Genomic DNA, 114,077 nt, shown 5'->3' on the forward strand with positions numbered 1-114,077 from the left:
GGTGACCGAATTGCGAACGCGCGGTGTGACGCTCGACCTGCCGTGGATGTTCGAGGACGCGACACCGCAGGCGCTGGCCCGCCGAGCCGACGACGCCGACGGCGCATCCGGTCTGACCGTGCTGCTGCCGTTGCGCGCGAACGGATCCGAGCCGGCCGTGTTCGCCGTCCATCCGGCGGGCGGCCTGGCGTGGTTCTACGGCGGACTCGTCGAACATCTGCATCCGGATCGCCCGGTATACGGCCTGCAGGATCCGCACGTCGTCGCCGGCGAACCAGCCGCCGCCTCGGTGGATGAATTGGCCGCCCGCTATGTGTCAGAGATCCGCCGCGTCCAGCCCGCGGGGCCCTATCACTTGCTGGGGTGGTCGCTGGGCGGCCAGATCGCGCACGCGATGGCGGTTCGGTTGCGCCGCGACGGCGCCCGGGTCGGCATCGTGGCCCTGCTCGACAGTGCGGCGGTTGCGCCACCGCAGCCGCCGGCCGCGGCCGGTGAACCCGCGCCGGGGCAGCTGATGGCCGATCTGCTCGGCGGCTGGCGGGAGTTGTTCGACCTGGGTGACGAGCTCGTGGTGAGCACCCACGAACAAGCGTGGGATGTCATCCGGGGGCAGGTGATCGCGACCGGACTGTTCACCGCCGAACAGACGGATCGAGTCATGGAGAGTTTCCGCACCGCGGGCGATATCTCCGCCGCTCATCGTCCGGACGTCTTCGACGGTGACCTGATCCTGTTCACCGCCGGACAGGACCATCCGGACCACGATGCTCTCGCCGATACCTGGCGGCCCTACGTGGGCGGCGACATCCACAACGTCGTGGTCGACGCCCGCCATCTCGAAATGAGCCATCCCCGTGCGCTGGCCGTCGTCGGCCCTGTCCTCGAAAGGTTCATGGAACAATGCTGACCACTCTGCAACACGTGCGACTCGATGACGGCAGAACGGTGACGTGCACCAGTCCTGCCGAAGCCAGAATGCTGTGGGGGGAGACGACCGCCGCGGACGGGTTCTACCGGCGCGCGGCCGAATTCCTCAGTCCCGGCCAGATGGTCCTCGACATCGGCGCCAACATCGGCCTGAGCGCGATGATGTTCGCCGACACCTGCCCGGGAACCCGGGTCATCGCGGTCGAACCGGTGCCGATGACCTTCCGTTGCCTGGATCGCAATATCGCCGCGCATGTTCCCGGCGGGATATCGCTGCGAACCGCGGTCGGCGCCACGCCGGGGACCCGGGCGTTCACCTGGTACCCGCGCGCGACGGCGAATTCCGGATTCTTCGCCGATCGCGCGGCCGACGACGAGGCGACCGCCATCTATCTGCGTAACAACGGCTTGGACGACAAGGCCATCGCGGTCATCACCCAGGGGTTGCACGACGGCGTACAACTCGAGGTCGGGGTCACCACGGTGTCGGCGATCCTGGACCAGCACTGCCGCGGGTGCGAGATCGGCCTGCTGAAGGTCGATGTCGAACGCGCGGAATTGGATGTGCTGCACGGGATTACCGACGCGGACTGGCGGCGCATCCACGTCGTCGTCGCCGAGGTGCACGATCGCGACGGCCGGCTGCGCGAGATCTGCGATCTGTTCACACGTCGGGGTATGTCGGCGCAGACCCGCCAGGACCCGCATCTGGTCGGCACGGAGATGCACGAGGTCTTCGCCGTCCGCCCGCGAATCGACCGGTGAGCACCCGGCGCGCACCCGCTGAGCTCAACGCCCGGTCGCGCCGTCGATCAGTTCGCGCAGGATATCGGCGTGACCGGCGTGGCGGCCGGTCTCCTCGATCATGTGGGTGAGGGCCCAGCGGACGCTGGGCCCGGGGCGTCCCGGTCGCGGCAGTGTCGCGGCGGGATCGGTGCATCCGTCGAGCACCCGGTTCGCGTGCGCGACCGCGTCGCGATAGCGGGCGACGACATCGGCCACGCTGTCGTCCGGGGCGGCCCGGAACGTCGCCTGCCAGTCGGTCACCCGGGCGCCGAGGAACATCGAGCGCTCGACGGCGGTGAGATGGACGAGCAGACCGAGCAGATTGGTGCCCGAAGCCACCGCGGCGGCTCGGGCCTGCGGTTCGGGCGCTCCCTCGACCTTCGCGGCGACGGCGGTGCGTAGATAGTCGAGGAAGCCGCGCAGTACCGCGAGCTCATCGGTCCCGGTCCGCGGCGGCGGGGTGTCCCTTCGGCGGGCTGCGGTGGGCATGGCGGCTCCTTCGCGGTTGAGGTGCGGTCGGGTCTTCAGCCTGGCGCCGGACGTGGCGAACTGGCACGGAATCTTGCTGTTCCGGCAAGATGGCCCGAATGGCTGAGGACCCGAATGGCTGAGAACACCGACGAGGTGCTCGGTGCGGTGGGCCCGCGGTTGCGCGCATTGCGCCGCGAGCGCGGGATCACCCTCGCCGACCTCGCGGCGAGCACCGGGGTGTCGGAAAGTACGTTGTCGCGCCTGGAGAGCGGGCAGCGGCGGGCGACCCTGGAATTGCTGCTGCCGCTGGCCCGCACCTACGACGTCCCGCTCGACGACCTGGTCGGGGCTCCGCGCACCGGCGACCCGCGCATCCACCTGAAGCCGATCCGGCGGTTCGGCATGACCTTCGTGCCGCTGTCCCGGCGGCCCGGTGGCGTGCAGGCGTTCAAGATGATCATTCCCGCGTGCCCGCGACCGCTGGAGCCGACGCCGCAGACGCACGAGGGCTTCGAATGGCTCTACGTGCTCAACGGCCGGCTGCGCCTGGTGCTCGGCGACCGCGATCTGACCCTGCCGCCCGGCGAGGCGGCGGAATTCGACACGTCGGTTCCGCACTGGCTGGGCAGTGCCGACGGCGGGGTGGTGGAACTGCTCATCCTGTTCGGCCCGCAGGGGATGCGCGCGCATGTGCGTCCCGGCGCGTCCGCCGAGGGGGAGAGCCGGTGGTGAGCGGAAACCGACGACACCGCCGAGGTCGTGCGCACAGTCACGGATCGAACCGCAGTACCGTATCGGCAACACCGCCGTACGTCATCGGACAGGATGGACATCGTATGCTCCGAATCGCGTCGATCGTTGTGGCTCTTGGCTTTTCGTCTCTGATCGCGTCCGCGCCGCAGGCGGGAGCCGTGGCCGAGGCGCAGTGCGGCACCCCGCTGTCCGCCGCGGAGATCCAGACCGTCGCCGCGCTGTCGGATACCACGACCATAGGCGCCGGGCCCACCCTCGACCGGCTCGACGAGGCCGTGGCGCGAAACCATCGGATCGCCGACATACTTGCCTCCCACCATGATTGGCGCGGGTTGTTCGATGTGGGACTCGACGCCGTGGAACAGTCGCCGGTGCTGCCGCTGCAGCACGATGCCGGCGCCTTCGCCGATCCGGAATACGCCCACGCGATCAGCTACGAACTGCTGCGCCGTTTCCTGGTGAACCTGCACGCGGAATTCACCGGCGGCACGCCCGAGCCGCACTGGGCGTGGTATTTCCAGCTGGCCGGTCGATGCGACCAGTCGCCCGCCAGGGTCGCGATGGCCGGCTACAACGCACACCTGACGGTCGACCTCGCATACGCGGTCGCCGCGGTCGGCAGCAAACCCGAGAACGCGCCGGACTTCTTCCACATCGTCGACGCGATCGCCCGCAGCGGCGATCTGATCGTCGATCGGACCAGGCGGGTCTACAACGCCGACCTCGGGCCGCTGTGGCGGTTCTACTTCGTCGGCGAAGGGCTCGACCGGCTGTTCGGTCAGGGCGTGGCCACCGGGCCGCTGCTCGAGGTCGCCGACCTGGGTTACAACGTGGTGGTCTGGACCAACGGGCTGGCATTGCAGAATCCCGCCACCGCCGAGGCCACGCGCGCGGAGATCAACGCCCTCTGGTCGGCCGACGACGCGGCCTTCGCCGTACTCGCACGCCTCGGCGGTCTGTGAGCCGGGCCGGCCCCGTCAGTCGGCGGGCAGCGGGCGGCGGCCGGTGACGGTGAGCAGAATGTCCTTGGCGCACATCGTGATCGGCATCCCCGAACCCAGCGTGACCGGCGCGTCGGACGCCCGCAGTTGCCGACCGGCCAGGTCGACCCCGAAGTAGCGCAGCGATTTCGGGCTCGCATTGTCGAGCACGAGGGCGATCCGTTCCGGCGGGGCGGGCGGCAGGCCCAGGGGCTCGGTGATGTCCAGGCCGTGGATCACGTCGTGGCTCAACGCGCCGACCACGCCGCCGCCCGGCGGACGCCACGGGTGGTCGACGTTGTCGCGCAGCGACGCGAGCAGTGCGGCATCGCTCATTCGTGCGGTGTCGGCGCGCGCGGCCCGGTCGGCGTAGCGGTGGAACGAGAAGCGCGCGCCGGCCAGGCCGCGCACGAACGCCCAGGTGGATGTCCGGTAGGGCATCGTCATGTGGGCGAGCACCTCGCGGACTCGCCAGCCCTCACACAGCGAGGGCGCGGCCCACTGCTCCGGCGTGAGGGTGGCGAGCAGATCCGCGAGGCGCCGGCGCTCGGCCACGGTGTGCTCGCGCAGGAGGTCGGTGTCGGTGTCGGTGGAGGTCATGAACCCGTCGTTTCGGTCGTAGGGCAGTGGTCACCTCTGTTACGAACCCGACGCCGGGAATTCATCGGTGGGTGCGCGGAAAATCGGCGGGAGGCCGAATTCGGCGAACCGGTCGCCGCTGCCCAGGTATGTCACCTGCCGCGCTATCGATCCCGACCGCGCCTCGATCGCGAGCAGTGCGAACGGCCGCAGCACACCGTCGGTGTCGGGGCGGTACTGACCGAATCCGATCGAACCGTTCATCCGGACCGGTATCAGCCGATCGTCGATGCACGCCTCGCCCGCCGCGAAAACCGAGACGACGAGGTCGCGCCCGCTCAGTCGCCACGCGAACGGCGGCATACCGGATTCGGCGTCCTCGCACAGCAGCGCGGCGAGAGCGCCGACATCGTGGTTTTCGAAGGCCGCCACGTAGCGCCGGACCAGTTCCCGGTCGTCCGGATCGTCGGGATCGAGCGGATCCGTGGCGGACTGCCGGACCGCGGCCAGGGTGGCGCGGGCGCGTTGCAGGGCGCTGTTGACCGCAGCCGGGGTCACCTCGAGCATGGTCGCGGTTTCGGCGGCGCTGAACGCCAGCACCTCGCGCAGGACCAGCACCGCCCGCTGGCGCGGCGGCAGATGTTGCAACGCCGCGACGAAGGCCAGCCGCACCGACTCGCGGCGAATCACGCGGTCGGCCGGGTCGAGCACCCGCGCGTCGGGGACCGGATCGAGCCATCGGTCGGCGGGCACCACCGCATCCGGATCGAATCCGGTCGAGACCGGGCCCTCCCACACCAGCATCCGGCGCCGCGCCGAGCGCAGCATGTCCAGGCAGATGTTGGTGGCGATGGCGTGGACCCAGGTCGACAGCCGGCCGCGCCCGGGATCGAAGCTGTCGAATCGGGTGTAGGCGCGGATCATCGTCTCCTGCACCGCGTCGTCGGCATCGGCCGACGAACCGAGCAGACGGTAGCAGTAGCCGGTCAGCGGAATCCGCAGCGCCTCGAGTGCATCGGACTCCGACAGCGGTTCACTCGCGGATACACTCACCGTCCCATGCTCGCACCCGCGTCCGGCCGGCGACAGCGGGACCGGCCGGGTAGCTTGCCGGTCATGAAGCTACGCGCGGGCGGGGTCGATTTTCACTACGTGGAGCACGGCACGGGCCGGCCGGTGCTGGTGCTGCACGGCGCCGGCGTCGATCATCGCGAGGCCGAGGCCTGCTTCGACCCGATACTCGGGGACACCGCCGGATTGCGGCGCATCTACCCCGACCTGCCCGGAACGGGATCCACCACCGCACCCGACACGCTGCGCAGCGCCGACGATGCCCTCGACGCGCTGCTGGGTTTCGCGGACGAGGTGACCGGCGGTGGTTTCCTGCTGATCGGCCACTCGGCCGGCGGGTACTACGCGCAGGCGATGGCCGCGCGACGTGCCGATCGGGTGGCGGGCCTGGCGCTGGTCTGCCCGCTGTTGCCCGGATTGCGGGACATTCCCGCACACCGCATCGTGGCCGGGCAGGGCGATCTCGGCGACGACGATTTCCGCGGCTACTTCGTCGTCCGAACACCCGAAATGCTCGACCGCTACGAGCGTTTCGTCGCCCCGGCCGCCGCACCGGCCGATCCGGCCGCGGCCCGGCGCATCGGTGAGCGGTGGCAGCTGAGCCCGGACGGCGCACCGCCCTATCCGGGGCCGACCACGATCGTGGCCGGACGGCTGGATTCGACGGTCGGTTGTGCGGCGGCGACCGACCTGTTCGCGCGCAGTCCGCACGCGACGCTCGCCGTCGTCGACGAGGCCGGACATGCCCTTCCGCACGAACAGCCGGAACTGCTGCGCGCCCTGCTGGCCGAATGGCTCACGCGCGTGGCGCGCGCCGGCGATCGACCGTGACGTTCACCCGGCCGGTGCCGGCGGAGGCGGGACCAATCCGACATACACCTCGACATCGAATACATCGTGGTTTGCCAACGGAACGCTCGGAGAAAGGAACGCTGTGATAAGCGGAATCATTGCGGTTGTCGGAGCTTTGGCCTCGGGTCTCGGATCGATCCTCACCGGCCTGATCGGCGCTTTGCTCTGATCGAGGCTTCGCAGACCCGGTGAACCGATTCCGGCTTCGCCGGGTCTCCGCGGGCAGTTCGGCGCGCCGAGCGCCGAACTCTTGCCCGCGAGCGCATCGATGGGAAGAGTGGCCGCCGGATCTGTTCTCTCGACGAGGAGGCGCGGCGTGCGTTTCGGCATCTTCATTCCGCAGGGCTGGCGACTGGATCTGGTCGGCATCGAACCGGGGGCGCAGTGGGGTGTGATGCGGGGCCTGGCGCAGCGAGCCGACGCCGCGGACGTCTGGGAATCGCTGTGGGTCTACGACCACTTCCACACCGTGCCGGTTCCCACCGAGGAAGCGACACACGAGGCGTGGACGCTCATGTCGGCGTTCGCCGCCACCACGACGCGCATCCGGCTGGGCCAGATGTGCACGGCGATCAGCTATCGGAACCCGGCCTACCTCGCCAAGGTGGCCGCGACCGTGGATCTCGTCTCGGGCGGACGGGTCGAGATGGGTATCGGCGCCGGCTGGTACGAGCACGAGTGGCGCGCCTACGGCTACGGATTCCCTTCCGCGGGTGAGCGTTTGGGCCGGCTGGACGACGGTGTGCAGATCTTCCGTCAGGCGTGGACCACCGGCACCGCCACCCTCGACGGCAAGTACTACCGGGTCGACGGCGCCCGGGTGTATCCGTTGCCGCTCCAGCACGGCGGTATTCCGATCTGGATCGCGGGTGGCGGCGAGAAGGTCACGCTGCGCATCGCCGCGAAATACGCGCATTACACCAACTTCGCGGGCGATCCCGCGACCTTCACCCGCAAATCCGAGCTGCTGCGCGAGCATTGCGTCTCCGTCGGAACCGATTTCGACGCGATCACCCGCAGTGCCAACTTCAACACCGTGGTCGGCGCCACCGAGGCAGAGGTGCGCGAACGGCTGGACGCACTCGCCTCGCGGCTCGCTCCTGTGCTCGGGGCCGAGGCGGCGCGGAACTGGGTCGCCAACCTCTCCGCCGATTCCCTCGCGGTCGGCACACCGGAACAGATCGTCGAGAACCTGTGCCGGGTCCGCGATCTGGGCTTGTCGTACGCGATCCACAACTTCCCCGAATCGGCATACGACCTCTCCGGGGTGGAGTTGTTCGAGCGTGCGGTGATTCCCGCGCTGCGATGAACCGCCGCCCTCAGTCGATGCGCACGTCCTCCGGTGACCAGAACGCTCGCATACCGGTGATCCGCGCGTCCTCGTCGAAGGTCATCACATCGATCGGTTCGATCGTCGTTGTGCGGGAACCGGTTTCGGTGACCACCCGGAACCGGAACGCCGCCGCGCCGCCCGCGATCCGCAGGTCGAGCAGTTCGGTGCGCATATGCGCGGAATCCAATGCGCCGTAGAACTTTTCGATCGCGGCCCGGCCGATGTGCGGTGGTGAACCGAACGGATCCTCCACGGTGGCGTCCTCGCTGTAACATGCCGCCACATCGGCGGCCGACCCCGAGCCCACCGCCTCGAGATACCGGTGCACCGCTGCTCGAATCCGTTCCGCTGAAGCCATGGGACAACGAAAACACGGATCCGGCGCGGTGCCGCGGGCCGATCCCGCCTGCCGGGACGGTCGGTGAGCCGCCGGCGGGACATCCGAAGCCGCCACCAGGAAAGGGATACGCATGAACCATCGCATGGGCGCGGGTGCGGTATGAGCGCCACCGACGACCACACGGACGACGAACGCTATCGGGAGCTCGCGGCGTCGGCCCGATCCCTGCTGGCGGGGGAACACGACCGGATCGCCAACGCCGCCAATCTGTCGGCGCTCGTCTATCACGGTCTTCCCGGCCTGAACTGGGTGGGATTCTATTTCTACGACGGGAGGGAGCTGGTGGTCGGCCCCTTCCAGGGCCGCCCGGCGTGTGTGCGGATCGGGCTGGATCGCGGTGTGTGCGGTGCGGCGGCGCGGACCCGCCGGACTCAACGCGTCGCCGACGTGCACGCGGTGCCCGACCATATCGCCTGCGATCCGGTGAGCAGATCCGAACTGGTGGTGCCGCTGGTGTCGGAGGGCGCGCTGCTCGGCGTCTTCGATCTGGACAGTCCCGAACTCGACCGATTCGGTCCGGTCGATCAGCGGGGCCTGGAGGAGATCGCGGCCATCTATCTCGCCTCGGTCGAAAGGAGGGACTGAGCGGACGTCCGGCTCGACGTCGCAGTGCCGCAACCGAATCGGAGGCGTGTTCCGGGTGTCGCCGGTCGGCTACGAGGCCGCCTGCATCGCCGGCCGGAAGGCCTGGGGGCTCGGTCGGCCCAACGTCCACCTGGCCGCGGCCAGTGCCTCCGCACACGACGCCTTCAGGCGTAGATGCTGGGGGCGGGGATAGCCTGCGGCGTCGACTTCTGCCCGCAGCCCCACGATTCGACGTTCCAGCAGGCGTGCGTCCGCGGTCTTCAGCCCGCGCCGCGCAGATGTCAACGCGGTCAACACTCTGCGCTGGAGATCGTCCATACAGCACACCTCCTGTGGTGATGGGCCTCGACGGTGACGAGGTTCGTTCCGGTGCGGATTGTCGATGGGTACCCCGGCGACGCGCCGTGAAAACGGCGCTCCCCGTTCGAGGCGCAAAAAGGCAAACGGCTTGTACCGGACGAACATTCGTCCTCCGCGCCGGCGGGCTCGCCGGGACGAGGTTTGCCGCGGCGGGCAGCGGGGCACTCGAAGACTGGTCGTCATACCTCGGCCCCGCTTTGCCGGGCCGGTATGCCGCCGGTGTTGTTGACTCATCGCGTCGGATCGAGGTCCGTTATGCACAGTGACCCACCCGGTCGCACCGGTGCGTCGCCTGTTTCGGCGGCCGGGGTCGCCGCACTGCTGCGTGCCCTGCCCGGCTCACCGATGGCCGGGGTGACCGCGCACGGCGGAACGGTGCTCGAGATCGTCGCCGCGACGACGCATCGCGCGCGAATGGTCGAGGAGGCTCAGTTGCTCCACCCCGACAGCCCCGCTCGCGAGGTGGCGGCGACCGGCGTGCCGATCGTGATCACCGATCTGGCGGGCAGTTCGCGCTGGCCGGGGTGCGGCGCGGAACTGCGGTTGTGGGGAGTGCAGGCGGTGCAGTGCCAGCCGCTGTCCGACGACGACGGTTCGGTGGTCGGGGTCCTGAGCATCTACACCCCGGCCGCGAATGGGCTGAGCGAAGAACTCGCCGACGCACTGCATCCGGTGTGCCGTTGTGCCACCGACCTGTTGCAGATCCGCCGCCGCAATCCACCGCGGCTGCGGCGGGACTGACGGCGGTACACCGCCGCGGCGGCGGTGTGGTCGCCGCCACTCGAAAGCTCACCGCCGGGGATCCGCCGTCGGTGATATCCGGGCCCTCATTAGCATCGACGTGGCGTACCCGTCGAGGAAACCGAGGACCTGCGTTGACTACCGAACAACTTGACCGCTGGAACGCCCAGGAAGCTGCCGCGGAGGCGATGATCCCCATCATCGGCACGTTGTATCGGGCGAAGGGTGTGACGGTCCTGCTGCACAGCCGGTCGCTGGTGAACCGGTCGGTGATCAGCATTCTGCGGACACACCGGTTCGCCCGCCAGATCGAGGGCGAAGAGCTGTCGGTGGACGAGACGCTGCCGTTCCTGCGCGTCCTCGACGAACTGGATCTCGGCCCGTGCAAGATCGATCTCGGCCAGCTGGTCGTGGCCTATCGCGCCGACGACCGCGGGCTCTCGGTTCGGGAGTTCACCGAGGTGGTTCTGGCCGAGGTGATCGGCGGCAACAAGGCGCAGTCGCCGGGTCCGCGCGATGTCGTGCTGTACGGCTTCGGCCGGATCGGCCGGCTGGTCACCCGCCTGCTCATCGAGAAGGTCGGCTCCGGCAACGGGCTGAACCTGCGCGCGGTGGTGGTTCGCCGCGGCGGCGACGGTGACCTGGCCAAGCGCGCGTCGCTGCTGCGCCGCGATTCGGTGCACGGGCACTTCAACGGCACCATCAAGGTCGACGCCGGCAACGACACGATCATCGCCAACGGCAACGTCATCAAGTTCATCTACAGCGACGATCCGACGACCATCGACTACACCGAATACGGAATCGACGACGCGATCCTGATCGACAACACCGGCAAGTGGCGCGATCGCGACGGGCTGTCGCAGCATCTGCGCCCCGGCATCGCGAAGGTGGTCCTCACCGCACCCGGTAAGGGCGACGTCCCGAATATCGTGCACGGCGTCAACCACCGCGACCTCGATCTGACGCAGCGGATCTTCTCGTGCGCCTCCTGCACCACCAACGCGATCGTGCCGCCGCTCAAGGCCATGGACGACGAATTCGGCATCACCCGCGGCCACGTGGAAACCGTGCACTCGTTCACCAACGATCAGAATCTGCTGGACAACTACCACAAGGCGGACCGCCGCGGCCGCTCCGCGCCGTTCAACCTGGTTCTGACCGAAACCGGCGCCGCCTCCGCCGTCGCCAAGGCGATGCCGGACTTCAAGGCCAAGATCACCGGTAACTCGATTCGCGTCCCCACCCCGGATGTGTCCGTCGCCATCCTGAACCTGCAACTCGAACGGGAGACGACGAAGTCCGAGGTGCTCGAGTACCTGCGGCAGGTGTCGCTCGCCGGCCCGCTGAGCCGCAATCTCGACTACATCGCCGCGTCCGACGTGGTGTCCAGCGATTTCATCGGCTCGCGCGCGGCCTCGATCATCGACGCCAACGCCACCATCGTCGAGGGCGACACCGCGATCCTGTACTGCTGGTACGACAACGAATTCGGTTATTCGTCCCAGGTGGTCCGGACGGTGCAGTACATCTCGGGTATCGAGTACCCGACCTATCCGCGGTTCGCGGATGGGTCGCAGGATGCCGCCGATGTGCGCGCGCTCGCGGCGGTCGAGGCGGGGTAGCCGCGCCCGGTCAGTGGGTGAGGACGACCTTGACGACGACCACCGTCGTCGCGACGGCGGTCAGCAGGAGTGCCGTGAAAATGGTCGAGCGGCCGGGTCTGGCGCCTTTGAGCCGTTCGATGACGAAGACGATGCCGCCGATGCGGACGAGCATCGCCACCTCGGCGACGATCTGTGCGGTGCGGGGTTCGAGCCAGTCGACGGCGGCGGCCGCCAGGATGATCGACGGCAGCACCGCGGAGCTGAGAATCGGCACCGAATCGCGCAGTTCCTCCCACCGCTGCCGCGGCGTGAGCGCGCGGTTCTCCCGCACGGCCTGGCCGACGCCCTCGGCGAAGGCGTGCGCGACGAAGGTGGACAGGGCGGTGCCGACGACCACGAGGATTCCGACGTGCTCCTCGGTGGTGGTCACCGGGATCAGCGCGGCGAGGATGAGGATGTTGCCGTAGACGTAGGCGCTGATCCGGCTGGCGGCATTGCTGCGGTCCAGCGGAGTGCGCCGGGAGAACAGGGGACCGTGGAGCAGTGCGTTGCGGCTGCCGTCCATGAGTCTCCCGTTTCTGATCGTCCGGTGCGGGGCGCGGCCACGGGTCGGGCACGGGTGGGGCAGGCGGGCCGCCGCGAACAACCCTAGGACATCGGTGACCTGCCCACCTGGCGGTGCGGCGCGTTCGTCTGGTTTGCTCTGGCAGAGCCGGGCATTCGCGCCCGGCGCGTGCGTGAGTGCCCGGCGACAGGTGGAACGCGAGGTCAGGTTATGGGGTTCGGGGACGGCGGTCCGGCGGGGGAGCCGCGCGGCGTGACCGGAGTGGCCCTGTGGGTCGGTGTGCTGTGGGGTGCGCTGGTGGCCGTGCTCACCGCACCGCTTGCCGCGGCGGTGGTGGCGAGCGTGTATCGGTTCCCGATTCCGTTCGGTGAGTACGCCGAAGGACTTCACGAGGCGGTGAACGCCGCGCTGGCCGCGGTGTTCTATCTCGTGATGGGCGGCGGCATGTTGCTGGCCGTGCTCGGTGGTGTGGCGGGGTTGATGATCGTGCGCGCGCACGGCCGGCGGCTCGGGCGTTCGCTGGCGCTCACCTTCGCGGCGGGATTCGGGCTGGCGGTGCTGGGCGCGTTCGCGCTCGCCCTGCTCGAGCACGTCATCGGCCCGTGGTGACGAGCCCCGTAATGAGCGCCGGTCCGGTCAATCCGCCGCCGTAAGTGGTTCGCGCAGTTCGCGTTTGAGTAGTTTCCCGCTCTGGTTGCGGGGCAGCGACTCGGCGAAGCGAATGTTCTTGGGCACCTTGAAGGGGGCGATCAGCTCCTTGACGTGCGCGATCAGCGCCTCGGCCGTCGTCTCGCGGCCCTCGTGCAGCACCACGACAGCGGTGACGGCCTCGATCCCCTTCTCGTCCGGGGTGCCGATGACCGCGACCTCGGCGACGGCGGGATGGGTGTAGAGGGCGTCTTCGACCTCGCGGGAGGCGACGAGGATACCGCCGGTGTTGATGACGTCCCTGATCCGGTCGACGACGGTGATGTACCCGTCGGCATCCCGCGTCACCAGGTCGCCGGAGTGGAACCACCCGCCGCGGAAGGCCTCCGCGGTCGCCTCGGGATTGTCCCAGTACCCCCGGCACAGCTGTGGCGAGCGATAGAGGACCTCCCCCGGCTCGCCGGGGCCGACATCGTTGCCGTCGGCGTCGACTACACGGGTTTCCACGAAGAACACCGCCCGCCCGCACGACGACGGCCGCTCGGCATGTTCCTCCGGGCGCAGCACCGTGGCCAGCGGCCCGATCTCCGACTGTCCGAAGCAGTTGTAGAAGCCGAGGTCGGGATAGCGTTCCCGCAGCCTGTTCAGCACGGTCACCGGCATGATCGAGGCGCCGTACTGGGCCTTGCGCAGCGACGACAGGTCGCGGCGGTCGAGGTCGGGGTGGTTGGACAGCGGCACCCAGACGGTCGGGGCGAGGAACAGCGAACCGATCCGGTCCTGTTCGACCCGGCGCAGAATCTCCGGGATATCCGGGGTGGCCATGAGGTGCACGGTCGCGCCGACCGCCAGGTAGGGCAGCATGAACACGTGCATGCCCGCCGAGTGGTACAGCGGCATGGCGACGAGCGGATTGTCGTTCGCACGCAGGTCCAGCGCGATCACCGACGAGACGTACTCGAAGACGAGCGCCTCATGAGTCATCATGGCGCCCTTGGGTTTCGACGTCGTGCCCGAGGTGTAGAGCAGTTGGGCCAGATCGGTGGCGGACGCCCGGGACGAGAAGTCCGAGACCCCGTCCGCGGCGTCGGCGACCTCCCGCAGCGATCCGTCGGCATCGCGCAGGGGTACCACGTAGTCGACCGCGGTGAGTTCGCCCCGCACCTGATCGAGCGTGCCGATCAGCGCGGGATCGGCCAGGACGGCCCGCGCGCCCGACTGGGAGACCAGGTAGCTCAGCTCCCCGCCCTTCAGGGCGTAGTTCACCGGTACGTGCACCAGGCCTGCCCGCGCGCAGGCCAGGAAGCCGATCACGTACGCGTCGGAATTGGTGCCGTAGGCGGCGACCCGATCGCCCGCGGCCAGGCCGAGGCCGAGCAGATGGGCCGCCGCCCGGGTGACCGCGGCGTCGAGTTCCCGGTAGGTGTAGGCCCGGCCTTCGAATGTCAGCGCGGTGCGGCCCGGGACCTTCGCCGCCGAACGGTGCAGCACGCCGTCGATGGTGTGCGTGCGGGGATCGAGACTCATAGGCCGGAGATTATAGGACGTCCAACTAGTTTGGTGGGGAATTCGCGAGCCGTTCTGCCGGTCTAGCCGGCGAACCGGCTCCCTGGGCGTACATTCGTGTCCGTGGCGCCTGCCCGTCACGGCTCGCGTCCATGACACGGAACCGGCTGTGAGGAGGCGAGATGGCGCAGGACAAGCGCGAGGTGTTCCGGGCTCTGGTGGAGCGGATTCGCGATGGCGACGGCAGCACCCCACGGGAGCAACGGGCGCAAGCCTTCGGAAACGCCGGACCGCCACCGCTGCGTGAACTCGTCGACAAGGTCGCGACCCGCCCGACCGAGGTGACCGATGCCGACTTCGCGGCGGCGCGGGCATCGGGATTCGGCGATGACGAACTCGTCGAACTGGTCATCGCCGCCGCCGTCGGGCAGTCCGCACGGCAGTACGACGCCGGACGCGCGGCGCTGGCCGAAGCGGCCGGGGAGCGTGGCTGATGCGGCCGGACATCCTGAACCACGGCTATCGCCCCGGAACCAAACTCCTGTTCAAGGCGATCCGAGTGTTCTCCGGTCAGCCGCTGCCCGATGCCGCGAAGCTGGTGTTCTATCGTCCGGATTTCTACGGCACGCGAGCGAAGGCGTTCACCCACGCGGCGATGCGCGGACCCTCCGAATGGTCGGTCGCCGACCGGGAGCTGATGGCCGCGTACGTGTCGAAGGTCAACGACTCCGCGTTCTGCATCGGTGCCCACAGCGCGACCGCGAGGCGCGCGTATGCCGACGAGGCGAAAGTTCGTGCGGTGCTCGACGATCCGGACTCCGCGTCGATCGACGCGGGCCTGCGCGCGACGCTGCTGCTCCTGGGCAAGCTGACCCGCGACGGGGAGGTCGATGCCGACGACGTCCGAAAGGTCCTGTCCGCCGGAGTGTCGCCACAACAGGTCGAGGACGCCTTGGCCGTCTGCGCTGCCTTCAACACGACCAACCGGCTCGCGGACGCCTTCGGATTCGACGTCCTGGGTCCGGACGGTTTCGACGCGGGCGCGAAATACCTGCTGAAGCGAGGCTATCGGTAGCGAGCGGGAGTGGTCCGCGGATGTCTGTCCGGTGGAAATCTAGAACAAGTTCTCGCAATGGGTAGACAGTTTTGGTAAGTTGTCTACTAGTTCACGAGGGTTTCGCCGTGCCGTCGATTCGGTTGCGGCAAACCTTGTGTCACAACCGAAATCGCACTGGAACGCCAGCTCCGACCGAGGGGAAGACCATGGCCATCGTCCACCCACTGCCGACGACCGAGGGTGACCGGCGCACGCTGGCGCTGGACAGTCCGGTGGATCGCCGGCGCATCGGCGAACTCGAGGTGGACACCACCGCCGAGGTGCAGAGCGCGGTCGCGCGCGCCCGCGCCGCCCAGCCCGCCTGGGCCGCCCGCAGCATCACCGAGCGCGCCGAGATCGTGCGCGCCGCCATCGGTGTGATCGTCGCCCGGCGCGCGGAGATCGCCGAGACCATTCGCACCGAGACCGGTAAGCCGGAGGCCGAGGCGCTCGGCGTCGAGATCGTGCCCGCCTGCGACTTCCTCAACTACTGGACCGCGCGCGCCCGGCGTGATCTGCGCTCGCACCGGCAGCGGCTGCACGGTTATCTGAAACCGATGAAGAAGCTGTACATGCAGTATCAGCCGCTCGGCGTGATCGGCGTCGTGACGCCGTGGAACGCGCCGTTCGTGCTGTCGCTCAATCCGGTGGTGCAGGCGCTGGTCGCCGGCAACACCGTGGTGTTCAAACCGTCCGAGGTGACGCCGCGTTCGGGGGAATGGGTGGCGCGGGTGCTGCACGAGGCGGGGGTGCCGGAGGATGTCGTGCAGGTGCTGCACGGCGACGGCGAAACCGGTGCGGCACTGGTCGATTCGGATATCGACAAGGTGTGCTTCACCGGCAGCGTCGGCACCGGCCGCAAGATCGCGGCTGCCTGCGCGACCCGCTTGCTGCCGTGCACCCTGGAGTTGGGCGGCAAGGACGCCATGATCGTCTGCGCGGACGCCGATCTCGAGCGCGCTGCTGCCGGCGCGGTGTATCTGTCGATGTTCAACACCGGCCAGGTCTGCATGAGCGTGGAACGCATCTACGTGGTCGACAGCGTCGCGGACGAGTTCATCCGGCTGGTCACCGAGAAGGCGGCGGGGGTCACCTACGGTCCCGGCGACACCGATATGGGCCCGCTGTTCTGGGATCGCCAGCGCGACATCGTGATCCGGCACATCGACGACGCGAAGGCCAAGGGCGCCGACATCGTGGTGGGCGGCGCGGCCGACACCGGCGAGGGCCTGTACTTCCAGCCCACCGTCGTCGTCGGCGCGCACCACGACATGGACTTGATGACCGAGGAGACGTTCGGTCCGATCACCACCATCATGCGGGTCCGTGACGAGGACGAGGCCATCCGGCTGGCCAACGACTGCAAATACGGGCTCAGCGGCTCGGTGTTCACCAAGGACGCCGCCAAGGCCCGGCGCATCGCGGCCCAGCTCACCACGGGTTCGGTCGTGCACAACGACGCGGCCGTCATCTACGGTGTGCCCGAGGCGCCCTTCGGCGGGCGCAAGGACAGCGGCGTCGGCCAGGTCAACGGCCCGGGCGCACTGCGCAGCTTCACCCATGCCCAGCCGGTCCTGATCGACCGCTGGCAGTCCAAGCAGGAAAGCATCTGGTACCCCTACTCGGAGAAGACCATTCGCAACCTCGACGGTCTCATCCGCTACGGGTTCGGCAACAAGATCCTGCGCAAACTGCTGTCCTGACGGTCGCGCTCACGCCGCGGCCGGGCCGGGCAACAGGGCGAGCAGATTGTGGACCAGCGCTCGCTCGTCGCCGGTGCGGTGCGCGGTGTAAATGGTTGTGTCCGCGTCGGTTTCGGTCAGCGGGATGATCCGCGCCGAAGCCGGCGCCGTGAAGGTGGCGCTGCGCGGCGCGACCGTGATGCCGAGGCCCGCGGCCACCAGATAGAGAATGATGGTCCAGTTGGTGGCCTCCTGCACGATGCGCGGGCGGCGGCCCGATCGCAGCAGGGGAGCCAGGTTCCGGTCGTGGGCCAGGGAGCCTGCGGCGCGCGGGAAGAAGACCACCGGGTGATCGACCAGTTCGGCCCCGGTGACGGAATCGCGTCCGGCCAGCGGATGGTCGTCGGGCACCACCGCGACGAACGGCTCGGTCATGAGCGGTGTGATGGTGGTGCCCGGCCGCGGATCGGGATCGCGCACGATCGCGAGGTCCAAGGCGCCGTTGGCGAGCCGCTCCATCAGATGGCTGGTGAACCCCTCGACCAGGTCGACCTCGACGAGCGGATAGCGGTCGCGAAACGCGCGCACCCCGCGCAGGGGTTCGAGCGGCAGTACCGACGGCACGAAGCCCAGGTAGAGCGTTCCCTGCCCGCCCTGCCCGATCCGCGCGACCTCGGCCAGATCGCGTTGTGCGTGCCCGAGCAGGGCCTCGGCGCGATCACGCAGGACGGAGCCGGCGGGAGTCAGGGCCACCGTGCGCGAGGTGCGATCGAGCAGCCGGGCGCCGAGCAGCGTCTCGAGCCGCCGGATCTGCTGGGTCAGGGCGGGCTGGGCGATGTGCAGCCGGGCCGCGGCACGGCCGAAATGCAATTCCTCCGCGACCGCCAGGAAGTAGCGAAGGTGCCGCAGCTCTACCCCGTCCACAGGCCGCCATGCATAAGTTCACGATATCAATCGGAGCTATCGAATATTGGACGCTATGGGTTCCGGCGCGCATCCTGGTGACGTGATTCTCGTCGAACCGATGTCCGGGCCGGCCGACGCCGCCGCCTTCGAAGAACTCAATCTGGAATGGATCACCGCTCTGTTCGGCGTCGAACCGGCCGACCTCGCCACCCTCGGCAATCCGCAGCGGATCGTGACCGACGGCGGGCAGGTGCTGATCGCGCGCGACGGTGACGACCGCGTCGGGTGCGTCGCGCTGGTCGCGGAGGATCCGGGCGTCTTCGAAATCTCGAAGATGGCGGTCGCGCCGCGGGTGCGGGGCCGGGGCGTCGGCCGTCTGCTGCTGAACGCCGCCATCGACCACGCTCGCGCATGCGGCGCGACCTCGCTGTTCCTGGCGAGCAACGGGCGCCTGGCCGACGCCGTGCACCTGTACGAATCGGTGGGATTCGTCCATGTGCCGCCGGAGCAGCTGCGGCCCATTCCCTACGATCGTGCCGATGTGTTCATGAAATTCGATCTGGCGGAACAGGTTTCGTCCGTCTGAGCCGCCGGTGGCCGTTCCGGAATCCGGTGATCAGTTGATCGGCGGACGCCCCTGCACGTCCACGCCCGAGCCGTTCCAGTGGAACGACACCGTCGTCGAGGTCCCGTCGGGACAGGCGTTGCAGCTACCGGGCGTCTTGTAGGTCAATACGACGGTGTCGTCGGTACCGGCTCCGGTGTCGATCGTGGTGAACGCCTGGGCTTTCGGCGTGGCGGTGCCGACGTAGTCGCCCTTGTGGAACAGCAGCGCGTGCTCCGGTGAGCTCGCGGTGGCGCGCTGAATCGTGACCACCACGACCGACAGTGTCGAACACCGGTTGTAGGTGCCGCGCAGTGCGGGCGGGTTGTCGTTCCATGCCCAGGTGTCACCGCCACCGGCGTCGTAGGGCGGCAAGGTGGCGACGGCCCGGCGAATCTCCGGCGCCGAGAGGTCGGTCGCGCAGTCCGCCGAACCGGACGTCGTGACGGGGGAAACGGTTCCCTGCGTGGTGGGCGCCACCCGCGTCGGCGACACTGCCGCCGAGGTAGCGGAACTCGCAGTGGCGGAGGCGTTTTCGGGCCCATTGCCACATCCCGTCGATAAGGCGAGAGCCACGCAGACAATTACCGGCAGACAGGCCCGCTGGAGTTGCCGGCGCGGGAGGCGAGAGGTGGCGGAGCGTTGCGCGGGGACGGTCATCTGTCGAGTGTGGCGGATCGACGCGGTGAGTCCCTTCGTTTTCCGAGCGAACGGTGACCCCAGTTCTCGGGTCAAGCAACTGGAACCTGCCGGGCGGCCCGGCAACTGCGTAGCGTGTCCACACACACGTCGCCGGGGACGGCGATGCCGTCGGCTTCTGCAGAACAGGAAGACATCGTGTCCGAATTGTCGCCGGTTCCGGCCTGTCTCGCCCACGCGATCGCCGATCGCGCAGCGCCCGCCGCTGCCCCGGAACCACGGCCGCAGCTCAGTGCCAGAGAAGTGGAAGTACTGCTCGCGTGGATCCTCGGGGAGACCAAAGGCGAGGTCTGCCGCACACTGTTCATCGCGCCCGGAACGGTCAACACGCACCTCGCCCGGATCCGGGAGAAGTACCGCGCCGCCGGTCGGCCGGCGCCGACGAAGGCCGCGCTGCTGGCACGCGCGCTGCAGGACGGGTATCTGAACCTCGACGACATCTGAGGTCGCGGTTACGGATCGGGCCGCAGCGCCGGGCATGCCGGGGTATCGATCTCGATCCGGCGGATGCCGGAGCGGGGATCGTTGACGACGATGGTGGCCAGAATCGCTCTGTGCGGCGGCAGGATTCGAACGTGAGCCGTCCCGGCGGACGCGGTGGCCAGCTCCGCGGCGACGGTACCGAGTACCCGTCGGCGGGTGGCGGCGGGAAGGTCGTCGAGGCCGTGGTCGTCGATCAGGATGACGTCGACGCCGCGCAACCGCGCGTGGCGCGCTGCTGTCGTGACCGGTTCGGTGGCGAGTGCGGGGGCTCGCAGCGTATCGCGCAGATGTGCCTCGATCAGCCGGCAGTCCTCGCGGGTGCGCTCGTCGAGGGGCTGGGGGCCCGCGATTCGTTCGAGGATGGGGCGGACCATATCGTCCAGGCGCTGGATCTGGGCTCGTCGTTCGTCGAGTGCGGCGGCCGCGGCGGCTTCGGAGCCCACCTGCCGCGTCGACTCCTCCCGCAACCGGAAGATGGCCCGGGCCGCCGGGCGCAGGGTGTAGGCGAAGAAGGTCGCCATCATCAGCGGGCCCAGGTTGATAACCGAAATCGCCACGCCGTGACCCAATCCCTGTCCGCTCTGCCACGACCACACGGCGGAGGTGGCGATCAGTGACAGCAGACCGGCCCACGCGGCTCCCGTGCGTCCGCGCACGCACATGAAGGTCGCGGTCACGGTGCCGGCCCCGAACGACCACAGTTGCGCGACCGAGGTCGGGGGGATCGGCAGGTTGAACAGGGTCAGAGCGGCTGTCGCCGGAATCGAGGCGGCCAGCGCGGCGGTGGCGGGCAGGGGCAGCGGATCGGGGCGGATGCGCAACAGTGCCGCGGTCGCCGCGGCGGTGATGGCCAATCCGGTCGGTACCGGCCACAGGTGGCGGGTCTGTTGTGCGGACGAAAGGCTCAGTGCCGCTTCCGACATCAGGTAGAAGGCCGCGATCAGCCAGGCCGGCCGGGTGTCCATGCCGAGCAGGGTGCGAGCATCGCGCACCGGGCCGGTGGCGGCGCTCATCGCTCGTCCGCCTGCCAGGACAGGTGAATCCGGGTGCCCGCGCCCGGACGGCTCCGCACCTCGACGTCGCCACCGGGCAGGCGGCGCACCCGCTCCACGATGCTGACGGCCAGCCCGAGGCGGTGGGCCGGAACCTTCGCCGGATCGAATCCGCGGCCGTCGTCGGCCGCGGTGACCTCGATCCGGCCGTCGGCGAATCCCAGGCTCACCGTGCGGGCGGCGTGTGCTCCGGCGTGAATGACGCTGTTGCGCACCGCTTCCGCGACGGCGGCACCGAGGATTTGTATCGGTTCGGCGGGGAAGTAGCGGTCGCCGGTGGCCGCGTCCTCGCTCACCGTGACCGGCAGTCGGTCGTCGACATCGGCGACCGCGGTGCGAATGTGCGCGGCGGCCGTCGCCGCCGTAAAGCCCTGCGCGCCTTCGGAACCCACGTCGCCGAGCTTGGCCAGCGCCATTTCGGCCTGGTGGCGCACCTCCGACCGCCGCGTTCCCCGCGCGGCCGCCAGCAATGTCGACATCACCCAATCGTGCAGCAGGGCGTTGAAGCGGGCGCGTTGCACGGTGCGCGCGGTGGCTGCCGCGGCGGCGGCCGCGGCCTCGTGGGCTTCGGTCCTGGTCGCGTCCAGAATCCGTCCGGTGCGCATCGCCATCAGCCCGGCGGCGACGAAGAGCAGGCAGAAGCTGATCGCGAACATCAGGTCCGGGACGAAGCGGCCGTTGTGGCCGGGCGCCCGGCAGACATGGTTGATGATCTGGACCGGAACCACCGCCGCGAGCAGGACGGCCACCGTCCGGCCCGCCGGCCAGACCAGCGCCGCGGACAGTCCGGCCAGGCCGGGAATGGTGGAGATCCACGCATCGGCCTGCAGCAGTTCGCCGTTCCACGCCACGGGCCACAGGACTGCCGCGACCACGAAACCGAGCGCGGTGACGGCGGCGGTCGCGCGGACCCACCGGAGGTCGGAATGAAACGAGAACAGGCCCATCACGATCGCCGGGCCGTAGACGATGCCCACCGCGAGCACGGTCCACCAGAGGGCCAGATCGCCGGCTTGGCTGGAGATGGTCGCGGCCATCAGGAACAGATAGGCCACATAACCGGAGGAGAGGAAGCGGGCGAACAACCGGGTGATGCGGTCCTCGGCCGGGCCTACCGTCGTCCGCGGGTGACCGGCGTGCGGAGCTACCGGCGTCGACGTGGTATCGGCAGCCACCCGTCCTCCAGAGCACGTTTGAACAGTTCGGTTTTGGTGCGCGACGGCCGCCCCGCCTCGGCGTACTTCTGCCGGATCCGGGCCAGATAGGCATTGACGGTGTCTTCGGTGAGGCTGGTGAGCCGCGCGACGCGGGCCGCCGATTCGCCCGAGGCGTACAGGGCGAGCACGTCGCGCTGGCGAGGGCTGAGGGTGACCGTGGTGAAGTTCTCGTCGGAGTCGATGGCGACCGCCCACTCCGTCGTCGGCACCTGGCGCCCGGCCGCGGCGTCGCGCACCGCGGCGGCGACCACCTCGTCGCGTTCGGATTTCCGCACGACTCCGAGAACACCGGCCCGGGCGGCGGCGCGTACCAGGAACGGTTCGTCGCCGGAGGTGAATACGAGGGTTTCGATGCCGGCGGCCCGCAGTTGCTCGATATTGGTGGCGGGGGAGGAACCGTCGGGTAGTCGCAGATCGAGGACGACGAGCGCCAGATCCGTTGTGACGGAGAGCAATTCCGCTACCGACGCGCCCGTGGCCGCGATGGTGACCGTGGGCTCACCGGCGAGTATCTGGCGCAGACCGGCGATGGTGACCTGGTGGTCCTCGACGACACCGATGCGATAGGGGTCCCCGGCCGCGACATTCTCCCGCATCATGCCCCCTCCTGTTGCCGACCCGCGCCCGGCTGTGCCGGTCTCGGCGCGCGAATCCGCCGACGAATGATGATTGTTATTCACTCCGCCGGGGTAATTCATTACGTCCGGCCGCTCGGACGTTCACGGACAATTGACCAGTTGTCGTGCGAAATGCCGACTGACGCACTCGCCGCGGCGGGGCAGACTGAGCGGTATGGGATGGCAGCGCCCCAGGTTCGAGGAAGGAGGCGTGGTGGTCGTGACGGCAGAACCGCGCCATGTACCCACGGTCACGGTGGATTTCGACGATCTCGCCGAGCTGATTCTCGCCGTGCACACGGTCGTCACCGATGTGCCGCGCCGCCTGCGCCGCCGGCACGACAACGTCGTCGACATCGTCGCGGCGACGCTCAGCGATATCCGCCCCTCGGACGCGGGACGCCGTCATCACCTCCTCCGCACCCCCGCGGCGGCCTTCGCGGTCACCCAGCGCGGGGAAACGATCGACGTCGTCATCGAGCGCGACGACACCCTCGTCAGCGCCGGCTTCTTCGACCAAACATCCTCGGCCCACACGGATTTCGCCGCCTGGCTCGCCGCCCACACCCACGACGCCCTCCAGGACCGCCACGTCCACTCGATCCTGTCCTGAGCGCTCCGGCGAGGCCCCGTGGTGTGATCCTGCTATTCCCTTACCGACCGACGGGTTTGCCGAACAGGTTCAGCATGAAGGGGGCGATCTGCGGGAGGACGGTGGTCCGCCCGGGCCATTGCTGCGGATCACGCCCGGTGAGCAGGGCGTCGGTCACCGCGCGCCGGTGTTCCATGAGCTCATAGTGGGGATCGTGCGCGCGGTCGGCCGCGGCCGCCACGATGCGCTGGGTGAGCAGGCCGAGATAGCGCATCAGCGGCGCGGCCGCCCCGAGCAGCAGTTCGCGGTCGCTCGCCGTCGCCGAGTCGAGCAGGCGATCCCAGACGAACGCCGCCCCGAGCCGGTAGCGGTCCAGGACATCGGTGACCCCCGCACCGTCGCGGACCCGTTCGACCGCGAGCCGCACCATATCGGCGGTGTCGTCCTCGCCCGGTTCGATCCCGGTGCGCAGATAGCGGAAGAACAGGTCGACGTTGAGTTTCACCCCGTGCGCGAAATCCGCGGCCACCAACGATTCCGGCAGCCGCGGATACGGCGGCACCACTGCGTAGAACCCGTCCACCATCGCCACGACGCTGCGGTGCAGCTCATCGATTCCCGGTCCCGGTGGCGATGTCATGGCAGGCCCCTCCGTCCCGCGCGACGATTACGGCGACAACATTCGCTCGAAGGTATCGGTCCCGGGCCGGGGTGGCCTGCGGTTCGGATTCGAACCCGAAGGTTCCGCTACCAGTAGCGGACCTGTTTCCCGTCGGTGTCGGTGATGAAGACGGTGGCGTCGGCGGTGTCGAGATCCGCGCGGCGCAGCGGGATGTGGCCGAGGACGATCGGTTCGCCCGTGGCGATCGCGGAGGGCAGGTACTCGCGCAATTCGCTTGTGGGAAAAAGGGTTCGGCGCGTCGTCGCCCGTGCCAGCACGCCCTGGAGGGTGGCCGGATCGGCGGCGGGGGCGCCGTCGGTCGTCACGACCGTGTAGCGGGCTCCCAGGGTGAGGGCGACGAGGGCTCCGGCTCCGCCCCAGCCGGGCGCCTCCTCACCGGGGGAGTGCGCGCGCTGGAGGTGGGCATTGTGCGCGAAGACGAGACTCGGCCCGCGATGCCGCTCCCGCTCGACGATCGTCAGCAGATTCGCGGCCATCATCTCGGCGCGCAGGCTCAGCAGGTCGCCGAGGCGATCGGTGGATGGGGTCGCCATGGCCGCGTGATAACGCAGCAGACCCTGTGCGGTGCGGGCATGGTCGGCCGCCCGGTCGTAGCCGGACGGATCGGCCGGCCGCAGCCCTGGACCCGCGCGGCGCAGGGCACTGGCGAGGTCGTCGGCGACGATGCGCAGGGCACGGGCCCGGTCGGAATTGCCGATGGAGGCGGCCGGGTCGAACATGGCCGCCTCGTTCGTCCAGTCGGCGTCCGCACCGGCCAGGGCGTCGAGGTCGGCTGCCGACGCCGGTCGCAGCGCCGCGGGCAGAGAGTCGGCGACCGCGGCCAGCGCATGTCGCGGACTCGGTGCCGCGGAGATCTCCACCGGCGCGTCGAATCCGTAGCAGTGCACGCGATCCCCCGGCGACCGGCCGGTGTTGTAGGCGCGCAGCCATTCCACGAGTTCGCGATTGCCCGGTATCGCGCCGAAGCCGTGGCTGAACCCGGTGGCGAGGACCTCGTCGATATCCGCGGTGGCGCCGCGGACGTAGTCGTCGACGCGGGTGGCGGCGAAGAAGTCGACCTCGAGCGCGATCGACCGGAATCCCCGCTGCACGAGGTGGGCCAGAATATCGTTGCGCAGCAACGGAAATGCCGCGATGCCGTGTGTCGGCTCGCCGAGGCCGAGCAGGGCCGGGGCCTCAGGGCGCGCGGCGAGCAGTTCGTCGAGGGTGCGGCCCAGGTTCACCGGGTCGTCGAGTGGGCGGCCGATGGCACGCAGTGTGGTGGCAGTGGACATGGATACCCCTTTCCGGCAGCGAATAGCTTCGACACTATCGTTGAAGGTTCGGGTGAAACTTCTGCCGAAGCGAGCTGCAAAAACACCCGTAGAAGTCTCAAACGGAGGTACGTCCTGCGACCCGTCGATCTCGCCCGCGAACACGGATTGTCCGCTCAGGCGATCCGCAATTACGACGAGGCGGGCATCCTGCCGCCGGCCGAGCGCACAGACGCCGGGTATCGCCGCTACACCGTGCTGCACGCGGTGGCGCTGCGCGCATTCCTCGCCCTTCGCACCGGGCACGGACATCGGCAGGCCGCGGAGATCATGCGCTCGATCCATCGCGGCGACCTCGAATCGGCCTACCGGCTCATCGACGCCGCACACGTCGCGCTGCTGACCGAACGCGGCACTCGCACCGAAGTCGCCGCGGCCTTGAGCGGCCTGTCCGCCGCGCCCACACCGGTTCCCGGCCCGCCCCTGACCGTCGGCGAGCTCGCGCGCCGGCTCGGGGTACACCCGGCTACCTTGCGTACCTGGGAAACTCACGACATCCTGCGCCCCGGACGCGACCGCGTGACGGGCTATCGCCGGTACGGCCCGGACTGCGTGCGCGACGCCGAAATCGCCAGGCAACTGCGTCGCGGCGGCTATCTGCTCCCGCAGGTCGCGCAGTTCCTGGAGTCGTTGCGCGCGGCGGGCGGCGCGCAGGCGCTGAGTACCTTTCTCGATGCGTGGCAGGACCGCTTGATCACCCGCAGCCGACATCTCGTGACCGGCGCGGCTCGCCTCGACGAGTACCTGACGCAGATGGATCGGGTCCGGTAGCCGGTCGGGACAGGCGCGGCGCGCCGTAATGGGTTGTGGCGGTGGGGCGATGGGTACGTCAGGAACATGATCACACCCAAGGAGGCAGCGTGAAACGATGGATCGTGCGTACGTTGGCGATGGCCGGTGCGGCGGCGCCGCTGGCGTTCGGCGGCGTGGCCGGCGCCGACACTCCCGGGCCCGTGTACTTCTCCGCGGGGAGGTTGAACTGCTCGATCGCCGACGACGGCAGCGTGGGATGCGACCTCGCCGATCCGACGTGGATGTCCATCCAGCTCGGCGGCAATGTGTCGGTGCCGGTGCCCTTCCCGGTCCGCGAGGTCGTCATCGACGTGCCGTGGGCGCCCGCGCATCCGGGGTTCGATGCCGGGACTCCGCATACCCTGCCCGGCGGCAATCCGGACATCTCGACCTACGGCCAGAGCGCCGGGTCCGGGCCGACGGCCGGACCCGCGGTCTCGCACGCCGGGTCGACGTGTGCGGTCGGGTTCCACGGCAGCTTCTCCTGTGATGCGAAGGGCCACCACTTCTTCTACTACGAGCAGATCACCGGCAGCTGATTCCGCCGGCGAACCCCGGTGGCGCAATTCGCCCGCACTCCGATGGACGGAAGCCGGACGGATTGCGCACCAGGGTTTTTCCGGGCCGATCAGATGCCGTGCAATTCGGGTAGTTCGCCGCCGGCCCAGCGCGCATAGGTGTGTTCGGGGGTCACCGTGATGACGTCGGTGATCGCGAGGAGATCGGCGGGGATCACCCGGTCGGCGAAGTGGTCGAGGCTCGGAACGACCACGGCCTCGGCATCGAGGCGCACCACCGCGTCGATCAACTGCTGGATCGGATCGATGGTGCGGTTGCTCAGTGCCACGGTCTTGCACAGATTGTAGCCCAGACGCCCTGCCAGCCATCGGATTTGGGACTCGTCCCAATGCTGGTGCCGTCGCGAGACATCTCTGCGCAGATATCCGAGGGCAAGGAAGGTCATGTCGGTCCATCCTCGAGTCGACTACACGCGGGCGAACTCGGTGGCCAGGGGGCTTCAGTCTCAGCATCTTTCTGGCAAACTCGAGCTTAACGGCGTTTTTCGTGCCGTGACAAGCAGTGGCTGCGGCACCGGCGGCCGGGTGTCCGGTCGAGTTTGCTGAGGCGGAAATCGTTCCGCGCAGGTAGCGGCCATTTTTCGGCGCCCCGCGGAGTGTGCCGAAGATCAACGGGGACAGGCGTTCAGGGCACTTTCATCGCCGCCGCATGCCCTCTGCTCCGCAGGTGGCCTGGATGGGGAATGTCGATCCGAGGCGCCCGTCGACCCAGAAATCCGCAGTGCCGCGCCGATGTCGCGTCCTGCCCGAAAATGTTCGGCTAATCAGGTTGCTACGCAATACATTTCGGAGCGAGAGGGCGATCGGCATCCCTGCCGTGTCGTCTCCTCGCGCCGAAACACGCGTGGCCCCAGCACCGCACTGTGCTGGAGCCACGCCGAGGCCGACGATCTCGGCCGATCTCGGTCAGTCCCGGTCGTATGCCGGTTCCGAGGGGTCCGGTTCGGTGGCGTCGCTGCCGGAGGGCAGGTCGTAGCCGAGTCGCACATCGTGTTCGACCGCACCGCCGGCGACCTCGACCCGGCCCTCGCGCGGCGGGTAGCCGCGAACCACCACGGTGTGGGTGCCTTCGGTCAGGTCGGTCACGGTGTAGCGGCCGTCGCCGTCGGTGCGGGCGGTGCCGAGTACCGCGCCGGTCTCGTCGAGCACCGTGACCAGGGCGTCGGGCACCGCCCGGTCGCCGGCCCGGACCGCGCCGGTGAGCACGGCCAGCGGGGTCAGTTCCACATCGTGGTGCAGGACGCCGCTGTCGGGCACGGTCAGCGTCATGGCGGCCGGGCGCAGATGCGCGGCCACCGCGACCAGTGTGTAGGTACCGCCCACGACACCCGAGCACAGGTATCCGCCGTCGGCATCGGTGACCGCCGCGCCGACGACCTGGCCACGCAGATCGGTGAGAGTGACGGTCGCGTCGGGAACCGCTCGGCCCGCCGCGCGGACGAAGCCGGACAACTCACCCGAACCGTGCAGTGTGACGTCGAGGCGCTGCGGCCGGCCGTCGACCGAGACGGTGACCGCGGTCGGCTGCTGTCCGCGGGCCGACACGATCAGCACGTAGCTGCCGGGGGCCGGCGGATCGATCACGTACCCGCCCTGCGGATCACCGGTGGCCCGCGAGACCTGATGTCCCTGCTGATCGATGAGCGTCAGCGCCACACCGTCGAGCGGATGACCGTCGGTGCGCAGCACGCGTCCGGTGATCGAACGCTGCGACCGGGCGGGCGGAGCCGCCGCGGGCATCACCGCGGTGGCCGCGAGCGCGTGGCGACCGGCGGGTACGGCATGTCCGTTGGTGGCCGGCCGGCCGGTTTCGGCCTCGGCGTCCGCATCGGTGATCAGACCGGCGCCGGCCGCTTCGGCAAGTTCCTGCGCCTCGTGTTCGACGTAGTCGCCGCGGGCGAACCAGGACGCGATCGAACCGAGCAGCATCATCACCGCGGCGGCGAGGAACACCACCACCAAGCCCGAGTGGAACGGGTCGGAGATCAGGTGCGGGAAGAACTCCTGGCCGGTCAGCACATCGGCGTGCACCCCCGGCTTGTCCAATGTGCCGCTCGGGCCGAGCAATTCCTTGAACGGGTTGTAGCCGAGGAAGGTGGCGAACAGGCTGCCGACCGGCGGCATATCCGCGATATGTCCCGCGACGTCGGCGGGGACGCCCTGATCCTTCAGCCCGGAATTCATCGCGCCGGGCAGGGTGCCGGACAGGCCGACGATCATCAGCGAGAAGAAGATGCCGATCGACAGCGCCATACCGCCGTTCATCAGCGTCGCGCGCATACCGGAGGCGACGCCGCGCTGCGAGGCCGGGACCGCGGACATGACCTCGGCGGTGTTCGGTGAGGTGAAAATGCCCATGCCGAGGCCGTTGAGCAGGATGATCAGCGCGAACAGCCAGTAGTTGAAGTTCACCGGGATCACGATCAGCAGGACGAAGGTGATCGCGGCGAGCAACAGGCCGCCGGTGGCGAACAACCGCCCGCCGAAACGGTCGCTCAGATAGCCGGACAGCGGTCCCGAGACCAGGAAGCCGATGGTCAGCGGCAGCATGTAGATACCGGCCCACAGCGGCGTCGACTCGAAGTCGAAGCCGTGCAGCGGCAGCCAGATGCCCTGCAGCCAGATGATGAGCATGAACTGCAGGCCGCCGCGGCTGATCGAGGCCATCAGGCTCGCGAAACTGCCCAGTGCGAAGGTCCGGTTGCGGAACAGGCTCAGGTGGAACATGGGCTGGCGCGACTTCGCCTCGATGACGCAGAACAGCACGAGCAGCACGATGCCGCCGATGACTCCGGTCAGCACCCACGGGTTGCCCCAGCCGGTCTTGGAGTCGCCGTAGGGCTGGATGCCGTAGGTGATACCGGCCAGCAGCGCCGTCAGGCCGAGGGCGAAGGTGACGGTACCCGGGATGTCGAGCGACCCGGGTGTGCGTGCGCCGTTGTCGTGCAGCGACTTGTAGGACCAGATGGTGCCGAGGATGCCGAACGGCACGCTGACCCAGAAGATGGCCTTCCAGTCCCATTCGGCCAGCAGACCACCGATCAGCAGACCCAGGAACGAACCGGCCACCGCCGCGACCTGGTTGATGCCCAGAGCCATGCCGCGCTGCCTGGCCGGGAAGGCGTCGGTGAGGATGGCCGTCGAATTGGCCATCAGCATCGCGCCGCCGACACCCTGCGCCACACGCCAGGCGATCAGCCATATCGCACCGCCGCCGAGATCGAACGGATCGAACGACAGCGCTATCGCGCAGACGGTGAATATGACGAAGCCGAGGTTGTAGATGCGCACTCGGCCGAACATGTCGCCGAGGCGGCCGAACATCACCACGAGCACCGCGGAGGTGAGCATGAAGCCCATCAGCATCCACAGCAGGTAGCTGACGTTGGCGGGTTCGAGCGGATCGAGGTGGATCCCGCGGAAGATCGCCGGCAGGGAGATGATCACGATCGACGAGTTGATCGTGACCATCAACATGCCGAGGGTCGTATTCGACAGTGCCACCCACTTGTAGTGCGGGTGGTCGTGATCTACCCGGAGCCGGCGGCCGACGGTCTGGATGTCGGAGGCGTCCAGGTCCTCGGCGGGTTGGGCGGAAGCCAAGTTCTCTCCCTCATCGACAGGAAAACGGAATGGGTCTCCAGATAATATAGTTGCGATGGCTAACTAATTGAAGAGGAGTATGTCACGTCCGAATTGTCCGGACTTTAGGTTTGATTCGGCGGGCATGTAATCGGTGTGCGACGTGATCGGCGCTCTCGAACCGGGGACACAGCGGCGGAAACTTCCGGCAACCATAGGTCGACGGGTAGCGTATCGCCGCGCAACACTGCTCTCGGATCGCCCTTGTGTGTCGTAAACCCGATGGTTACCTTCTCGAAAGGAATTGCATGCCAAAGGATTTGACGCAGTTGCAGTTGCTCACCGAACTGGAGCCGGTCGTCGCGGACCAATTGGACCGGCATCTGGCCACCGCCAAGGAATGGCATCCGCACGATTATGTGCCGTGGGACGAAGGCCGCAATTTCGCCGCACTCGGCGGTGTCGATTGGGATCCCGAACAGTCTCGTCTGTCGGAGGTGGCGAAGGTCGCCATGATCACCAATTTGCTCACCGAGGACAATCTGCCCTCCTATCACCGGACCATCAGCGAGCATTTCTCCCGCGACGGCGCCTGGGGCACCTGGGTCGGGCGCTGGACCGCCGAGGAGAACCGCCACGCCATCGCCATGCGCGACTATCTGGTGGTCACCCGCGGGGTCGATCCGGTGGCGCTGGAGCAGGACCGGATGGTGCACATGACGCGCGGCGTGCACGCGCCCGAGTACTTCCACGGCATGCTCGACCAGGTCGTCTACGTGACGTTCCAGGAGCTGGCCACTCGCATCAGCCACCGCTCCACCGGCCGGGTGTGCGGCGATCCGATCGCCGACCACATGCTCGCGCGGATCGCGGCCGACGAGAATCTGCACATGATCTTCTACCGGTCGATCGCGGCGGCGGCGTTCGATCTGGCGCCGGATCAGGCGATGGAATCGGTCACCGAGATCGCGAAGAATTTCGCCATGCCCGGCACCGGAATGCCGAACTGGCGGCGCAACGGTGTGCTGATGGTCAAGCACGGCATCTACGATCTGCGCCAGCATCTCGACGAGGTGCTCAATCCGGTACTGCGGCACTGGAATGTCTTCGGCCGCACCGATTTCACCGAGCGGGGCGAGCGCGCCCGCCAGGAGCTCGCCGACTATTTCGACAAGCTCGGCCGCGACGTCGTGCGCTTCGAGGAGCAGCGGGCGCGCATCCTGGCCCGGGAAGCGGCCAAGGCGCAGACCCGGGATCCGGCCCGGGTGTAGCCGGGCCGGTGAAATCGGCTGGGCCGGTGAGATCAGCGGGCCATGGGTTTTCCGTGGCCCGGTATCAGCAGCCGCGGCCGGTGGGCGATCAGGGATTCCGCGGTGGTGTGGGTCTGTGTCTCGTCGTGGTTGAAGACCTCGGGTAGTGCTTGGAGTCCGGTGTCGGGAAGTAGCGGATGGCCGGTGACCAGGGCGTCGCCGCTGAAGAGGATGCCCTCGTCGGGCATGAGGTAGGCGGTGTGGCCGGTGGTGTGCCCCGGCGTCGGGACGGCCACGATACCGCCGGGCAACTGCCGCAGGGTGTTCTCGTCGTAGCTGGTGGCGGTAGGGACGCTCATGCGGACGTGGCCGCCCAGCGCGCGCAGTGTCTGGAACACCCACCGCGGTCCACCGGGAGTGCCGAGCTGGCGGGCCATGTCCACGGGAGTGATCTGCTGCAGATATTCGCGACGCGCGTGCGCGGCCTCGTCCGCGCCCGTGTAGACGGGCACACCCGTGCGTTCGACCAGGGTGGGGATGGCACCGATGTGGTCGAGATGGGCGTGGGTCAGCAGAATCGCCACCAGATCGGCCGGTTCGTGGCCGATCCGGCGAAGCGAATCGAGTACCGCGCCGGTATCGCGCGGATAGCCGGCGTCGACGAGGACCACGCCGGAATCGCCGGTGATCAGCGACCAGTTGACGTTGGTTCCGGCCACCACGTACACCGAATCGGCGACCTGCTCGATGGCGCTCATGCGGCGATCCTCCCGCGCTCGTGCCGTTCACCGGCCGGCCGCGACCGGCCGGCGGCGGTGTGCTCCCGCGTCCGCGCGCTCGGCGAGCGCGGGACGACTGCGGTGTCGGGTGCCGCGTTGCGGCGCAGTGTGGTGACCCATTGCTGCGGGTCGCCGAGGTCGAAGTGGTTCTGCACACCGGCGATGGTGGTTGCGGTTGCCGCATCGCGCAACCGCGCACCGCTCACCTGGGCCGCTCCGTCGCGAGGGGCCCGCCGGTGGCCCCGTCGCACATCCGCTGTACGTCTCAGCACGCGGCGCGGGTGGGGATCGAAAGGGGTTGTCCGGGAACCAGTTCGACGGAGCCACCCGGCGTCTGCAGGGTGATCGGGTCGCCCGAGGTGAGGGTCAGCGTGGTGTTCGCGGGCGTGATATGAACGGTCGTCCGGGCGGCGCCGATCGCCAGGCCGCGAATGGTCAGGCCGTCGGGGAAGCCGCCTGGCAGCATCGGATCGATGGACGGGCCGCCCTCGGTCCAGCGCAATCCGAGCGGTGCGTAGAGCAGTCCTTGCAGGAATCCCGCGGCACCGGTGACGAAGATCCACGCCGACTGCCCCTGCGCGTTGGCACCCGACCGGTCCCCGCGCGCCTCGGCCTGGAATCCGTACGGCTCGCGGGCATACGGCTGCACGGATCGGTCCAGGTAGTACTGGGTGCGACAGGGGTCGTAACGGGCACTGAGGATCGCGCCGACGCTGTTGCTCATATTCGGGCCGTCCGGATCGGTGCGGTCGAAGTAGTACCGCGTGGTCGCGGCCGGCGAATAGCCGGGCGCCGCGTAGGTGAACGGGTAGCTGAGCAACACCGTGTCGGCCTGTTTGATCGGGGCGCCGGTGTAGCCGAGATATTCGGCGGGCACCCCGGGCGCGATATCGGGCGGCATCGCCATATGCGCTGCGATATCGGCCCAGCGCGGGTCGACGGGAAGACCGGAGAGTGCGGCGGCCCGGGCGGCGATGTCCATCGTGTTGCGCACGCCGCCGTTGGTGAGCGCGTTGTCGACCGAGAAGGCGACGTACTCGTCGGATCCGGCGGCCGGGGCGAAATGGTAGGCGCCGTCGGGCAGTTTCGGCCCGATCCGCGCGGTCAGGTAGTCGGCGATCGCGGTGATCACCGGCGCGCCACGGGTGCGCAGCCATTCGCTGTCGCCGGTGGCCAGGTAGTACTGCCATTGGGCGAGGGCGATCTCGTTGTGCAGATGTTCCTCGGTCAGGCCGCAGCCGATCGGGGAGGCGCAGCGCTGCGCGGGCCCGTCGTCCCAGGGATACAGCGCACCGGGCAGTCCGTAGCCGCGGGCGTTGGCCCGGGCGGCGGGAAGTGCGGCGGCGCGGAATTCGACCACGGTGCGAGCCAGGTCCGGATACAGCGCCAGCAGCGTCGGGAAGATCCAGGTCTCGGCATCCCAGAACGTCATGCCCCCGTAGTCGTCGGACGACAGTCCGGCCGGTTGCACCGACCAGCGCTCGCCCGCGCGCACGCTGGCCAGAACGGAATACAGCGCGGCGCGGATCCATCGGGTGTAGTCGGTGCGCCCCGGAGTCTCGATGGCGGGCTGCCACAACCGATCCCACTGCGCGGCGTGGGCGGAATGTGTGGCGTCGAACCCCTGGGCGCGGCCCGATTCGGCCGCGGCGGTGGCGGCGGCCAGGGGATCGGATCCGTAGTCGGTGGAGGAGATGCCGGTGTAGGCGGTGAAGGTGTAGCTGTCGTTCCCGGTGACGGGCAGCAGATAGCGGATCCCGTCGGCGCCGGGCAGCGCGGTGCCCGCGGCCTGCGGCGGCGAATCGACGGACGACACCACGAATGCCGTATCGGAGGTTCCCTCGGCGCGGACTCCCGACACCGTGCGTCCGCTGCTCGGATCGGCCGTCGTCGTCACCGGGACCACCCGCCGCGCTGCCGCGCCGTCGATCCGGTCGACGACCGCGAGCTCGCCCGGGCGCTCGGGTGTGACGGTCAGTCTCTGCACCGCGAGATCCGGCCGGTCGCGAGAGACGAAGGTGTCGTAGCGAAGCCGCAGCCGATGCTCGGGATCCGGTGTCCAGTCGGCCCGGGTGGTCACCGTCGCGGTGCGGTAGTCCAGCGTCTGCCGGTAGTCGTGCACGGTGGCCGGGTCCACGTCCGCGTCGTAGCGGTGACCGTCGACTTCGACGGCCAGATCCGTCCACGCGGGCAACGCCGCGATCACCTGGGTGTACTGCGGCGACCGGAGGTATTCCGGTGACAGTGCGGCCTGCGCGTAGAAGCCCGCCAAATACGTTCCGGTATAACGGGATTGCTGCAGCGGGAAGGAGGTCCGCGCCGCGTCGCCGTAGTCGTGGTAGCCGCCGCCGCTGGGCGGCAGTACCGTCCCGATCCGGCCGTTGCCCAGATACGGCGCGGCGTGGAAATCGCCGGGTGCGAACGATTCCGCTGTCGAGGACCACAGCTCGTCCGCCGGGATCGCGGTGGCCACCGGTGGCGGTGCGGCCACCACACCGAGGACGACGATCACTACCGGCCACAAGCGCCGACGCCGCGCAGCGGGCGTCCTTCGGATCGGGCTCACCCCGACGATCGTCGGAACCGGCCGTCGCGTGGTCAACCCGACACGCGCGGCGCGTCCGATATCGGGCCGGAATTATCGCCCGGCGCCTCAGTCTTCGGAGAAGTCGATCCCGTTCGCGGAGAAGTCGATCTGGGCGGCCGCGTTGCCGACGGCGGTCACCATGCCGGTGCCGATCGGCCCGCGGGAATCGAAAAGCGTTGCGGTGCCGACGGATACACCGTTGGCGGTGAGGTGGGTCTCGGCCCGCAGCCCGATCCGGTCGCCGACGGGCAGGCGGTCGAGTGCCACGGTGAGGTCGGCGTTGATGTATCCGATGCCCTGCGACCCCCAGTTGGTCACCAGGCTGGTGGACTCGGCGGCGACCACGGCCTCCACGAACGCGCTGCGCTCCTCACCCTCGACCGCTCCCAGCGGCACCGCCCACAGGCTTTTGCGGCCGGAGTTCTGGTGGTCGCCCATCGACGTCGACCAGTCGTTGTCGCTGCGGTACCACCAATCCACCCCGGCGTCGGCGGGTGGGGCGAACGGATGCTCGGAATGCCACTCCTCGCCCGGAGGGGTCTCGGTGGCGCGCAGCTGAACCAGGCGCGCTTCCGCGACCTCGACCTCACCCTGGCGCACCGTGGCCGAGGCGATGTGGATCCGCCGCCCGGCGCGGATCACTTCGGTGTGCACCTCGAGGGGCTGTCCCTTCGCCGCCTTGAACAGGTCGATGGTGAATCGAGCCGGCACGAAACCGGCCAGCCCGTGTTCCCGTTCGAGGGTGCGCGCGGCGGCCGCGCAGACGGCGGGGCCGCTGAGCATGTCCGCGCCCCAGCGGCCGTACGCCCACTTCCGGGGCAGGTACCGACCGGCGTCGTCGTCGGTGAACATGGCAGGCATATCGGTCATCAGCTCATAGTGTCCTATCGCCGCCGGCGGCCTTCGCCCGACTCACTTGGTGGGCAGGGCGTTCTGCAACCCGCCGACGTCGGTGATCTTCCAGTCCGCGTTGCGGTCGATGGTGAGCGAGTAGGTCACGGTGGTGCGACCGCCGTCGGGAGTCTGCGCGCTGGTCGATGTCACGTCCAGGTAGGCGTTGACCTTGTAGATGCCGTCCGATTCGGAGGTCACCGCGGCCGACAGCGGCGTCGCCTTCGACGTCCACTGCAGCGGGAGCAGGATCTGCTCGAGTTGCGGTGCGGTCGCGTCGAATTTCGCCGCCAGCTGCGTGGTGGTGCCGGCCTTCAACCGCTCGATCCAGCTCTTCACATCGTGATAGTCGATGGTCGACGCGCCGACGGCGTACTTCGACGCGATGTCCTCGGCGTGTTTGTCGCCGGCGGCCGCGGCGTCACGATCGGACAGGGTGGAACGCGCCGAGAAGTACTGGCACCCGAACACGATGCCGACCGCCAGCAAGGCGACGATCACCGCGGTGGTCACTGCGGTGGAGAGCCGGACGGCGATCGTCAGCGGCGCCCGCCGGTCGGCGGCGATCGCGGAAGGCTGTGCGGCACCGGAATTTTCGTCCTTGTCCGCCTCCGCCGCCCGGATGTCCTTGTCGTCTACTGCTGTGCTCATCGGTTCGTTCCTCCTGCCGGTCGGGCTGGCTGGTACTCGGCTATTTGACGGCGATCCGGAAATGCAGCGTCCCGTCGGGATCGACGCCCTGCAGCGCCTGGCTGATCAGCGCGCTGACGTCGATATGGGGCGAGCTGTGCACGGCTTCGGTGAGGACCGGCTGCAGGGCCGGGCCCAATGGCGCCACCCCCGGCCCGAACTTGTTCAGCAGCTCGGTCAGTTGCCCGAGGAACGGAACGAGGCCGTCGCCGGTGTAGTAGTTGTCCACGGGTTGTTTGTTCGACAGCACGGACCCGCCCTCGACGATCTTGATCAACATGGTGCCGAACAGTCCGAGTTGCGGTCCGGCGGTTTCCAGCGAGGGCCCCAGCCAGTCCATGTTCCCGCCGAGGGCCTGCATGTCGGCGAACAGTTGCCGCATGGCGCCGGTACGGCTCAGCAGTGTGGCCGCCAGCAGGTCGGACGAGTGCTGCAGCGTGCGCATCGCCTGATCGGTACCCTTCAGCGCGGTGTCGAAGGTGTCGACCAGCCGCGCCACCGCCTCCGGGTGGATCTGCTCGAGCAGCTGTACCGCCCGCGTCGACAGCGCCGTGATGCTCATCGGCAGGTGCACCCGCTCGGTCGACATCGTCTGTCCGTCACGCAGATACGGCCCAGCCGGGCTCGTCGAGGCGAATTCGATGTACGGCTCGCCGAGTGCCGACAGCTGTTCGATATGGATCTCGCTCGTAGCCGGGATGTGATACTTGTCGTCGATCTTCAGCCGGACGAGCACGCCGGAGGCCTGTTTGCGTACCGTCTCCGCCTTGCCGACCGCGACCCCGTCGAACAGCACCGGCGAATTCGGGCCCAGCCCACCGGATTCGGCGAGCCGGAGATCGGCGGTGAAGAAAGACTTGCGCGGATCGAGGTGCAGGACGCCCACCGTCATGTAGACGATGCCGAAGACGAGCACGGCGGCGATCGCCGTGAGCGAGACGATCGATCGAATTCTCATCGGACCGCTCCGATCATCCGCAGCGTGTCGACGATGCGGGAGGTCTGTTGCTCGGGTGTCGTGCCGACGGCCGCGGACGGCGGCATCGCGACGCCGACCAGGTTGATCTTCGGTCCGCGCTCGGCGAACGGAATGATCTGCGATTGCAGCAGATTCGTCAGTGTCGCCATATTCGACGGGGAGCCGGTGTCGAGCGGTGCGCTGCCGAACAACATCGGCACCACCGCGCGCGCGGCGGCCGTGGTCGAATCCAGCACCGGCCCCAGCCATTTCGTCGACGGCGCGAACGGGCCGAGGGCCGTGAGGACGAAGACGACACCGATCTCGGCGCGAATCACATCGGTGGTGTGCTGCACACCGTCCGGGGTGAGCAGCGGATCCCACGTCGACGTGTGATTCAGCAGGCCCTCGTCGACCGTGGCCTGAATACCGCTGACCAACTGGTGAATCGAATCGGTATGTGCGGCAAGGTCACCGAGATCCGAACCGAGGACCTCCGATATCCGCGCGGTCACCGCCGGATTCGGGGGCATGATCCCGTTCACGTTCTGCACGATGTTCTGGATGTCGTGCACCGCGCCGCTGCCGACGAAGGTGGCCAGCTGCGCGAGGATGTCCTCGATGGGAAGTTGCGGGCGGGTGTCGGAGATCGGGATCGTCGCATCCGGGCGGATCTCGCCGGTCGTGGGGTGGGCCGGTTCGGTGAGTGCGATGTGGACGTCGCCGAGCGGAGTCGCCTGCCGCAGTTGGGCGGTGGTGCCGACCGGAAGCCGGACCGAGGTGCGGATCGCGACATCGGCGATCACATAGCCGGTGCGCGCCGGAGCCGTGCCGGTGGCGGGCGCCGGGTCGACGACGGTGATGTGGGTGAGCTGCCCGATCCGCACGCCGTCCGCGATGACCTTGGCGCCCTGCGGCAGATTGAGAACATCGGCGAATTCGATGCGCAGATGGTAGGTCGGTCCGCCGACACCGGTGCCCGGCACCGGGACGTCGGCCGGCTGGAAACCGCAGGCCCCGGCCGATGCCGCGAGGGTGGCGGCGACCAGCGTGCGGGCGCAGATCCGGCGGAGTTTCGCAGAGGGTCGTGTCACTTCGCGCTCACCGCCGACAGGAGAACCGGAAGTGCAGGCACCGTCACCACACCATTGCTGGAGGTCCCGCACTGTTGCCCCGCGACCGCCCGCAGCGCCGCGCAGATCTGGTCGGTTTGTGCCTGCGGCAGAGCCAGTTTCGGTGGCGCGTACCCGATGGTGAAGTCGCCGCTGACCGGATCGACCGCGTCGGAGAACCCGGTGGCGAGGGCCGGGGTCATGCGGATGATCTCGGCGAGTGAGCCGACTCCCGACGCGATGAGCTTCGACAGGCCGGGGATGTCGTTCACCGCGCGCAGCGCGGGGGAGCCGAGCTTCATGATCACCTCGTTGAGTTCCGGAAGCAGCCCGGCCAGCGCCGTCACGAGATCGGCCACGGGCGGGAACGCGAGGGTGTTGATATCGGAGAAGGTCTGGGTCAGCCGAGGCACGATGTTCTCCAGGTCCGGCCATCCGTTGCGGGCGCGACGGGCCAGTGCGGCGAGATCGTCCATGAGCTGACCGAGATGTCCGATCGCCGCGTCGGGGGAGGCGAGCGCCCGGCTGAGTTGCCCGATGAGCGCGTTGAGCTGCTCGCCGGTGCCGGATGTCGCCCGGTCGAGTGCGTCGAGACCGTCACCGACGGCGGTGCGCTGGGCGGGATCACCGGACGCGTCGAGCTGATCCGAGAGTTTCGCCAGTGCGTCGAAGGTCTCCGACATGCTCTTGGGCGTCAGGGTTTTGGTGATGCATCGGCTCGGATCCCAACCGGCTCCGGCGGGTTCGGCGCCGATGAGCGCCAGAGTGCGATCGGCCAGGATGGTGTGGCTGACCGTCACCGCGCCGACGTCCGCCGGGAGTTTGCGGTCGGCGCGTACGGTGAAACGCACTGTGGCAGCGCCGTTGTCGGGCTCGACGGCGGTGACCTTGCCGACCTGAACGCCCATGACGGTGACGGCGCTGTCGGTGTAGAGGCCGATGCTGTCGGGCATCCGCGCGCAGTAACTGCGCGTCGCCGGTTCGGATCTGCTCATCGTCACGGCGAATCCCGCGGCCAGTACGAGCACCAGCACCACCGCCGCCGACATCAGGCCGCGCGATCCGAGAATCCTGCTCAGCATCAGCATCCCCCTCCGGGCACCGGAACACAGATGCCGGTGACGGTGGCGGCGGACTGGTCGACGCTCACTCCGCCGCCCGGCTGGACCAGCGGTGTCAGGCGCTGCTCGAAGGTGTGCAGTGAATCGAGCAGGGCGCCCATGCGGTCGCCGAGTTCCCGCAGCTTCGGGATCGCGTCGACGAGCGGCTGCGCCTGTTCGCGTAGCGAGTCGTCCCAGATCCGTCCGAGCGGGACCAGCTTCTGCACCAGCTGGGCCAGGCCGTGCAGCGCCCAGCTGAGCTGTTCCCGATTGTCCGCGACGACGTTCTCGAGTGTGCCGAAGGTCCGCATCAGGGTGACGAGGGTGTCGGAATTCTTGTTCAGCGCCGTCAGATATTCGTCGGTCAGCGCCAGCGTCCGGGATACGTCCGCGTTCTGCCGGTCCATGATGGCGACGATGTCGGAGACCGCCCGGCCGGCGTGCCGGAGCGCGTCCGGGCTCTTGTCGATCGAACCGGCCAGTGCGGCGAGATCCCGGCGGATGGCGTCACCGTCGGTCCGCCGCACGGGCTCGACGGCGTCCTGGAAAGCCTGGGTGAGGTTGTACGGCAGAATTACGCGCGGGACGGGAATGACGGTGTTGCCCAACGGGTTCGATCCCGCTGGTTGTACGGCCAGGTAGTAGCCGCCGACGAGGGTCAGCATTCGCACCGCGAGGGTGGTCTGATCGCCGATGGCGACCCCGTCCTTCACCGTGAACGTCATCCGCACCCGATCGGGAAGCAATCGCAGGGATTTCACCTTGCCGACCGGAATTCCCGCTATCCGGACATCGTCACCCGTGCGGATCGAACCGGCCTCGGCGATATCGGCGGAATATGTTCGCTCGGGCGTGGTTCCGACGACATCGATCACGCCGATCGCCGCCACCAGAACGAGAACCGCGACTATTCCGCTGATGCCCCAGCGCAATTGGGCGCCGCGCTCGTCGCGGCTGGTGAACATCCGGCGCCGGAGCGTGCGCAGGGCGGCGCTGACCGACGCGGGGGTGACTACCGATGGCATAGCGTGATCCTCTGTCCGGCGATCAGGACGGCCAGCGGTCCGGGCGCCGGTGCGATCCCGTGCGAGCAGGTCATCGCCGCGTCGGGCCCGGTCTGGGGAATGGTCGTCGTCATGGTCTGGATCAATCCGGGCAGCCGTCCCAGCACATCGGCGGCCTGACGCGGGTTCGGAAGGACACGATGCAGAAGCGCGTCCAGGTCTCGGTTCTTCTCACCGGTGACGCCCAGGACATCCAGCAGGTCCAGCAGCGGGCGCAACATCGGCGGAATTTCCATTCCGAATTGCACGAGGCCGGGCAATTTGTCGGTGATGGTGACGAACAGTTCCGTCAGATTCGTCATCAATTGCATGGCGTTGCCGGATTTCCCGGCCATATGCGCGGAAACCTGGGCGAAATTGTTCACCAGGACCGACAGCACCTGTGCGCGGTCGGACGCGTACCGGCTCAGCATATCGATGGCGTCGAGCGCCGGCCCGATGCCGTTGCCGTCGCCCTGGACGACGGCGAGCATACTGCTCGCGAACCGATTCAGATCGTCGGGTGACAGCTGCGCCAGCACCGGCTGCAAACCGTTGAACAGGGTGGTGATGTCGAAGGCCGGAACCGTGTGCGCGGTGTCGAAGGCCGCTGCCGCCGGGCGGCGGGGACCCGGCTGATCCGGCTGCTGGATCTCGAGATACCGGAAACCGGTGAGGTTCTGATATCGCACCGCCACCTTGGTCTCGGTGTAGAGCGGATGGCCCTGCGTGACGGTGAAGCGCACGCGGGCCAGCGCTCCGTCCAAGTCGACGCCGCGCACCTTCCCGACCTGCACCCCGTAGAGCCGGACGTCGTCGCCGAGTCGCAAGCCGTTCGCATCGGTGAAAATCGCGGTGTAGGTGTCGGTGTCGCCGCTGACCGGACGCTCGATCAACCGGAACACCCCGACGAGGACGACGGCCATGGCCAGCACGGACACGGCCACTCGAATCCACAACGCGCGGGTCGACATTCAGCGACCTCCCGTACCGGTCTGGTGGGCGAGCAGGGCTGCCAGCGGCGTCGCCAAGCCGGGGACGGTGGTCAGATCCACGCGGGCGTTCAGCACCGGGCCCGAGGGCGAGTCGTGGAAGCCGGCGCCGAGACGGTCGAGCAGTTCACGCAATTCGCTCTCCGAACGCCGCGGGTCGGAGACCGAACCGGCGACCTGGTCGAGCATCGTGACGGCGATCGGCAGCAGCCCGCCGAAATTTCGCTGCGCCGTGTACAGGGTTTCCGTCGCCACCGGCAGCATCTCGTTCTGGACCCGATTGAACATCTCCGAGAAGCGATCGACGTTCTCCTTCGTCGCGAGCTGCTGATTCGTCAGATCCGCGTGCAACAGTTCGGCCGCGCCGGCGAGCAGTGCCGGCACACCGTGCAGCGCCGAGCCGAATTGGCCCAACACCATCGACGGTGGGAGTTGCTGGGTTTCGGTGAACGAGCGCGCGGTCGTGCCGATCGCCTGCAGCAGCGGGGTGAAGGCACTGATGTCGTGCGAGGTGGTGCGCAGCACCTCGGTGAGTTTCGCGGTCAGCACGTCGTCGGTGAGCCGGCCCGTGGATTCCAGCAGCGCGGCGAGGGTGGCATCGCGCACCCGGTCGGCGTCGCGATCGCTCAGATCCACGGTCGAGCCGTCCCGCAGCCGAGTGCCGCCGCTGTTCGGATTCAGTTGCAGCGCAGTGATTCCGAAGAGATTCCCGGGCGCGTAGTCGACGGTCAGCGCGTCGGTGAGGCCGAACAGCTGGGATCGGCGCAGCGTCAATTCGATGCGCTGCCGGCCGGTTCCGGCCATGGCGACCGAGGCGACCGAGCCGACCCGGACACCGTCGAGCCGGACATCGGTTCCGGCGCCGACTCCCTCGCCGACCTGCGCGGTGACCAGGTCGACGCGCATCTCGTCGGCCGGTCGGCTGTCGGGCAGCAGCCGCCAGCCGACGACGAGCACCGCGGCGAGCGCGACCGCACCGATGCCGAGGATCCGCGCGCGGCGGGGCCCGACCTCGGTGCCGGGCAGGGCATAAGGAGGCATGGGGTCATCCGGTGAACGTGATGGGGGACCGGAATCCCCAGAGGACGATGGTGGTGAGCATGTCGAGCGCGATGATCGAGACGAGGCTGGCCCGGATCGCGCGCCCCGAGCCGATGCCGACGCCCTCCGGCCCGCCGGTCGCGAAAAAGCCTTGGTAACAATGGATCAGGACGACGGCGACCGCGAAGACCATCACCTTGATCGTCGCGGCGATGACGTCCCAGCCCAGCACGAACTGATCGAAATAGTGGTTGTAGGTGCCGGCCGGCGTGCCGTGGATGGTGGTGACGATCAGCGCGCACGACAGATAGCCGAGACTCAGTGCCACCACGAAAGCCGGTGCGACGGCGATGATTCCGGCGATGACGCGGGTGGTCACCACGAACGGCACCGACCGCACGCCGAGCGATTCCAGCGCGTCGATCTCCTCGGAGATGCGCATCGACCCGATCTCCGCGGTCATCCGGCAGCCGGCCTGCGCCGCGAAGCCGACCCCCGCCGCGATCGGCGCCAGCTCCCGGGTCACCCCGAACGCGGAGATCAGGCCGCTGAGCTGACCCAGCGACAGCAGGTTGAGCGCACTGAACGCCTCGATGCCGATGGAGGCGCCCATCGCCGCCCCGAGCAGCAACATCAGCGGGACCACGCCGCCGCCGATGATCACCGAACCGCGGCCCCACGTCATGTCGGTGATCACCACGACCGTCTCGCGGCGGTAGTGCATCAGCGTGTACGGCAGCGACGACACCACCTGCCACCCGAATCCGAGCACGAAGCCGATCGATTCGAACGGCCGCAGCGGATGGGCGCGACGCCCCAGGCGATGCACCCACCGCAGGCCCGCGGGCGCATACGGGGTCGCGGTCATCAGGCCATCCTCACCGGGAAGAACATGGTGACCACCTGCGTGATCGCGGTATTGAGCACGGTGACCGCGGCGATCGACATGACCACGGCCGCGTTCACGCCGTCGGCCACGCCGCGCGGGCCGCCCCCGGCTTCGAGCCCGCGTTGGCAGGCGATGATCACCACCAGGAAGCCGAAGATCAGCGCCTTGATCAGCGACACCCAGATATCGAGGGTGGTGGTGAAGGCGCCGAACGACTGCCAGTAACTGCCCGGCGTCACCCCGAGCGCGGCGACCGCGACGGCGAAGCCGGAGGCGATGCCGACAGCGATGATCAGGATGTTGAGCAGCGGAGCGACCAGCATCATCGCCGCGATGCGCGGAACGACGAGACGCTGCACCGGATCGATCCCCATGACCCGCATGGCGTCGACCTCTTCCCGCACGGTTCGCGCGCCGAGATCGGAGGCGATGGCCGCCGAGCCGGCCCCGCCGAGCATCATCGCGGCGGCCATCGGCGCGCCCTGTTTGATCACCCCCAGCCCGCCGGCCGCGCCGATCATCGAATCCGCGCCGAGTTGCGAGACGATATTGCCGACCTGGGTGGAGACGATGACGCCGAACGGAATCGCCATCAGCACGCTCGGTATCGCGGTGACCTTGATCAGAAACCATGCCTGCGTGAGGGTTTCGCGCGTCCGAAACCGCATCCGCACCGCATCGCCGAGGCCTACCCGGATCGCATGGGAACCCATCTGCAGCGCCCGGCCGAGTGTGGCGAGACTCGACAGCACCGTGTCGGAGAAGTTCCGGCGCAGTACCTGCGCCGCCCTGGGTTCCCGTCCCCCGAGGTGTACATCCAGATCAGTGGTCGACATCGAACCTCCGTCCGCCGAACCATGCGGCAGAACGTACCATATGACCTGGACCACATTCCAGACACCAATCCAGATGGGTGCTCTGATCTGTGGGCGAGAGGCGTCGCGTGCTCGCGCAAGGGGGAAACCGCGTGAGGGCCAGACGGTTTCAGTGCAGGGGCGCCCAGCCCGGCCACTGCCGCGGACCTTCGTCGCCGCGGATACAGGCCAGCCGCCAGCGTGCCTGGTGGAGGTGAACCGGGTCGGCGACGGCGGCGCGGACGGCATCCATCGTCATCCGCAACTCGACGATGTCGCGCAGCAGGAAGAATCCCGGCCACCGCAGGACGTCGAGGTGGTAGGCGTTGCAGAACCGGGCGTACTGCGCGCTGGTGATCCAGCCCAGCGAGGCGTAGGCGATCGCGGTCGGTACCAGATCCCATTCCGGCGGGCCGATCGACATGTTCTCCAAGTTCAGCATCAGGACGTCGTGGTCGACGGTGGCGGCGAATTCGCGGCCCCAGGCCTCGCCGTGGATGACACACCACTGCATCCCGCTCGGCAGATCGGCCCACCGCCCGCGCAATTCGGTGAGATGCTCGCGCAGCCAGCGGCGGTCGTCGGCAGTGAACAGCTCGGCGGTGGCGATCAACTCGGCGATTCCGCGAAACGGCTGCAGCTGGCCGAGAGCGAACGTCGTCGGCGGCGCGAGGCTGTGTAATCGCAGCAGCGCCTGCGCCATATCGTCCAGCGCGCCGTGCTGATACAGCGGCGGAACCTGCCAGAAGGTCACCGTCCGGCCCTGGATTTCGAGCGGCTGACGCACGTCGGGCAGGGTGTGCGGCGCGGCGACGCCGGAGGCGGTGAGCCAGCGGGAGACCTCGATCTCCCGGCGCGCCTCGGGCCGATGATCCGGGTGGCTGATGCGCACCACGACCCCGCTGGGCAACCGGTAACCGGTACCCGCGCCGAACCGCACCTCCTGTGCGCCGCCCGCTTCCATGCCGGCACTCAGACATGCGGCGCGCAGAACCGACAGATTTCCGTTTCCAGCCAGCTGTGCGGTCATGCGCATACCCGAGTTCCTGCCGAATCCCTCATCCTTGCCCTCATTGTGAGGGATCGGCGGACCGTGCGACGCGGTTTCGTGCAACATCGTGGTTACCGATTACTGAGGTCGAGATCACGTCCGCGCGGTCGGGGACTGCCTCACATCCCTGTTAGGGTTTCTAACCGGAGATTCACTCCACTTCCGTCTCGTGGGGAGGAAACCACCCGTGGCGCGCGTCAAATCCCGCCCGCACTACAACGTCGTCTTCGCGGTGCTGCTGCTCGGCATCTCCGCCTACGCGCTGCTGCAGTCGATGGTCGTTCCGGTACTGGCCTTGCTGATTCCGGCGCTGCACACCACGCAGAGCACCGCGACCTGGCTGATGACCGGATATCTGCTCTCTGCCTCGGTGGCGACGCCGATTCTCGGGCGGATCGGCGACAAGGTCGGCAAGGAACGCATGCTCGTCGTCACCCTGGTCGCGCTGACGGTCGGCTCGCTGATCGCGGCGCTGACCGAATCGGTCGGGGTGATGATCGTGGCGCGGGTGATCCAGGGCCTGGGCGGTGGCGTGATTCCGTTGGCATTCGGCATCATTCGCGACGAGTTCCCGGCGAAGAAGCTGCACGGCGCGGTGGGGATCGCCTCCTCGCTCATCGCCGTCGGCTCCGGGCTCGGGCTGGTGCTGGCGGGCCCGATCGTCGAACATCTGAACTACCACTGGCTGTTCTGGGTGCCGATGATCATCACCGCGATCGCCGCGGTGGCCGCGATAGTGTTCGTGCCGGAATCACCGGTGCGCAGTCCGGGCAATATCAATTGGGGCGCGGCGATTCTCCTGTCGGCCTGGCTGGTGGCGCTGCTGCTCGCGGTGAGCAAGGGGCCGTCCTGGGGCTGGGGTTCGGCGCTGACGCTCGGCCTGTTCGCGCTGGCCGTCGTGGCGGCGGCCGCCTGGATCGTGGTCGAGCTGAAATCGACCACCCCGCTGATCGATATGCGCACCATGCGGATTCCGGCGGTGTGGACCACGAACCTGGTGGCCGTGCTGACCGGCGCCGGAATGTACGCCATGATGACCTTCCTGCCGCAGCTGCTGCAGACCCCGAAAGCGATTGCGGGATACGGCCTGAGCGCCGGCATCACCCAGTCCGGGCTGTACATGCTGCCACTGTCGGTGGCGATGTTCGTGATCGGCCTGTCGATCGGGCCGCTGGCGGCGCGCATCGGCCCCAAGGCGATCGTGCTGATCGGCAGCGTCATCACCGTCCCGGCGTTCGTGATGCTCGCCGTCGGGCACGACCAGAGCTGGGAGATCTACCTGGCCGGTGCGCTGCTGGGTGTCGGTATCGGGCTGGCCTTCTCGTCGATGCCGGCCATCATCGTCGCCGCGGTGCCGCCCGCCCAGACGGGCGCGGCCACCGGAATGAACGCCAACGTCCGCACCGTCGGCGGTGCGATCGGCAGCGCGGTGTCGGCCGTGCTGCTGACCTCGGGTGCCACCACCGTGCACGGGCTGCCGGCGGATGCCGGGTACTCCCGGGTCTTCTGGTTCCTGGCCGGCGTTTCCGTGCTCGCCGCACTGGCGGCGGTGATCATTCCGTCGGTGCGCGCGCATGCGCCGCAGGCCGTCGCCGCGGAATCGGACGGCATCGCGGAGACGGCGGAGCTGTCGGACCCGGAACCGGCTGCCGCGCCGCACGGTAGCGCGGTCGCCGCCGGAATCGCGGGTGTGTCGGCGCCGCAGGCGGTGGATCTGGCGGGCGACGACCGGGCCATCGGTGGCAGCGTCCGGCGCGAGAACGGCCGGCCGGTGCCGGATGTGGCGCTGACGCTGATCGACCAACGCGGACACCAGGTTTCGCGCGCCACGGGCGAAGCCGACGGCAGCTACCGCCTCCCCGCCCCGGCGCCCGGCAGCTATGTGCTGATCGCCTCCGCCGCCGCGCATCGCCCGGTGGCCGTCACCGTCGTCGTCGGCGCCGTGGCCCAGACCGTGGATCTGACGCTGCCGAGTTCCGGCGAGCTCACCGGCACCGTCCGCCGCGCCGGTGACGGGAAACCCGTTGCGGGAGCGACGGTTACCCTCACCGACCCACTCGGAGAGGTGATCGGGGCAGCGGTGACCGGCGGCGACGGCGGCTACAGCTGCGGCGGCGTCGCGTCGGGTACCCACACCCTGGTCGTGGTCGCCGACCGGATGCACCCCACCGCGGTCACCCTCACCATCCCCGACAGCGGACTGCTGCACCACGACGTCGACCTGGAACCGATGGCAACCCTGGCCGGCGCCGTCCAGGCGCAGGGCAAGGCGGTCGCCAACGCCGAGGTGACCGTTCTGGACGCCGGCGGCGATCGGATCTCCACCGCTCGCACCGACCACAACGGCCGCTACGTGGTTTCCGATCTGCCCGCCGGTCACTACACCGTGGTGGCGCGCGGATATCCCTCGGTGAGCAGCACCGTCACCGTTGGAGCGGGCCGGATCACCCACGATGTGGAACTCGGCTACGACGAGTCGGCATCCGTGCGCTGCGGCTGAGTCAGGCCTCGATCTGCGGGTGTGACGTCGACATCCCCGCCGTTCAGCCCAGCACCACGAACAGCACCACGATGACGACCAGCACGATGATCATGGTGACCACCAGCAGGAGCGGGCTCTTGCGGTTGGTCACGGGCGAGTCGCTGAGCGAGACGTCCTCGCGCTCCGGATTCGCGGGCCGGCTCTGGTCGTCGAATCGTTCGGACATCGAGCACCTCCGGGTGTGCGAAGCGGTCGCTGCGTAATACCCGGGCGGCGCGTCGGCAAACTCGCCGCTAGCCGCCGACCTTCGCGCCCGGGATGCGGGTGTGCACGGTGAGCAGCAGGTGGTCGAAGGCGGTGATGGTCTCCGGTGCCGGCGGCGCGACGAGGGGAAGTTCCTCGATGATCTGGGCGGCGAGATCACGCAATTTCGTGTTGGTTTCCTGCGAGCGCCACGCCAGGACCTTGAACGCCTGCTCGGCGTTGATGCGGTACATGCGCATCAGCACGCCCTTGGCCTGTTCGATCACCGCGCGGTTCTCGATCACGTCGGGCAGCGTCGCGGACAGGGTTTCGCGTTCGTTCTCGGCGAGGGTGTCGGTGAGGTCGATGTAGAAACCGGCGGTAGCGGCGACCTGCCCGGCGTCGTCGAAGATCCGGTCGGCGACGACCATCACGTTGTGCACGGTGCCCGCGGTATCGACGAACCGATGCCGGCTGGAGAACGATTCGCCCAATTCGATCGCGCGGGCGATGGTCTTGGCGACCTCCTCGCGGTCGTCCGGATGTTTGTGCGCGAGCAGCAGTTCCGTGGTCGGGACGACTCCGCCGGGGGTGTACCCGTGCATCCGGTACACCTCCTCCGACCATTCCCAGCGACGGGTGGCGAACCAGAACCGGAACGACCCGACCTGCGGCATCCGGCCGGACGCGCTGGTCACGGGTGTCGTGTGGTCGGCAAGGGGGTCCGTTCTATGCACAAGCATCATTATGTTCACGCGTAGAGCCCGCTGCCCGCGTTCGAACGCACAGTGGACTGAATCGTTCGTTTTCCGTCCTGAGGACGCCCTGTACCGGCATATGCCCCGGTCCAGCGCTCAGCCGGCGAGTGTGGCGGCGGGTGAGCGGCCGTAGTGGCGGCGGTAGAGCGCGGCGAAACGACCGGGGTGGCCGAAACCCCATGTGGCGGCGATGCCGGCCACGCTGTCGCCGTCGTCCGCACTGCCCGCGACCAGGTCTTCATGGGCGCCGCGCAGCCGCATCCGCTTCAGATACGCGGTCGGCGTGGTGTCCAGGTGCCGGCGGAATGCGATCTGCAGCGCCCGCACGGTCACATAGGCCGCCGCCGCGATGTCGGTCACCGCGATGTCCTCGTGGATGTGGGATTCCATGTACGCGATCGCGCGGCGCACAGTGAGCGGATGCGCGTCTCGGCGATCGACCGGGGTCGCCTCGAGCCCGGCCGTATTCGGAAACGCGTGCAGTACGGTCGCCGCCAGATATTGCGACGCCGTGGCCGCCACCAGTGGCGGCACGTCACCGTCGTAGGAGGCGGCGAGCTGCTGCATGTGCGAGATGACCGCGGTGAGCCGATGGCCGGCCTCCGAAGTGACGGTGCGATGGCTCGTGAGGGCCACCTCCGCGGTTCCGGCCCGATTCCCCGAGGCGACTCTGCCGAGCAGGGACGGATCGAACATCGTGATGGTGAAGTCGGCCCGGTGGACGACACCGGAGTACGGCAGGTCCGGCGGGGTCAGAATTCCGATCTCGCCGGGCCCGAACGTATCGTTGCCCGCGTCGACGTATTCTTCCTCGACCCATCCGGCTTCGACCCCGATCAGGCAGATCTTGTTCAGCGGATCGGCGTCGTAGCTCATATCGAATCCGAGTTCGAGCCGGTCGAGACTCACCTGGCCCAGCATGTCGCGCGCGATCCGGCTGCGAACCGGGACCTCGGTGGCATTGCCGATCTCCATGGTCGTGTAGTTCCGGTTCAGAAATTGCTCGGTGGCAGCCAAGCTCTCGCTGTCGAACTCTTCTGTCATCGATCGGTGATCCTCCGCTGTGCCACTGCCACTGCCACTGCTCCGGGCACGGTCGCCTGGTCCAGGCCGCGCCGTGCGGAATTCGAAGCCTACTTGTCCATAGTGTTGCCGCAGCGCGCGTCGTGTCACCCGACGGTGACATGATTCTCGAGGCAGTAACGAATTGGCGCCGGAAACGATCAGAGAAGTGACGCGAGCGGGCTGCGACGCAGGTCACGGCGCAGATGGTCGACATCGTCGCAGACGTAGGCCGCACCGTCGGCCGTCAATTCGCCGCGGGATATTCCGCCGCTCAGGACGCCGATGGCCGCCACGCCCAGCTTCGTGCAGGCGCGCATATCCCAGACCGTATCGCCGACGAACACCGCTCGCTGCGGCGTGACCCCGGCCCGGTCCAGCGCCACCTGGACGATGGTCGGGTCGGGTTTGGCCGTCTCCACGTCTTCGGCGCCGGTCACCGCGTACAACCATGACTCGGCATCGAGCAGGTCGCGCAATCGGGCCAATTCGTCGGGCGGTGCGGAGGTGGCGAGGACGACCCGTAAACCCGCGTCGTGCAGATGCCGCAGGATCTCGCGGGCGCCGGGCAGCAGGGTCAACTCGTCGGCGCGGTCGAGGTAGTAGCGGCTGTGCAGATCGCTCGCGGTATCGGCGGTCTCGCTGTCGAGGTCGGGGGCGAGCGTGCGCAGCAGTTCGTCGCCGTCCATGCCGATACTGCGGTGGATCCGCCAGATCGGCACGTCCGCGTCGACCTCGCGGAAGGCTCGATGCCAGGTCACGGCATGCAGATAGTTGGAGTCGACGAGCGTGCCGTCGATGTCGAAGAGGACGGCTGCGGGTTCGGGCACGGCATCTCCTTCTTCCGGTACAAGCCTGCGCGACGAGCCATTCGAGACCAGACGCCACTGTACCGAGGAGACCCTCGATGCGGCGGCGGACATCCTCGCCGGAGTCGGCAACTGGCCACTACCAGGGCACCGGAAACGAAATGGCCACAACCGGTCACCGGTTGCTCGCCACCGGCGCGGGCAGCGAAGGCGCGTCGTCGGTGTCCGCGAAAGTGTCTGTCCCGACGTCGGCTTCGTGGTCCGCGGCCGTCCGCCCCGGTTCGCGGCGCAACCAGCGCGGCGCCCACCAGCAGGCGTCGCTTAGCAGGCGCATCGTCGCCGGAACCAGCAGCACGCGCAGGATCGTCGCGTCGATGACCAGCGCGGCCACCATGCCGAAGGCGATGTACTGCATCATCACCAGATCCGACAGCGCGAAGGCGCCGGTGACGACCAGCAGGATCAGGGCGGCTGCGGTGATGATGCGCCCGGTGTGGGCGACGCCGGCGCGGATCGCCTCGCGGGTGGACGCGCCCGCGGCTCGCGCCTCGACCATGCGGGAGAGCAGGAATATCTCGTAGTCGGTGGACAACCCGTAGATCACCGACACGATCACCACCAGGACCAGCGCCATGATCGGTTGCGGGGTGAAGCCGAGCGGCCCGGCGCCGTGCCCGTCGATGAAGATCCAGGTGAGGATGCCGACCGTGGCGCCGAGCCCGAGCAGGTTCAGCGCGGCGGCCTTCAACGGCAGCACCAGCGACCGGAAACTCCATGCCATGAGGGCGGTGGTGGCGAGGAATACGAGGACGACCACCAGCGGTATCCGGTGCACGAGGGCGTCGATACTGTCCTTCTCGATGGCGGGTTGCCCACCGACGAACAGGGTGGCGCCCTTCGGCAGCGGCATCGAACGCAGGTAATCGATCGCCGCGTCCTTGTCGGCGGTGGGCGCGAGCACCGTTTGCGTGGTGAGAACGCTGGACTGCGCGGGCCGTTGCAGCCAGGCGGGGAACGGCGCCGCGAGGCCCGGGGCGTGGCCTGCCTCGGCCAGCACGGTGTCCGCGGCAGCGGGGTCGTAGGTGATCAGCACCAGGTCGATCGGGTTGATGCGGCGCAGCGGGAAGATCTCGTCGAAGTGCTGCTGGGCCAGCCGCGTCGGATGGTCCGGTGGCAGGAACCGTTCGTTGATCGCGCCGAAGGCCAGATCCCGGATCGGCGCGATCAGCACCAGCAATCCGATTACCACCGAAACCGCTACGAGCAGCGGCCTTTTCATCACACGGTCGGCGATTCGCCCCCAGAGATTGTCCGGAACCCGGCCCGGTGGCGTGGTCCGGCGAAACCAGGAGACGCCGAAGCGGTCCACCCGGTGGCCGAGCACCGCCAGCATCGCGGGCAGCAGCGTGACCGAGGTGAACGCGGCCAGCGAGATGGTGATGATGGCGCCGTAGGCGAACGAGCGCAGAAAACCCTGCGGGAACACCAGAATTCCGGCGGCGGCCACGGCCACGATGGTCGCGGAGAACATCACGGTGTGGCCCGCGGTCGCCACGGCACGCCGCACCGCGTCGTCGACCTCGCGGCCGTCGGCGAGTTCGTCGCGGAACCGGCTCAGCACGAACAGTCCGTAGTCGATGGCCAGGCCCAGCCCGACCATCGAAACCACCGGCGAGACGAAGGAATTCACCTCGGTGACGGTGGTCAGCAAGCGGATGAGCCCCCAGGCGCCGAGCACGGTGAGCCCGCCGACGATCAACGGCAGCGCCGCCGCCACCACACCGCCGAAGAGGAAGAACAGCAGCACCGCCACCGCGGGAATCGCGAACAGTTCCATGCGCTGCTGATCGTGGGCCATGGTGTCGTTCAGTGCGCCGGCGACCGCTTGCCCGCCGGCGACCTCCATATTCACTCCCGGCACATCGAAGGCGTGCGCGACGGCTCGGAAGTTGCGCATCTGCTCGGTGGGGTTGTCGCCGTGGATGGCGATCGAGGCGAAGGCGTGCTCACGGTCCGCGGAGCCGAACACATCCGGGAGCGCCACACCCGTTCTCGTGGGCCAGTACGCGCCGTTCACGCGGTCGATCTGCCGCGGGTAGCGATCGGGCAGACTGTTCAGGCTCGCCACGATCGGCGAGGCGAAGGCCGGATCGTCGATCGTCGTGCCGGGCGGCGCGTGATACAGCAGCACCACGTCGGCGCTGTGGTCGCGCCCGAAGATCTGCTCGTGGACGTGCGCGGCCCGCACCGATTCCGAGGACGGATCGTCCCAGCCGCTGGAGCTGAGATGCGCGCCGAGGCCGAGCCCGTACCAGCCGAGGGCGAGCAGGCCCGTCACCAGCACACCGATCACCGTGAACCGCCGACGCAGCACGACATCGGCCCAGTGATTCGATTCGGCGGACAAGTGCCGGCTCCCAACTGTTTGCGCGGATCGGTTCGGCTGTCGTTTCGCGACGCTCGCCGAGAGACCGGACCTGGAGTTTCGGCGGAATTTCCGGAAATTAACCGCCGTATCGCCGTGGGGGCGGCCGACAGCTCCCTGAAGAAAATGAGCGTTCGAGGAAAGATAGGACGGGTTACGCGCGAATTCGGCCGATGTACAGCAATTTACCGACGGATCATAATCGCGGCCCGTCGCTCTTGTGAGTGGTGAGCAAAGCCCTCCGTGAGGTCCCGGTCGGCCGTCGGAGATTGTACCGAATACTGTTGCGGCACTGTGGGTTCAGTGGCCGGGTAGCCGGCACCGAACATTTCGGTGCAGCCGCTGGGCGGGATCACAAATTCGCCGCGCGCTGTTGGTTGGAGGGTCCAAAACTGCAATGAATCTCTTCCTTCCTCGATCGCGGTCAATAGCGTGGGCGCCATCGGTCAATGCCCAGGACCGCAGAGAGACGAGTGAGTCGCCGAGATCAGCCGGTGGCCTCTGAACGCGAGACCGGAGGATATTCGTGTCGGATATTGCAATTGTGGGTATCGGCTGTCGATTCGCGGGCGGAATCGACTCGCCCGAGACATTCTGGGACTTCGTGGTCGACAAGCGCGACGGCGTGGTCGAGATGCCGGCGGATCGATGGGACTACCGCAGGTACTACGACGCCGAACCCCGCACCCCGGGCCGCAGCTACACCAAACGCGGCGCCTTCATGACCGTCGACCCGTGGCAGTTCGACCCCGACTTCTTCGGGATCTCCCCGCGGGAGGCGACGGTGCTGGACCCGCAGCAACGCCTGATGCTCGAGGTCACCTGGGAGGCGCTCGACGACGCCGGGATGGCCGGCCGCGCGCCCGGTTCCTCGGTCGGGGTGTACGTCGGCGGATTCGTGGTCGACCAGTCCGTGATCGGCGTGGTCGGGCCGGCCCTGTTCCACACGGATATGCACACTCCGGCAAGCGCGTCCTACACGATGCTGTCGAATCGAATCGCCTACGCGCTCAATCTGGTCGGGCCCGCGCTCACCGTCGACACCGCCTGTTCGTCGTCGCTGGTGGCCTTTCATCTGGCCTGCCAGGCCCTGGACAACGACGACTGCCGGGTGGCCCTGGCCGGCGGCGTGAACGTGATGCTGCAGCCGGAAACCTTCGTGCTGATGTGCAAGGGCGGCTTCCTCGCCGCCGACGGCCGCTGCAAATCCTTCGACGCCTCCGCCGACGGATACGGCCGCGGCGAGGGCGCCGGCATGGTGGTGCTGAAGAAGCTCGACGACGCCGTGCGCGACGGCGACCGCATCTACGCGGTGGTCAAGGCCACCGGCTCGAATCAGGACGGACGCACGACCGCCATCACGGTGCCGAATGTCGATTCCCAGGAGGCGCTGGCCCGCACCGTCTGTGAACGCTCGGGGCTGGCGCCGCAGTCGATCACCTACCTCGAGGCGCACGGCACCGGAACCCTCGTCGGCGACCCGGTCGAATTGCGCGCGCTGGGAAAGGTTTTCGGCGCACCCGCCGGACGCACCGAGTCGGTCGGCGTCGGGTCGGTCAAGGCGACGATCGGTCACACCGAGGCCGCCGCCGGAATCGCCAGTGTGATCAAGGCGGCGCTGGCCATCACACATCGCACGCTGCCCCCGCAGGGCTGGCTGGACAAGCAGAACCCGGATATCCCCTTCGAGGAACTGGGCCTGCACGTGCAGACCGAAGCGCAGCCGCTGCCCGCCGACGCCGGCCCGATGTCGGTGGCGGTCAACGGTTTCGGCTACGGCGGAACCAACGCGCATGCGATCCTGCAGGAATACGTCGGTACCGCCCCGGCGCCCGCCGTGCCGCACCGCCACCTCGGCATTCTGCCCATCTCGGCCCGCAGCACCGCCGCGGCCCGCGCGCTGGCCGGACGATTCGCCGACCTGATCACCGCGGGAGCCGACCCCGATCACCTCGCCGAGGCGGCGTGGACGCGGATGGCGCACCACGCGTTCCGCACCGGCGTCCTGATCGGTGACTCCACCGAGGACCTGGTGCGGGAGCTGCGCAGCTATGCGGCGGGGGAGGGACGCGACGCGTCCCGCACCATCGTGTCGCGCGCGGCCGAACCGGTCTTCGTCTTCTCCGGCATGGGCCCGCAGCACTGGCGGATGGGACGGGAACTGCTCGCGGCCGGTGGTGTGTTCGCCGAGACCGCGGCAGAGATCGATGCCGAGTTCCGGGCCCTCGCGGGCTGGTCGATCATCGACGAACTGCGCAAGCCGGAGAACGAATCCCGCGTCACCCGAACCGACGTCGCGCAGCCGGCCAACTTCCTCGTCCAGGTCGGGCTCGTGCGCGAGCTGGAGCAGTACGGCATCACCCCGGCCGCCATCGTGGGACACAGCGTCGGCGAGGTGTCGGCGGCGTATGTGAGCGGCATGCTGTCGCTGCGCGACGCCGTGCGGGTGGCCTACCACCGCGCCCGGCTGCAGGCGACCACCGCCGGCACCGGCGGCATGCTCGCGGTGGGATTGCCGAAGGACAAGGCCCTCGAACTGATCGGCGACGATCCGGGCATCGATATCGCGGCGGTGAACAGTCCCAGCGCCGTCACCCTCTCCGGCGACGCCGACCGGCTGGATCTGCTGGCCGAAAAGCTCACCGAGGACGGCGTTTTCGCCCGCCGCCTGCGGGTGGAGGTGCCGTATCACAGCCGCCTGATGGAGCCGATCGAGGCCGAATTGCGGTCGGTGCTGGCCGATCTGGAGCCCCGGACGCCGACCGTGCCGCTGTATTCGACGGTGACGGGCATGCGGGTCGCCGAGGCCGACTGGGACGCGTCCTACTGGTGGTCGAACGTGCGGCAACCGGTCCGGTTCTTCGATGCCGTCGGCGCCCTGATCGGCGCGGGTCATCGGATCTTCCTCGAGGTCGGCCCGCATCCGGTGCTGTCGGGCAATATTCGCGAAGCCCTGCTCGGCGCCGATGTGCAGGGGACCACGGTGCCGACGCTGGACCGCGAACAAGCGGATGCCGACAGCCTGCGCCGCACGCTGATCGGCCTGCACGCCGCCGGTGTCCTCGACCGCGATCTGCTGTTCCCGCCCGATCGCCCGGCCACTCCGCATCTGCCGCTGCCTCGTTATCCCTGGCAGCGCACCCGCCTGCACTCGGCGCTGCCGCTGTTCGAACAGGCCCGCCTCGGCACCCCCGGCTCCTACGCGATGCTCGGCGATCCCGATGTCGAAGGCCGTCCGGAATGGCTGCTGCAGGTCGGCACCGAATTGCTGCCGTGGCTGTCGGATCACGTGGTCAACGGCATCAAGATCATGCCCGGGGCCGCGTATCTGGACGCGGCACTGAGCGCCACCACGTCGCGAATCGGCTCGGAACAGGTTGCGCTGGAGGGAGTTCGGTTCGTCGCACCGCTGATCATGGGTGCCCCGGACGTACCGCTGGTGGCACTGAGTATCGAGGAGGCCAGCGGCCGGTTCCTGATCCGCTCGCGCAGTGCCACCGGTACCGCGTGGACCGTGCACGCCTCCGGGCGCACCCTCACCGGCAGCCACGAGCAGACCACGGTCGATGTTCCGGAGATCGAGGTCGGCATCGACGTCGACCCGGCGATGTTCTACACGGGTCTGGCCGCGGCCGGACTGCAATACGGGCCGTCGTTCCGGCGGGTCACCTCGGTGCGGGTCGGCCGCGATGTGGTGGTGGCGACCGTCGACGGCTCGATCGCCGCGGATTCCGGCCATCTGGCGCATCCGGCGGTCGTGGACGCCGCCATGCAGTGCGCGGCCATGCTGTTCGCCGACGAACGCATCGACGAGGGCGTGATGGTTCCGGTCGGCGTGGGTGCGGTGCGCTTGCTGGCGGCGCTGCCCGAGACGGTGACCGTGGTGGCCCGGCGCGATCCGAAGGCGCGGCTGCGTGCCGATGTGGATCTGCTCGACGCCGACCACAAATTGGTGGTCCGGCTGTCCGGCCTGCAGATCGGCGCGCTGCGGCCCGGCGACGATCCACTGCACCGGATGGCCGACTTCTACTACACCGAGACCTTCGAGGAACGCGATCCGATCGACCCGTCCGCACTGGCCGAGGCCGGTTCGGTGACTACCCTGGTGGTCCGCCTCGGCGAGACGGCACGGGCCGACCGATTGGTGGCCGCGCTTCCGGATTCCCGCCTGCACGTAGTGGATTCGACCGGGCCGGAACTGGAGTCCGAGCTCGTCGAGCAACTGCGCGCCGCCCGCGGCGAGCCGACTCGGCGGTTGCACATCTGCGTGGTCGCGGGTGCGGTCGCCGACGACGTGGCGCACTTGTGGACGCTCAAGCGCATCGCGGTGGCTGTCGCCGAATTCGTCGAACCGCCGAGCGAGAACGGCACTCCGCAAACGATTTTCGGCGATGGTCTCGTGCACTGCACCCTGGTCACCGAATCCGCGTTCGCCCTGCCCGGCAGTTCCGCCGTGCCCGACACCGGGCAGGCCGCATTGGCCGGCGCGCGGCGCGTCCTGCTCAACGAGCAGACCGCACTGCGCTGGCGGCTCGTCGACACCGAACCCGCGACACCGATCGCCGATCTCGTGGCGGAACTGGCGGTGCCCGGCGCCTTCTCCCTCGACAACAGCGACGAGGTGCTGTTGCGCGACGGCAAACGCTGGGCGACGGTGATCACCAAACCGCTGCCCGAACGGCTGGAAGTCCTGGACACCTCGGCGCCGCTGACGGATCCGGAGGCCAACTTCGAACTCGACATGCCGCGCACCCGGCTGCTGTCGGCACTCGCCTGGCGGGAATGCCCGCGCGTGGAACCGGGCCCGGGCGAGATCGAGATCCGGATGCAGGTCATCGGATTGAACTACAAGGATCCGCTGAAGGTCATCGGGTTGCTCGGCGAACGTGAGCTGGCTCCAACGTATTTCGGCACCGTGCCCGGTATGGAGGGGGTCGGCACCGTGGTGCGGCTCGGGCCCGGCGTCGAGGACGTCGAGGAGGGGGATCTGGTCGGTGTGGCCGCCAAGGGCATGATGCGCCGCTTCGCGGTCGTGGACCGGCAGCTCGCGGTCGTCCTGCCCGAGGGCACCGATCCGGGGCACTGCACCAGCATCATCGCCTTCGGCACCGCCGAATACGCCCTGCTGGATCTGGCCCGGCTGGAACCGGGAGAGACGGTGCTGGTGCACGGTGCGGCCGGCGGCGTCGGCACCGCCGCGATCCAGGTCGCCAAGGCCCGCGGCGCCACCATCATCGGCACCGCCAGCACCCCGGAGCGGCGTGCCCACGTGCTCGCGATGGGGGCGGACTACGCGGTGAATTCGCGGTCGCTGAACTTCGTCGACGAGGTCGCCGCGATCACGGGAGGAGCGGGCGCCGATGTGATCGTCAGCAGCGCGCCCGGTGAGATTCTGCGCCAGAACTTCAACGCCGCAGCGGAATTCGGCCGCATCGTCGAGGTCGGCAAGGCCGACATCTATACCGGTGGCCTGCTGGAACTGGCCAATTTCGACAAGAACCTGTCGTACTTCTCGATGGACCTCGACCGCCTGGTCAAGGTGAAGCCGCAACGGCTCGCGGCTCTGCTGCAACGGGTGTTCGAGAAGGTCACCGAGGGCACCTACCGCCCCCTGCCGTACCACCTGTTCGACACCGCCGAGGTGAGCAAGGCGTTCGAGGAGACGCTGCGCTCGTCGCGGCCGGCCCGGATCGCGCTGCGCATGGACGCGCCGGAACCGCCGGTGCGCCCGTACCTGCCGGATGTCGAGATCAGCGACAGCGCAACGTATTTGGTTACCGGCGGATTCGGTGGGTTCGGTCTGGCGATCGGCCGCTGGCTGACCTTGCGTGGTGCGCGGCGGCTGGTGCTGGCCGGGCGGCGCGGCGCGACCACCGAGGAGGCGCGCCGGCAGCTCGAGGCGTGGCGCGCGATCGGGATCGAGATCGTCGAGGAACTGCTCGATGTGACCGACGCCGAGGCGGTGGCCGACGCGATCGCACGCATCCACAGCGCCGGCCATCCGCTACGCGGGGTGTTCCACGCCGCGGGTGCGGTCGCGGACAACAATCTGGCCAAGATGGAAATCGGCCAGCTCGAACAGGTCTATCTGCCGAAGGTGCTGGGCGCGCAGATCGTGCACCGGGCGGTCGCCGACGCGGGCATCGACCTCGACATGTTCGTGCTGTGCTCGTCGGGCGGGTCGATGTACGGCATCTACGGCCAATACAGTTACTGCGCGGCCAATGTCGCGGTCGAATCGCTGGCGCTGCGCTGGTCGCAGGCGGGGGAGCGGGCGTTGTGCGTCGGCTGGGGCCACCTGTCCGGCGCCGGGGGCATGGCGGCGAACGAGACCTCCGAGAAATATCTGGACCTGGTCGGATTCGGCCCCATCGATATGGGCGACGCCACCGCCTATCTGGAACAGTGCCTGCGCCTGGGAGCCTCGCGCGTGGCCGTCATCCCGACCGACTGGGCCAAGCTCACCGGTACCTTCCCGCAACTGGCTCGCACCGGTCGCACCGCCGCACTCGCGCGGGCCTCGGCGAAGGACACCTCCGAGCTGGCCCGGTTGCGTGAGGAGCTGGCCGCGATGGAGGAGTCCAAGCGCGGCCCGCACATCGCCCGGCTGATGGCAGGCGAACTGGCCGTCGTCATGGGCGTGGACGTCGACACCATCGATATGACGATTCCGGTGCCGGAGCTGGGTCTGGATTCGCTGATGGCGGTCGAACTCGGCGCACGCGTGACCAAGACGCTCGGCATCGACCTGATGTCGTTGCAGATGGGCCGCTCGTTCAGCCTGGAGCAGGCCGGACCGAAGGTGGCCGAGCTGATCCTGGCGCACGAACCCGGTGGGGCTCAACCGGATCCGGCTGCCCTGGCCGCGGCGGTGGACGGGACCGTCCCGGGCGGATCACAGCCCGCGGCCGAGTCGAGCGGCCCCGACGCGCCGGCCGGTGCGGTCGCGGAGATGGCGGGAGTCGGCTGATGGGCCGCCGTTTCGATGCCCACCGGTGGAAATGAGGTAGTCGTGGTCGACTTCGGACTCATCGACGAATGGTCACCGCCGCCGGGGCGGATGGTCACCTGGGTCGCGTCACCGGAAGCGGTGGCGCGGGCCCGGACCGCCCCGGTGCATCCGGCGCCGCCGTCGCTGCAACAGGAACAGTATCTGCGCCAGGCGAATCGGCACGCCGCCGCCGACTTCCGCTTCTCCGGACTGTGCCTGGCCACCGCGCAGATCCCGACCGGTGGCCTGGACCGGGAGGCGATGACGCGGATCATCAACACCTTCCTGTTGCGGCACGACACCTTCCGGACCTGGTTCGACATCGACGCCGACGGCACCGTGCGGCGGCATCTGGTGCCCGAGGACGTGGTCGACTTCATTCCGATCGACTACGGGTGGATCGACGATCCGGCCGCGATCCGTCAGCACGTCGAGAAGACGACTCCCGATCCGTTCCAATGGGATTGCTTCACCTTCGGAGCCATCGAACACGGCGACGCGACCACGGTCTACCTCGCCGTCGACCACCTGCACACCGACGGTCTCGGCCAGTATCTGTCCGCCTCCGATTTCGCGCAGCTGTATCTGGCCGAACTCGGCGGCGAGGCGGAGCCGCTGCCCCCGGCGGCGAGTTATCTGAACTACTGCGTCACCGAGCGGGCCTACAGCGAGACCCTGACGCTGTCCTCACCCGGTGTGCGGAAGTGGTTACAGTTGTTGCACGGCAACGATAATCGGCTACCGTCCTTTCCGCTGGACCTCGGCAAGCGCTCCGACGGCTACAACCGCAGCGCGCATCGCACGGTGCCCCTGCTGGACGAACAGCAGGCGCTGGCCTTCGAGGAGGTCTGCCGGGCCAATGACGCGGAATTCGTGGGCGGGGTCTTCGCGGCGGCGGCCCTGGCCGAACGCGATCTCACCGATTCCGACTACTACTTCGGGATGACTCCGGTGAGCACGAGAACCTCGGCGGCGGAGGGCAATTCGGTCGGCTGGTATGTGACGCTGGTGCCGGTGGCTTTTCCGGTCGGCCCCGGCACCCGCGTCACCCGCACGCTGAAATTGGCCCAGCGCGCCTACGAGAACGGGCTGCGACTGGCGCCCACCTCGTTCCACCGGGTGCTCGAACTGCTGCCCGCCGACTCGGAGATCAAGGCCGAACCCGGCTGGGTCACACCGATGATCTCGTTCATCGACGCCCGCGACTTCCTGGGCCACGAATTCTTCGACGAGGTCACCGCCGGCGTCTACGCCAACCGTGCCGCGTCGGAAGAGGCGCTGATCTGGGTCAATCGGCTGCCGTCCGGGACCACGCTGAGCGTCATCTATCCCGACACCGCGGTCGCCCACGACTCGGTGGAGCGCTATATCGCGGCGATGCGCTCGGTTTTCGCGTCGATCATCGACCGCGACGCGGAAACGAACTGAACTACAGGAGGTTTCGTGGTTTCAGGAGGTACGGTGCCCACCCTCTTTCGCGACCCCGGCATACCCGACGGCGAGAAATGCCGGTACACCGTCGAAACCGGCGGGCGCAGTGCGGGTTTCGAGATGACCAGCGTCGTCACCCACGAGAACGGCGGTTACCGGACGCTGCTCGAGGCATCGAGCGGCGACGGCGAGCTGGAACTGACCGTCGACCAGCGCTTCGGCCGGCTCGACGGATTTCTGCGCGCCGAGGACTACCGCGCCGAAACCCGCTCTCGTGGCGCGGTCGTCTCTCGCGAGGAGGCGCATTTCGTCGACACCGTCCACCTCCCGATAGGCGGCGCACCCACGCCGTTTCCCGCCGACATCATGCCGATCGTCGGCGGCCTGACCCTGTTGCGCGGGCTCGACCTCACCGAGGGCTCGGTGCAGTCGATCGATACGTGGCTGGCCTTCTCGGTGCACTGGCCTTTGGTCGCGCGCGTGGACAAGCGCACGGACTCGGTGGTCGGCACGGGCGAGATCGAATGCCGCCAGGTGCGCCTGCGGCCCAGCTTCGGGCAGGTGAACATGTTGCTGGACAAGATGATCGGCGGGCTCCTGCCGCCGTTCGTCGCACAGATCGAGATAGCGCCACCACATCGTGTGGTGCGCTTGAGTTTTCCGACCGAACTGGCGTTGTCCGCCCCGCGCAGCGTGATCGAGCTGGCCGGATGAGGGGCAACACCGTCGGCGAACCGGAAAGCGTTGTCCTGCTTCCCGGCTCGTCACCGTCCGAATCGGCGGCGTGGCTGGCCTTCGCCGGCTGTCTGATCGCAGTGTTCATGCAAATGATCGACGTGACGATCGTGAACACCGCCCTGCCTCGGTTGACCTCCGATCTGGGGGCCTCCCGCTCGGCGGAATTGCTGGTCATCTCGGGCTATTCGCTGGCCTTCGCCTGTACGTTGCTCAGTGCCGCCCGACTCGGGGCCGTCGTCGGCCGCCGCGCGATGTTCCTCACCTCGGTGGTGGCCTTCACCGCTGCCTCGGTGTGGTGCGGATTGTCCACCGGCGCCACCGAATTGGTCGCAGCCCGCGTAGTGCAAGGCGCCGCGGGCGCGGGCATGGCGGCGCAGACCATCGCCATCCTCATCGCCAGTTTCCCGCGCGAACGCCACTCCCTGGTCTTCGCCATGTACGGCGGGGTGGCCGGTTTCGCCGGCATGCTCGGCCCCATCCTCGGCGGCGCGCTACTCACCGTCGACATCGGCGGCTGGGGCTGGCGCACGGTCTTCCTGATCAACCTTCCCATCGGCATGGTCGCGTTCGGCCTGGCCTGGCGCTATCTGCGGATCGGCCGGCCGGCGTCACCCGAGCGCCTCGACCTCGGCGGCGCGGCATTGTCGGGCGCCGGACTTCTGCTGCTCGTCTATGCCCTCGCCCTGGTCCAACAGCACGGCTGGCAATCCCGGCCGATCGCCCTCGCCCTGGCCGGAGTCGTGGTGTGCGCCCTGTTCGTGGCCCACCAGATCAGGCGCTCGTCCCGTGGAGCCGACCCGTTGATGCGGCTGGAACTCTTCTCCGACAGAGGCTTTCGCATCGGCTCGATCCTGATCTGCGTCTTCTTCGGCCTGTTCACCGCCTTCGTCTTCGCCGCCTCCATCACCATGCAGGACGTCCTCGGCTACACGCCGTGGCACACGGCGATCGTCATGACGCTGTTCGCTCTGGGAGCGGGCGCGGGAGCGATCGCCTCCCTGTTCCTGGTCCGGCAGTGGGGAATCCTGATCCTGGCCGGCGGCGTCACCCTCTACGGAGGCTGCATGGCCGGCGGCGCGATCTACCTCCACCTGACCAACGGCATCGCCAACCCTCTCATCGCCACCCCCGCCGTGTGCGCAGCCGGTTTCGGAGTAGGGATCTTCGCGGTCCAAATCCAGCCGATCATGCTGTCCGGCCTCAACGCCGACCACATGTCCGAGACATCGGGAGTCGTCCCGACCATCGAACAGATCGGCAACGCACTGGGTTTGGCAGTACTGACCACCCTGTTCTTCCGCTCCCACACCCTCGACGGCGCGATCACCATGATGCTGGCCTTGGCCGTGGTGTCGTTCGGTTTGGGAGCGCTGACGTTGGGTCTGCCGCGAGCACAGCACCTGAACTGAGGTTCCCGGCGTGCGCGCCGGTTGCCATTCGGTATCCGGCGGCACACCGGACGTGGGCTCTCCCGAGTCTTGCGGCAGCTGTCTTTTGTTGGCACGCTTGTTCGCGCATGCCGAACTCCGATACCGCATATGACAGCCTTGTGGGCTTATCCGTTGGTGATGCGCTGGGTGCGCAGTTCTTCGTTCCCGGGCGCTCCGTGTCCGATCTTCACGCCGGGCGACCGCCGGCGCCTCCGTGGCAGTGGACCGACGACACCGAGATGGCCTGTTCGGTGTACACGGAGGTCCTCGACCGCGGCCGTATCGACCGCGACGCGCTCGCGGCCGTGTTCGCCGAACGATGTGAGCCCTACCGTGGTTACGGGCCGGGCACAGTCGTTGTGCTGCACGAGATTCGCGACGGCAGGCCGTGGGCCGACGCGGCAGGTGCGGTTTTCGGCGGGAACGGGTCGTGGGGCAACGGTGCGGCGATGCGGGTCGCCCCGCTCGGGGCCTATTTCGCCGGAGATCCGGAGCGGGCGGCGGCGCAGGCAGCGTTTTCCGCCGAGATCACCCACCGTCATCCGGAAGCGATCGTCGGCGCGATGGCGGTCGCCGTCGCGGCCGGCCACGCCGCAGCGGTTCGTGGAAAAGACTGTGCGCCCGGCGAATTGCTGGATGCGGTGGAGCCGTACCTGGTCGACGGGCGCACCGCGGCCGGTGTCCGTCGCGCGCGGACATTGATCGGCAGATCCGTGGCCGAAGCGGCCTACGAACTCGGCAACGGCGCCCGGGTCAGCGCGCACGATACGGTCCCGTTCACCCTGTGGGTGGCCGCAAGCTTCCTCGGCGACTATCCGGCTGCGGTCACCGCCTGCGTCGAAGCGGGTGGGGACGTGGACACCACGGCCGCGATCGTCGGCGGGATCGTGGCCGCGTACACGGGAGTCGGCTGCCGAGGTTCGATACGCGGGATACCCGAGCAGTGGCTGTCGGCGCGCGAGGCACTGCCCGCATGGGCGACAGAGCGACGCCGCCCGAGAGAACATTCGTTGTCCGGGTGACGCCAGTACCGCGACGGCGCTCGCCGGTCATGGGAGCGCGAACAAATCGTGCAAAGTGCGTCGCGTTATGTGAAAATCGTGCAATTTCGTCGAGGTTTGCACGATCCGTTCGACCTCAATGCAGAGCGACCGGTTGTTGCGTGCAATGGCGTTCGAAGGGACACGTGCCGGGCATTTTCGCGTCAGATCCACCGATTCTCGCTGGTCCGGGGTTATCTTTCGAAGGTCGGTGCGGCCTCGGCCGCCGCCGACGCGCGCCCTTGCATACCGGATAGCCGGGACTGCTCCACTTCTGCACGACCTTCGGTTCGAGTACCACTCCGACAGGACGGGTGTGTTGTCGTGAAATGTCTACGGGGCATTGCGGTCACGCTGGCGATGGGTTGTGCACTGACGTTGGGGCAAGCTGCCGCGGCCGCCGACCCGTCGTCGCCGACCGCCGCCCCGACCACTGCCGTCCCGACAACTCCGCCGGCATCCGACCACGGAGAGTCGTCCGACCCCGAGCAGGCTGTTCCTCCGGCGTCCGGTCCGGATGTGCCGTCGGCTTCCGACGGTGTCGCGCCGTCGGAGTCCGGTCCCGCGGCGCCGTCGACCACCGACCAGCCTGCGCCGCCAGCCTCGGGTCCGGCTGCACCGCCGGCCTCCACTTCTCCAGCGCCGGCGGCCGGTGAGCCGGACGCTGCGTCCTCGGAGCCGAATCCCGCAGTCACACATAAGGATCCGGGGCCGTCGGCGTTCCAGAAATGGCTCGACGACACCATTCCCGCGCCGTCGTCGGTGCTGCCCGGGATCGGGTCCGCTGCTTCAGATTCCGGCGGGGCGTCGGACCCGCAGGCGCTGTGGAATGCGATTCAATCCAGTCCGACCGGGGATCCGTTCTTCGACCAGGCCCCGGCGAATCTCGCCCAGTACGCACCGGGTGACGTCATCGAATCGCGGGACGTCAGCTGGCCGGGGGTGCCGATGGTCTTCCTGACGGTGCTCACGCCGGTTCAGCGGGCGATACAGCTGAAATTCCGGACCACGAACTCCTCGGGCGCGCCGTCCTTCGGGACCGCGACGCTGCTGTTGCCGTTCGGCCGGTGGACCGGGCCGGGAAGCCGGCCGGTGCTGCTGAACGCCCCGCCGATCAACGCGCTCAATCGGCGCTGCACTCCCGGCTACGTGTTCTCCCACGGATTCGACATCACGACCGGCGGCACCGGCAACGATTTTGTCCCCTCACCGACGATGTGGGCCGCGAGCCGGAACTACGCGGTGGTGATCCCGGATCACGAGGGACCGTTGATGGCGTATGCCGAGCCGACCGTGGCCGGCCACATCATGCTCGACACCGTGCGTGCGGTACGGCGCCTGATGCCGGACGAGTTCGGCGAGAGCCGGTTCGCGATGACCGGCTATTCCGGCGGTGCCATCGCCAGCTACGCCGCCGCGATGCTTTCGCGCGAATACGCCCCGGAACTGGCCCCCAACCTGGCCGGTGCCGCGATGGGCGGTCTGCCCGTCGATTACGAATCCTTCGCGAAGACCTTCGACGGCACCTACGCCTCGGGACTGATGATGACCGTGACACTCGCGCTGGCCCGAGAGCATCCCGAAATCCTCAGCCGCATGAATCATCTCGCGCAGTGGGCGGCCATTTCCCCGCTCAAGGACGTGTGCAGTTCGACCATGGCCGACATCGGCGTCTTCGTACCCTTTGCGGCCGTGGCCAATATGGCCGACCCGCTCCACACCGAATTCGCCGACATGATGTTCCGGCGGTTGAGTCTGAAAGGCAAGAAGGCCGGCATGCCGATCTACGTCTACAACGGCGTGCACGATCCCTGGATGCCGGTCGCGAAGGCCGAGGCGTTCTACGCCGAACAGTGTGCTCTGGGAGTCCCGGCCACGAAGAGCATCGTGGGCGGGGAACACATCCTCGGCTACTTCGACGGCTTTCTCGGATCGACGCAGTGGCTGGGTGAGCGGTTGTCGGGTGTCCCGGCGCCGAACGCCTGCGAAGTGGCGCCGCGCGCGGATGGCGCAGCACCGCAGGGCGCCTCGAACAGTGCGCCCGGCGACGTCCCCCGGGCCGAGAAACCCTCCGCAGCGCCCGTGCGGCGAAAGCCGAGTGGAGCCGATCCACGTCGGCACCGCTGACATCCGGCCGTAGCTTGTGATCCACGTCACTCGTTGTCACAGCCGTGAGGGATGCGGCGTCTTATGCCCGAACCCCTCAGCACACGGAGGAAAGACGATGAACAACAACGAAGTCGTGGTGATCGGCGGCGGATACGCCGGCGTGATGGCAGCCAACCGTCTGACGCAGCGAGACGACGTGCGGGTGACCGTGATCAACCCCCGCCGAGTGTTCGTCCCGAGGCTGCGGTTGCACCAGTTGGTGGGCGCGACTCACGAGGCGGTCGTCGATTACCAGGACGTCCTCGCCGAGAAGGTGCGGCTGGTCGTCGACAGCGTGACGCGGATCGACCCAACCGAGCGCACCGTGCACTCGGTCGAGGGCGGCAGCATCCGGTACGACTATCTGATCTACGCCGTGGGGAGTGGAACCCCCGCGCCGCAGGTGCCGGGCGCGGCCGAATTCGCCTATCCCGTAGCGACTCTGGAGGCGGCGCAACGGCTGCGATCGGTGCTGTTCGATACGCCCTCATCGGCCCCGGTGACGGTGATCGGGGGCGGGCCGACCGGGATCGAGACCGCCGCCGAGCTGGCCGAGCAGGGCCGCACGGTCACCTTGGTCTGCGGCAGCGTTCTCGGACCGTATCTGCACCCGAAGGCGCGGCGCACCGCCCACAAGTACCTCGCGAAGCTCGGAGTGAAGGTCGTCGAAGGTCCCGATGCGACCGTCACCGCGATCCGGCGGGACGTGGTGAAACTCGGCGACGGCCGGTCCCTGGTCAGTGCCGTGACCATCTGGGCTGCCGGCTTCGGCGTACCGGATCTGGCCGCTCGCAGCGGATTGAGCGTCGATGCCGCCGGACGGCTGCTCACCGACGAGACACTGACCAGCGTCGACGATGAACGCATCGTCGCGGCGGGTGATTCGTCGGCACCCTCGGATCTGCCGTTCCGCATGAGCGCCTACACGGCGTACTGCCTGGGAGCACACGCCGCCGATACGGTGCTGCACCGCATGGCGGGTGAACAGCCCGCACCCGTCGACCTCGCCTTCCCCGCGATGTGCCTCAGCTTCGGCCGGGACGCCGGGATCTACCAGCTCGGTCACAAGAACGAGACCGCCATGCGGCTGTACTTCGGCGGATTCGCCGGCAAGAAACTCAAGGAATTCGCGTGTGAGGCAGGAATCAAGCACCTGGCGACCGAGGCGCGCACACCCGGCTCGCATCACTGGTTCTCCGACGGCAAGCACCGGCCGGCCCAGCTGGAGGCCCGCCGCGAGGGCAGGGTCGTGCCGGTTGCCTAGGTGACCGGCCGTGCTTCATCCCCCTGCTCGGCATCGGCCGAGACTCGAATTGCGTTCGGGCTGAGCGCAAGTCTGTGCCCGGGCCGCGGCATCCGCTTACATCGAGACATGGCAACTCAGGCACCCTCGCCCGCCGATGCGGACACGTTCACCACCGAGTGGCAGGAATGGCATCGGCGGCAGGAGGCGCACCTGTCCGATCGGCACGGGTTCCTCGCCATCACGAGCCTGCACTGGCTCACCGAGACGCCGCAGCGCTTCGACGATGCGCCCGGCGCCTGGTCGACGGGGGCCGACGGCGTGGTGGTCGTCCTCGACGAGGGGGAAGAGCTGGTCGTCGACGACGCGCGGGTGCGTGGCCGCTACGGGTTCGGCATCGTTCCCGAGCGGGGTGGCGTGAACGCGGTGTGGGGTGACGCGGTGATCGAGGTCGCCAAACGTGGCGGCCACGATATCGTGCGGCCACGACACCCGAACAACCCGCTGCGCATCGCTTTTCGCGGCACCCCCGCCTTCGCGCCGGAGCCGAAATGGGTGGTGCGCGGACGCTATGTGGCCTTCGATGAGCCGCGTCCGACGACGGTCGGTGCCGCCGTGGAAGGACTCGAGCACGTCTACGACGCGCCGGGACGGATCGAATTCGAGATCGACGGTAAGCCGTTGCGCCTGACCGCTTTTCCCGGCAAGAACCCCGGCGACCTGTCGGTGCTGTTCACCGACGCGACCTCCGGAGTGACCACCTACGCGGCGAATCGGGTGGTACAGGTGCCGGCGCGCGATTCCGACGCAACGGTGGTGCTCGACTTCAACCGCGCGGTGAATCTGCCGTGCGCGTACACCGATCTGGCGACCTGCCCGCTGCCGCCGGCGGAGAACCGGCTGCCGATCGCGATCGAGGCGGGGGAGAAGATCCCCTACGAGCGTCAGGGATGAGTTCTCCGCGGATCGGTTCGCTGGCGTTTCTGACCCCGGGCAACTACCTCGACGACGATCCGTACACCGGCCTCGAGGACACGCTGCAGCTGTTCGAATACGGCGAGCGGCTCGGGTTCGACGGCGCGTGGGTCCGGCAGCGGCATCTCGAGCACGGTGTCGGTTCGGCGGCGGTCTTCCTGGCCGCGGCCGCCCAGCGCACGGATCGGGTCGAGTTGGGCGCGGCGGTGATTCCGATCGGTTATGAGAGCCCGTTCCGGCTGGCCGAGGACCTGTCGCTGGCCGATGTGTTGTCCCAGGGCCGCTTGCAGCCGGGGTTCAGCGCGGGGATGCCGCCGCATGCCGAGCTGATCGGCGATCTGGTCTTCGATGGTGACTGGCGCGGCTTCGACCTGTCCTACGGCCGGGTGGCCCGGCTCATCGAGAATCTGCGCGGCCATTATCTCGGTGATGCCGACACCGTCATCCACTCGCCGGGTAACACCCAGCGCCCTCGGCTGCAGCCGCACAGCCCCGGCCTGGCCGACCGAGTCTGGTACGGCGGCGGCAGCACCCGGTCGGTGCGCTGGGCGGCGGAGAGCGGACTGAATCTGCTGAGCGGAAATATCGTATTCGGTGATCGCAGTGACGATTTCACGACCGCGCAGCTGGGACTGATCAGCGATTATCGCGAGCGGATCGATCCGGCGCGACCTGCGCGCGTCGCGATCGGCCGGGTGATCGTCCCGTTCGACAGCGCCGACCGCGCGACCCGGGAGCGGTACCGCGCCTACGCCGCGAGCCGGCACCAGCGCACGCTCGGCCCGCAGGGCGAGCGGCGGGTGTTGTTCGCCCCGGATGTCGTCGGCACCGCCGAGCAGATCCTCGAACAGCTGCATGCCGATCCGGTTCTCGCGCAAACCAGCGAACTACGCCTCGAGCTGCCCTACGAGTTCCATCGCGCGGACTACGAGCAGATCCTGCACGACACGGTGGAGTTGATCGCTCCGCAGCTGGGATGGAAACCCGCGTTCGCCTAGCTGAATGATTCGACGGGGTCGGAAATTCGCTCGCCGACCGAGTCGTTCGGCGTCACGCTCTACAACATGGAAGAACCACAACACGGGATCCGTGCGCTCCATACGGCATCCACCGTCACGGTCTACCAGGCATACTCCCCGGACATCGGCAGGCCCGCCATCCGCGACGGCGCCTTCCCCGCGGCATGGAACCGGGACCGGATGACGTGGATCAAGCCGTCGTTCCTGTGGATGATGTACCGCTGCGGATGGGGCACGAAGCCGGATCAAGAGACCATCCTTGCCGTGGAGATCTCACGCAGCGGTTTCGAATGGGCACTGCGCCATGCGTGCCTGTCGAGCTACAAGCCCGGGCTGCATTCCGACCGCAGCACCTGGCAACGCCGGCTCAAGCGCGCGCCCGCCCGCGTCCAGTGGGATCCCGAGCGGGATCTGCATCTGCGACCCCTTCCGTACCGCTCGCTGCAACTCGGGCTCTGCGGTGAAGCCGTACGGCGCTACGCGGACGAGTGGACAGTCGCCATCAGCGACATGACTCCACTGGCCCACGAGATTCACGAGCTGGTCAGAGACGGCGACCTCGACTCTGCTGCCCGACTACTGCCCCATGAGGACCCGTACCCGGCCGCGGACGAACTGCTGGCACACCTTCGTTCGTGACCGCGGACTCGCATCCGCAGGTGGTCCCACGCCTCGAGCGTCGGTGGACACGACTCTGTGGAGCGAGTTTGAAGCTGTGCTTCCGGGTATCCACACCACGGCTCGATACTGGTGTCGGCGGGTACGTGCGGGCCTGTCATCGCGTCCGCCGGCCCGCGAGAGGTCCGAAACCGGCGTTCCAACGACTCGGTATCACCGTTCGTACGACAAGCCAGGAGGACGAGATCGATGATGACCGGCCGGAACTACCGAAGCTCAGCTCTTTTCGTCAGCGCTCTGGCAGCGATGGGGTGGGCCGCTGTCTCGACGGCCGCTCCGGCGCTCGCCGCCAATACGATCGACATCAAAGGTGTGGGACCTGCGAACGTGGGGGTCGACTACACCTGTGATGCCAACTCCGGCGCATCCGCCGTCAAGGTCATGGTGGGTGATCCCAACGCCGACGCACCGTCCGCGATGGGTACGCAACCGCAGGTCACGTGCGACGGGCAAGCGCAGAGCACCGTCGTCGTGCTGACCGGGCCCGACGGGTCGCCCGCGCAATTGCAGCAGGGCCAGACGGTGCAGGTCCGGGTGGCGTTGGTGGATCCGCAGGACACCGTGGTCTCCGGAAAGGCGAATGTCTTCAAGCTGGGGTAGGGCCCGCTCCTGCGCGCCGGCGCCGGTGTGTGGCCGCGGCCCGAGCGATCCAGCCGGCCACGATCCCGAGGTAGACACCGGTGAGCCCCCAGTGCAGCACGGCGGCCGATATCCACACGGCGGGCAGGGTGACGCAGACGACCGAGAACACGGACGCGGACATCACCGCTTTCGTGTTCCCGGCCGCGCGTAGCTGAGCGGCGTAGACCATGCCGATCGACATGATCGGCGCCAGTACCGGCAACGACCACACCACCCCGCGAGCGGTCGCACTGACCGCGGCGTCGCCTGAGACGAGCCGGAACAACACGGGCGACAGCGCGGTGACCAGCAGCGCGACCGCACTCGAGGCGCCGACCATCAGCGCCGCGCCGGCTCGCACGACGGCGTGGCGCTCCCGATCGTCACCGGCGCCGAGGCACTGTCCCGCCAAAACCGCTGTCGCGACGCCGATTCCGAACACGAGCATCCACACCGTCGAGATCGCCAGGCTCATCACCCGGTGCGCGGCCAGGCTCACCGTCCCCGCTTCGGCCACCACCGCCGCGATGACTGCATCGCTCCCGTAGCCGACTACTCCGAATACGACATCCGGCACGGCGAGCGCGGTCACCGCGTGCCATACCGTGCGATCTGCCCTGGCCCAGACGACCGCGAGCCCGGTGGCCCGGCGAACGCGCGGGAGCAGAGCGACTGTGCCGGCCGCGACGGCGAGAGTGGAACCGATCGCGGAACCCGCCGGTCCCCACCCCGCGGCGAAGATCAGGATCGCCGACACCATCACATTCAGCACGGCCACCGCCACCGCCACCTGGGCGCCGCTTCTCGTATCACCGATTCCGGCGAGCACACCGCGCACATGTGCGGTGACGGCCGTGAACGGCAACCCGCACAACAGAATCCACAACATGACCGTTGCTTCGCGGCGATCCAGGCCCGCCGGCGCGGTCACCGCCACGATCACCGGCGCGGCCGCCGCCGCGACCATCGCGACCGCCACGCCGACCGCGGCTGCGCCGGACAAGCCGGTCGACGTCACGTTCCGGATCGCATCGGAGTCACCGGCGCCGTGCCGGCGGGCGACGAGTATCTGCGTCGCCGATCCCCACGGCACCACCACCGCGGTGCAGAAGATCCATATCGGCAGCACCGATGTGGCGACGCCGAGCGCTTCGATCGAATGGTGGCCCAGGAGCGCGGTATCGGTCACGCCCAGCACCAGCGTCGTCGCGGAAGTCAGCACGACGGGCCCCGCCAGTTCGGCTACCTGGCCGAGTCGCGCAACTCGCGCGTGCCGCCCCATGGAGAGACTCTAATAGGTTCTCGCGCAGAGCTTTCCGGTGGTACAGGTGAATCAGCCCGCGCCGGGCTACCCGAGTGGAATCCGGTGTAAGCATCGTGTCAGCGCGGCGTCAGTCCGGTGACAGCGGCGTGGACGACAGTCTTCTCATGAACAGCGGAGCAGTTGCCACCTGCGGAGCGCGGAATGCCGTGTGGGACACGACCCTCGCCGGGCGTTTCGATGGGCCCCTCGGTGGCCGACTTCCGCAGTGGCTCGATCGCGGCCGGCGATATCTGCGAGGTGATCACGCCGTCGCCCAGTTGATCCGCTTCGCCCTGGTCGGTGGCGCCGCCAATATCGCCTACGCCGTGCTGTTCCTGCTCATGAGCGGGGTCGGCCCGCTGGTCGCGAATATCGCGGGCTCGCTGGTCAGTACGGCGATCGCGAACGAAATGCACCGCCGGCTCACCTTCCGGGCGACCGGACGCGTCGGCTGGTTCACCGCGCAGTGGGAAGGCGGCGGCCTCGCGCTCGTCGGCGTGATTATCAGCACCGCAGCGCTCGCCGGCCTCCGGTTCTGGGCCCCCGGCCTCGCCGGCCTCGCCCAGGCGAGCGCCGTCCTCGCCGTCACCGGTGCGGTCGGCGGTATGCGGTTCCTGGCACTGCGTGGCTTCGTGTTCTGAAAGGCGGTATCATCGGCCGTGATGATGACTCATTTCGAAACAGGATTGGGGGTCTCGTTCGCGCCAGGTGAGTGCTGATGCACCCTGTGACCGTGAACGGGAACGATTCCCGAATTCCCTTGTGGCTGCGGATACGCGAGTTCGCCGTGCCGCCCTCCATGATCGAGACCGCGACCACCCGGCGCCGTGCCGGGGACTGGGCCGGAGCGTGTGCCGCGGCGGGGGTCGATGTCGATGTCGATCCGCGCGCACTGGCACATACCCACGGCAGCGAACTTGCCGCCCGAGTACTGGGCGATCTGCGGCATCTGGCGCCGGATCTACTGCGCTGGCATATGCCGAGGGTCGCTTCCGACGGCGTGTTACGGCCGGGCCTCACGACGACTCTGGCTCGATACGACACCGGACAGCGCAGAAAGCGATGTCGTAGAGCCAGTTTCGTGCATCTCGTCGTCCGCACGCCGCCGGCCTGGGCGGACTCCGGACAACGTATGAGCCTGGCGCTGTGGGACGAATCCTGTCCGGACCGCGGGATCGGCTCGCATCCGCATCCCCGACCCAACCGCTGTTTCCGATTCGACCTGCACCGTCACCTCTGGGACGCGCGCCGCACCGACGAACTCGGAACACGGTGCGGCGCAGGGGAAACAGCCGAGGTAAGCCGCACGGAGAGTGCGGTCGCGAAGCACGCCCCGCCCGGGAGTGCTGTCGACCTGTGGGCGGCCGAGGCGGAGTTACTGCTGTGCGCCGACGGATATCGGCGCGGACCGGTGCTGGTGCAATTGGGCGCACGACATCGGGTGATCCTCGAGTACGAAGGGGATCCTCCCGCGCTGCGGGTCGCGCCGGGATACGCGCAGGGCGCGGTACCCACGCTTCCGATCCTGCCGTACGCGGCGACCTGGGTGCTTCCCGATCTGGCATTGCTGCGCGCCGGTGCGATCACGGCCGATCGCCTGCATCCGCTGGTCGCTTCGGCGATCGTGCCTGAGTTCTGCTCGGCCGCAACGTCGTTCGAGGCAGAACGGCACGATCATCCGCATCTGGTGCGGTGCCGGGGAGAGCAGCACCGCATCGCACTGGTGGACGGCGAGCTGACCGCGCTCGATCACAGCCCCGCCGAGATCCGCCGCGAAGAACTGCTCGTCGCACTGTCCGGGACACCGCTGCCCTGCCTGCAAGCGATCGATCTGGCGCACCGCCGGCCGGATTGCCTTGCCGGTGTCCGGGATCGGTTGCGTCACGGAGATATCGCCGGAGCGTTGGCCGTCGTCGAAAACCTGCTCGGAACCGCGGCGCTGTTGCGTCCGGGAGCGTTGCGAGACGAACTGGAGGCGGCCGCACAGCGGGAAAGCACGTACCGGCAATTCCGCACCGGGCTGTCCGATTCCTCTGAGGCCTTCCCGCCGGCGAAACGACGCACGCCCTCCCACCGCACACATCCCCGCCATGCGACGTCGCGCTGACCGCGCACCGCGCATGTGCCCGATTCTTCTGAAACCGAGGGTGATTCACGATGACCACACCTGTTCCGACCACGGCACGAGCCGCCGCCCGGCTCGACGCCGCCGGAGAACTGCTGACTCTGCTGAACGAGGCGACCACCGAGCCGCGCTCCGATATCCAACTGGAGGCCCTGACCGTGGCCGTGGCCGCCGACCTTCCGGTGCTCCTGTGGGGCGAACCCGGAATCGGGAAGACCGCGGCCCTGACCCAACTCTCCGAAACCTTGGACCTTCCGCTGACCACCGTGATCGCGAGTGTGCACGAACCGTCCGATTTTTCGGGCCTGCCCGTCGTCGGAGAGGATCCCGCGGCACACGGTGTGCCGCTGGCTCCGCCGGATTGGGCGGTACGGCTCGTGCGCGCCGGTCGGGGTTTGCTGTTCCTGGACGAACTGTCGACCGCACCGCCCGCGGTGCAGGCGGCGCTGTTGCGGCTCGTCCTGGAACGCCGAATCGGTGCGTTGCGGCTGCCGGCCGGTGTCCGCGTCGTCGCTGCCGCCAACCCGCGCTCGTCGGCCGCGGACGGCTGGGAATTGAGCCCGCCGCTGGCCAACCGATTCGTCCACCTCACCTGGACTCACGACCCCGATGTCGTGGTGCGCGGCTTGGGCGGAGTCTGGCCCCGTGCGGATCTGCCCACGCTGGACCCCGAAAAGTTCCCGGAGGCAGTGGCTTTCGCTCGACGCGCGGTGTGCGGGCTGCTCGCTGCCCGGCCCGCGTTGGTGCATCGCATGCCCAGCGGTGAAGCACGACGGGGCGGCGCCTGGCCGTCGCCGCGCAGCTGGGATATGACACTGCGACTGATCGCCTTCGCGACCGCGGCCGGCGTCGGTCGGGATGTGGTGTCCATGCTGGTCCGGGGCACCGTCGGTGACGGCCCCGGATTCGAACTGCTGACCAGCATCGACCGGATGGAACTTCCCGACCCGGAGCAGCTACTCGCCTGTCCGGACACCGCTGACCTGCCGGAACGCGGTGATCTGCGCCAAGCCGTGCTCGACGCCGTGGTGGCGGCGGTCCGCCGGCAGCCGGAGAAGTCGCGCTGGGACGCGGCCTGGGCGCTGTTGGCGAAGGCCGTCGAGACCGGAGCGCCGGATCTGGTGGTCGTTCCCGCAACCACCCTTGCCACACTGCGCCGCGAGCAGTGGGAGGTCCCGGCATCGATCGAGCACCTCGCCGGAACGGTGTCGGTGTCCCGACAGGCGGACCGCGCCGCGGAACGCGTTGCCGCGCAGGCGAGACGATGACCGCGGGGGCCACGACGGTGGATTTCGAGAAGCTCGGCGCCGCCCGCCTGCTGGCCGCGCGGGCTCGCCCCTATCTGGCCACCGCCCTGTACGCGTTGCACATCGTCGAGTCGCCCGCGGTGCCGACGATGGGTGTGGACCGGTACTGGCGGTGCTACGTATCGCCGGTGTTCGTCGGCCGCACGGCCGTGGAGGAGCTGGCTTCGATTCTGGTACACGAGGTTTCGCATCTGCTGCGCGACCATCACGGGCGCAGTGACCGATTCGCTCGTGAGCACGATCTGACCGGTCCGGCGGAACGGCTGCGAATGAATATCGCAGCGGACGCCGAGATCAACGACGATGCCTTCGGTGACGGGTTGATCGAGCCGGAAGGCGCTGTCGTACCGGCAAGTCTGGGACTGCGCAGCGGTGAACTCATGGAGGACTATCTGCGTCAATTCCGCTTGGGACCACACACCCAGGACATGGCGTGGCTGGATTGCGGCAGCGGTGCCGACGGACTGGACCGCGCATGGGAGTACGGGCCGGACGGTGCGAACGGCCTCAGCGATCAGGAACGCGAAGCGGTCCGGTTCCGCGTGGCCCAGGGTATCGACGGTCATCCGGGTAACGCGCCCCGGGGGTGGCGGCGCTGGGCGGAGGAGGCGTTGCATCCACCGCAGCCGTGGCGGGACCTGCTGCGCGGCGCCATCCGCTCCGCGGTCTCCGCGTCCGGTGCCGGCGACGACTACACCTATGGCCGGCCGGCTCGGCGATCAACCGCAGTGCCCGGCGTGGTGCTACCGAGCCTGCGGCACACCCCGCCGCGGGTCAGCGTGGTGATCGACACCTCGGGGTCGGTGAGCGACGCGGAACTGGGTAGCGCCCTGGTGGAAACGCTGGCGATCTTCCGTGCCGTGGGCGGTCGCCGCGATCTCGTCCGGGTCCTGTCCTGCGACGCCGCGGCTCGGATCGCGCAACCCCTGTGCCGAGCGGACGGCATCGAGCTGGTCGGTGGCGGCGGCACGGATCTGCGCGCGGGTTTCGCCGAAGCGCTACGCGCGCAGGTCCGTCCGGACGTGATCGTTGTCCTGACCGACGGTCATACACCGTGGCCCGCGGCCCGGCCCGCGTGCCGGACGGTCGTGGGCTTGCTGGGACGACAGCGGTCGTGGAACGAGGCCGATCCGGATTACTTTCCGGCGCGGCCGCCCGACTGGGCACGGGTCGTTCGAATCGGGTGACAGCGGCATCGGCCGGTGTCGCCGTGGTCAACCGCGGTGGCAGCGACATACCGACGTCAGCCGGTTTCCGTCGCCTCCCGCAGTGTGCGGAATTCGGCTGCCAGGGCGTCGAGGGTGTAGTGGGCGTTGAGGCCGCTCGGGTTGGGTAGCACCCAGATCGCGGTGGTGCCGAGGGTTTCGGGTTGGCGTCCGACGGTGGTTCGCGGCCGGCCGAATGCGGTGCGGTAGGCGCCCAGGCCGAGGACGGCCAGGACGCGTGGGCGGTAGTGCCGGACTCGCTCGGCAAGCGCGCGACCGCCCTCGCGCAGCTCCTCCGCTGTGAGTTCGTCGGCCTTCGCGGTCGTTCGTGCGGCGACATTGGTGATGCCCAGCCCCAGTGCGAGCAGTTCTTCCTGCTCGTCGGGGCGGAACAGGCGTGGTGTGAAGCCGGAGCGGAACAGCGCGGGCCAGAAGCGGTTTCCGGGGCGAGCGAAATGGTGGCCGGTCGCGCCCGACCACAGTCCCGGATTGATACCGCAGAACAGGACCCGTAGGCCGGGTGCCACCAGATCGGGAATGGTCCGGTCCTTCGCGGCGGCGAGGTCCGCCGGCGTGGGGCGGTACGCGGCGGAATGTGCCATCCGCCCAGTCTGCCGGAACGGGTGCGGCACCCGGACACGGTGGTCGCGGGCTCGCTCCACCGGCATGGCCGCCGCCGCGCTCCGGGAGATCGACACGTGGGTCGCGGACCGACTGCGGGAGAAAACGATCTGACCAGGCCGGAGCTGGGCGGCTGACCGTCCTCCGATGCGGTGCGGCCGCGAGCCGTCGCGATGCTCGCGGGTCGCTGGTGCGCCGGCGGAACCCATTGTGACGGTGACGTAGTGGTGACCGATCACCAGCGCGGACGGACTGTATTCGTTACCCTGGCTTGATGCGATCCCGGTTTCTGCGCAATGTCTCGGCCGTGTTCGTCGCTGTTGCGTCGGTGTTGCTGAGCGGCACTCCGGCCCTCGCCGGCCCACCGATGCGGGCGGCGGCGCTGTCGTCGCTCGACCCCGGTTTCCTGTGGGGCGTGTCGAGTTCCGGTTTCCAGTCCGAAGGACATGCGCCGGACAGCAACTGGACTCGCTATATCGCTCGCAATCCCGGCTACGAACCACTGCAGGATTCGGTCGACTTCGTCGATCGCTACGACTCCGACATCCGCCTGGCCGCCGATATGGGCATGCGCGTGTTCCGGGTCGGGATCGAATGGGCGCGGTTGCAGCCCACGCCCGGGAAGTGGGACGACAACGCGTTTCGCTTCTACGATTCGGTCGTCGACAGCATCGTGCGCGCCGGGATGCGGCCGATGATCACCCTCGACCACTGGGTGTATCCGGGCTGGGAGGCGGACCGGGGCGGCTGGCGCAATCCGGGCATGGTGGGGGACTGGCTGGCCAACATGCGCGCCGTCGTCGATCGCTACTCCTCGCGGAACCCGTTGTGGGTCACCGTGAACGAACCGGTCGCCTACATTCAGAACGAGGTGCGCGAGGGCGGCGCCGATGCCAACACGATGCTGACCGGGGTCGTCGACGTGCACAACGCCAGCTACGACTACATCCATCAGAAGCAGCCCGGAGCTCAGGTCACCGCCAACGTCGGATATGTCGCGGGTGCGGAGGATCAGGTCAACGGCGAGTTGGTCGACCGGATCGGCGCCCGGCTCGACTACGTGGGCGTCGACTACTACTTCGGATTCGACCCGGCGCAGTCGCTGTACAGCGCGATCGGACGGGCCACCGGTTCCGCGATGCCGCCCCTGCCCGGCCCGCGCATCTGGGAGATGCCGCTGCGCACCGAGGGTATCTACTATGCGCTGCAACACTATTCGCGCCGCTTCCCGGGCAAGCCGCTGTATATCGTCGAGAACGGCATGCCCACCGAGAACGGCCTGCCCCGCGGCGACGGCTACACCCGCAGCGACCACCTCCGCGACACCGTCTACTGGCTGCAGCGCGCCAAGGCCGACGGTATGAACGTGATGGGCTACAACTACTGGAGCCTCACCGACAACTACGAATGGGGCAGCTACACACCCCGTTTCGGCCTCTACACCGTCGACGTCCGCACCGATCCGTCGCTCACTCGCCGTCCGACCGACGCCGTCGGCACCTACGCGCAGATCGTCGCCGCGGGCGGCGTCCCCGCCGACTACCGCCCCACCCGAGCCCCGGCCCTCTGCATCTTCGTCGACCCCCCGGCCAGCTGCCTCAGCCCGGTCGCGGGGCCGTAGCCATTCCGGAAGTCATCCGGGCCGCTCCACTGATGTCATCGATGCCGTGGTGTGACGGTGGCCCGCAGTGGTTAACTCCTCTGCGACAACACAAGTGGAGAGGAGCGGGCCGTGGCCGACGACGGCGGTGTGGTGGATCTCGGACAGGATCGGGCGCACAGTGCCCGCATATACGACTACTACCTCGGCGGACGTGACAACTACGAAGCCGACCGGGTAGCGGCGGCAGCGATCGAGCAGGCCATCCCGTCGGTGCGGGCGGTCGCGCGGGGTAACAGGGCATTCATGGCGCGCGCGGTCCGGCACCTGAGTGCCGACCTCGGCGTTCGCCAGTTTCTCGACATCGGCACCGGAATCCCGACCGAGCCGAACCTGCACCAGGTCGCGCAGGAGGCCGCACCCGATGCGCGCGTGGTGTACGTCGACAACGACCCGATCGTGCTGGCCCACGCGCGGGCACTGCTGACCGGGACTCCGGAGGGGGTCACCCGATACGTCGAGGCGGATGTGCACGATCCGGGAAGGATTCTGTCCGCACCCGAGGTGGAGGCGACACTGGACTTTTCGAAGCCGGTGGCGCTGAGTCTGATAGCGCTGTGTCACTTCGTGCCGGGAGACGAGGTGTACGACATCATCGACACCCTGCTGGCACCGCTGGCCCCTGGATCGTTTCTGGTGATGACACACCTGAGCCCCGATTTCGCCCCGGACATGGTCGAGGGGACGGTCGCGGCCTATCGGCAGAGCGGGATCGAGATGGAAGCTCGGTCCTACGACGGGGTCGCGCGCTTCTTTCGCGACATGGATGTGATCGAGCCCGGCATCGTGGCGATCGACGACTGGCACGCCGGCGGGGTGGCTCCCGCACTGCCCGACGATGTGAGCACGCTCGACACCGGTGCGACCGCGCCTCCGGCCGCCGGATATGCCGCGGTCGGCCGCAAGCGGTAAAGATTTTTTCCGATGATGTCGATTCCAGGGGTGTCCCGTTCGAGGGGTAGGTGAGGGGCTGAGAGGCAGCCCACCCCTGGAAGGACACAAGCATGCGCACAGTGGTGGCTTTCGAGCACATGACGCTGGACGGTTACGCCTCCTCCGGCGAGAACCTGGGATTCGAGTTCACCTTCCGCGCCTACGACGACGAATTGCAGGCGTATGCCGAACACATTCAGGCCGACTTCGACACCGCGGTCTACGGCCGGGAGACCTATCTGGGGATGTTCGGATACTGGTCGCAGCATCCGAATGCCGAGAGTTCGCCGGCCGAACGCAGGCACGCCGAATGGGTCAACGCCGTGGACAAGATCGTCTGCTCCACCACGCTGGAGTCGGCCGAATGGAACAACACCCGGCTGATCAGCAGCGACCTCGCCGCGCAGATCGAGGCGCTGAAGCGTGAGGACGGCGGCGTGATCGCGATCTACGCCAGTCCCAAGCTGGTGCATTCGTTCATCGATATGGGTCTGGTCGACGAGTTCCGCATCGTCGTCCATCCGGTCACGCTCGGTTCCGGCACGCCGGTGTTTCACGACAAGGCGAAACTGGATCTCGACCTGCTGGAGTCGAAGGCTTTCGGTTCGGGCGCGGTGTATCTGCGCTACCAGGTGCGATGAGGAAGGATGCGGACATGCGCTATCTGATGCTGATCCGTCTCGATCCCACGGCCGCGCCGACGCAGGGGCCGGATCCCGCGATGGCCGAGAATATGGGCAAACTGCTTGAGGAGATGACCAAGGCCGGCGTCCTGCTCGACACGGCGGGACTGCGACCGGTCGAGGAGGGCGTGCGGGTTCGCCAGACCGGTGGCAAGCAGAGCGTGCTCGACGGCCCGTTCAGCGAGTCCAAGGAGGTCATCGGCGGATACTGCCTCGTGCAGACCCGCTCGCAGGACGAAGCCGTGGAGTGGGGTTCGCGGTTCCTGCGGTTGCACGGGCCGGAATGGGATATCGAACTGGAGATCCGTCAGCTCGACGACCAGGCTTGACGTTATGTCCTTACCCGAGGTGAGTGGCCGCCCGCACGATGGTGCCGACGGCCGCTCACCGGCGGCTCGGGCCGTCGAGGCGGCGTGGCGCATCGAATGGCCGAAACTCGTGGCCGGACTCACCCGGCTGGTCGGTGATATCGCCACCGCCGAGGAATTCGCCCAGGACGCACATCTGGCGGCCCTGGAACAGTGGCCGCGCGAGGGGGTTCCGCCGAACCCGGGCGGCTGGCTGATGCTCACCGCGAAACACCGCGCCATCGACCGGATCCGGCGTGACGCCACCTTCGCCCGCAAACTGCCGATGCTCGGACACGACCTGCTCACCGAACAGACCGGCGAGCAACCGAACGACATCGATGACGACCTGCTGCGCATGGTGTTCACCGCATGTCATCCCGCGTTGTCGCAGCCGGCTCGGGTGGCATTGACGCTGCGCATGGTCGGCGGCCTGACCACCGAGGAGATCGCCCGCGCGTATCTCGTGCCGGAAACGACGGTGGCACAACGGATCGTACGAGCCAAACGCACCATCGCCGAGAAGAAGCTGCCCTACGAGGTTCCGGCGGGTCCGCAGCTGGCCGACCGGCTGGAATCCGTGCTCGAGGTCATCTATCTGATCTTCAACGAGGGGTATGCCGCCACCTCCGGCGACAACTGGGTGCGCGCCGAACTGTGCGACGACGCATTGCGATTGGCGCGCATCCTCACCGGGCTGATGCCCCGGGAGCCGGAAGCATTCGGCCTCGCCGCACTCGTGGAATTGCAGGCCTCCCGGACCGGCGCGCGCAGCGACGCGACGAAACAGCTTGTGCTGCTGCCCGATCAGGACCGCAGCCGCTGGGATCAGCTCTCCATCCGCCGCGGTTTCGCCGCCCTCGGCCGGGCCCACAACCTGGCCGTGCGTCGTGGTGTTCCGCCCGGCCGCTACGCCCTGCAGGGCGCCATCGCCGCCGCGCACGCCATGGCCGCCACCTCCGAGGACACCGACTGGCGGCGCATCGCCGGCCTGTACGCCGTTCTCGCCGAACGCTTTCCGTCGCCTGTCGTCGAGGTGAACCGCGCCGTCGCGGTGGCCATGGTGCACGGTCCCGCCGCGGGTCTCGACCTCGTCGACGCGGTGGCCGCGACCGGCACACTCGACTCCTACCATCTGCTCCACGCCGTGCGCGCCCACTTCCTCTCGCAGCTGGACCGCCCGGCCGATGCCCGCGCCGCCTATTTGCGCGCCGCCGCACTCACCGCCAACGCCGCCGAACAGGCGTTGTTGCGCGACCGTGCCGCCCGCCTGAATTAGGTCGAGTGTCGCCGGGCGCCTTCGATTTCCGGCGGCGTCGCCACCGCGTCGATACGCGTTGTCAAGGTGGCGAGGTGAGTTCTCCGGAGGCATCCGAACGGTAGCCGCTCGGCCTGTGGGCCGGGCGGCGTTGTGAGCAGGATTCCCGCCGGTCGCTGAGCGACCGGTGCGGTCGGCGTCTCTCGCAGCGCCGGATGATGCCGGATTCTTTCGCCGGGCGCCCGCATACGTGTGCGCCCAGTCTCCTGGAGTACTTCCTCATGCCCCCTGTGGTTTTCGTGCTGGCTGTCGCGGTGTTCGCGCAGGGCACATCGGAGTTCATGGTGTCGGGACTGCTGCGGCGGATCGCCGACGATGTCGGCGTCTCGCTCGGCGCCGCCGGTTTGCTGACCTCGCTGTTCGCCGCCGGAATGGTGATGGGAGCGCCGGTGATGGCGATGACCGCGGGCCGGTTGCCGGTTCGATATTCGGTCACGGCGTTTCTCGGGGTCTTCTGCGCCGCTCACGTGATCGGCGCTACCACAACGGGTTTCGCGGCGCTGGTGGTCACACGGGGTGTCGCGGCGGTCGCCGAGGCCGGATTCCTCGCGGTCGTGCCGGCCGCACTGCCGCGGTTGGCCGGTCCTGCCATGGTCGGGCGCGCCCGGCCTCCGTGGTGGTCTCCGGCGTGACCGTGGCCTGTATCGCCGGTGTGCCCGCAGGCACGATGCTGGGTGAGGTCTGGAGCTGGCGTTCGGCGTTCTGGGCCGTCGCGGTGCTCAGCGCGGCGGTGCTCGTGCCGGTGTGGACGATGCTCGGCCGGCGAACACAGGCCGAGGGTGGTGCGCCGAGCGGGACCGTCCCTCCGATGCGGCGCGAATGGTCCGTGCTGACGCAGCGCCCAGTTGTGCTCGCCGTCATCGCCGGAGCCCTGGTCAACGCCGCGACCTTCGCCGCATTCACCTATCTGGGCACCCTCGGGCCGGTCGCCGCCGGTTCGACCGTCGATCACACCGGTCGCCCGGCCACCGCGTTGTGGTGCGGTGCCGCCTTCACCGCTGCCGCGCTGGGTGTCGTCCTGCCGGAACGGAATCGGCGCGAGGCGAGCCGATCGAGCAGCGATATCGCCCATCGCTGCCCGTCGCGGCGTGGCGGGTGACGGAGCGGTTGCCGGGTCCCGAATTTGCCCGCAACCTGTTCCAACTACCCGAACAGCGATAATGAGCGCGAAAGTGTTCGAAACCGAGATGGTGGGAGAGACGACTGTGAAGCTGATCGGTGTGATCGGTGGCGGAACCATGGGTGCGGGAATCGCCGAGGTATGCGCGAAGGCCGGGAGCGAGGTTCTCGTCCTGGAGACGACTCCGGACTTCGCCGAGGCGGCGCACAAGCGCATCGAATCGTCGATCTCGCGGGGAGTGACGAAGGGCAAGATCACCCAGGACGAGGCCGACGTCGTGCTCGCCCGGGTGCGGGTGACCCTCGACATCGAGGAGTTCGCCGATCGCGACCTGGTCATCGAGGCCGCTCCGGAGATCGAGTCGCTGAAGTACGAGATCTTCGGCAAGCTGGACAAGATCGTGAAGCCCGCCGGCATCCTCGCCACCAACACCTCCTCGATCCCGGTGATCAAGGTGGCCGGAGCCACGCAGCGTCCCGAGCAGGTCGTCGGCCTGCACTTCTTCAACCCGGTGCCGGTGATGCCGCTGGTGGAGGTGATCTCGACGCTGGTCACCTCGCCGGAGACGGCCGCCGCTGTCACCGACTACGCGAAGAACACCCTGCACAAGACCACCGTGCAGGCCGGTGACCGCTCCGGATTCATCGTCAACGCGCTGCTGATCCCGTACCTGTGCCAGGCGGTGCGGATGCTGGAGTCGGGCTACGCCAGCGCCGAGGACATCGACGCCGCGATGAAGGGCGGCTGCGGCTACCCGATGGGTCCGCTCACCCTCCTCGACACCGTCGGCCTCGACATCGCGCTCGCGGCCGCCGAATCGCTGTACGGCGAATTCGCCGAGCCGCACTACGCACCGCCGGCGCTGCTGCGCCGCATGGTCGACGCCGGCCGCCTGGGCCGCAAGACCGGTCGCGGGTTCTACGAGTACAACTAGCGGCGTTGGCCCGCGTTCTCGGTGATATCCGACCGGGAACGCGGGCTCGAGCCGAATCAGGTGTCGGGATCTTCGTTCTGGTCGCGGGCGGGTCCGGGCCCGGCCAGTTTGCCGGAGTGCTCCGGCGGCGTATCGACTGTGCGCTTGCCCTGGGTTTCCTGATCGTCCTGCTCGGCGTCGGCGCCTGCGTCGGTGTTCTCGGGGTGACTCATGCCGTGCGCGTACCCGTTCGGCGGCTGTCGAATCGCGAGCCCGCGCCGACGCCCCGGACCGGGCTCGACGGAACAAGACGGAACCGCCCGCAAGCAAGGTACGGGCCAGAAGTTATTACTCGTTCTTGCCGGAGCTGCTCGCGGGCGCGAGATTGCCTTCTCGTCGTGCATGACGGAAGGTGAGATGTCGATGTCGCGCACTCGTCGGCCGACAGTCAATGTCACTGTCGTGGAACTCTTCTGAACTTTCGGACGCCGGATCTCGACGTGGGCGAATTCGCGCGAATCCGGCGACACTCGGCCGATGGGAGTGATAAGTTATCTATCATTCTCTCAACAACGACACCGCGCCCCCGGGTGCGGAGGTCGCGGCAAAGCTGCCGAGTGATTCGGAGGTGTCACCTTGTCTCCGTTTGCGCGCTGGAAGTCCCTCGCGGCCGCCGGGCTGGTGGCGGCGACGTGTGGCCTGGCGCACTTCGGCGGTGGCGCCCCCGCGCACGCGTCGCCGAGTTGTCCCGGCCTGTATGTGCTGGCCGTGCCCGGCACGTGGGAAACCTCCGACGCCGATCCGCGCAAGGGAATGCTCGCGGCGAGTGTGGATGCGCTGCCGGGCGACGTCGGGGTCGGCTATATCGCATACACCGCGACCGCCTTCCCCTGGGAGGGTGAGGTCTACGGCCGCTCCAAGCGCGAAGCCGTCGACAAAGCCCGTGCCGCGGTCGCCGCGGTGGCAGGGTCGTGCACCGCGACCCGCATCGCGATCGTCGGCTACAGCCAAGGCGCCGACGCCGCGGGTGATCTCGCGGCCGAGATCGGCACCGGCCACGGTGTGGTGGCGCCCGACCGAATCGCATTGGTGGGCTTGATCTCCGATCCTCGCCGCGCACCCACCGACACCCTGATCGGTCCGCCCGTCGTCGGGGCCGGCGCGGGCGGCCCGCGCCCTGGCGGATTCGGTCTGCTCGGTCCGCGGACCTACACGTTCTGTGCGGCCGGGGATCTGTACTGTGCGATGCCCGACGGCGATTTCGCCGGCCGTATCGCCGGATTCTTCGTGGAGATCTCGAATCCCGATCCCGCGATGTTCGACCGGTACTCCCGGGATGCGGGGGATCTTCTCGATTCGGCGCTGGCCGCGGGAGGTCTCGGCTTGCTGGCCGGCCAGCTCGACGCGAACGCCGTGGACGAGCGCAAGGCCCAGATCGCGGAGTTCGTGAATTCCGGTGTCCACCAGAGCTATCCGTTCTACGTCGTCGGGCCCGACGGTGAGACTGCGCTGTCCTGGCTGCGCCGGCAATTGGTGGATCTGATAGGCAGGTGAGGTGGGTATGCGGGAAACGGCCGATCGTGGTGCGGTGGCGATCGTCGGTGCGGACGGGCCGCTGGGAAGTGTGATCGATCGCGTCTGTGGGCAGCAGTCGGTGGCGGTGGTCGGCCGGGTCACTCGCAGAGGCTGGGTGATCGACGGGCCGCCCACGGTGGTCATCGACGTCGGCTCTGCCGAAAACCTGTGGGACAGTGCCGAATTCTGCCAGCGGTGGGGCAGCGCCCTGCTGTATTGCGCGGCGAACCCGGATCCCGGCGGCTTCACCCGGCTGCGTGAATTGAGCGCAACCGTACCGGTCGGACTCGCCACGACCCTGGCCCGACGCGATACCGGGCTCGAGTTGCTGGCCGCGCAATTGCTCGGTGTCGCCGGGGAACTCGCGTCGGCGGTCCCCGGCTGGTATCCGATCGCGGATCGGTTCTTCGCGGCGAACTAGTCGGCGGGTGCGACGCGTTCGGATTCCAACTGCCGCCGCAATAATTTCCCGGTCGCGTTGCGCGGCAGTTCGTCGACGAAGACGACATCGCGCGGAACCTTGTGGCGGGCCAGATTCGCCTTGACGTAGTCGCGGATCTGCTCGGCGTCCACGTCGGCTCCGCCGGCGCGAACGACGAAGGCGCGCAGCCGCTTTCCGAAGTCGTGGTCGTCCACGCCGACCACCGCGGCCTCCGCGACGTCGGCCCGGCTCACCAGCAGGTTCTCGACCTCGAGAGGGTAGACGTTCTCACCGCCGGAGACGATCATGTCGTCGTCGCGGCCGTCGACGAACAGCCGGCCGTCGGCGTCGAAATGCCCGACGTCGCCGCTGCACAACAACCCGTCGACGATCTCCTTGTGCTGCCCGTCGGTATATCCGGTGAAGCTGAGGCCGCTGGAGACGAAAATCGTGCCCACCACACCGGGCGTGGTCACCGGATTGCGGTCGGAGTCGTAGATCGCGACCCGGCATCCGACCGGCGGCCGGCCGACCGTTCCCGGGGCCTCGCGCATATCCCGCGGTGTCGCCACCGCCGCCACCGCGACCTCGGTGGAGGCGTACAGGTTGTAGAGCACGTCGCCGAAGACGTCCGCGGTGCGGCGGCTCAGATCCGGTGAGATGGACGAACCGGCGGCGAAGATCACCTCGAGCGACGACGTGTCGTACTGCCGCAACACCGACTCGTCGAGATCGACGATGCGCTGCAACATCGTCGGCACCAGCACGAGGGTCGCGGCGCCGTATTCGGCCACCGCGGCGAGCGTGCGAACCGGATCGAACTTGCGCTGTCGGAAGACGATTCGATTACCCAGCGCCCAGCCCAGTGTGCACTGGGACAGCCCGGTCCCGTGAAAGATCGGCGCGGCCATCACCATCGTGGCATCGCGTGGCAGCGGTATCCGGTCGAGGAATTGGGCCGACTGCAGCGGGGAAACCTTGTCTCGCGGAGCGCCTTTCGGTGTTCCGGTGGTCCCGCTGGTGAGAATCACGAGTCCACCGGGGCGCGGTGGCGCCGGTACGGGGTCGGTGGAATGCGGCCCGGCCTGCGCATAGATGGTGGTGAGGGCGGAGGTCTCGTCGTCGTCCCAGGTGAGCAGCCGGGGGATGCCGGCCGGAACGGCGCGGGCGCGCTCGACGAATTCGCTGTCCAGGAGCAGAGCCTCGATCTTCTCGCGGGCGACGACCTCGGCGAGTTGCGGGCCCGCGGACCCGGTGTTCAGCAGCACCACCCGGGCGCCCAGCTTGCCCGCGGCCAGCAGGCTCAGAACCATGCCGCGGTGATCGCGGCACAGCACGGCGAGCACGGATCCCGGCCCGAAACCGCGCGCGGCGAGCCCGCGGGTGAGTGCGTTGGATTCCCGGTCGAGGTCGTCGAAGGTGAGGGTGCCCCGTTCGTCGACCAATGCCGGCGCCGTCGGATCGCGGCGCGCGGCGTGGGCGAGCACGGTGACGAAGGGGCCGTAGGTTCCGGCGTCGCGCGCGGTGCGCACGATATCGAGCGGATGCCACGGGTCGAACATGCCCCGCCGCCGCAACACCGACGCGGCGGCGAACGCGTCACCGACGGACCGGACCAGCTCGCTCGCAGAACTCGACAGCACCACACAGACCTCGATCCCAGCTCGGCCGGCGAACCCTTCTGTATCGTGTCGCCGAATAGACTAAGAATATACATTCACATATCGCGGGTTGCCCCGGTTTCGGGGGCATTGCCGTCGACCTTCGGATGGTGAGAAGATGAGACGTCTGATGTCTCAGTGATCCTCGGAGTGATACGTATGAATCGAGCCGCCCGAACCGCCGCCGCGGCCCCGACGCCGGATGCCGGACTCGCCCGCCGGCGGCAGTACATGGCCGGTCCCGCGGCATTGCTGGGCGGCCCGGCGAATGTCGTGATGCAACTCGGTTTGCCGCCGGTCGGCCGCGGAGTCGTCGAAAGTACCGTGGAGAGCGGCCAATACGCGCGGCATCCGCGCAAGCGCGGGCGCACCACGCTGACCTATCTGGCGGTGGCCATGCTCGGGACCGAAGACGACCGTGCCGCCTACCGTGCCGCCGTGGACACCTCGCATCGGCAGGTGCGTTCGCGTCCCGGCAGCCCGGTCCGCTACAACGCCTTCGACCCGCAACTCCAGCTCTGGGTGGCCGCCTGCATCTATCGTGGCGTCGACGATTCGACCCGGTTCTTCTACGGAAGAATCGACGATAACTTGGCGGAGGAGTTCTATCGTGAGTCCGCACGCTTCGGCACCACCTTGCAGATGCCGGAACGGCTGTGGCCGCCGGACCGGGCGGCCTTCGAGGAGTACTGGAACGCCAAGCTGGGCGAGATCTCGTTCGACGACGAGGTTCGCCGCTATCTGCTGGATCAGGTCATCGGCCTGGGGCCGTACAGCCGTGTCGAGCGAATCGCCTTCGCGCGGGTCAATCGCTTCTTCACCACCGGCTTCCTTCCTCAGCAGTTCCGCGACGCGCTGGGGCTCGGATGGGGTCCGCGGCGGCAGCGCGCCTTCGAGATCGTGATGCGAACCATCGGAACGGTGCTGAAGCGCCTGCCCGAACACTGGCGCAGCTACCCGTTCGACGGGTACCTCGAGGATATGCGGCGGCGGCAGGCGCTCGGAAAATCGTTGGTGTAGAAGACGGTCAGGTCGGTCCGCCGTCCCCGCGAGAGGGATACCGTGGTTGTCATGCCTTTCCGCGTATACACGACAGCGAGTGGGCCAGACCGAGAACAGTCTTTCCCCGACCCGGAGGACAATTTCAAGTTCCTCGAGGGGGGAGTGCTGGCGGTCTACACGGCGGCGAAGTACACGTATTTCGCCCCCGGCTACTGGACGCACCTCGAAGAACACAAGCCCTGAACGTTCCCGGTCGGCGGACTCGGGTGCGTAGTCGAGGGCGGCCGGGCTGCTACCGCGCCGACAGCGCGGTGCGCAGTTTGGTGAGGAACCGGCTCAGGTGGGGGTCGGATTCGGGGATGGCGTCGTCATCGATGTCCCACCATCGCCCGCCGGCGAATTCTCGTGGGTCGAGTGCGAAGGGACGTTCGCGGTCGCCGCGCATGACGTACCACAGCGAGACGTCGCGGTGTGGATGCGCTCCGACGGTCCGGGTGATGGTCAGAAACAGGGGGCGTTCGCCGACAACGGTGAACTCGGCCTGCGTTCCGAGTTCCTCGGCGGCCTCGCGTCGCGCTGTGTGCAAGGGGTTTTCGGCGGGGTCCACGTGACCGCCCATCGGCAGGTGCAGTCCGGACTTGCGATGCGCGCCGAGCAGTACCGCGCGGGCATCCGGATCGACGACCACCACATACGAAACGAGGTGCTGCGGCGGTGTGGCGGGAGGTTCCCGCCGGAAGATGTCGTCGGTGTCGTCCAGCCAGGACAGCGTCTGGTCGATGTGCTCCTGCTCCACGGGGTCCAGCGGCGTGATCGCCGCGACGATGTCCGCGACGACTGCGGTGGCCGGGTGCATATGCGGACGATAGCGGCGGGTACCGACAACCGGCCGGAGTCGATCGGGGCTAGTGCGGGCGGAGGAGCAGTTGTGCGATGAGCGCCTTGTGATCGGCGCCGGGCAGGCGGAACGTGTCGACGGTGTCCGCGCGACCGTCGGCGACCAGGATGTGGTCGATGCCGACCAGTGGTGGCCAGCGCTTGTCGGTGGGATACGTGACGAGGTGGCCGGCGCCCTCCTGTTCGGCCGCGTCGTGGAACCGGCCCGAGAGCATCGCGCGGAATTGGGCATGGTCGAAGGTGGCGTTGAAATCGCCGCCGACGATCACCGGCCGATCCGCGGGCGAGCGGTCGAGAATGGTTCGCAGCCGGGACAATTCGTCGGCCCACAGGTGCGTTCCGGAGATCGGGGGCACCGGATGGAAGGCATAGACGGTGACCGGTCCGGCTCCCGGGACGGTCGCGGTCGCGGAGAGCTGGTTCAGGACGAATCCGTCGTATTCCACCGTGTCCGAGAGGGGATGGGCGCTCCAGATCCCGGTACCGGTGGCGGTCCGCCCGGGTGACAGATACCGATGCGGCAGCAACCGGTCCAGGCCCACACCCTCGAGTGCGCGCACCGCGGCCGGAGTCAGTTCCTCGACGGTGAGGATGTCGACCTTGCGTTCGCGCACCTGCTCGATCAGCGCCTGCGGATCGGCGCCGTCGAACAGCAGATTGGCCTGCATCACCGTCACCGGCGTGCCGTGATCGCCGGGAGAGTGGCCGACATACAGCGGAGCTTGCGTCCAGATCGCCACGCCCGCAACGGCAATGGCGACCGCGACCCCGGCCCACCGCTTCGCGGCAGCGAACAGCGCCACTCCGGCCAGTGCGGCACACATCAGATACGGCGCGCCCGACGCCGCCAGAACCAGCCACCGGGACTCGGTTCGATTGAAATGCAGAGCCACACCGGCGGCGCCCACCACGGTCGCGACCGCGGCAAGCGATTCGAGCGCGATCCGCCCCCACGCCGCCCTCACGCGCCCGACCTCCGCACCCCGGATCCGGCGATCGCCCGCCGCGCGGCCTCGATCGTCGTCGGCGCATGCCGCAGGCGGAACGCGGAGGGGTAAGGCCGTTCGGCCGTCGTCCGCGGAAGATCGTCGTGCTCGTCGCCGACTGTGGGCGTCCCGTGCGCGTACGGCTCGGGCGGGGGGAACGGCACGGCACTCCCATCGATCGATCGGCTCGCGGACGTGGTGAGTGTATTCATGCCTCGCGGACGGGTTTTCGGTCGTCGGCCGACGTAGCCGTGCCGTGCAGGACGTTGGCGACCAGGGTGGTGGCGAAGTGCTCGCCGAGAGGCGGGTTCGGCAGCAGCAGGCGGTGGTAGCAGGCGCCCCACAGCTGGTCCACGAGGATCTCCGGGTCGACATCGGCACGCAGTTGCCCGCGCTCCTGTGCGCCGCGCATGGCCTCCACGGCCAGCCGGCGGCGCGGTCCGGAATAGCGTTCCAGCAGGGCGGCGGACAGGTCCGGATCGGTTTGGGCCTGGCCGATGAGTTCGGCGATCACCCGCCCGGCGCGGGTGCGCGTGAGGACGTGGACGAACGAGCGGAGCTGCGCGGTCAGATCGGCCTCGATATCGCCGGTGTCGGGAAAGGTCAGGGCGGATTCGACGGCGTGGAAGTATCCGTCGAGTGCGAGCGCGCCCTTCGACGGCCACCACTTGTACAGCGTCGTCTTGCTGACGCCGGCCTTCTCCGCGACCGCCTCGATGGTGAACGCGCCCATCCCCGACTCGAGCAGCAGCGCGCCGGCGGCGTCGAGCGCCTCGGCGCGCACTTCGGCGGCCGGACGGCGGCCACGGCCTCGTCGCGGGCGTGCCACGTCGTCTTGTTCCGGCATCCTCACCCTCCTTTTCCGAACGTTCTCAGCGTGACATATGGACGCAGCGTCCACAATCTGTTTATATGGACGCGGAGTTCATAAGTTTCGAGGAGGCATCATGGCCGAACACACGCGCGTCGCACTGGTGACGGGAGCCTCGGGCGGCATCGGTCGCGCCGTCGCCCGGCGCCTCGCCGCCGACGGGATGGCCGTCGGCGTGCACTACGCCGGCAACAAGGCCGCGGCCGACGAACTCGTGACCGAACTCGAAGGGCGCGGCGGCCGAGCCCTCGCGGTGGGCGGCGACGTGGCCGACGAACACGCGATGGCCGCCGCGTTCGACGCCGTCGAGGCCGCCTTCGGCGGGATCGATGTGGTCGTCGACACGGCCGGGATCATGACGCTGGGGCCGGTCGCAGACTTCGATCTCGACGCCCTGGATCGCATGCACCGCATCAACATTCGCGGCACCTTCGTGGTCGCCCAGCAGGCCGCGCGGCGCGTGCGCGCGGGTGGCGCCGTCATCACCTTCTCCACCTCGGTGACCCGCCTGGCACCTCCCGGGTACGCCGCCTACGCCGCGAGCAAGGGGGCGGTCGAGGCGATGACCCTGATCCTGGCCCGCGAACTGCGAGGCCGCGACATCACCGTGAACGCGGTCGCCCCGGGCCCGACCGCCACGCCCCTGTTCCTCGACGGAAAGGATCAGGAGGCCGTCGACCGCCTCGCCGCGCAGTCTCCGCTGGAACGACTCGGCACGCCCGAGGACATCGCCGAAGCGGTCGCCTTCCTCGCGGGCCCCGGCCGCTGGATCAACGGCCAGGTCCTCTTCGCCAACGGCGCCATCGCCTGAGGCCCACCCAGCGGGAGGATTCGCCGGAAGGACCCGGCGTGCCGCCACACTCTTGCCATTCTGAGCGGAGGACTCGCCGGAGTGGAGGTGGGCGAATGGACGAGCCGGGTGCCGAGGCGCCGAGACTGCGCGAACTCGGTGCGGCCCCGGACGCCGTGCTGCGGCTGATCCGATACTTCGACGGTTTCGACGAATCCGACGCCAACGCGGATGCGGTGGTCCGCGCCGCGGCGCTACTGGCCGAATGTCCGCCGGGGGCGAGGTGGCCGTCCGGCACCACGATTCGCTACGACGCGGCGGGGCGTCCGCTGCCGGCGGTGATGCCGCCGCCGGAGGTGATCGGCGAGCCGGCGGTGTGGCTGGAGCGGGCCGGCGCCGCGCACGCCCTCGACGCGGTCCTGGTGGATCGGCTGCGGCACTGTCTGCGGGTGGTGGCGGTGCGCGGTTCGGTGGCGGGGCCGACGGGTCTGGACGATCCCGCGCTGCTGGAGGTGGTGTTGTCGGAGAAGCAGCGGCGCGAAGATCGCGTGCGGGCCATGCGCCTGCTCGGCATCGACCCGGCGCAGCCGATGCGGGTGCTCGCGGTATCGGGACCCGGTGCGGTGGAAGCGGCCCGGATCATCGGCGCCCGGGTGCGGCTGGTGCGTTCCGCGCCGATCGGCGCGACCACCGCGGTGCTGATCCAGGACCGGGAAGGCTGCCGGGAGCTGTCGGATGTGCTGAATTCGGCTGTGGTGCAGGAATTTCCGGCGTCACGCCGGGGCGCGTGCGGGCCGTGGGTGGGGATGGGGGAGCGGTTGCCGGCCTACGCGGCCGCCACGTCGTGGGAGCAGGCGCGGCGGGCGTTGCGTTTCGCCTCCTCGACCTGGCACGGGCGCCGGGTGGTCGCGTACGAACGCCTCGGGTCGCTGGCCCTCCTCGGCGAGCTTCCGGTGCAGCGACTGCTAGGCATCTCGGATGTGTTGCGGGTCAACGAGTTCGCCGCCACCGAGGCCGGTGCGCTCGCCGTCGACACGGTCGAGGCGTTCTGTGTCTTCGGATCGCTGCGCCGCACCGCCGCGGAACTGCATCTGCATCACAGCACCGTGGCCGCGCGCATCGCGCAGGTCGAGGCGGTGATGGGCTGGGATGTCGACGAGGCGCTCGACCGCTTCATGGCCACGCTGGCGCTGATGGTGCGACGCATCGCCTTGTCCTCGGCCGAACTCGCCGCGGATCCGGAAGCGGCCGGGCGTGCCGATCCGACGCGTGTCGGATGAATGCGGCCCATCCGGCGACGGGCGGCGGGTGATCCGGATCACTCGGTTCGGCCATGATCGGCAGCGACAGAAGGAGTTTCGACATGGCAGTCACCGGGCGCGTACGCCGTGCAGATCGGCATCCCCGTCGACGACACCGCGGCCGACTATCTGGTCGTCTTCCGGCAGCTACTGCTGTGGCCCGCCGACGCGGAAGGACGGATGGTCGGTGAGGACTCGTATCACTCGGGTCCGGTCGAGATCCGCAAACTGAGTTTCGACGAATTGCCGGGCGAATACATCGAACTCGTGCACTCGAAGGCGTGAAACGGCCAGACTCGGCTGATGGAAGGCGATACGGAAATGACTGAACTCTCCCATGCGACCGCGGACGTGCGCCGCACGGATATCGCGACCATGCTGCTCGACCGGCTCGGAGACGAGCGGCTCGGACTGCGCACCCGCGATCGGGATTGGACCTGGGACGCGGTGGTCCGGGAATCGGCCGCCCGTGCGGAGCTGGCGCGCTCCCTGCGCCGCGACGGGCCCTTCCATATCGGGGTGCTGCTGGACAATGTTCCCGACTTCGTGTTCTGGCTGGGTGCGGCGGCCTTGGCGGGCGCCACGGTCGCCGGCCTGAATCCCACCCGCGGAGACGCTCAGCTGGCCTCGGATATCCGATACGTCGATTGCCAGTTGATCGTCACCGACGCGGCCGGGATGGCGCGACTGCGCGAACTGGATCTCGACCTTCCCGGCGACCGGTATCTGCAGGTCGACGACCCCGGTTATGCCGCGCTCGTCGACGCCCATCGCGGCGAACCGGTGGCCGCGGGCGGCCCGGACGCGCTGATGCTGTTGCTGTTCACCTCCGGCACCACCGGAACCTCGAAAGCGGTGAAATGCAGTCAGCGCCGCCTGGCCATGATCGCGTACGCGGCGCGGGACAAATTCGGTCACGTGCGCGACGATGTCGACTACTGCTGTATGCCGCTGTTCCACGGCAATGCCATCATGGCGTTGTGGGCGCCCGCGCTGACGGTCGGCGCGACGGTATGTCTCACACCGAAATTCTCTGCCTCCCAATTCCTTCCCGATGTTCGATATTTCGGCGCGACCTTCTTCACCTACGTCGGCAAGGCGCTCGGATATCTGCTCGTCACCCCCGAATCACCGCAGGACGGCGACAACAGTCTGGTGCGCGGTTTCGGTACCGAGGCGTCGGTGGCCGATCAGGCCGAATTCCGGCGCCGGTTCGGCGCCGAATTGTTCGAGGGCTACGGTTCCAGTGAGGGCGCGACGTTGGCGGCGCTGGATCCGAATGCCCCGCCCGCCGCCCTCGGCCGTCCCGCGCATGCCGGTGTCGCGGTGGTGAATCCGGATACGCTGCGCGAATGTGTGCGTGCGGAACTCGACGAATACGGCCGGGTCCGCAATCCCGACGAGGCGATCGGCGAGATGATCGACAAAGCCGGCGCGTTGGCATTCGAGGGCTATTACAAGAACGACGCCGCCGATGCCGAACGCATTCGCAACGGCTGGTACTGGACCGGAGATCTCGGCTACATCGATACCGAGGGATTCCTGTATTTCGCGGGCCGCAAGGGCGATTGGATTCGCGTCGACGGTGAGAACACCTCCGCCCTGATGATCGAACAGGTCCTGCGCCGCCATCCCGCGATCGTCGCCGCCGCCGTGTTCGGCGTCCCCGACCCGCGATCCGGTGACCAGGTCATGGCCGCCGTGGAGGTCGCCGACCCGGATTCGTTCGATGTGCGCGTATTCGCCGAATTCCTTACCGCGCAAAGGGATCTCGGCGCGAAGGGTACCCCGCGACTGCTTCGGGTGTCGGCGAATTTGCCGGTCACCGGGTCCAACAAGGTTCTCAAGCGCCGACTGCAGGAGCAGGCGTGGCGCACCGACGATGCCGTCTATCGCTGGATCGGCCGCGGCGAACCCGCGTACGACCGCATGAGGCCGGCGGACAAGCAGGCGTGGGAGGCCGAATTCGCGACCTACGGCCGGGAGCGCATGCTGTAGCGGCACGAGGCCCGGCAGCGGGCCCGCGGGTGCCGGAATTCCCTCGCACGTTCCCCGTGCTCGCCGGTAACTGGCCGGTTACTGTGAAGCTGCGGCATCGTCGCGCACGCGGTTCACGGTCGAAAGGGGTCGTGATGAACGGCATCGTGGTTGCGCTCGTCGGGGCTCTGCTCTGCTTCTACGGCATCAGATCGGTGCATCTGGGGATCCTGGCGATCGGATTCGGCATCGGGTGGCTGGTCGCGGATCTGTTCAATCCGTCGTTTCTGTGGTTGCTGCTGTTCGGAGCGATCGGCGCGCTCTCCTCGTGGGTGGTGACCTCGCTGGTCTTCCGTTTCGCGTCGTATGTCATCGGCGGGCTGACCGGCGCGATGGTCGGCGCCAAACTGGCGTCGGTGCTGCAACCGGGAGACAAGAACTGGGCGCTGAGCATGATCGTGATCCTGGCGGTCGGCGTGGCCGGCGGTTTCCTCGCCGACCGATTCCGGGCCCGGGCACTGCTGTGGCTGACCTCGATCGGCGGCGCGAGCATGGTGCTGAGCGGGATCGGTCGCACGAACGATCATCTGTCGTTCCTGCGGGCGCCGGATTCCACCTGGGAACAGATCTTCTCGGCGCTGGCCTGGATCGCGCTCTCGGCGGCGGGCTGGATCGTGCAGCGCCATCTGTTCGCCGAGAAACTCGGTATCGACCATCTCGCCGGTCGGCACAAGAACGACGGCGGCGCGGTCGCCACCGGGAAGTAGCTCGCACTTCATCCGATTCGGGTGAGGTGAGCCGGGTTCACCTGCGCGACAGTCATCGGCAACCCTGCTCGGAAGGAGTCGGAGATGACAACCTCGTCGCAGCACCGGGCGCCGGCCCACAGCCACCCCGTGCGGCAGGGCTTCGCCGCCGGTACCTCGATCGGCGCCGCGATCCTGCTCGTCACGGTCGGCATTCTGTCGATCCTGCAAGGGATTTCGGCCGTGGCCGACGACACCCTGTTCGTGGCCGGGCCCGATTACGTCTACAAGGTCGACCTCACCACGTGGGGCTGGGTCCACATCGGACTCGGGATCGTGCTCGTGGTGTGTGCGCTGGGCCTGATGACCGGAACCGCGTGGGGCCGCGGTGCGGCGATCGGCATCGCGGCCCTGTCGATCATCGCGAATTTCCTGTGGTTGCCCTGGTATCCGTGGTGGTCGCTGACCGTGATCGCCCTCGACATCGTCGTCATCTGGGCCGTCGCCACCTGGCGCCCGCAGATGTGATGCGCAGATGGGCGCTGTCATCGGCGATCTGCTGCCCCTGGCGGTCGGTGTCGCGATCTCGCCGATCCCGATCGTGGCCGCCATCCTGATCATTCTCTCGGCGAATGCCGCGCGGGCCGGGACCGGCTTCGCGATCGGCTGGCTCCTCGGGATCGTCGTCGTCACCACGATCTTCGTGTTGTTGTCGGGAACGATGTCGGATTCGGAAAACGAGCATCCGTCGACGGTGACCGCGTGGATCAAGATCGTGCTGGGCATCGTGCTGCTGGGTCTGGCCGCGAGGCAGTGGCGGTCTCGCTCGGAAACCGACGTTCCCGGGTGGATGCGTGCGATCGACACGTTGAGCGCGGTGGGCGCGGTCGGTCTGGGCGCGATGCTCTCGGCGGTGAATCCGAAGAATCTGCTGTTGTGCATCTCGGCCGGGGTGGCCATCGGCACGAGTGGGATCGGCGGTGGCCGGCAGGTGATCGCGGTGGTGGTGTTCACCGTGATCGCGGCGGCCAGTGTGCTGGCGGTGGTGATCGGATATCTGGTCGCCGCCGATCGGCTCCGGGAACCGCTCGACAGCGCCCGGCGATGGTTGCAGGCCGACAACCACGTCGTGATGGCGATCGTGCTGCTGGTGATGGGTGCCGTCGTCCTGGGAAAGGGAATCGGCGGACTCTGACCGGTCAGCGCCGGCTGCGCCGGGTGAGCAGGCCTGCGACCCAGCCGACGAGGAACATGATCAGCAGCACCAGCCACATCGGCGACCGGATGGTGACGGTGAGGATGTTGATGTCGACGCGATGATGGTTCTGCGCGACGAAGATGACGGTCAGCACCGCCAGCACGATCGCCACCCACTGCCGCGCCGAAATGCGTGACAGCAGGGAAGGTTTCGCGGCCCGATCCATAGCGTCCTCCTGGTACTCGTCGGTGACACGATTGCCGAGGCGGCAGCGCCGCATGCCGTCGAGCCGATGATCTCGGGTGCGAGGCGTGCGGGCTTCACCCGTAGGAGGTGATCTCCGCTCGGACCGGTGCGTGCATCGGGCGATGCGGCCGCAGCAGTCATGCTCACCCGTCTCGGGTGAGGTGATTTCCCGACGCCGCTGGCAGGGTCGCAGGCGAGTCGACACAACCACAGCCTTCGTGCGGATTGGGGTGCGTGCCATGAGCGGCCAGGGCGACGTTTCCGGCAATGTGCGGACACAGAACGAGGAGGCGACCCGGGCGCTGCCCTTCGGGGACGATCAGGATTTCGCGGACGCGCGGCGCGGGTTCATCGCGGCGCTGGAACCCGGAGTGGTCGAGAATGCGGCGGGCGATGTGGTGTGGGACAGCGACGGATACTCCTTTCTCGACGCGGAATGCCCGCCCACCGTGCATCCCAGCCTGTGGCGGCAGTCGAAATTGTGTGCCATTCAGGGTTTGTTCGAGGTGACCGAGGGGATCTATCAGATTCGCGGGCTCGATCTGTCGAATATGACCGTGGTCGAGGGCGATACCGGTGTCATCGTGATCGATCCGTTGATCTCGCTGGAAACCGCCGCCGCGGGCCTCGCGCTCTATCGCACTCATCGCGGTGACCGGCCGGTGACGGGGGTGATCTATTCGCATTCGCATATCGATCACTTCGGCGGCGTCAAAGGCGTGACCACGGCGGACGATGTCGCGACGGGCCGCTGCCCGATTCTGGCGCCGGCGGGATTCGTGGAACATGCGGTCGAGGAGAACGTCTACGCCGGCACCGCCATGGGCCGGCGCGCCGCCTATATGTACGGCGCGGCCCTGGCGCGCGGCCCGAAGGGCGCGGTCGGCGCCGGTTTGGGGCCGACGACCTCGACCGGAACCCCGACCCTGATCCCACCCACGATCGACATCACCCACACCGGGCAGACCGAGGTCGTCGATGGTGTGCGCATCGAATTCCAGATGACTCCGGGCACCGAGGCGCCGTCGGAGATGAATTTCTATTTTCCCGACCGGCGTGCATTGTGTATGGCGGAGAACGCGACGCACACCTTGCACAATCTGCTGACGTTGCGCGGAGCCCTGGTGCGCGATCCGCATGTGTGGTCGAAATATCTGACGGAGTCGATCAATCGCTATGCTGCGCGGGCGGATGTGCTGTTCGCCTCGCACCACTGGCCGACGTGGGGCACCGAGAACCTCACGGAATTCCTTGCGCTGCAACGTGATCTGTACGGATATCTGCACGACCAGACATTGCGCGCATTGAACAAGGGCGCCATCGGTATCGAAATCGCCGAAACCATCGCATTGCCCCCGGCCGTCGCCGCGGCCTGGCATGCGCGCGGATACTACGGTTCGGTCAGCCACAACGTGAAGGCGATATACCAGCGCTACATGGGATGGTTCGAAGGTAATCCGGCCACCCTGTGGGAGCATCCGCCGACCGAATCGGCGAAGCGGCACGTCGACTACATGGGCGGTGCCGAGCAGGTGCTGAACAAGGCGCGCGACTCGTTCGCCGCCGGCGATTTCCGTTGGGTCGCACAGGTTCTGAACTACGTGATCTTCGCCGCACCGGACAACCGCGAGGCGCGGGAGCTGCAGGCCGACACGTTCGAACAACTCGGCTACGGCGCGGAGAACGGTACCTGGCGAACTTCTTCCTGATGGGCGCCTACGAATTGCGCCACGGATCGGTCGGTACACCGACCGCCTCGGACGCACCCGACATCGCGGCCGCGCTCACGGTGGAACAGCTTTTCGACGCCATCGCGCTGCGGATCGACGGTCCCAAGGCCTGGTCGGCCGCCATCACCATCGACTGGAACGTCTCCGACCGGAATCTCGTGCACCGCACCCAGCTGCGCAACGGCGTCCTCGTCCACTTCGACGCGAGCACGGATATGCCCACCCCGGACGCCACATTCACCCTGTCCGACGCCGATCTGCACGCGGCCCTGCTCGGTGCGAAGGATATGCGGCAGCTGATCGCCGACGGCGCGGTCACCGTCGAGGGCGACGTGTCGAAGCTGATCGAACTGGTCGGATATCTCGACGCGCCCGACCCCGACTTCGCCATCGTGACGCCCTAGGGCGGTGAGGGGTCCGGCGTAGCCGGACCGTCACAGCTGTTCGAGATCGCGAGTTGCCGGTCCCTCCAGAAGTTTTCCGTCGTGGGTGAATCGCGAGCCGTGCAGCGGGCAATCCCACGAACGCTCGGCGTCGTTCCAGTTGAGGATGCCGTGCAGGTGTGGGCAGATCGGTGAGACGGCCGAAGTGATGCCGTCGACGGTGCAGACTCCGGCGGGCCGGATTCCGCGGCGCTCCACCCTGCCCTCGCCCTCGGCGGGGGTGTCGCCACCGCCGAAGGCCGCGCTCAGCCAGCCGGTCGTCAGATGCCGTGCGACTTGGAGATTCATCGACGCGGCCTTCACCAGCCCGGTCACTTCGCTGCCGCGCCAGGTGCGATACGCCTGCGCCCACGGCTGATGGCCGCCGAGCACGGTGCCGGCCAGCGCGAGGCCCGCCGCCACCGCATTGGTCATTCCCCATTTCGCGTAGCCGCTGGCGACGAGGATGTGATCGCTGCCCGGCAGCAGCGGTCCGGCGTAGGGCAGTTCGTCGATGGCCGAATAGTCCTGGGCCGACCAGCGGTGGGTCAGCTCGGCGTCGGGAAAGTGGGTGCGCGTCCAGGTGTACATGTCGGCGACGTGCGCCTTCTCCGAGCGGGTGCGGCCGACGACGTGCCCGCTGCCGCCGACGAGCAGCAGATCCTCCCCGTCGTGCGGGGCGTACCGCAGCGACCGCGTGGGCTGGTCGGCGGACAGGTACATGTCGTGCGGGAATACGCCGGGCACCCGGAACGCGGCCGCGTAGGAGCGGTGCGGCTCCAGTCGCGCGAAGTACCCGCCGCGGTCGAGAATCGGTGTGCCCGTGGCCAGCACGACGGTTCCGGCGCGGATATCGCCGCGGTCGGTCGACACCGTATCGCCGTGGACGGCGTGCACGCGGGTGTGTTCGAAGATCGTCGCACCGTGCCGGCAGGCCTGCAGGGTCAGTCCCTCGAGGACGTCCATCGGATCGAACTGCGCCTGGTCCGCCAGTCGCACGGCGCCGTAGGTGGGGAACGGCAGGGCGGTGTCGTCGGACCACGCGACGTCGAGACCGGCTCGCTCACAGGCGCGAAATTCCTTGCGCACCGAGTCGGTTCCGGCTTCGGTACCGGCGTAGGTGATCGCGTCGGCGCGCTGGGTGGCGATGTCGTTCTCGGCGCAGAACCGCAGCAGCCATTGCTGGCCCTCCAGATTCGCGTCGACGTATTTGCGCACCGTGGCCGTCGAATGCTTCGCGGTGATCGCCGAGAGGTGGGTGCCCTGCAGCAAGCTGAGCTTGCCGGTGGTGTTGCCGGTCGCGGCCGCGCCGATCGTGCGGCCCTCGAGGACCGCGACCGTGCTCCCGGCGCGCGCGAAGAGCAACGCGGTCACCAGACCGGTGAGCCCGGCGCCGACGACCACAACGTCGTACTCCCCGCCGGGATCCGGAGTCACCGGGACCGAGACGGGCGTTCGATCGAGCCACAGAGATGTCACCGAACCAGCCTCCTGTCGTTCCGCGCGCCTCGTCACCGCAGGTAGCCCTCTTTGTCCGGCGGCTCCGTCGGACCCGACCGGTGATTGTGGATCGTGCGGTACAGCACCACCGCCGCGACCAGGACTACCAAACCGGCGATCACCAGTAATTCAATACCGAGCCCTTACCCGGGATGGTCGTCTTCAACCCGGGTCATCGGATCCGCCGCAGCTCACCCGATCCGCCGCAGCGACAGGGCCAGACGCGGGCACAGGCTCACCGCGTCGCGGGCCGCGGCGGCCGCACCGCTGTCGAGGACCGGATCGCGGTGGTCGCGGGTGAGCGGAAAGCCCCAGTCGTCGCGGGCGATGGCATGGGGCAGCAGTTCGCTGCACAGGCCGCGGCCGTCGCAGCGAGTCCAATCGATGTGCAGGCGCCAGGTGGGGCGATCGGGTGCGGTCACAGCGCGGCTCCCCGGGAACGGGCACGGCAGGAACCGTGCCGGTGGCGGGCGATTTCCTCGGCGAAGACGGCCAGGGCCGAACGTGCCAGGCGTGCGGTCCCGTCGGGGTGGTGGCAGGCGCCGCGACCGTCGACCAGATCGGCGATGCGGGCGACGTCTTGGGGCCGGGTGCGGCCGCGGGCCGCCAGATCGCCGACGGTGCGGGCCAGCTGCGGTAATCCGTTCCGGCACGGCCCGCACTGTCCGGCGCTCTGGGCGGCGAGGTACGCGATGATGTCCGCGGTGACCCGCAGCCCGCATTCGTCGTGGCGGAGTACGCGTACAACCCCGGCGCCGGGCGATGCGTGCCGGTGTCGCAGGGCGTTTCGGGACATTGCCGCGCCGGCCAGTGCGCTGCCCGGCAGCCAGGTGCCGTGGTATCCGCCGATCAGCACCGCCTGGACCTGGGCCGGATCGGTGCGCCCGAACCGCTGGATCAATTCGATCAGGCCGGTGCCGATCGGGATCTCCACGACGCCGGATGCGGTGGTGCCGGACAGGGTGACCAGCATGGTGCCGGGTTCGTCGGGGGTTCCGGCAGAGCGGAACCAGGCCGGGCCGAATCGGGCCAGCAGTGCCAGATGCGCGAGCGTCTCCACGTTCTGCACCAGCGTCGGGCGGCCGTTCAGCCCGGATCGAGAGGTGCTGACCGGCTTGTCCCGCGGTATCGGTGCGCGACCGGCCAGCCGCTCCAGAACCGCGCTCTTCTCCCCGGCCAGGAAGCCGTCGGCGGCCGGGGTGAGATCCACGCGCCGCGTGTCGTAGCCGGTGGACTGCCGCTCGGTGAGGGCGTGCCGAATCGGGTCGAGCAGCCGCTCCGGTGCGTACAGGTGGCATCGCCGCGCCCCCACGGCGGCGGCCGCCACGGACAGTCCGTCGAGCACCAGATGCGGTGCGCGCCAGAGCAATACCGCGTCCTTGTCGCTGGCCGGCTCGCCCTCGGCGCCGTTGGCGACCACGACGGCGCCCCGGCCGTCGGCCACCGCCGCGAGTTTGCGCGCCACCGGGAAGCCCGCGCCCCCGCGACCGGTGAGACCGGCAGCAGCCACCACGTCGATGAACTCGCTGCCGACCGCGCGGGCGGGGCCGTAGCACGCCGCATGCGCGGAAAGGCTGGAATCGCCGGCCGCCAGCAATCGGTCGGTGTCGGCCGGGGCGGGTGGAGTCGCGGGATTTCCGGTCAGTGTCGCCGTCATCGCCGGCTCCTTTCGGGGACTGTGGTGAATTCGGTGAAACCGCGGCTGAACCGCCAGACGCCGGCGGTGGCGACGACGAGAACGCACGCGCCGACGAGGACGAGCATCCAGATCCGGTCGACGTCACTTCCCGATCCGAGCGTGTGGATCAGGGCCACCGGCCACAGTGCGTACACCGACCAGTGCACCAGGCGGAAGACGGTGGGGCCCAGCCGATGTCGCAGCAGCGCGGTGATCACGACGACGGCCATCAGGTCGACGGCCAGGGTGCCGAAACCCACCCACAGCGGCCGATAGCCGCCGGTGAACGGCACCACCACCGTCAGCAGCCGCAACTGGGCGTACGGATCGAGGAGCATCGCCAGCACGTGCAGCGCGACGAATGCCGTCGCCGACAGTGCCGCGCCGCGGTGGAATTCGGCGAGGCCGGCGCGGGGAAGCAGGACGGCCCGCCCGGAGCGCGCGGCGATCCCGGCGACGGCCGCGACGGTCAGCAGAATCAGTGCCGTGATCCCGCCGGCCCGGCCGAACGCCCACAATGCCTGGTCGAACGCAGAGGTATTCATCGAATTCCGTCCGGCTCGTCAGGCCAGCCGCCGAGGGTGAGGACTCGCCCGTGCCGGTCCACCAGCCGGGCCGGCAGCCCGGCGGAACGCAGCCACGGCAGTGCCGCACGCCCGCGCACGACCGCGGCGGTGGCGGCCGCATTGGCCGCGAGGCAGGAGTCGGCGGCCACCGACACCGTGCGCCAGACCGGCTCCGCGGCACACCCGGTGCGGGGATCGAGGATGTGGTGCAGCGGCCGTCCCCCGCGAATCCAGCGCCGTCGCACCGTACTCGAGGTGGCGATCGCCGCACCCGCGGGCAGTCGGACGAGGGCGGCGGGCTGGGTCGCATCGTCCTGGACGAGCACCTGCCAGTGCCCGTCGGGAGCGGGCCCGGCGGTGGCGATGTCGCCGCCCAGGCTCACCAGTACGCCGCAGTCGAGTTCCTCGGCAACCGTGCGCGCACACCGGTCGGCGGCCAGTGCCTTCGCCGTCGCGCCGAAGTCGAGCCGCACGCCGGCGGGCAGCGTCACCGACCGCGGCGACCGGATCACCTGCGACCAGTCGGGTCGCCGGGTGACGCTCAGCGGGACGACCGCCGGCCCGGCGGTGATCTGCGTGAAATCGCGGTCGTAGCCGAGGTTGTCGAGGTCGGCGCCGACCGTCGGATCGACGTCGCCGTCGGTGTCGCGAGCGACGGTCAGGGCCGCGTCGAGATATTCGTCGAACAACGCGCTGACGGTGACCGGGCGGCCGGGCGTCAGCATGCCGATTTCGGAATCGGCGCGAAAACGGTTGCAGGCGTTGTCGACTCGATCCAGGTGAGCGTCGACGAGGCGGCGCGCCCCGGCCAGGGCGGCCGGATCGGTGACGACGAGGCGAGCGGTGGTGCTCCACAGCTCCCATTCGGCTGCGGCGGTCTCCGCCGCGTGTGTCGAGGTCATGAGCCGCTCGAACGCGCGTGCGCGGTGCCCTGGCCGGGGCTCAGCTGGGGCACGGTGCCCGCGGTGCCGGAGGACTGATCGGTGCTCGCGCTGCCGGTGCTCGCGCTGCCGGTGTTGTCGGTGATGCTGGTGTTGGTGGTCGCGGCGGACTGGTTGTCGGCGTATGCGACGACCGCCGCCGTCGTGGTGCCGACGGCGCCGACGGCCAGGAGTACCCCGGCCGCTGTCCGGCCCACGCGGCGGTTCGGATGTGACGTTCCCATATCGGTCACCTGCTCGTTCGGTGCTGTGCCGACGCGCGTCGGCCCTCTCTGAAAGGCCAGCATGCGGACCGAGGCTGGGTGTGAGCTGTGCGTGAGCAATGAGTTGCCGGGGCGGCGACCGTGAGCTGAAGATCAGCTGAAGCTGCGGCGATAGCTGTGCGGACTGACTCCGGTGGTGCGTTTGAACCGCTCGCGGAAGGCGGTGGGCGAACCGAATCCGACCTGGGCGCCGATGCGTTCGACCGAATGGGTGGTGGATTCCAGCAGATGCTGGGCGCGGCGGATGCGGGCGCGATGCAGCCACTGCAGGGGCGTGGTGCCGGTGTGCTCGCGGAAGCGGCGAAGGAGGGTGCGGGTGCTGACTCCGGCGCGCGCGGCGATCTCGTCGAGGGTCACGTCGGCCGCGAGGTTGGTCTCGAGCCAGTTCAGCAGCGGCTCGAGATCGGAGCCGCGCGGCGTGGGCGCGAAGCCGTGGACGATGAATTGGGCTTGTCCGCCTTCGCGTTCCAACGGCATCACCGAGAGCCGGGCGGTGTCCGCGGCCACCGCCGAACCGTAGTCGCGGCGGATCATGTGCAGGCACAGGTCCAGGGCCGCGGCGGCGCCGGCCGAGGTGAGGATCTGGCCGTTGTCGACGTAGAGCACATCCGGGTCCACCTCGATCGCCGGATACGCGGCCGCCAGCTCGGCGGCGGCGATCCAGTGCGTGGTGGCGCGCAGCCCGTCGAGCAGTCCGGTGGCGGCGAGCGGGAAGGTGCCCGAGCAGATCGAGGCGATGCGCGTGCCGTGCGCGGCCGCGCTACGCAGCGCGTCCCGGACGGCGGGCGAAATCGGTGCGGCCGGGTTCGCGGTGCCGGGCACCATGATGGTGTCGGCGTCCTCGAGTCCGGCCAGCCCCCAGGGAGCACGCAAGCTGAAGGCACCGGCGTCGACCTCGGGTTGTTCCGCGCAGACCCGGACCTGATAGCCGGGGCGGCCGTCGGGCAGCCGGGTCCGGGTGAAGGCCTCGATCGGGGCGGCGAGGTCGAACGAGACGACCCCTTCCAGGGCGAGGACGGCGACGGTGTGCATGGCCGGAACATACCTCGTCGCCACCTGTGATGTTCGCCATGATGCTCCGGACATCGCCCTCTTCTCCCAGGTGATAGCGACTTTTTCGAGGTATGTCGTTTTCCCGTCGAAACCTGTCGAAAACGCCACTGGGAACCGCGTACCCTCCCGAATACCGTCAGGCCGTGCCCGGGCGGCCGGGCGGATTCGAAGGGATTCCCATGCATGCTCAGATCGTCCTGTTCGACGGGTTCGATCCGCTGGACGTCATCGCCCCCTACGAGGTGCTCTATGCCGGCGGGACCGCATCCGACGGTGCCGTGAGCGTCGAACTGGTCTCGGCGGAAGGGCCGCGGGAGGTGGTGAGTGGCACCGGCGGCCTGACCTTGCGCGCCACCGCGGCGCTCGATCCGGCGCGGCCCGGTGTGGTGCTGGTCCCCGGTGCCTCGGGCCGTATCGGCGAGCCGGGGGAGATGCCGGATCAGGATGCCGGGGCCGCCGGCGAGTGGCGTCGCGACGAATCGATCCCGGTTCTGCTCGGCCGCACGCTGACCACCGGACTGCCCGAGCTGCTCCGCGCGGCGATGGCGAATCCGCGGATCACGGTCGCCGCCGTCTGCGGCGGGTCGTTGATTCTCGCCATGGCCGGGCTGGTGGAGGGGCGTCCGGCGACCACCCATCATCTGGGACTGGATCTGCTCGAGGCAACGGGCGTGGAGGCCGTGGACGCGCGAGTGGTCGACGACGGCGATCTCGTCACCGGCGCCGGCGTCACCTCCGGGCTCGACCTCGGGCTCCATCTGCTCGAACGCGAGGTCGGGCCGCGCATCGCGCACGCGGTCGAGCGGCTGTTCGCGCACGAACGCCGCGGCATCGTCTGGCGTCGCCAGGGCCCCGTTCCCGTCACCGTCTGATCCGACCTGCTCACCCACGACACATCCGAGGAACAACTGCGTCATGTCCGCCGAAGGCATTTGGGATCTGTCCATCTCCACCCCGATCGGCAGGATTGCCGTCGAACTCGATATCCATCGCGAGAACGGCACCCTCGCCGGCACGGCAAGCGGTGCGGGCGAACGGGTTTCGCTGCACGACATCGTGCTCGACGGTGATCGGCTCACCTGGAATCAGGCCGTCAGGAAACCGATGCGCCTGAATCTCGCCTTCGCGGTGACCGTCGAGGGCGACGCGCTCACCGGCACCGCCAAGGCGGGACGCCTGCCCGCGTCGAAGGTCACCGGCGTGCGCCGCGGTGGAGCGGAGCACATCCGGTGACGAAAGTGCTGCTGTCGCTGCATGTTCTGGCCGCGGTGATCGCGATCGGCCCGGTTGCCGTCGCTGCCAGTATGTTTCCCCCAGCCCTGCGCCGGGCCGCCGGATCGGCCGACATGAACGCGAATCTTCAAGTACTGCACCGCATTTGCCGGGTATACGCGGCCGTCGGGCTCGCGGTTCCGATCTTCGGGCTGGCCACCGGCGCCGCCCTGGGTGTACTCGGCACGGGATGGCTGATCACGTCGATCGCCCTCACCGCTGCCGCCGCCGCGATCCTGGGCACGATGATCCTGCCCGACCAACGCGCCGCGCTCACGACCGTGGCAGCCGGCCGCGTCGATGCCACGGCCGCGCGCCTGGCCATGTCGGCCGGAATCTTCAACCTGCTGTGGGCGATCGTCGCGGTGCTGATGGTCGTACGCCCGGGATCGACCACTGGCGTCTGAATTATCGGCGTGTCCGGTCGCGACACGACGACGATCGCGCCGGGGTCGGTGCATTGCGGCGCCGCCCGGAATACCGTGGACGTATGCGCGCTGTCGTCCATCTGGTGCTGTTCGCCTGTGGGGTCGTGATGGCGGTCGGAGCGTTCGGGCCGTTCGTCGGAGTTGTGCAGGCCCGCCACATCCGGCTCGTCGATATCCGCGACGGCTTCGCGACCGGAATCCCGCTGGACGGGGTGCAGGCCCAGGCGACGCAGCTGCGCGCGTCCTACACGGTGGTGTTGCTGCTCGTCGCTCTGGTGATGCTGTTGGCGGGGCTGTTCGGCTCGCGCCTCCTGGGATGGCTGGCGGTGCTGGCCGGAATCGCGGCGATCGCGGTACCGGCTTGGCGATTGGATCAGCGGTTCGACAGACAGCTGCGCGACGACTACCAGCATCTGCTCACCGGCACGTGGGGGTTGTACCTGTTCGGCGGTGCGGTGGTGGTCGCCGTCCTCGCGCTGCTCGTGCCCGGTGAGCGTCCCCGGCGCCGGGCGGTCGCGGCCGCGGGGCAGAAGCCGGCCCGCTAGGCGTTCATCGCAACCTCACTGCTCGCTCACAGGTAGCTGTGGAGCTGCGCGGGCTGAATAGGCACCGTGACTACATCACTCCTCGAGAATTCGCCGGTGGTACCGCCCGAGCCCGCGAAACCCGGCGCCGCTCCCGGATTCGGCGGCAGAGCCGTCGAGCGGGCCGGTCTGGCGGCACACGGCTTTCGGCCGATTCGGCACGGCCGCACTGCTGGTGGTGACGGGCGTGTGGAGTGTCGTTCTGCTGCACCGCAACAGCGGCTGGTATCCGGAGCTGCGCTGGACGATCGCGGTGGTGACGATCGCCGCAGCGGTCGTACTGGTGTTGCCCCGGACCTACGCCGTGTCTCGCCGACTCGCCGCCGTCGTCCTGACGATCGGGCTGATCGGTGCTCTGGCGGGCGGTGCGGCCTACTCGTTCGCGACCGTCGCCACCGCGCACTCCGGCGGCGGACCGACCGTCGGCCCGGCGCAGGCCGGCGGGCGTGGCGACTTCGGTCGGACGCGTCCGGATCCGCAGCTCTCGGCGATGCTGAAGGCGACGACCGCGACCTGGGCGGCGGCGACCAACGGTTCGTCCGCGGCCGCCGCGCTCGAACTGGAAAGCGGCAGGCCTGTGATGGCGATCGGCGGGTTCTCCGGCAGTGACCCGGTGCCGACGTCGGCGCAGTTCCAGGCCGACGTGAAGGACGGGAAGATCGCCTACTACGTCGTTCAGGCCGACGGTCGCAACCAAGGTCCGGCGGATGTGCGGGAGCAGGCCGCGCCCGGCGACCGGAATCCGGGCACGACCGGGCGCGCCGAGGGTGCGACCACGAGCCGGGGCCGGGAGCAGACGGCACCGGGAAGCACGCCGGGGCAGCCGCAGCCGGACACCACCGAGAACAGCGGCGGCCCGGGCGGTTTCGGCCGCAATCAGCATGCCGACATCACCGCCTGGGTCACCGCCACCTTCCCGGCTCAGCACCTCGGCAACGTCACGGTGTACAACCTGAGCGGATACCGGGGGTAGGAGTGCGACAGCGGCTCGGTGGGCGAATCCGATTGCCGCACACGGCTCACGGCCGGGTGACGGTCGCCAGATTGATCAGTGACTGCTGGCGGCCGTCGGGGCCCGCCGGGGTGTGGCCGAGGCTGCGAATGTAGTCGGGAAGGTAGACGCGCTCACCGCTCCATCCGCGGTCGGTGAACCAGGCGGTGGCCTCGCTGCGCGGCTCGTTGTAGATCAACTTCACCCATTCCGAGCCGGATGCTCCGTCTGCTGCCAGGGCTTCGGCGGCCTCGGCGGGCAGGGGATCCATCTGTTCGACGGCGGCCCGGCTGCCGGGTGCGCTGAGCGAGTGAACCGTATCGAACAGCCGGTCCTGGGCGGCGGGTGTGAGGTAGATCAGCAGCCCCTCGATCAACCACGCGGTCGGCCGGTCGGAGTCGAAGCCGCTGTCGCGCAGGGCTTTCGGCCAATCGCCGCGCAGATCGACCGCCACCTCCCGGCGATCCGCGATCGGTTCGCGCCCGGCCTGCGCGAGCGTCGCGCGCTTGTACTCGAGTACCCGCGGCCGATCCAGTTCGTAGACGGTGCAGCCCGCCAGCCACGGCAGTCGATAGGCGCGTGCGTCCAGGCCCGCCGCGAGCACCACCACCTGCCGGATTCCCGACGACACCGCGGCCTCCAGGTAGTCGTCGAAATAGCGGGTGCGGAAGAGCTGATGCTGCTGGAACGGGATGCCGAAATCGGTTGTCAGCAAGGGATGTTCAGGCAGTCGTCCCGCCATCAGATCCGCCCACTCGCCGCCCGCGGCCGAGACGAACAGCTCGGCGAGCGGGTCCCGAGCCGGAGCGTCGTCCGCGCGGCCGCCCAGGGCGCGAGCGGCCGCGACGAACAATGCCGTGGATCCGACACAGGTGTTGATATCCCAGGAATCCTCGTCGGTACGCATGACGGCCAACCTACCGACCGGGGTGCGGCCCGGCAGGTACCCGCGCCGCGCCCGTGTGAATCCGCCATGAAACCCCTGCCACCACGTGTTTCCCGCCATCGAGCGGGGATTGCCGCCTATGCCCGCACGCGCTCGAGCAGCTCGGTGGTCGCCTCCCACAGGCGGCGCTCGCGGTCACGGTCGTGGGCGACCGGCTGCACCTCGGTGAGCGCGGTCTTCACCACGAAGGCGCCGTCGCGCAAGTGTGCCCACTTCTCGTCGAGGGCCATCGAGGCCAGGAGCGGTCCCGAGCGTTGCGGGGTCGAGACGCCGGGGAGCCGGCCGATAGCGCGGCCGATCGCTTGCACCGGCGCAGGAGCGCCGCGGCCGAGCGCGGTACCCGGCATCCAGCCCGGTTCGAAGACCGAGACGTTGATTTCGGGGCCGGCGTGGCGCTGCAGTTCGTGGGCGTAGTACAGAATCGCCAGCTTGGCGTTGGAGTACGCGACCCCCGATGCGGTCATGCCCGGCGCCCGCTCGCCGGTGGCCGGGCGAGCGAGATCGAGCGGATCGGCCCATTCGGCCTCGGCGACATGGAGCAGCCTGCGCCAGAAGTTGGCGTGATAGGTGTTCGAACCGAGCAGAACGATCCGCGCCGGGGCGGTGAACACGTCGAGTAGATCGCCGATGAGCTGGGCGTGGGCGAGGTAGTTGACGGCGAAGGTCGTCTCGTAACCGTCGGGCGTGGCTTGCCGGGTGTCGGCGGACATGATGCCGGCATTGGCGATCAGTGCGCGCAGTGATCGCACGGCACCGGAGGAGAGAAGTTCGCGCACGGTCGTCGCGGCGGCGCGGACATCGGTGAGATCGGCCAGATCGCAACCGATTTCGCGGACCCCGGCGCCGCGCGCACGGGCCTCGTCGGCGATCGCGGTCAGATCCGGCCCGGCGCGGCCGACCAGAAGGAGGTCGGGAGGTTGTCCGACCGGGCGGCCGGCCATCGCCAGCGTGGTGGCGCGGCCCAGGTTGCGGGTCGGGCCGGTGATGAGAACAGTTCCGGTTTCGGTCATGTCCCCAGCGTGCCGACCGGGCCGGGCCGTAGGCAGTCGTCCGGTTGTCGTAGGACTGCCAGGGCCAGGACAAGCCGGCGCGCGCTCGCGCAGACTGGAGTACGTGGAAGCGTGGGAATTCGGCCGGACGGTGCGCCGCTGGCGCGACCGGGTGGCGCCCGAGGCCGTCGGCGTGCCTGCGGGGTCCCGGCGCCGGGCCGCAGGATTGCGCCGGGAGGAACTGGCCGCGCTCGCCGGCATCTCCGCCGACTACCTCACCCGCCTGGAACAGGGGCGCGCGACCGCGCCGTCGGCGCAGGTGGTGGAGGCACTGGCCCGGGCGCTGCGCCTGACGGATGCCGAACGTGACCTGCTCTACCGGTTGGCCGGGCATGCCGCACCGGGCCCGGACGTCGTGCCCTCGCGGATCACCGCGAGCGTGCAACGACTGCTCGACCGGTTGTCGCACACGCCGGTCGTCGTCTACGACGCGAGCTGGACGCTGGTGATGGCCAACGCGCCGTACAACGCGCTGATGGGCGACACCACCGCGTGGCGCGGCGTGGAGCGCAATGCGGTGTGGCGCAACATCACTCGCATGCCGACCCGGGTCGTGCACTCCGAGCGGGAGCAGGCGGAGCACGAAGCCCGGCTCGTGGCCGACCTGCGCCTGACCGCCTCCCGCTATCCCGCCGACCGCACCCTGCGGCGCCTCATCACCGACCTCGGCGCGGCGGGTTCGACGTTCACCGACCTCTGGAACTCCGAGACGCCACCGCCCGCGCCGGACCCGTCGAGGCGGAAGACGATCGACCACCCGGCGGTCGGCCTGATCACCCTCGACTGCGACACCCTGATCGTCACTCTCGACGATCTGCGCATTTCCGTCTACACCGCCGAGCCCGGTACCGAGGACGCCGCCCGTCTCGACCTGGCGATCGTGCTGGGCACGCAATCGCTGGCACCGTGAGCACCCCGGTCGCGGGCGCGTGGCCTCACGACGTCGGCACGAGTTCGGCGATCAGTTGTTCCACGCGAGAACGGATTTCGTCGCGGATGCGCCGCACGGCCGCGATGTCTCGCCCGGCCGGGTCGTCCAGTTGCCAGTCGCGGTAGTCGACACCGGGGAAGTACGGGCAGGTGTCGCCGCAGCCCATGGTGATGACGATGTCGCTGAGGCGGACGGTGCCGGCGTCAGGACGGCCGGGGTGCCGGCGGTGATATCGATGCCGACTTCGCGCATGGCCTGCGCCGCCACCGGGTTGATGCGGTCGGCGGGTTCGGTGCCGGCGGAGCGGACGTCGATGCGGTCACCGGCGAGGTGGGTGAGAAAGCCCTGGGCCATCTGGGATCGTCCGGCGTTGTGCACGCACACGAACAGAACGCTTGGTTTCATTGTCGCGCAGGGCCTTTCGCGGGTGTGGGAGCGTCGGAGGAGGCCGGGAACCGGTGACGCAGGGCAAGGGAGACGTAGACGAGGCCGACGAGAACCGGGACTTCGATCAGCGGGCCGACGACGCCGGCGAGAGCCTGGCCGGAGGCGGCGCCGTAGGTGGCGATCGCGACCGCGATGGCGAGTTCGAAGTTGTTGCCCGCCGCGGTGAAGGCGAGGGTGGTGGTGCGTGCGTAACTGAGGCCGGCCACCCACCCGAAGAGGTAGCCGCCACCCCACATGATCGCGAAGTACGCCAGCAGCGGTACCGCGATCCGCGCGACGTCCCAGGGCCGGGCGGTGATGTGGTTGCCTTGCAGGGCGAACGGGATCACGATCGTGAACAGCAATCCGTACAGCGCCCACGGGCCGATCCGCGGCAGCAGCCGCCCCTCGTACCACTGCCGGCCGCGCGCCCGCTCGCCCAGCTGCCGCGTGAGATAGCCGGCGATGAGCGGGATGCCGAGGAAGATCAGCACCGATTTCGCGATCTGCCACGGCGAGGTGTCGATCGTGGTTCGCTCGAGCCCCAGCCATCCGGGCAGGATCGAGAGATAGAACCAGCCGAGGGCGGCGAACATGACGACCTGGAAGATCGAATTCAACGCCACCAGCACGGCGGCCGCTTCGCGGTCGCCACAGGCCAGATCGTTCCAGATGATCACCATCGCGATACATCGGGCGAGG

112 protein-coding genes and 3 pseudogenes (2 of these 115 only partly in view) are annotated in these 114,077 nt (G+C 68.6%); 61 read left to right on the forward strand and 54 right to left on the reverse strand.

Annotated features, from left to right (window positions below; translation table 11 throughout):
* Both A5789_RS27710 and A5789_RS27715 read left to right on the forward strand, forming a co-directional pair.
* On the forward strand, positions 1–907 hold the end of the coding sequence (locus A5789_RS27710; RefSeq protein WP_064905136.1) for an amino acid adenylation domain-containing protein. 7,775 nt of this gene lie to the left of the window's left edge; 907 of the gene's 8,682 nt are visible here — the last part of the coding sequence; the start codon falls outside the window, past its left edge; its stop codon occupies positions 905–907.
* Complete coding sequence (locus tag A5789_RS27715; protein WP_063012888.1) at positions 901–1,692, forward strand: FkbM family methyltransferase; 792 nt, start codon at positions 901–903, stop codon at positions 1,690–1,692. The genes A5789_RS27710 and A5789_RS27715 overlap by 7 nt, the downstream gene beginning before the upstream one ends.
* 24 nt (positions 1,693–1,716) lie before the next feature.
* On the opposite strand, the gene A5789_RS27720 is transcribed toward A5789_RS27715, so the two are convergent.
* The gene (locus tag A5789_RS27720; protein WP_064905138.1) at positions 1,717–2,202 is read right to left on the reverse strand and encodes a DinB family protein; all 486 of its coding nucleotides are present in this window, start codon (positions 2,200–2,202) and stop codon (positions 1,717–1,719) included.
* Positions 2,203–2,316: 114 nt separating this feature from the next.
* Between A5789_RS27720 and A5789_RS27725 the strand changes: the two genes are divergently transcribed.
* Together A5789_RS27725 and A5789_RS27730 are read left to right on the forward strand one after the other, a co-directional pair.
* Positions 2,317–2,916, forward strand: coding sequence for a helix-turn-helix domain-containing protein (locus tag A5789_RS27725; RefSeq protein ID WP_063012884.1), 600 nt, complete (start codon positions 2,317–2,319; stop codon positions 2,914–2,916).
* 179 nt (positions 2,917–3,095) lie between these two features.
* The gene (locus A5789_RS27730) at positions 3,096–3,899 is read left to right on the forward strand and encodes a DUF5995 family protein (protein ID WP_321190251.1); all 804 of its coding nucleotides are present in this window, start codon (positions 3,096–3,098) and stop codon (positions 3,897–3,899) included.
* A 15-nt stretch (positions 3,900–3,914) separates the two neighbouring features.
* Here A5789_RS27730 and A5789_RS27735 read toward each other — a convergent pair whose 3' ends face one another.
* Both A5789_RS27735 and A5789_RS27740 read right to left on the reverse strand, forming a co-directional pair.
* The gene (locus A5789_RS27735) at positions 3,915–4,517 is read right to left on the reverse strand and encodes a maleylpyruvate isomerase family mycothiol-dependent enzyme (protein ID WP_064901383.1); all 603 of its coding nucleotides are present in this window, start codon (positions 4,515–4,517) and stop codon (positions 3,915–3,917) included.
* A gap of 39 nt (positions 4,518–4,556) precedes the next feature.
* Positions 4,557–5,549: an RNA polymerase subunit sigma-70 gene (locus A5789_RS27740; protein WP_063012880.1), complete on the reverse strand. Its 993-nt coding sequence runs from the start codon at positions 5,547–5,549 to the stop codon at positions 4,557–4,559.
* A 63-nt stretch (positions 5,550–5,612) separates the two neighbouring features.
* On the opposite strand from A5789_RS27740, the gene A5789_RS27745 reads away from it, so the two are divergent.
* Both A5789_RS27745 and A5789_RS27750 read left to right on the forward strand, forming a co-directional pair.
* A complete protein-coding gene (locus A5789_RS27745; protein ID WP_063012917.1) occupies positions 5,613–6,398 on the forward strand; it encodes an alpha/beta fold hydrolase in 786 nt (261 codons plus the stop codon).
* Positions 6,399–6,735: 337 nt separating this feature from the next.
* Positions 6,736–7,728: an LLM class F420-dependent oxidoreductase gene (locus A5789_RS27750; RefSeq protein ID WP_064901381.1), complete on the forward strand. Its 993-nt coding sequence runs from the start codon at positions 6,736–6,738 to the stop codon at positions 7,726–7,728.
* A gap of 10 nt (positions 7,729–7,738) precedes the next feature.
* On the opposite strand, the gene A5789_RS27755 is transcribed toward A5789_RS27750, so the two are convergent.
* Positions 7,739–8,110 carry a nuclear transport factor 2 family protein gene (locus A5789_RS27755; RefSeq protein WP_063012874.1) on the reverse strand — a complete coding sequence of 124 codons (372 nt, stop codon included), beginning with the start codon at positions 8,108–8,110 and terminating at the stop codon, positions 7,739–7,741.
* Positions 8,111–8,251: 141 nt separating this feature from the next.
* Here A5789_RS27755 and A5789_RS27760 point away from each other — a divergent pair, with 141 nt between their 5' ends.
* Positions 8,252–8,737 (forward strand): GAF domain-containing protein, encoded by a 486-nt coding sequence (locus A5789_RS27760; protein ID WP_064901379.1) that lies wholly within the window; start codon positions 8,252–8,254, stop codon positions 8,735–8,737.
* Positions 8,738–8,806: 69 nt separating this feature from the next.
* Here the strand turns inward: A5789_RS27760 and A5789_RS27765 are convergent, their stop codons facing one another.
* Positions 8,807–9,055: a hypothetical protein gene (locus A5789_RS27765; RefSeq protein ID WP_030513689.1), complete on the reverse strand. Its 249-nt coding sequence runs from the start codon at positions 9,053–9,055 to the stop codon at positions 8,807–8,809.
* Positions 9,056–9,352: 297 nt separating this feature from the next.
* Here A5789_RS27765 and A5789_RS27770 point away from each other — a divergent pair, with 297 nt between their 5' ends.
* A complete protein-coding gene (locus tag A5789_RS27770) occupies positions 9,353–9,838 on the forward strand; it encodes a GAF domain-containing protein (protein ID WP_063012871.1) in 486 nt (161 codons plus the stop codon).
* Between the two features lie 188 nt (positions 9,839–10,026).
* Entirely contained in the window at positions 10,027–11,463 is a 1,437-nt protein-coding gene (locus tag A5789_RS27775) for a glyceraldehyde-3-phosphate dehydrogenase (RefSeq protein ID WP_369817446.1), read from the forward strand.
* Positions 11,464–11,473: 10 nt separating this feature from the next.
* On the opposite strand, the gene A5789_RS27780 is transcribed toward A5789_RS27775, so the two are convergent.
* Positions 11,474–12,010 carry a hypothetical protein gene (locus tag A5789_RS27780; protein WP_063012867.1) on the reverse strand — a complete coding sequence of 179 codons (537 nt, stop codon included), beginning with the start codon at positions 12,008–12,010 and terminating at the stop codon, positions 11,474–11,476.
* Positions 12,011–12,220: 210 nt separating this feature from the next.
* Between A5789_RS27780 and A5789_RS27785 the strand changes: the two genes are divergently transcribed.
* Positions 12,221–12,619 (forward strand): hypothetical protein, encoded by a 399-nt coding sequence (locus A5789_RS27785; RefSeq protein ID WP_063012865.1) that lies wholly within the window; start codon positions 12,221–12,223, stop codon positions 12,617–12,619.
* 27 nt (positions 12,620–12,646) lie between these two features.
* On the opposite strand, the gene A5789_RS27790 is transcribed toward A5789_RS27785, so the two are convergent.
* A complete protein-coding gene (locus A5789_RS27790; RefSeq protein ID WP_064901373.1) occupies positions 12,647–14,185 on the reverse strand; it encodes an acyl-CoA synthetase in 1,539 nt (512 codons plus the stop codon).
* A gap of 161 nt (positions 14,186–14,346) precedes the next feature.
* Between A5789_RS27790 and A5789_RS27795 the strand changes: the two genes are divergently transcribed.
* The 3 genes from A5789_RS27795 (at position 14,347) to A5789_RS27805 (ending at position 16,963) form a co-directional block, all read left to right on the forward strand.
* Positions 14,347–14,658, forward strand: a complete 312-nt coding sequence (locus A5789_RS27795) for a hypothetical protein (RefSeq protein WP_064901371.1) — start codon at positions 14,347–14,349, stop codon at positions 14,656–14,658.
* On the forward strand, positions 14,658–15,239 hold the full coding sequence (locus A5789_RS27800; RefSeq protein ID WP_064901369.1) for a carboxymuconolactone decarboxylase family protein: 582 nt from the start codon (positions 14,658–14,660) through the stop codon (positions 15,237–15,239). The genes A5789_RS27795 and A5789_RS27800 overlap by 1 nt, the downstream gene beginning before the upstream one ends.
* A gap of 188 nt (positions 15,240–15,427) precedes the next feature.
* Positions 15,428–16,963 (forward strand): aldehyde dehydrogenase family protein, encoded by a 1,536-nt coding sequence (locus tag A5789_RS27805; RefSeq protein ID WP_063012857.1) that lies wholly within the window; start codon positions 15,428–15,430, stop codon positions 16,961–16,963.
* A 9-nt stretch (positions 16,964–16,972) separates the two neighbouring features.
* On the opposite strand, the gene A5789_RS27810 is transcribed toward A5789_RS27805, so the two are convergent.
* Positions 16,973–17,866, reverse strand: coding sequence for a LysR family transcriptional regulator (locus A5789_RS27810; protein WP_064901367.1), 894 nt, complete (start codon positions 17,864–17,866; stop codon positions 16,973–16,975).
* An 82-nt stretch (positions 17,867–17,948) separates the two neighbouring features.
* On the opposite strand from A5789_RS27810, the gene A5789_RS27815 reads away from it, so the two are divergent.
* Complete coding sequence (locus A5789_RS27815) at positions 17,949–18,434, forward strand: GNAT family N-acetyltransferase (RefSeq protein WP_197516751.1); 486 nt, start codon at positions 17,949–17,951, stop codon at positions 18,432–18,434.
* A gap of 30 nt (positions 18,435–18,464) precedes the next feature.
* Here A5789_RS27815 and A5789_RS27820 read toward each other — a convergent pair whose 3' ends face one another.
* Positions 18,465–18,947, reverse strand: a complete 483-nt coding sequence (locus tag A5789_RS27820) for an LppP/LprE family lipoprotein (protein ID WP_064901364.1) — start codon at positions 18,945–18,947, stop codon at positions 18,465–18,467.
* Between the two features lie 342 nt (positions 18,948–19,289).
* On the opposite strand from A5789_RS27820, the gene A5789_RS27825 reads away from it, so the two are divergent.
* Positions 19,290–19,595, forward strand: coding sequence for a response regulator transcription factor (locus tag A5789_RS27825; RefSeq protein ID WP_369817445.1), 306 nt, complete (start codon positions 19,290–19,292; stop codon positions 19,593–19,595).
* Positions 19,596–19,603: 8 nt separating this feature from the next.
* On the opposite strand, the gene A5789_RS27830 is transcribed toward A5789_RS27825, so the two are convergent.
* From A5789_RS27830 to A5789_RS27840, 3 genes are read right to left on the reverse strand one after another with little or no spacing between them, the layout of a single operon-like run.
* Complete coding sequence (locus A5789_RS27830; protein ID WP_064901362.1) at positions 19,604–20,647, reverse strand: hypothetical protein; 1,044 nt, start codon at positions 20,645–20,647, stop codon at positions 19,604–19,606.
* Positions 20,644–21,861 carry a sensor histidine kinase gene (locus A5789_RS27835; RefSeq protein WP_082856904.1) on the reverse strand — a complete coding sequence of 406 codons (1,218 nt, stop codon included), beginning with the start codon at positions 21,859–21,861 and terminating at the stop codon, positions 20,644–20,646. The genes A5789_RS27830 and A5789_RS27835 overlap by 4 nt, the downstream gene beginning before the upstream one ends.
* Complete coding sequence (locus A5789_RS27840; RefSeq protein WP_227462960.1) at positions 21,831–22,502, reverse strand: response regulator; 672 nt, start codon at positions 22,500–22,502, stop codon at positions 21,831–21,833. Before A5789_RS27840 ends, A5789_RS27835 begins: the two co-directional genes overlap by 31 nt.
* 238 nt (positions 22,503–22,740) lie before the next feature.
* On the opposite strand from A5789_RS27840, the gene A5789_RS27845 reads away from it, so the two are divergent.
* Entirely contained in the window at positions 22,741–23,133 is a 393-nt protein-coding gene (locus A5789_RS27845; RefSeq protein WP_146098734.1) for a hypothetical protein, read from the forward strand.
* A gap of 40 nt (positions 23,134–23,173) precedes the next feature.
* On the opposite strand, the gene A5789_RS27850 is transcribed toward A5789_RS27845, so the two are convergent.
* On the reverse strand, positions 23,174–23,752 hold the full coding sequence (locus A5789_RS27850) for a hypothetical protein (protein ID WP_064901360.1): 579 nt from the start codon (positions 23,750–23,752) through the stop codon (positions 23,174–23,176).
* Between the two features lie 107 nt (positions 23,753–23,859).
* Complete coding sequence (locus tag A5789_RS27855) at positions 23,860–25,068, reverse strand: erythromycin esterase family protein (protein WP_063012912.1); 1,209 nt, start codon at positions 25,066–25,068, stop codon at positions 23,860–23,862.
* Positions 25,069–25,182: 114 nt separating this feature from the next.
* Between A5789_RS27855 and A5789_RS27860 the strand changes: the two genes are divergently transcribed.
* Both A5789_RS27860 and A5789_RS27865 read left to right on the forward strand, forming a co-directional pair.
* Positions 25,183–25,878, forward strand: a complete 696-nt coding sequence (locus tag A5789_RS27860; RefSeq protein WP_064901411.1) for a MerR family transcriptional regulator — start codon at positions 25,183–25,185, stop codon at positions 25,876–25,878.
* Between the two features lie 89 nt (positions 25,879–25,967).
* Positions 25,968–26,438 (forward strand): hypothetical protein, encoded by a 471-nt coding sequence (locus A5789_RS27865; RefSeq protein WP_030513711.1) that lies wholly within the window; start codon positions 25,968–25,970, stop codon positions 26,436–26,438.
* An 89-nt stretch (positions 26,439–26,527) separates the two neighbouring features.
* Here the strand turns inward: A5789_RS27865 and A5789_RS27870 are convergent, their stop codons facing one another.
* The 3 genes and pseudogenes from A5789_RS27870 to A5789_RS38115 all read right to left on the reverse strand — a co-directional run.
* Positions 26,528–26,863, reverse strand: a complete 336-nt coding sequence (locus A5789_RS27870; protein ID WP_063012843.1) for a hypothetical protein — start codon at positions 26,861–26,863, stop codon at positions 26,528–26,530.
* Between the two features lie 520 nt (positions 26,864–27,383).
* Complete coding sequence (locus A5789_RS38110; RefSeq protein ID WP_227462965.1) at positions 27,384–28,217, reverse strand: collagen binding domain-containing protein; 834 nt, start codon at positions 28,215–28,217, stop codon at positions 27,384–27,386.
* A 144-nt stretch (positions 28,218–28,361) separates the two neighbouring features.
* Positions 28,362–30,080: pseudogene (locus A5789_RS38115) on the reverse strand (MFS transporter); the annotation flags it as partial.
* A 287-nt stretch (positions 30,081–30,367) separates the two neighbouring features.
* On the opposite strand from A5789_RS38115, the gene A5789_RS27880 reads away from it, so the two are divergent.
* A complete protein-coding gene (locus A5789_RS27880) occupies positions 30,368–31,330 on the forward strand; it encodes an acyl-ACP desaturase (RefSeq protein ID WP_064901358.1) in 963 nt (320 codons plus the stop codon).
* 32 nt (positions 31,331–31,362) lie between these two features.
* Here A5789_RS27880 and A5789_RS27885 read toward each other — a convergent pair whose 3' ends face one another.
* From A5789_RS27885 to A5789_RS27950, 14 genes are all read right to left on the reverse strand, one after another.
* Complete coding sequence (locus A5789_RS27885) at positions 31,363–32,067, reverse strand: MBL fold metallo-hydrolase (RefSeq protein ID WP_063012839.1); 705 nt, start codon at positions 32,065–32,067, stop codon at positions 31,363–31,365.
* A complete protein-coding gene (locus tag A5789_RS27890; protein WP_063012837.1) occupies positions 32,064–32,294 on the reverse strand; it encodes a hypothetical protein in 231 nt (76 codons plus the stop codon). The genes A5789_RS27885 and A5789_RS27890 overlap by 4 nt, the downstream gene beginning before the upstream one ends.
* A gap of 59 nt (positions 32,295–32,353) precedes the next feature.
* Positions 32,354–34,612 (reverse strand): glycosyl hydrolase family 65 protein, encoded by a 2,259-nt coding sequence (locus tag A5789_RS27895; RefSeq protein WP_146098733.1) that lies wholly within the window; start codon positions 34,610–34,612, stop codon positions 32,354–32,356.
* A 129-nt stretch (positions 34,613–34,741) separates the two neighbouring features.
* Positions 34,742–35,545: an acyl-CoA thioesterase domain-containing protein gene (locus tag A5789_RS27900; protein WP_064901354.1), complete on the reverse strand. Its 804-nt coding sequence runs from the start codon at positions 35,543–35,545 to the stop codon at positions 34,742–34,744.
* 42 nt (positions 35,546–35,587) lie between these two features.
* Complete coding sequence (locus A5789_RS27905) at positions 35,588–36,217, reverse strand: hypothetical protein (protein ID WP_064901352.1); 630 nt, start codon at positions 36,215–36,217, stop codon at positions 35,588–35,590.
* A gap of 40 nt (positions 36,218–36,257) precedes the next feature.
* Positions 36,258–37,214: an MlaD family protein gene (locus A5789_RS27910; protein ID WP_064901350.1), complete on the reverse strand. Its 957-nt coding sequence runs from the start codon at positions 37,212–37,214 to the stop codon at positions 36,258–36,260.
* Positions 37,211–38,308, reverse strand: coding sequence for an MlaD family protein (locus A5789_RS27915; RefSeq protein ID WP_227462959.1), 1,098 nt, complete (start codon positions 38,306–38,308; stop codon positions 37,211–37,213). The genes A5789_RS27910 and A5789_RS27915 overlap by 4 nt, the downstream gene beginning before the upstream one ends.
* Positions 38,305–39,408 carry an MlaD family protein gene (locus tag A5789_RS27920; protein WP_227462958.1) on the reverse strand — a complete coding sequence of 368 codons (1,104 nt, stop codon included), beginning with the start codon at positions 39,406–39,408 and terminating at the stop codon, positions 38,305–38,307. The genes A5789_RS27915 and A5789_RS27920 overlap by 4 nt, the downstream gene beginning before the upstream one ends.
* A complete protein-coding gene (locus A5789_RS27925) occupies positions 39,408–40,451 on the reverse strand; it encodes an MlaD family protein (RefSeq protein WP_227462957.1) in 1,044 nt (347 codons plus the stop codon). The genes A5789_RS27920 and A5789_RS27925 overlap by 1 nt, the downstream gene beginning before the upstream one ends.
* Complete coding sequence (locus A5789_RS27930) at positions 40,439–41,443, reverse strand: MlaD family protein (RefSeq protein WP_063012825.1); 1,005 nt, start codon at positions 41,441–41,443, stop codon at positions 40,439–40,441. Before A5789_RS27930 ends, A5789_RS27925 begins: the two co-directional genes overlap by 13 nt.
* The gene (locus tag A5789_RS27935; protein WP_064901344.1) at positions 41,444–42,502 is read right to left on the reverse strand and encodes an MlaD family protein; all 1,059 of its coding nucleotides are present in this window, start codon (positions 42,500–42,502) and stop codon (positions 41,444–41,446) included.
* A gap of 4 nt (positions 42,503–42,506) precedes the next feature.
* A complete protein-coding gene (locus tag A5789_RS27940) occupies positions 42,507–43,370 on the reverse strand; it encodes an ABC transporter permease (RefSeq protein WP_063012821.1) in 864 nt (287 codons plus the stop codon).
* Positions 43,370–44,227 carry an ABC transporter permease gene (locus A5789_RS27945; protein ID WP_063012819.1) on the reverse strand — a complete coding sequence of 286 codons (858 nt, stop codon included), beginning with the start codon at positions 44,225–44,227 and terminating at the stop codon, positions 43,370–43,372. Before A5789_RS27945 ends, A5789_RS27940 begins: the two co-directional genes overlap by 1 nt.
* Positions 44,228–44,375: 148 nt before the next feature.
* The gene (locus tag A5789_RS27950) at positions 44,376–45,281 is read right to left on the reverse strand and encodes a phosphotransferase family protein (RefSeq protein ID WP_227462956.1); all 906 of its coding nucleotides are present in this window, start codon (positions 45,279–45,281) and stop codon (positions 44,376–44,378) included.
* 202 nt (positions 45,282–45,483) lie between these two features.
* On the opposite strand from A5789_RS27950, the gene A5789_RS27955 reads away from it, so the two are divergent.
* A complete protein-coding gene (locus A5789_RS27955) occupies positions 45,484–47,796 on the forward strand; it encodes an MFS transporter (RefSeq protein ID WP_064901343.1) in 2,313 nt (770 codons plus the stop codon).
* A gap of 43 nt (positions 47,797–47,839) precedes the next feature.
* On the opposite strand, the gene A5789_RS36985 is transcribed toward A5789_RS27955, so the two are convergent.
* The 5 genes from A5789_RS36985 to A5789_RS27975 form a co-directional block, all read right to left on the reverse strand.
* Positions 47,840–48,004, reverse strand: a complete 165-nt coding sequence (locus A5789_RS36985) for a hypothetical protein (protein ID WP_156511305.1) — start codon at positions 48,002–48,004, stop codon at positions 47,840–47,842.
* 67 nt (positions 48,005–48,071) lie between these two features.
* Positions 48,072–48,698, reverse strand: a complete 627-nt coding sequence (locus A5789_RS27960) for a PAS and ANTAR domain-containing protein (protein WP_227462964.1) — start codon at positions 48,696–48,698, stop codon at positions 48,072–48,074.
* Between the two features lie 177 nt (positions 48,699–48,875).
* Positions 48,876–49,823 carry an AraC family transcriptional regulator gene (locus tag A5789_RS27965; RefSeq protein ID WP_064901341.1) on the reverse strand — a complete coding sequence of 316 codons (948 nt, stop codon included), beginning with the start codon at positions 49,821–49,823 and terminating at the stop codon, positions 48,876–48,878.
* 179 nt (positions 49,824–50,002) lie between these two features.
* Positions 50,003–50,671 carry an HAD family hydrolase gene (locus tag A5789_RS27970; RefSeq protein ID WP_063012813.1) on the reverse strand — a complete coding sequence of 223 codons (669 nt, stop codon included), beginning with the start codon at positions 50,669–50,671 and terminating at the stop codon, positions 50,003–50,005.
* 154 nt (positions 50,672–50,825) lie between these two features.
* Positions 50,826–53,057, reverse strand: coding sequence for an MMPL family transporter (locus tag A5789_RS27975; protein WP_064901339.1), 2,232 nt, complete (start codon positions 53,055–53,057; stop codon positions 50,826–50,828).
* A 544-nt stretch (positions 53,058–53,601) separates the two neighbouring features.
* Between A5789_RS27975 and A5789_RS27980 the strand changes: the two genes are divergently transcribed.
* From A5789_RS27980 to A5789_RS28030, 11 genes are all read left to right on the forward strand, one after another.
* Positions 53,602–60,045 carry a type I polyketide synthase gene (locus A5789_RS27980; protein ID WP_082941004.1) on the forward strand — a complete coding sequence of 2,148 codons (6,444 nt, stop codon included), beginning with the start codon at positions 53,602–53,604 and terminating at the stop codon, positions 60,043–60,045.
* A gap of 42 nt (positions 60,046–60,087) precedes the next feature.
* Entirely contained in the window at positions 60,088–61,494 is a 1,407-nt protein-coding gene (locus A5789_RS27985) for a condensation domain-containing protein (protein WP_064901337.1), read from the forward strand.
* A gap of 33 nt (positions 61,495–61,527) precedes the next feature.
* Positions 61,528–62,211: a hypothetical protein gene (locus A5789_RS27990; protein ID WP_064901335.1), complete on the forward strand. Its 684-nt coding sequence runs from the start codon at positions 61,528–61,530 to the stop codon at positions 62,209–62,211.
* Positions 62,208–63,644: an MFS transporter gene (locus A5789_RS27995; RefSeq protein ID WP_082941005.1), complete on the forward strand. Its 1,437-nt coding sequence runs from the start codon at positions 62,208–62,210 to the stop codon at positions 63,642–63,644. The genes A5789_RS27990 and A5789_RS27995 overlap by 4 nt, the downstream gene beginning before the upstream one ends.
* Positions 63,645–63,751: 107 nt before the next feature.
* Positions 63,752–64,687 (forward strand): ADP-ribosylglycohydrolase family protein, encoded by a 936-nt coding sequence (locus A5789_RS28000; protein ID WP_064901333.1) that lies wholly within the window; start codon positions 63,752–63,754, stop codon positions 64,685–64,687.
* A gap of 537 nt (positions 64,688–65,224) precedes the next feature.
* Positions 65,225–66,832: a lipase family protein gene (locus tag A5789_RS28005; RefSeq protein ID WP_064901331.1), complete on the forward strand. Its 1,608-nt coding sequence runs from the start codon at positions 65,225–65,227 to the stop codon at positions 66,830–66,832.
* A gap of 97 nt (positions 66,833–66,929) precedes the next feature.
* Complete coding sequence (locus A5789_RS28010) at positions 66,930–68,117, forward strand: NAD(P)/FAD-dependent oxidoreductase (RefSeq protein ID WP_064901329.1); 1,188 nt, start codon at positions 66,930–66,932, stop codon at positions 68,115–68,117.
* A 108-nt stretch (positions 68,118–68,225) separates the two neighbouring features.
* Positions 68,226–69,050: a DUF1684 domain-containing protein gene (locus A5789_RS28015; RefSeq protein ID WP_064901328.1), complete on the forward strand. Its 825-nt coding sequence runs from the start codon at positions 68,226–68,228 to the stop codon at positions 69,048–69,050.
* On the forward strand, positions 69,047–70,069 hold the full coding sequence (locus A5789_RS28020) for an LLM class flavin-dependent oxidoreductase (RefSeq protein ID WP_064901326.1): 1,023 nt from the start codon (positions 69,047–69,049) through the stop codon (positions 70,067–70,069). The genes A5789_RS28015 and A5789_RS28020 overlap by 4 nt, the downstream gene beginning before the upstream one ends.
* A 66-nt stretch (positions 70,070–70,135) precedes the next feature.
* Positions 70,136–70,729, forward strand: coding sequence for a DUF4291 domain-containing protein (locus tag A5789_RS28025; RefSeq protein ID WP_063012796.1), 594 nt, complete (start codon positions 70,136–70,138; stop codon positions 70,727–70,729).
* A gap of 228 nt (positions 70,730–70,957) precedes the next feature.
* Positions 70,958–71,368 carry a hypothetical protein gene (locus A5789_RS28030; RefSeq protein WP_155525756.1) on the forward strand — a complete coding sequence of 137 codons (411 nt, stop codon included), beginning with the start codon at positions 70,958–70,960 and terminating at the stop codon, positions 71,366–71,368.
* Here A5789_RS28030 and A5789_RS28035 read toward each other — a convergent pair.
* Entirely contained in the window at positions 71,355–72,671 is a 1,317-nt protein-coding gene (locus A5789_RS28035) for an MATE family efflux transporter (RefSeq protein WP_064927393.1), read from the reverse strand. The genes A5789_RS28030 and A5789_RS28035 overlap by 14 nt on opposite strands.
* A gap of 146 nt (positions 72,672–72,817) precedes the next feature.
* Between A5789_RS28035 and A5789_RS28040 the strand changes: the two genes are divergently transcribed.
* The 4 genes from A5789_RS28040 to A5789_RS28055 all read left to right on the forward strand — a co-directional run bounded on the left by A5789_RS28040 (position 72,818) and on the right by A5789_RS28055 (position 77,311).
* On the forward strand, positions 72,818–73,333 hold the full coding sequence (locus A5789_RS28040) for a GtrA family protein (protein WP_064901405.1): 516 nt from the start codon (positions 72,818–72,820) through the stop codon (positions 73,331–73,333).
* 92 nt (positions 73,334–73,425) lie between these two features.
* Positions 73,426–74,799, forward strand: a complete 1,374-nt coding sequence (locus A5789_RS28045) for a hypothetical protein (protein WP_321190250.1) — start codon at positions 73,426–73,428, stop codon at positions 74,797–74,799.
* A 50-nt stretch (positions 74,800–74,849) separates the two neighbouring features.
* The gene (locus A5789_RS28050) at positions 74,850–76,085 is read left to right on the forward strand and encodes a MoxR family ATPase (RefSeq protein ID WP_064901323.1); all 1,236 of its coding nucleotides are present in this window, start codon (positions 74,850–74,852) and stop codon (positions 76,083–76,085) included.
* The gene (locus tag A5789_RS28055; protein WP_064901321.1) at positions 76,082–77,311 is read left to right on the forward strand and encodes a VWA-like domain-containing protein; all 1,230 of its coding nucleotides are present in this window, start codon (positions 76,082–76,084) and stop codon (positions 77,309–77,311) included. The genes A5789_RS28050 and A5789_RS28055 overlap by 4 nt, the downstream gene beginning before the upstream one ends.
* Positions 77,312–77,367: 56 nt before the next feature.
* Here the strand turns inward: A5789_RS28055 and mug are convergent, their stop codons facing one another.
* A complete protein-coding gene (mug, locus tag A5789_RS28060; RefSeq protein WP_064901401.1) occupies positions 77,368–77,931 on the reverse strand; it encodes a G/U mismatch-specific DNA glycosylase in 564 nt (187 codons plus the stop codon).
* Between the two features lie 293 nt (positions 77,932–78,224).
* Between mug and A5789_RS28065 the strand changes: the two genes are divergently transcribed.
* From A5789_RS28065 to A5789_RS28100, 8 genes are all read left to right on the forward strand, one after another.
* Positions 78,225–79,571 carry a family 1 glycosylhydrolase gene (locus A5789_RS28065; RefSeq protein ID WP_064908544.1) on the forward strand — a complete coding sequence of 449 codons (1,347 nt, stop codon included), beginning with the start codon at positions 78,225–78,227 and terminating at the stop codon, positions 79,569–79,571.
* A gap of 111 nt (positions 79,572–79,682) precedes the next feature.
* Positions 79,683–80,522 carry an SAM-dependent methyltransferase gene (locus A5789_RS28070; RefSeq protein WP_064901317.1) on the forward strand — a complete coding sequence of 280 codons (840 nt, stop codon included), beginning with the start codon at positions 79,683–79,685 and terminating at the stop codon, positions 80,520–80,522.
* A gap of 92 nt (positions 80,523–80,614) precedes the next feature.
* On the forward strand, positions 80,615–81,184 hold the full coding sequence (locus tag A5789_RS28075; protein WP_063012781.1) for a dihydrofolate reductase family protein: 570 nt from the start codon (positions 80,615–80,617) through the stop codon (positions 81,182–81,184).
* A 14-nt stretch (positions 81,185–81,198) separates the two neighbouring features.
* The gene (locus tag A5789_RS28080; protein WP_063012902.1) at positions 81,199–81,555 is read left to right on the forward strand and encodes a YciI family protein; all 357 of its coding nucleotides are present in this window, start codon (positions 81,199–81,201) and stop codon (positions 81,553–81,555) included.
* Between the two features lie 4 nt (positions 81,556–81,559).
* Positions 81,560–82,852, forward strand: a complete 1,293-nt coding sequence (locus A5789_RS28085) for an RNA polymerase sigma factor (RefSeq protein ID WP_063012779.1) — start codon at positions 81,560–81,562, stop codon at positions 82,850–82,852.
* Positions 82,853–83,112: 260 nt separating this feature from the next.
* The gene (locus A5789_RS37485) at positions 83,113–83,523 is read left to right on the forward strand and encodes an MFS transporter (RefSeq protein WP_169812396.1); all 411 of its coding nucleotides are present in this window, start codon (positions 83,113–83,115) and stop codon (positions 83,521–83,523) included.
* Positions 83,520–83,990, forward strand: a complete 471-nt coding sequence (locus A5789_RS37490; protein WP_181064067.1) for an MFS transporter — start codon at positions 83,520–83,522, stop codon at positions 83,988–83,990. Before A5789_RS37485 ends, A5789_RS37490 begins: the two co-directional genes overlap by 4 nt.
* Positions 83,991–84,096: 106 nt before the next feature.
* Positions 84,097–84,945, forward strand: a complete 849-nt coding sequence (locus tag A5789_RS28100; RefSeq protein WP_064901399.1) for a 3-hydroxybutyryl-CoA dehydrogenase — start codon at positions 84,097–84,099, stop codon at positions 84,943–84,945.
* A 56-nt stretch (positions 84,946–85,001) separates the two neighbouring features.
* Here A5789_RS28100 and A5789_RS36995 read toward each other — a convergent pair whose 3' ends face one another.
* The gene (locus A5789_RS36995; protein ID WP_156511303.1) at positions 85,002–85,157 is read right to left on the reverse strand and encodes a hypothetical protein; all 156 of its coding nucleotides are present in this window, start codon (positions 85,155–85,157) and stop codon (positions 85,002–85,004) included.
* A gap of 403 nt (positions 85,158–85,560) precedes the next feature.
* Here A5789_RS36995 and A5789_RS28105 point away from each other — a divergent pair, with 403 nt between their 5' ends.
* Both A5789_RS28105 and A5789_RS28110 read left to right on the forward strand, forming a co-directional pair.
* Positions 85,561–86,478 (forward strand): cutinase family protein, encoded by a 918-nt coding sequence (locus A5789_RS28105; protein ID WP_064901313.1) that lies wholly within the window; start codon positions 85,561–85,563, stop codon positions 86,476–86,478.
* Between the two features lie 7 nt (positions 86,479–86,485).
* On the forward strand, positions 86,486–86,920 hold the full coding sequence (locus A5789_RS28110) for a hypothetical protein (RefSeq protein WP_146102109.1): 435 nt from the start codon (positions 86,486–86,488) through the stop codon (positions 86,918–86,920).
* Here A5789_RS28110 and A5789_RS28115 read toward each other — a convergent pair.
* A complete protein-coding gene (locus A5789_RS28115) occupies positions 86,917–88,566 on the reverse strand; it encodes an acyl-CoA synthetase (RefSeq protein ID WP_369817444.1) in 1,650 nt (549 codons plus the stop codon). The genes A5789_RS28110 and A5789_RS28115 overlap by 4 nt on opposite strands.
* A 174-nt stretch (positions 88,567–88,740) precedes the next feature.
* Between A5789_RS28115 and A5789_RS28120 the strand changes: the two genes are divergently transcribed.
* Positions 88,741–89,601 carry an oxygenase MpaB family protein gene (locus A5789_RS28120; RefSeq protein WP_082941007.1) on the forward strand — a complete coding sequence of 287 codons (861 nt, stop codon included), beginning with the start codon at positions 88,741–88,743 and terminating at the stop codon, positions 89,599–89,601.
* Between the two features lie 51 nt (positions 89,602–89,652).
* The gene (locus A5789_RS37000) at positions 89,653–89,826 is read left to right on the forward strand and encodes a hypothetical protein (RefSeq protein ID WP_156055502.1); all 174 of its coding nucleotides are present in this window, start codon (positions 89,653–89,655) and stop codon (positions 89,824–89,826) included.
* Between the two features lie 49 nt (positions 89,827–89,875).
* Here A5789_RS37000 and A5789_RS28125 read toward each other — a convergent pair whose 3' ends face one another.
* From A5789_RS28125 to A5789_RS28140, 3 genes are all read right to left on the reverse strand, one after another.
* A complete protein-coding gene (locus A5789_RS28125) occupies positions 89,876–90,439 on the reverse strand; it encodes an NUDIX hydrolase (protein ID WP_064901309.1) in 564 nt (187 codons plus the stop codon).
* A gap of 49 nt (positions 90,440–90,488) precedes the next feature.
* A complete protein-coding gene (locus A5789_RS28130; RefSeq protein WP_064901307.1) occupies positions 90,489–91,445 on the reverse strand; it encodes an endonuclease/exonuclease/phosphatase family protein in 957 nt (318 codons plus the stop codon).
* 229 nt (positions 91,446–91,674) lie between these two features.
* Positions 91,675–92,250: a TetR/AcrR family transcriptional regulator gene (locus tag A5789_RS28140; protein ID WP_227462653.1), complete on the reverse strand. Its 576-nt coding sequence runs from the start codon at positions 92,248–92,250 to the stop codon at positions 91,675–91,677.
* Between the two features lie 163 nt (positions 92,251–92,413).
* On the opposite strand from A5789_RS28140, the gene A5789_RS28145 reads away from it, so the two are divergent.
* The 7 genes from A5789_RS28145 to A5789_RS28175 all read left to right on the forward strand — a co-directional run bounded on the left by A5789_RS28145 (position 92,414) and on the right by A5789_RS28175 (position 98,346).
* Positions 92,414–93,148 carry an SDR family oxidoreductase gene (locus A5789_RS28145; RefSeq protein WP_063012760.1) on the forward strand — a complete coding sequence of 245 codons (735 nt, stop codon included), beginning with the start codon at positions 92,414–92,416 and terminating at the stop codon, positions 93,146–93,148.
* A 95-nt stretch (positions 93,149–93,243) separates the two neighbouring features.
* Complete coding sequence (locus A5789_RS28150; protein ID WP_064901303.1) at positions 93,244–94,407, forward strand: CdaR family transcriptional regulator; 1,164 nt, start codon at positions 93,244–93,246, stop codon at positions 94,405–94,407.
* A 108-nt stretch (positions 94,408–94,515) separates the two neighbouring features.
* Positions 94,516–94,713, forward strand: a complete 198-nt coding sequence (locus A5789_RS28155; protein ID WP_193615443.1) for a hypothetical protein — start codon at positions 94,516–94,518, stop codon at positions 94,711–94,713.
* 36 nt (positions 94,714–94,749) lie between these two features.
* The gene (locus A5789_RS28160; protein WP_064901393.1) at positions 94,750–96,426 is read left to right on the forward strand and encodes an AMP-binding protein; all 1,677 of its coding nucleotides are present in this window, start codon (positions 94,750–94,752) and stop codon (positions 96,424–96,426) included.
* A 134-nt stretch (positions 96,427–96,560) separates the two neighbouring features.
* Positions 96,561–97,172: a hypothetical protein gene (locus tag A5789_RS28165; RefSeq protein ID WP_063012756.1), complete on the forward strand. Its 612-nt coding sequence runs from the start codon at positions 96,561–96,563 to the stop codon at positions 97,170–97,172.
* Positions 97,173–97,256: 84 nt separating this feature from the next.
* Positions 97,257–97,679: a hypothetical protein gene (locus A5789_RS28170; RefSeq protein ID WP_030513772.1), complete on the forward strand. Its 423-nt coding sequence runs from the start codon at positions 97,257–97,259 to the stop codon at positions 97,677–97,679.
* Positions 97,680–97,686: 7 nt separating this feature from the next.
* Entirely contained in the window at positions 97,687–98,346 is a 660-nt protein-coding gene (locus A5789_RS28175) for a GAP family protein (protein ID WP_064901301.1), read from the forward strand.
* 4 nt (positions 98,347–98,350) lie between these two features.
* On the opposite strand, the gene A5789_RS28180 is transcribed toward A5789_RS28175, so the two are convergent.
* Positions 98,351–98,575 (reverse strand): lipopolysaccharide assembly protein LapA domain-containing protein, encoded by a 225-nt coding sequence (locus A5789_RS28180; protein WP_030513774.1) that lies wholly within the window; start codon positions 98,573–98,575, stop codon positions 98,351–98,353.
* 259 nt (positions 98,576–98,834) lie between these two features.
* Between A5789_RS28180 and A5789_RS28185 the strand changes: the two are divergent.
* A pseudogene (locus tag A5789_RS28185) lies at positions 98,835–100,729 on the forward strand (alkyl/aryl-sulfatase).
* A 30-nt stretch (positions 100,730–100,759) separates the two neighbouring features.
* Here the strand turns inward: A5789_RS28185 and A5789_RS28190 are convergent.
* From A5789_RS28190 to A5789_RS28220, 7 genes are all read right to left on the reverse strand, one after another.
* Entirely contained in the window at positions 100,760–102,226 is a 1,467-nt protein-coding gene (locus tag A5789_RS28190) for an FAD-dependent oxidoreductase (protein WP_064901299.1), read from the reverse strand.
* 212 nt (positions 102,227–102,438) lie between these two features.
* Positions 102,439–102,669, reverse strand: a complete 231-nt coding sequence (locus tag A5789_RS28195; RefSeq protein ID WP_063012752.1) for a ferredoxin — start codon at positions 102,667–102,669, stop codon at positions 102,439–102,441.
* Entirely contained in the window at positions 102,666–103,904 is a 1,239-nt protein-coding gene (locus A5789_RS28200) for an NADH-ubiquinone oxidoreductase-F iron-sulfur binding region domain-containing protein (protein WP_064901297.1), read from the reverse strand. The genes A5789_RS28195 and A5789_RS28200 overlap by 4 nt, the downstream gene beginning before the upstream one ends.
* A complete protein-coding gene (locus A5789_RS28205; protein WP_064901295.1) occupies positions 103,901–104,470 on the reverse strand; it encodes a ferric reductase-like transmembrane domain-containing protein in 570 nt (189 codons plus the stop codon). Before A5789_RS28205 ends, A5789_RS28200 begins: the two co-directional genes overlap by 4 nt.
* Positions 104,467–105,393 (reverse strand): FAD:protein FMN transferase, encoded by a 927-nt coding sequence (locus A5789_RS28210; RefSeq protein ID WP_063012746.1) that lies wholly within the window; start codon positions 105,391–105,393, stop codon positions 104,467–104,469. The genes A5789_RS28205 and A5789_RS28210 overlap by 4 nt, the downstream gene beginning before the upstream one ends.
* Positions 105,390–105,656, reverse strand: coding sequence for a hypothetical protein (locus tag A5789_RS28215; RefSeq protein WP_155525519.1), 267 nt, complete (start codon positions 105,654–105,656; stop codon positions 105,390–105,392). Before A5789_RS28215 ends, A5789_RS28210 begins: the two co-directional genes overlap by 4 nt.
* A 132-nt stretch (positions 105,657–105,788) precedes the next feature.
* A complete protein-coding gene (locus tag A5789_RS28220) occupies positions 105,789–106,727 on the reverse strand; it encodes a GlxA family transcriptional regulator (RefSeq protein WP_063012742.1) in 939 nt (312 codons plus the stop codon).
* A 200-nt stretch (positions 106,728–106,927) separates the two neighbouring features.
* On the opposite strand from A5789_RS28220, the gene A5789_RS28225 reads away from it, so the two are divergent.
* The 5 genes from A5789_RS28225 to A5789_RS28245 all read left to right on the forward strand — a co-directional run bounded on the left by A5789_RS28225 (position 106,928) and on the right by A5789_RS28245 (position 110,005).
* On the forward strand, positions 106,928–107,620 hold the full coding sequence (locus A5789_RS28225) for a DJ-1/PfpI family protein (RefSeq protein WP_064901291.1): 693 nt from the start codon (positions 106,928–106,930) through the stop codon (positions 107,618–107,620).
* Between the two features lie 43 nt (positions 107,621–107,663).
* On the forward strand, positions 107,664–107,981 hold the full coding sequence (locus tag A5789_RS28230) for a hypothetical protein (protein ID WP_064901290.1): 318 nt from the start codon (positions 107,664–107,666) through the stop codon (positions 107,979–107,981).
* Positions 107,978–108,427 carry a hypothetical protein gene (locus A5789_RS28235; RefSeq protein ID WP_064901288.1) on the forward strand — a complete coding sequence of 150 codons (450 nt, stop codon included), beginning with the start codon at positions 107,978–107,980 and terminating at the stop codon, positions 108,425–108,427. The genes A5789_RS28230 and A5789_RS28235 overlap by 4 nt, the downstream gene beginning before the upstream one ends.
* 83 nt (positions 108,428–108,510) lie before the next feature.
* Entirely contained in the window at positions 108,511–108,993 is a 483-nt protein-coding gene (locus tag A5789_RS28240; protein WP_064901286.1) for a hypothetical protein, read from the forward strand.
* A gap of 226 nt (positions 108,994–109,219) precedes the next feature.
* Positions 109,220–110,005: a hypothetical protein gene (locus A5789_RS28245; RefSeq protein ID WP_155525520.1), complete on the forward strand. Its 786-nt coding sequence runs from the start codon at positions 109,220–109,222 to the stop codon at positions 110,003–110,005.
* A gap of 46 nt (positions 110,006–110,051) precedes the next feature.
* Here A5789_RS28245 and A5789_RS28250 read toward each other — a convergent pair whose 3' ends face one another.
* Positions 110,052–110,930, reverse strand: coding sequence for an SAM-dependent methyltransferase (locus A5789_RS28250; RefSeq protein WP_064901282.1), 879 nt, complete (start codon positions 110,928–110,930; stop codon positions 110,052–110,054).
* A gap of 116 nt (positions 110,931–111,046) precedes the next feature.
* Entirely contained in the window at positions 111,047–111,979 is a 933-nt protein-coding gene (locus A5789_RS28255; protein WP_064901281.1) for an SDR family NAD(P)-dependent oxidoreductase, read from the reverse strand.
* A gap of 103 nt (positions 111,980–112,082) precedes the next feature.
* Here A5789_RS28255 and A5789_RS28260 point away from each other — a divergent pair, with 103 nt between their 5' ends.
* Positions 112,083–112,928 (forward strand): helix-turn-helix transcriptional regulator, encoded by an 846-nt coding sequence (locus A5789_RS28260; RefSeq protein ID WP_064901279.1) that lies wholly within the window; start codon positions 112,083–112,085, stop codon positions 112,926–112,928.
* A gap of 25 nt (positions 112,929–112,953) precedes the next feature.
* On the opposite strand, the pseudogene arsB reads toward A5789_RS28260, so the two are convergent.
* Positions 112,954–114,077 (reverse strand): annotated as a pseudogene (gene arsB / locus A5789_RS28270) (ACR3 family arsenite efflux transporter); it runs 371 nt beyond the window's last position.

This window comes from Nocardia sp. 852002-51101_SCH5132738 (assembly GCF_001665695.1).
In the GTDB taxonomy this organism is placed as follows: Bacteria; Actinomycetota; Actinomycetes; order Mycobacteriales; family Mycobacteriaceae; genus Nocardia; species Nocardia nova.

Bases quoted from the DNA above. Each gene is read 5' to 3' on its own strand.
- A5789_RS27715 (WP_063012888.1), top strand. From the start codon at position 901: ATGCTGACCACTCTGCAACACGTGCGACTCGATGACGGCAGAACGGTG.
- A5789_RS27720 (WP_064905138.1), bottom strand. From the start codon at position 2,202: ATGCCCACCGCAGCCCGCCGAAGGGACACCCCGCCGCCGCGGACCGGG.
- A5789_RS27725 (WP_063012884.1), top strand. From the start codon at position 2,317: ATGGCTGAGAACACCGACGAGGTGCTCGGTGCGGTGGGCCCGCGGTTG.
- A5789_RS27735 (WP_064901383.1), bottom strand. From the start codon at position 4,517: ATGACCTCCACCGACACCGACACCGACCTCCTGCGCGAGCACACCGTG.
- A5789_RS27745 (WP_063012917.1), top strand. From the start codon at position 5,613: ATGAAGCTACGCGCGGGCGGGGTCGATTTTCACTACGTGGAGCACGGC.
- A5789_RS27755 (WP_063012874.1), bottom strand. From the start codon at position 8,110: ATGGCTTCAGCGGAACGGATTCGAGCAGCGGTGCACCGGTATCTCGAG.
- A5789_RS27760 (WP_064901379.1), top strand. From the start codon at position 8,252: ATGAGCGCCACCGACGACCACACGGACGACGAACGCTATCGGGAGCTC.
- A5789_RS27765 (WP_030513689.1), bottom strand. From the start codon at position 9,055: ATGGACGATCTCCAGCGCAGAGTGTTGACCGCGTTGACATCTGCGCGG.
- A5789_RS27770 (WP_063012871.1), top strand. From the start codon at position 9,353: ATGCACAGTGACCCACCCGGTCGCACCGGTGCGTCGCCTGTTTCGGCG.
- A5789_RS27775 (WP_369817446.1), top strand. From the start codon at position 10,027: ATGATCCCCATCATCGGCACGTTGTATCGGGCGAAGGGTGTGACGGTC.
- A5789_RS27780 (WP_063012867.1), bottom strand. From the start codon at position 12,010: ATGGACGGCAGCCGCAACGCACTGCTCCACGGTCCCCTGTTCTCCCGG.
- A5789_RS27785 (WP_063012865.1), top strand. From the start codon at position 12,221: ATGGGGTTCGGGGACGGCGGTCCGGCGGGGGAGCCGCGCGGCGTGACC.
- A5789_RS27790 (WP_064901373.1), bottom strand. From the start codon at position 14,185: ATGAGTCTCGATCCCCGCACGCACACCATCGACGGCGTGCTGCACCGT.
- A5789_RS27795 (WP_064901371.1), top strand. From the start codon at position 14,347: ATGGCGCAGGACAAGCGCGAGGTGTTCCGGGCTCTGGTGGAGCGGATT.
- A5789_RS27800 (WP_064901369.1), top strand. From the start codon at position 14,658: ATGCGGCCGGACATCCTGAACCACGGCTATCGCCCCGGAACCAAACTC.
- A5789_RS27805 (WP_063012857.1), top strand. From the start codon at position 15,428: ATGGCCATCGTCCACCCACTGCCGACGACCGAGGGTGACCGGCGCACG.
- A5789_RS27830 (WP_064901362.1), bottom strand. From the start codon at position 20,647: ATGAGCGCCGCCACCGGCCCGGTGCGCGATGCTCGCACCCTGCTCGGC.
- A5789_RS27840 (WP_227462960.1), bottom strand. From the start codon at position 22,502: ATGATGCGGGAGAATGTCGCGGCCGGGGACCCCTATCGCATCGGTGTC.
- A5789_RS27850 (WP_064901360.1), bottom strand. From the start codon at position 23,752: ATGACATCGCCACCGGGACCGGGAATCGATGAGCTGCACCGCAGCGTC.
- A5789_RS27855 (WP_063012912.1), bottom strand. From the start codon at position 25,068: ATGTCCACTGCCACCACACTGCGTGCCATCGGCCGCCCACTCGACGAC.
- A5789_RS27870 (WP_063012843.1), bottom strand. From the start codon at position 26,863: ATGACCTTCCTTGCCCTCGGATATCTGCGCAGAGATGTCTCGCGACGG.
- A5789_RS38110 (WP_227462965.1), bottom strand. From the start codon at position 28,217: ATGCCCGCGGCGGCTCCGCCCGCCCGGTCGCAGCGTTCGATCACCGGA.
- A5789_RS27880 (WP_064901358.1), top strand. From the start codon at position 30,368: ATGCCAAAGGATTTGACGCAGTTGCAGTTGCTCACCGAACTGGAGCCG.
- A5789_RS27885 (WP_063012839.1), bottom strand. From the start codon at position 32,067: ATGAGCGCCATCGAGCAGGTCGCCGATTCGGTGTACGTGGTGGCCGGA.
- A5789_RS27900 (WP_064901354.1), bottom strand. From the start codon at position 35,545: ATGACCGATATGCCTGCCATGTTCACCGACGACGACGCCGGTCGGTAC.
- A5789_RS27905 (WP_064901352.1), bottom strand. From the start codon at position 36,217: ATGAGCACAGCAGTAGACGACAAGGACATCCGGGCGGCGGAGGCGGAC.
- A5789_RS27910 (WP_064901350.1), bottom strand. From the start codon at position 37,214: ATGAGAATTCGATCGATCGTCTCGCTCACGGCGATCGCCGCCGTGCTC.
- A5789_RS27920 (WP_227462958.1), bottom strand. From the start codon at position 39,408: ATGCTGAGCAGGATTCTCGGATCGCGCGGCCTGATGTCGGCGGCGGTG.
- A5789_RS27925 (WP_227462957.1), bottom strand. From the start codon at position 40,451: ATGCCATCGGTAGTCACCCCCGCGTCGGTCAGCGCCGCCCTGCGCACG.
- A5789_RS27930 (WP_063012825.1), bottom strand. From the start codon at position 41,443: ATGTCGACCCGCGCGTTGTGGATTCGAGTGGCCGTGTCCGTGCTGGCC.
- A5789_RS27935 (WP_064901344.1), bottom strand. From the start codon at position 42,502: ATGCCTCCTTATGCCCTGCCCGGCACCGAGGTCGGGCCCCGCCGCGCG.
- A5789_RS27940 (WP_063012821.1), bottom strand. From the start codon at position 43,370: ATGACCGCGACCCCGTATGCGCCCGCGGGCCTGCGGTGGGTGCATCGC.
- A5789_RS27945 (WP_063012819.1), bottom strand. From the start codon at position 44,227: ATGTCGACCACTGATCTGGATGTACACCTCGGGGGACGGGAACCCAGG.
- A5789_RS27950 (WP_227462956.1), bottom strand. From the start codon at position 45,281: ATGCGCATGACCGCACAGCTGGCTGGAAACGGAAATCTGTCGGTTCTG.
- A5789_RS36985 (WP_156511305.1), bottom strand. From the start codon at position 48,004: ATGTCCGAACGATTCGACGACCAGAGCCGGCCCGCGAATCCGGAGCGC.
- A5789_RS27960 (WP_227462964.1), bottom strand. From the start codon at position 48,698: ATGCCGCAGGTCGGGTCGTTCCGGTTCTGGTTCGCCACCCGTCGCTGG.
- A5789_RS27965 (WP_064901341.1), bottom strand. From the start codon at position 49,823: ATGACAGAAGAGTTCGACAGCGAGAGCTTGGCTGCCACCGAGCAATTT.
- A5789_RS27995 (WP_082941005.1), top strand. From the start codon at position 62,208: ATGAGGGGCAACACCGTCGGCGAACCGGAAAGCGTTGTCCTGCTTCCC.
- A5789_RS28000 (WP_064901333.1), top strand. From the start codon at position 63,752: ATGCCGAACTCCGATACCGCATATGACAGCCTTGTGGGCTTATCCGTT.
- A5789_RS28010 (WP_064901329.1), top strand. From the start codon at position 66,930: ATGAACAACAACGAAGTCGTGGTGATCGGCGGCGGATACGCCGGCGTG.
- A5789_RS28015 (WP_064901328.1), top strand. From the start codon at position 68,226: ATGGCAACTCAGGCACCCTCGCCCGCCGATGCGGACACGTTCACCACC.
- A5789_RS28020 (WP_064901326.1), top strand. From the start codon at position 69,047: ATGAGTTCTCCGCGGATCGGTTCGCTGGCGTTTCTGACCCCGGGCAAC.
- A5789_RS28025 (WP_063012796.1), top strand. From the start codon at position 70,136: ATGGAAGAACCACAACACGGGATCCGTGCGCTCCATACGGCATCCACC.
- A5789_RS28030 (WP_155525756.1), top strand. From the start codon at position 70,958: ATGATGACCGGCCGGAACTACCGAAGCTCAGCTCTTTTCGTCAGCGCT.
- A5789_RS28035 (WP_064927393.1), bottom strand. From the start codon at position 72,671: ATGGGGCGGCACGCGCGAGTTGCGCGACTCGGCCAGGTAGCCGAACTG.
- A5789_RS28040 (WP_064901405.1), top strand. From the start codon at position 72,818: ATGAACAGCGGAGCAGTTGCCACCTGCGGAGCGCGGAATGCCGTGTGG.
- A5789_RS28050 (WP_064901323.1), top strand. From the start codon at position 74,850: ATGACCACACCTGTTCCGACCACGGCACGAGCCGCCGCCCGGCTCGAC.
- A5789_RS28055 (WP_064901321.1), top strand. From the start codon at position 76,082: ATGACCGCGGGGGCCACGACGGTGGATTTCGAGAAGCTCGGCGCCGCC.
- mug (WP_064901401.1), bottom strand. From the start codon at position 77,931: ATGGCACATTCCGCCGCGTACCGCCCCACGCCGGCGGACCTCGCCGCC.
- A5789_RS28065 (WP_064908544.1), top strand. From the start codon at position 78,225: ATGCGATCCCGGTTTCTGCGCAATGTCTCGGCCGTGTTCGTCGCTGTT.
- A5789_RS28075 (WP_063012781.1), top strand. From the start codon at position 80,615: ATGCGCACAGTGGTGGCTTTCGAGCACATGACGCTGGACGGTTACGCC.
- A5789_RS28080 (WP_063012902.1), top strand. From the start codon at position 81,199: ATGCGCTATCTGATGCTGATCCGTCTCGATCCCACGGCCGCGCCGACG.
- A5789_RS28085 (WP_063012779.1), top strand. From the start codon at position 81,560: ATGTCCTTACCCGAGGTGAGTGGCCGCCCGCACGATGGTGCCGACGGC.
- A5789_RS37485 (WP_169812396.1), top strand. From the start codon at position 83,113: ATGCCCCCTGTGGTTTTCGTGCTGGCTGTCGCGGTGTTCGCGCAGGGC.
- A5789_RS36995 (WP_156511303.1), bottom strand. From the start codon at position 85,157: ATGAGTCACCCCGAGAACACCGACGCAGGCGCCGACGCCGAGCAGGAC.
- A5789_RS28110 (WP_146102109.1), top strand. From the start codon at position 86,486: ATGCGGGAAACGGCCGATCGTGGTGCGGTGGCGATCGTCGGTGCGGAC.
- A5789_RS28120 (WP_082941007.1), top strand. From the start codon at position 88,741: ATGAATCGAGCCGCCCGAACCGCCGCCGCGGCCCCGACGCCGGATGCC.
- A5789_RS37000 (WP_156055502.1), top strand. From the start codon at position 89,653: ATGCCTTTCCGCGTATACACGACAGCGAGTGGGCCAGACCGAGAACAG.
- A5789_RS28125 (WP_064901309.1), bottom strand. From the start codon at position 90,439: ATGCACCCGGCCACCGCAGTCGTCGCGGACATCGTCGCGGCGATCACG.
- A5789_RS28145 (WP_063012760.1), top strand. From the start codon at position 92,414: ATGGCCGAACACACGCGCGTCGCACTGGTGACGGGAGCCTCGGGCGGC.
- A5789_RS28150 (WP_064901303.1), top strand. From the start codon at position 93,244: ATGGACGAGCCGGGTGCCGAGGCGCCGAGACTGCGCGAACTCGGTGCG.
- A5789_RS28160 (WP_064901393.1), top strand. From the start codon at position 94,750: ATGACTGAACTCTCCCATGCGACCGCGGACGTGCGCCGCACGGATATC.
- A5789_RS28165 (WP_063012756.1), top strand. From the start codon at position 96,561: ATGAACGGCATCGTGGTTGCGCTCGTCGGGGCTCTGCTCTGCTTCTAC.
- A5789_RS28170 (WP_030513772.1), top strand. From the start codon at position 97,257: ATGACAACCTCGTCGCAGCACCGGGCGCCGGCCCACAGCCACCCCGTG.
- A5789_RS28175 (WP_064901301.1), top strand. From the start codon at position 97,687: ATGGGCGCTGTCATCGGCGATCTGCTGCCCCTGGCGGTCGGTGTCGCG.
- A5789_RS28180 (WP_030513774.1), bottom strand. From the start codon at position 98,575: ATGGATCGGGCCGCGAAACCTTCCCTGCTGTCACGCATTTCGGCGCGG.
- A5789_RS28200 (WP_064901297.1), bottom strand. From the start codon at position 103,904: ATGACGGCGACACTGACCGGAAATCCCGCGACTCCACCCGCCCCGGCC.
- A5789_RS28205 (WP_064901295.1), bottom strand. From the start codon at position 104,470: ATGAATACCTCTGCGTTCGACCAGGCATTGTGGGCGTTCGGCCGGGCC.
- A5789_RS28210 (WP_063012746.1), bottom strand. From the start codon at position 105,393: ATGACCTCGACACACGCGGCGGAGACCGCCGCAGCCGAATGGGAGCTG.
- A5789_RS28215 (WP_155525519.1), bottom strand. From the start codon at position 105,656: ATGGGAACGTCACATCCGAACCGCCGCGTGGGCCGGACAGCGGCCGGG.
- A5789_RS28220 (WP_063012742.1), bottom strand. From the start codon at position 106,727: ATGCACACCGTCGCCGTCCTCGCCCTGGAAGGGGTCGTCTCGTTCGAC.
- A5789_RS28225 (WP_064901291.1), top strand. From the start codon at position 106,928: ATGCATGCTCAGATCGTCCTGTTCGACGGGTTCGATCCGCTGGACGTC.
- A5789_RS28230 (WP_064901290.1), top strand. From the start codon at position 107,664: ATGTCCGCCGAAGGCATTTGGGATCTGTCCATCTCCACCCCGATCGGC.
- A5789_RS28240 (WP_064901286.1), top strand. From the start codon at position 108,511: ATGCGCGCTGTCGTCCATCTGGTGCTGTTCGCCTGTGGGGTCGTGATG.
- A5789_RS28250 (WP_064901282.1), bottom strand. From the start codon at position 110,930: ATGCGTACCGACGAGGATTCCTGGGATATCAACACCTGTGTCGGATCC.
- A5789_RS28255 (WP_064901281.1), bottom strand. From the start codon at position 111,979: ATGACCGAAACCGGAACTGTTCTCATCACCGGCCCGACCCGCAACCTG.